The following is a 115,343-nucleotide window of genomic DNA, read 5'->3' on the forward strand; positions in this document are numbered from 1 at the left end:
CACAAATTATTTTACAGACTCCTGATTTCATTTGTTTTATTTAACTTTATATATTTTTTTGTAACTGTAAGGTCAATTGAGCCTTATTATTTTTCGGGGTTAATTTTTGCTATACCCTTTCTTTCCTTTGGAGCAATTACTTTTTTTACTATAAAAGATAAGCTAAAAAGGAAAGCAGCGATTATTCTAACAAGTGTATTAACAGTTATTATGCCAATTGTAATGAGTTTTGCATTTATATTTATGGCTATTACAGCACCCCTTGCTACAGTAACTGATTTAAGTAGATATCATAGAGTTTTGAAATTAAATGATTATGAAAACAGTGAACTGATAAAGCATTTCCCAAGTAAAATACCAACTGATGCAAAGAATGCTATGTTTAATTATCAACCTGGTTTTTTGCAAGGAGGCGAGGGGTATAAGTTAAAGTTTTCCGCAGATTCAAACTCTATTGAAAATTATATTAAGGAATTCTCACAAGGAGCAAAATGGATAGGAAAGTCGAATCATAGAGAAGCTGAGATTAATGGAGTAGAAATGGCATCCTTTGACAGTTTTGGGTATAATAAATTGCCCATAGACTTTACAATTTATCTAATTATTAGTGAACCCTATAAACCCTTTGATTGGAATCATGGGAAGTTAAGCCTAGTTGCGGTGAGTAAACAAAGAAGTGAAATAATATTCTTTGCAAAGCATTGGTAGGTAGTTTTTAGTTAAGATGAAATTTAATGGATATTTTTTTATAAGAAGCTAAATATTTGCTATATTGAGTTAATCAATATGGCTTTTATTTATGAAAAGTATTGCAATTAATCCTGTTTTAATATAAGATAATATATAAATAAAGGGTGTTTACGAATAATAGGAAAAATATTTTGTTGAATGTTCGTAAATATATAATTTAATAGTAGATTTATACTTCGTATATGTTTGGAAATATGGTCCAAGCGTTTCTACCGGGCAGCCGCAAACAGCCTGACTACGAGGGTTATACATAGGCATTGTAAGAATTTTGTTGATTCCATTTTTAACATGGATTTTGAGAATATTATATATTAATATTTTCTCATTGCCTTAACTTGTATTCAACTCTCTAGATTGGAAACCAATTTGGAGAGTTTTTATTTTGACCATTTTTAATGGAGAAAGGATATGGTTATGAAACTTTTAAAAGAAAGAATTGTGAAAGACGGTTTTATAATTGGAACTAAAGTACTAAAAGTAGACAGTTTCCTAAACCATCAAATTGACGTAGAGCTATTTAATGAAATTGGAAAAGAATTCAAAAGAAGATTTAGCAGTGAGGAAGTAACAAAAATCCTCACAGTTGAAGCTTCAGGCATAGGTATTGCTTGCATAGCAGCACAGTATTTTAAGGTTCCAGTGGTTTTTGCAAAAAAACATGAAGCAAGTAATCTGGATTCTGAGGTCTTTGAATCAGATGTTTATTCTTTTACAAAGAATAAGAATTACAAAATAAGAGTTTCAAAACAGTTTCTGAAAAAAGAGGACAAGGTCCTAATTGTAGATGATTTTTTGGCCAATGGAAATGCTGCTAAAGGTCTTATTAATATAGTAAAACAAGCCGGTGCACATCCAACAGGTGTAGGGATTGTTATTGAAAAGGCCTTCCAAGATGGAAGAAGCAAGGTAGAGGAAACTGGAGTAAAGGTTGAATCACTAGCCATAGTTGAATCTATGTGTGAAGGAAATATAGTGTTTAAGTAAGTAAAGGTACATAATTTTCAAGTTTAATATTATAACTTCAACTACAGATAAAATAGTAATGCAAGGCCTAAGGATTTAAGGACTTTGTGGTTAACATTATAAATTTAATTACTAGTTAAATAAGGAGAGTGTAAAAATGAAAAAAGTAATTTCTTTAGTAACGTCTTTATTCATGGCTACTGCAATATTTGCAGGCTGTGGGAATAGTGGGGCTGCAAAAACAAGCAGTAATAACAAGGATGAGATAAAAGTAGGTTTTATTTATGTTGGACCTCCAGGAGATGGAGGATACACTTATCAACATGATCAAGGTAGAAAGTATCTTGAAGAACAGTTGAATGTAAAGACAATTGCAAAGGAAAATGTTAAGGAAGATAAGGCAGAGGTAAGAAAAGTAATAGATGGTATGGTAGATGAGGGAGCTAATGTAATTTTCTCTACAAGCTTTGGATTTATGGATGGTACAGAAGAAGCAGCTAAAGAATATCCAAATGTTAAATTCTTTCATGCTTCGGGCTATAAGTCTAATACAACAAACTTTGTAAATTACTTTGGAAGAATAGAAGAGCCAAGATATCTTGCTGGTATGGTTGCAGGATTAAAGACTAAAACAAATAAAATTGGGTTTGTATCTGCTTTTGAAATACCTGAGTGTATAAGAGGTATTAATGCATTTACTTTAGGAGCTCAAGCAGTTAATCCAGATGTAAAAGTAGTGGTTAAGTGGGCTCACACTTGGTATGATCCTGCTATTGAAAAACAAGCAGCTTTAGCACTATTAGATGAAGGTGCAGATGTTCTAACTCAGCACATGGATTCACCAGCTGTACAACAAGCAGCGGAAGAAAAGGGAGCCTTTGCTGTTGGTTACCATTCAGATATGGCGGATAAAGCTCCTAAGGCAAATATGACTTCTGCTGTATGGAACTGGGGTCCTTACTATGTAGATCAAGTTAAGAAAATAAAAGAAGGAACTTGGAAAGCAGAAAACTATTGGGGAAATATGAAGGATGGAGTTGTTGCTTTAGCTCCACTAACTGCTAATGCACCAGAAGGAGCAAAGGAAAAGGTTGAAGCTGCTAAGGCAGATATACTTTCAGGCAAACTTAATGTATTTGCTGGCCCATTAAAGGATCAAGCAGGAAAAGAAAGACTAGCTGCAGGAAAAACCCTTACTGATGAAGAGCAATTAAGTATGGATTGGTTTGTTCAGGGTGTTGAAGGTAGTCCTAGCGCAAAATAATTGGAATAGGTGATTTTAATGAATAAAAGAGTACATTTTATTTCCATGGAAGATATAACAAAGTCTTTTGGAAGTGTAGTAGCAAATAAAAATATTAGTTTTCAAGTGTATGAAGGTGAAGTTCATGCTCTTCTAGGAGAAAATGGAGCAGGAAAAAGTACTCTTATGAACATGTTGTCAGGGGTTTATACTCCTGACAAGGGTTCTATATTTGTTCATGGTAAGAAAGTAAGTTTTTCTTCTCCAAAGGATTCTATAAAAGCAGGTATCGGAATGATTTATCAGCACTTTAAGTTAGTTGAGGCTATGAGTGCAAGAGATAATATAGTTTTAGGACAAAAAATTTCCTTTTTTAGAAGCAAAAAGGCTGCGGATGAAAAAATTAATAGTATCTGTGAAAAATACGAGTTAAATATAAATCTAGATAAAATGGTCTATGATATGTCTGTGGCTGAAAGACAAATCTTAGAGATAATAAAGGTTTTATATAGAGGAGCAAAGATTTTAATTCTTGATGAGCCAACAACTGTATTCACACCTCAAGATGTAGAAAAGCTTTTTAGAATAATGAGGAAAATGAAGGAAAATGGCTGTGCAATTATTTTTATAACTCACAAAATGGATGAGGTTATGGAAATTGCAGATAGGATTACTGTACTTAGAAAAGGCGAAACCATAAAAACTTTAGAGAAAGATGCAACAAGTCCAAGAGAACTGGCGGAACTTATGGTTGGAAGAAGTGTGGATTTATCTATAAAAAAATCTCACTGTGAAATAGGGAAAAGTATTCTTCAGGTTAAAGAGTTAAAGGTTTGTAATAATGAGGGGAATTATGCTTTAAACAAGGTAAGTTTTGATATGTATAAGGGAGAAGTTCTAGGTATTGCAGGTATAGCAGGTAGTGGACAAAAGGAAATATGCGAAGCAATTTCAGGAATCTGCAAGATAAATAATGGAGAAATAATATTTCAAGGTGAAAATATAGCTGGCAAAAGTCCAAGAGAAATAATGTCAAAAGGAATATCCATGAGTTTTATTCCAGAAGATAGACTTGGCATGGGCCTTGTTGCTTCTATGGATATGGTGGAAAACCTTATGTTAAAAGCTTATTATAAGGACAAAGGTATTTTTATCAACAGAGGTCCAGTGAGAATCAAGGCTGAAGAAATAAAAAACAAGCTAGATATAAAGACACCAAATATATATTATCCTATCAAAAATCTATCTGGTGGTAATATTCAAAAGATATTATTAGGTAGAGAACTAGACTGTAACCCTCATTTACTTATAATGGCTTATCCTGTTAGAGGTCTTGATATAAATACTTGTTATGCAATTTATGATTTAATTAACGAACAGAGAGCTAAGGGCGTATCAGTACTATTTATAGGCGAAGATATAGATGTACTAATGCAACTTTGTGACAGAATTATGGTGATTTGTGATGGTACTGTCACTGGTATAGTGGATCCTAAAACCTGCGTAAAGGAAGATATAGGTTTACTTATGGCAGGAGGAACAAAACCACAGACTGAGGAGGGGATAGCATGATAAGATTTAAAAAGAAAAGCGAAATAACTAAAAGAGAAAGTATAATAATTCGTAGCTCAGCAGTTATTTTAGCACTTATAGTTTGTTCCTTGTTTTTATTGTTTTTATCCTTAAATCCCTTTGAAGTTTATGGTTCCATGTTAAAGGGTGCCTTTGGATCTTTATATAAAACCAAGTCTACAATTGTTAAAGCGGTTCCTTTGGTAATCACTTCCCTTGGAATTACAGTGGCTTTTAAAATGAGGTTCTGGAATATAGGAGGAGAAGGTCAAATTTTAATGGGAGCTCTTGCTTCTTCATTTGTAGCTTTGAAACTAACGAGTATTCCAGCCTTTGCAGTAATACCCATGATGATTTTAGCTGGTATTTTAGGTGGTGCTCTTTGGGCTATTATTCCTGCAATGCTAAAAACAAAATTAGGTACAAATGAGACTATTATTACTTTGATGATGAATTACATAGCTTTAAAGTTAGTAACTTTTCTTCAGTATGGCCCATGGAAAGACCCTAATGCAAAAGGGTTTCCTAAAATTCCGAATTTTAAGGAGTCAGCGGTGCTACCTGAGGTGTTTGGAATCCATATAGGTTGGATATTTGCAATATTACTAGTAATAATCATATACATATTTATTAATCATACAAAAAAGGGCTACGAAATATCTGTTTTAGGGGAAAGTGAAAATACAGCCCTTTATGCTGGAATTAATATTAATAAAACTATACTAACTGCAATGATTATAAGTGGTGGACTATGTGGACTAGTTGGAATGATACAGGTTTCAGCTGTGTATAATACCCTTTCAATGCAGGTTTCTGGTGGTGTTGGCTTTACTGCAATAATAATTGCCTGGCTTTCACAGCTAAATGCTTTTGCTACCCTTATAGTTTCAATTCTATTTGCAGCCCTTGTGGAGGGAGGCACTTATATTCAAACAGCCTTCAATATTCCTGAAGCTGTTGCACTGATAATTCAGTCTGTGATTTTATTTTTTGTACTAGGATGCGAATTCTTTATAAAATATAAAGTAGTATTCTCAAAAGAGAAGCCAAGGGTTAATTCACTTAAAGTTACAAAGGAGGAGATGTAATGTCTAGTTTAGAACTTTTTCTAGCAGCAGCCATTGTTGCAGGAACTCCAATTCTTTTTGCTACCTTAGGTGAGATAATTACTGAAAAATCAGGGAATCTAAATCTTGGTGTTGAAGGTATGATGCTAATGGGTGCAATTATTGGCTTTACCACAGGATTAAAAACTGGAAACCCTTTGCTAGCACTGCTTGCAGCTATGGCAGCAGGAGCAATGGGGGCATTTATTTATGCCTTTTTAACTATTACTTTAAGAACTAATCAGGAAGTTACAGGACTTACCTTAACTATCTTTGGAACGGGATTTTCAAACTTTGTAGGTAAGGGTTTTGTAGGGCAAGTTGCGCCAGAAAACCTACAACGTTTTTTTAGTAAAATAGAGATTCCAATACTGTCTGATATACCATTTATAGGTACTATATTTTTTAAGCAAGATATCTTTGTTTATATGGGATACATTCTTACAGTGATTTTAGGAATATATTTGTATAACACTTCTAAGGGTTTAAATCTTAAGGCGGTTGGTGAAAACCCAGCTGCTGCAGATGCTGCAAGTATAAATATAACTTTATATAAGTATGTTCATGTTATAGTAGGTGGAGCTCTTTGTGGTCTTGGTGGAGCATATCTTTCTTTAGTAAATGTACCTACCTGGCAAGAAGGAGTAACAGCTGGGAGAGGCTGGATAGCAATAGCCCTTGTTATTTTCTCTACTTGGAACCCATATAAAGCATTACTGGGAGCCTTCTTATTTGGAGGACTTGAAATAATTGGGTTCAGACTTCAAGGAACTAGTATACAAATATCTCAATACTTAATCGATATGTTACCTTATTTAGTAACCATAGTGGTATTAGTGTTTGCATCACTTAAAAAGAGTAGAAAAAATAGTGGACCTAAAGCTTTAGGTGGAGCATATTTTAGAGAAGAACGATAAATTATTGAGCTCTAAAAAGGTAAAATAGTCTTCAGATCTCTCTGTAAGATAGTTGAGGGTTTAGTAATTACAAAATCTTTATAAATAGTAAAAATGAAAAAACTATGAGTTTAATACTTAAAAGCCATGTTGCTATGCAGCAGAGGCTTTTTATTTTTTTGTCCATCTAAATAAATATTCAGCCCAAATTGTTAAATACATGAAAAATTAGATAAAGTAAAATAAATGTAGGGGATTATAGAATGAAAATCCATATGAGGATGGGAGGATAAAAATGAAAAAATTTAAAGTTGGTGTTATAGGAACTGGAATGAGAACTATGTTTCTTATGAATGAAGTTCTAAAGAGAGAAGAACTTGAGGTAGTAGCTGTATGTGATATAAATAGAGAAAGTCTAGATATGGTTACAGAGAATTATAAGATAAATTGGACTGAGTATGATAACTATAAAGATATATTAGCCCATGAAGATATAGAAGGAGTTATAATAGCTAGTCCTGATTATTGCCATGAAGAACAAGCAATTGCAGCTTTTGAGGCAGGAAAGCATGTGTTTCTTGAAAAACCAATAGCAATTTCTATAGAAGGGGCTAAAAAAGTTCTTAAAAAAAGAGATGAATCAGGAAAGACACTTTTGATTGGTTTTGTTTTAAGATATAACAAACTATATAAGAAAATGAAAGAAATTATAGATAGTGGCCTTATTGGAGAAGTTAAGACAGGCTGGATACTTCATTCAGTAGGAGCAGGAAGTGATTGGTATTTCCATGATTGGCATGGACTAATGGAAAATACAGGAGGACTACTACTTCAAAAGGGAAGCCATGATTTTGACATTATTAATTGGGTTGTGGACTCAAAGGTTAAAAGAATTGCTGCTATGGGAAGCAGGGATTTTTTTAAAGGGGATAAATCAAATGATTTAGTGTGTGAAAAGTGTGATGAAAGAAATAACTGCACAGAAGCTATTAAAGAACACAGGATAGCATGGAAAACTGCAAATGGAAATGATGCGGACATATTATACAATAGGTGGAGAAATCAATGTGTTTATAGGCAAGAAGTAGATGTATTAGACAATCATCAAGTTTTATTGGAGTATGAAAATGGAGTTAAGGTAAGTTATTTAGAGTGTCACTATACTCCAGATGATAATAGGGAATATATTTTTATTGGGACAAAAGGGAAAATAAAGTTAGATGATGCAAATGACACAATAACTGTTCAGATAAGAAATGGAATGTATGATAGGAAAGAAGAAATTGTCTATAAAAATCTACAGTCTTCAGAAGGCCATGGAGGTGGAGATAAATATATTCTTGATGATTTTATTTATGCTCTAAAAACTGGCAAGCAACCAAATGCAGGAGGCGAAGCAGGTTACTATGCTATTGAAGCAGGGCTTTTAGCTCACAAGGCTATAAGAGAAGAAAAAATTATTCAGGTGTAATTAAAAAGGCCGACCCAATTATAGGTTGGCCTTTGCTTTTACTGAAGAAGCATATTCTGATGGTGACATGGTGGTAGCTTCTTTAAAGGAACGAGAAAAGGTATGGACTGATTTATAACCCAGCATATAAGCAATTTGAGTAAAGTTATGCTGTTGCTCTCTTATAAGAGTTTTTGCTTCATCAATCTTAAGATTTTTAAAGTATGCCATAGCACCAAGATTTGTTTTGTTTTTAAACAAAGTTTTTAAATAGGTTTTACCTAAGGCAAAATGACTGCAGATATCTTCAAAGGTTAAATCAGAAGATATATTTTCACGCATATATTCAATAATATTATCCACTAACCCTTTTTCCATTTTTTCTAAAGTACTTTCATTGAGCCTTTTAGAAGAGTGATCAAAACTACCTTTTCTAATTAATCTAATTAGAAGCAGTTCCAGATGAATTTTAATAAGCTGTTCTGAACCAAAAAGAGGATTTTCATGTTTAAGTAGTTTATTGTGACCACCTAGGGCATTACTGTAAGCCTGTTTAGCTTCTTTTAAAATCTCAGCAATTAAATTTTTTTCAGAGGCTTCTATTTGCATAATTTTATTAGAGAAGTAGTCCATAGCTGGATTTTTGCACTCAAAGCTCATAATCATGAGGTTAGGAGCTACTTTTCCATTGGCCCATTCACTATGGAATTCATTGGGTTTGTGAAAAATAATATCCCCTTGGGTAAGCTTGTATCCTTTAGTGTCGGCCATTACTTCTACTTCACCTTTGTCTACATACAAAAACTCCCAAAAGTCATGTTTTTCTCCTCTAAAGATATAGTCAGAAGCAAATTCGAAATAATGAATAGTAACAATTTCATCTATATTAATTACAAGATTAATGGGTGTTTTATAATATTCTTCTGCATAAGTATTCATTCATATATCCCCCCATTACTATATTAATGGTAATACAAGGGGTTTGTCTAGCAAAGTATGGAATATATGTTTATTAAAATAAGAGCAAATTAAAGGGATGTAAAAATTACCAAATTAAATTTTAAAATACTTATTACTGAGATTAAAGGAAGTAGAAAAGTTGCTAGTAAGTTCTACATCAGTGAAATTAAGGAGGAATGTTAATGAGAAAGTTTAGAATTGGAATCATTGGGGCAGGAATGAGAGCTATATTTCTTATGAATGAAATTCTAGAAAGAAAGGAACTTCAGGTTGTTGCCTTATCAGATGTTAGCGAATATAGTATGAATCAATTATGTAATAAATTTGATCAGCAATGGCATAAATATAAGAATTATCAGGATTTACTTGCTAGAGAAGATATAGAAGGGGTCATTATATTAAGTCCAGATTATGTTCATGAAGAACAAGCAGTTGCAGCCTTTCAGGCAGGAAAACATGTGTTTTTAGAAAAACCCATAGCCATAACTATTGAGGGCGGCAAAAGAGTAATTGAGGCAAGGGATAAAAGCGGTAAGATACTCCTTGTGGGTTTTGTTTTACGATACAACAAGGCTTACAGAAAAATGAAGGAATTAATTGATTCGGGCATAATTGGAGAGGTAAAAACCGGTTGGGTACTACATTCTGTAGGATCGGGAAGTGATTGGTATTTTCATGATTGGCATGGAAGTATGAAAAATACAGGAGGTTTACTTCTACAAAAGGGGAGTCATGACCTTGATATGATAAATTGGATAGTAAATTCTAAGGTTAAAAGAATTGTGGCTCTTGGCAGTCAGGACTTGTTTGGTGGAGACAAATCAAATGATTTAGTGTGCCAAAAGTGTGAAGATAGAGGTTATTGTAGTGAGGCTATAGTAGATAGAAATATAAGCTGGAAAAGACCAGATGGAAAAGGTGCCGAAGTACTTTACAATCAGTGGAGAAATCAGTGTGTGTATAGAAAAGAAGTGGATGTATTAGATAATCACCTTATGTTATTGGACTATGAAAGTGGGGTTAAAGTAAGTTACATGGAATGTCATTATACTCCAGAGGATAATAGAGAATATATATTTATTGGAACTAAAGGTAAGCTAAAACTTGATGATTCAAAGGATTTAATTACCATTCAATTAAGAAATAGTATATATGATAGGGAAGAAAAAACAACCTTTGAAAACCTCCAGATGTCAGAGGGGCATGGTGGTGGGGATAAACATATTATTGATGATTTTATCCAGGGATTAAAAACAGGAAAGCAACCCAAAGTTGGTGGTGAAGCTGGTCTCAAAGCTATTGAGATAGGTATAGTTGCTCAGGAAGTTATAGCATTTGGCGAGGATAACCAATTTTTAAATTAAAAACATAAAATATTAAATGCAAAAATAAATTAATTAGCAGGATACTAACAATTAATGTATATGTCTTTTTAGACAAATTAAAAGTCCATTTTGATAAATATTAAAATTCCTTTGAAAGTTATAATTTTAATATAGACAAATCAAATGAGTTTAAAGTTATAGAACTTATTATTACTACTAGTTAAGTTTTAATAAGATTGGGGGGCTTAAAATGAAGATATTAGTAACTGGGGGAGCTGGTTATGTTGGAAGCCATACTTGTGTAGAGCTTTTAGAAGCTGGTTATGAAGTAGTGGTGGTAGATAATCTTATAAATAGTAGTGAAGAAGCTTTAAAAAAAGTTAGGGAAATAACCCATAAGGATATAAAGTTTTATAAAATAGATTTAAGAGATAAAGAATCTCTAGAAGAAATTTTCATGAAAAATAAGATAGATGCAGTAATTCACTTTGCAGGCTTAAAGGCCGTAGGCGAATCTGTTGAAAATCCGATTAGATACTATAATAACAATCTTTTTAGTACACTAATCCTTTGTGAAGTTATGCAAAGTTTCAAGGTGAAAAATTTAGTTTTCAGCTCTTCTGCAACAGTTTATGGTAATCCGCGTACTGTACCAATTACAGAAGAATTCCCTCTTAGCTGCACAAACCCCTATGGAAGAACTAAGTTATTTATCGAAGAAATTCTAAGGGATATATATACATCTGATAATAATTTTAATATTGCTATTCTTAGGTATTTTAATCCAGTAGGTGCTCACGAAAGTGGAAAAATTGGGGAAGACCCTAATGGAATTCCTAATAACTTAGTGCCTTTTATTTCACAAGTAGCTATAGGAAAACTTAAGGAACTTAAGGTCTTTGGTAATGATTACCCAACTCCTGATGGAACTGGAATAAGAGACTATATTCATGTAGTGGATTTAGCTCAAGGACACATTAAAGCCTTAAAGAAACTAGAGGAAAGACCAGGGGTTATAACTTATAATCTCGGAACTGGAAAAGGGTACAGTGTTTTAGAAATGATTCACGCCTTTCAATTAGCTTCAGGAAAGGAAATTCCCTATAAAATTGTTGGAAGAAGGCCAGGAGATATTTCACAATGCTATGCAGACCCAACAAAAGCTGAAAAGGAAATAGATTTTAAACCTAAAAGGACAATTTACCATATGTGTGCAGATGCTTGGTGCTGGCAATGTACTAATCCAAGTGGTTATGGAGACAGTTAAGGAGTAAAGGGGGAATACCATTATGATAAAACCTACATTAGTGGTTATGGCTGCAGGCATGGGGAGTAGATTTGGAGGCTTAAAGCAAATTACTCCTGTTGGTCCTAATGAGGAAATTATAATTGACTACTCAATTTATGATGCTATAAAAGCAGGCTTTGGAAAGGTCATATTTATAATAAAAGAAGAAGAGGTAGAGAACTTTAAGAATAGTATAGGAAAAAGAATTGAAGACTTAATCGAAACGGTTTATGTATTTCAAAAGTTAGATATGTTACCAAGGGGGTATAGCGTACCTCAAGAGAGAAGTAAGCCTTGGGGTACAGCTCATGCAATTATGTGCTGTAAGAACTATGTAGACACACCTTTTTTAGTAATTAACGCAGATGATTTTTATGGAGCTACTACTTATAAAATTATCCATGATTATCTTATAAGGTTAAAGGATAATAAAGAGCTTTACCAATATGCAATGGTAGGCTTTAAGTTAGAAAATACTCTTTCTGACAATGGTTATGTCGCTAGAGGAGTATGTGAAGTTGATGACTTAGGGTTTTTAAGAGAAATTAGAGAAAGAACTGAAATAAAAAAGTTTCAGGAGGAAGTAAAATATCGTGAAAATGGAGAAAAATGGGTTAGTATTCCAGAAAGCAGCATAGTTTCAATGAATGCTTGGGGACTTACACCTAGTATATTTGATGAATTAGAAAAGAAATTCAGAATTTTTTTAGAGGAAAAACAGGATGAAATCTTAAAAGCAGAATATTTTTTACCTACTGTAATCGATAGTTTGATCCATGAAAATAAAGCTAAAGTAAAAGTTCTTAAATCTGAGGAGCAATGGTATGGTGTTACTTATAAAGAAGATAGACAGATTATAAACACTGCAATCTTAAACTTAGTTCATAAGGGCATATATCCAGCAAATTTATGGGGGAAGCAAGATGAATAATAATTATAATTTTGAAGAAATAGTAAATCACTTCAATTATGAAGGTGATTTGATTAGGGTAGAGCCTTATGGTTCTGGCCATATAAATGATACTTTTGCAGTAACCTTTAATAAGTATGAAGGTAAAGTTGTTAGATATATTTTGCAAAGAATAAATACAAATATTTTTAAAGAACCTGAAAAACTTATGGAAAATATAGAGAATGTAACTAGGTTTTTAAAGAATAAAATCAACGCTTTGGGAGGAAATCCACATCGAGAAACATTAAATTTGATATATACTGTTGATCATAAACCTTTTTACCATAGTTCATCAGGAGATTACTGGAGAAGTTATGTATTTATTGAAGGAGCAAAGACCTATCAGGTAGTGGAAACCTTACAACATTTTTACAATGCAGGAAAGGCTTTAGGAAACTTTGAGCAATTACTTTCTGACTTTCCAGCAGAAAAGCTACATGAAACCATTCCAAACTTTCATAATACTAAAGCTAGATATGAAGAATTTTTGATGGCCTTAGCTGAGGATAAAATGAATAGAGCTAAGGATATTAAAAAGGAAATAGAGTTTGTATTGGAAAGAGGAAAGGAAACCACTATTTTGGTAGACCTTTTAAATGAAGGGAAGTTACCACTTAGGGTTACCCATAATGATACAAAATTTAATAATGTTATGATAGACAATGAAACCGGTGAGGGAATTTGTGTAATAGATTTAGATACCATAATGCCCGGATTATCTCTTTATGACTTCGGGGATTCTATTCGTTCTGGAGCTAATCTAGCAGAGGAAGATGAGAGAGACTTATCTAAAGTATCGATGGATTTATCACTGTTTGAGCATTTTACTCACGGATTTTTAGAAGGGACTAAGCACTCACTAAGGGACATTGAAATAGAGTATTTACCTTTTGCAGCTAAAATCATGACCCTAGAATGTGGGATTAGATTTTTAAGCGATCACTTAAATGGCGATATTTATTTTAAAATTTATAGGGAAAATCATAATTTAGATAGAGCAAGAACTCAATTTAAAATGGTTATGGATATGGAAGGAAAGTTTAGTGAAATGAAGGCTATTGTAAAGAAGTATAGCTGATTCACTAAGAGGTTCGGCATAGGGAAATTTAATAAAGTTAAAGAAAAAAACATGATAAACAGGGGAGCTATGAAGGGTAGAAATGGAGTTATAGAAGTTTTAGAAAAATACAAAAGAGATAAAAAAATTAAGAAGGCCACTATAGGCATTGACTCCGCAATAGATAAAGTAGTTAGGGTTGTGCGTAATAAATCAACAAATAACGGAAAAGAATTTTTTTCAAGTATCTCACAGTTTGGGGAGTATATTACTTCTAAAAGTGCAATAAGTTGTGGGATAGAGTTAAGTGAAAGGTTTCTTAAGTTGGGAGACAATGCCCCCATTGCAAGTAATATCCTTGGGAATTAGGGGTAACGGTTAACTGTGTTAGCCTTTTGGAATTACAATGTCTTTATGTTAAACAACCAAAGCTCTCTACTGAGGGAGGGATCATATGAAAGTTATTATTGCTAGAGACTATAAGGAATTAAGCAAAAAGGTTTCAAGCATTTTGGCAAGTCAACTAATTCTAAAGCCAGAAAGTGTTTTAGGATTAGCTACTGGTTCCACGCCTATAGGAACCTATGAGGAACTTATAAAGCTACATAAACAAGGTGTGATTAGCTTTTCAAGTGTTACTACATTTAATTTAGATGAATATTATGGCTTAGATAGTAATAATCCTAATAGTTATAGTTATTTCATGAGAGACAAATTATTCAATCATATAGATATAAATAGTAATAAAATTCATATACCAAATGGTTTAGCTAAAAATGTACAAAAAGAGTGTGAATACTATGAGGAAAAAATTATTGAAAAGGGTGGCATTGATATGCAGCTTCTTGGTATAGGTAGAAATGGACACATTGGTTTTAATGAACCTGACATTAAATTTGAAGCTATAACCCATCTTGTAAACCTAGATACAGATACTATTTATGCTAACGCTAGATTCTTTAAAGATGTTAAAGGCGTTCCTAAGAAAGCCATAAGCATGGGCATAAAGACAATAATGAACTCAAAGAAAATATTGTTATTAGCTTCTGGTGAGGCAAAGGCACAAATAGTTTATGATACATTATACGGAAAAATAACCCCTGAAATTCCAGCTTCAGTGCTTCAGCTTCATCCTAATGTAATAGTAATAGTTGATAAACAGGCGGCTAAGTATTTATAAAACTTAACTAAAATATTTTAAAGTGACTACAGAAATAAAGAAAGAAGGAAATCTCCATTTAAAAATAATTAAGTAGCGGTAGAGATTGTTATTAAAAAAAAACTCATGGTTAAAAGCAACAGCTGAAGTTATTTATAATTTAAAGCTAATGAGAGTATCAAGTAAGTGACTATGGTGAGCTGTGCATGAAAGTGCATGGCTTTTTTAATTTTTTTCATAATTTTATTATGAATTAATAATTTTCATAACTAACTTTTGCTTAAAAGTATCTAGTAAAGATAGTATAATCATTAATTTTAAACACAACACTTTTATAGGGGGTAAAGTTAAGATAAAAGTAGAGCTAACAAATATATAATAAAAAAATATTTTATATATAAAAAGTAAAAAACAATTAACAACAAGGACATAATATTAATATTGACTGTTAGTCGACTAAATGATATTATAAATTATGTTAGACGGCTAATTAATTTTAGCATGCGATACATAGAGGAGGAATATAATAAATGGAGGATAAGGGTTGCTTTAATCCAGATAATTTATACCATGTATTTGGGCAAATAATAAAGTTGCATTTTACCCGTTCTCATAACTTATTAGAGAAACAAGGGATTTATCCAGGACAGCCACCACTGTTATTTACATTATATTATAAGGATGGTCAAAGTCAAAAAGAACTTGCAGATAAGCTTAAGATTAAGCCTGCAACTGTAACTGTTATGATAACAAGAATGGAAAAGTCAGAACTGCTTACAAGAAAACAGGATGAGCAAGACCAAAGAATCTCTAGAGTTTTTATCACAGATAAGGGTAGAGAAATGTGTAAGAGACTTAAGAGTATTTTTGAAACTCTTAATGAAGAGTGTTTTAGTAATTTTACGGAGGAGGAGAAGGTGTTGCTTCGTAGATTTTTTCTTCAAATGAGGGATAATTTAACAAAAGCTAGCTTGGATAAATTAGGCGACTAAATAATTGTGAAGTTGATTAATATGAGTTTCAGGTAAATACTAAGATGTTTACATTTGGGATTTGTATAACATTAGTAGGGCTTAATCCATAAGTACCTATATATTTTTTTAATTGGTAAGCAATTAAATATATAAGTTGAAGGAAAAAAATAATTAATAAGTAGTAAATAAAAAGAAGTTATTTAATTGTCAGGAGATGATTATCAGTGATTAAGTTATATAAAAACTTAAAGCCATATACTGCTATGGTTATTGCAGTTTTAATTTTTGTGGCTTTACAATCAATTGGAGATTTGTATCTTCCAACTTTAATGTCTGACATAATTAATGAAGGAGTTATGCAGGGAGATACAAGTAGAATTTTACAAATAGGTGGAATCATGCTTTTAGTTGCTGGAGGCGGAGTTATTGCTTCTATTCTTGCCAGTTTATTATCAGCAAAGGTTGCAACTGGACTTGGAACAATTTTAAGAAGTAAGATTTTTAGAAGAGTTGAAAGTTTTTCCTTAAATGAATTTGATAAGCTAGGAACTGCAACCCTTATTACAAGAACTACAAATGACGTTACTCAAATTCAAACAGTTACTGTAATGATAATGCGTATGATGATTAGTGCACCTATTATGGCAACAGGTGGTATTTTTATGGCTCTTAGCAAGGATAAACCACTCACTTGGGTGCTAGCAGTTTCAATACCTGTTCTTGCAATAGTTGTAGCTATACTAGCATCAAGAATGATGCCACTATTTAAGCAAGTACAAGTAAAAATTGATAGAATTAACTTAGTTCTACGGGAAAAGCTTACAGGAATAAGAGTTATAAGAGCTTTTAATACAATTGAACGTGAAAGAGTACGTTTTGATGAGGCCAATGTGGATTTAACTCAAAACTATATTAAAGTTAATAGAATTATGGCTTTCATGATGCCTTCTATTATGCTGGTGATGAACTTCACTTCTTTAGCAATTCTTTGGTTTGGTGGAATTAGAATAAGTGAAGGTAGCATGGACTTAGGAGCTCTTGCAGCCTTTACTCAATATGCAATGCAAATAATGATGTCAATGCTTATGCTAGCAATGATGTTTATAATGGTTCCTCGTGCTCAAGCAGCAGCAGTAAGAATTAATGAAGTTTTAGAAACTGTGCCTGATATAACAGATGCAGAAAACACAAAGGAAGATTTTAATGGAAAGGGTTATGTGGAGTTTAAGGATGTAACCTTTAGCTATCATGGAGCTGAACAACCAGCACTTAATAATATATCCTTTGCAGCAAAGCCAGGGGAAGTAACTGCTGTTATTGGTAGTACAGGTTCTGGTAAGTCAACCTTAGTGAACTTAATTCCAAGATTTTATGATATAGATAGTGGAAGCATTCTTGTAGATGGAGTAGATATAAGAGAGATTTCTCAGGATAATCTTCGTAATAAAATAGGCTTCGTACCGCAAAAGGCTGTGTTATTCTCAGGAACTATTTCTGAAAATATAAAGTTTGGTAATGATAAAGCTACTGAAGAAGAAATTAGACATGCAGCAGAGGTGGCACAAGCAGCTGATTTTATAGCTACTATGGATGGAGGTTATGACCATGAAATTGCACAAGGTGGTACAAATGTATCTGGTGGTCAAAAGCAACGTTTATCTATAGCACGTGCTCTAGTTAGAAGACCGGAAATATATATATTTGATGATAGTTTTTCAGCTTTAGACTTTAAGACAGATGCAAAGTTAAGAGCTGCACTTAAAAAAGAAACTCTAGAATCAACAGTAATAATTGTTGCTCAAAGGGTTGGTACAGTTATGGATGCTGATAGAATTATAGTTTTAGATGAAGGAAGAATTGCGGGAATGGGTACTCACAAAGAATTACTAAATAATTGTGATGTTTACCGTGAAATTGTATCCTCACAACTTTCAGAGGAGGAGATGAAATAGCCATGGGTGAAGATAAAAAAATAAGTCGTGGACCAAGAGGTGGAAGTGGCGGTCATGGGCCTATGGGAAGACCTGTGGAAAAGCCAAAGGATTTTAAAGGCACCTTCAGAAGATTAATTAGATATTTAAGACCCCATAAAATAAATTTAATTGTAGTTTTAATATTTGCTATTGCTAGTACTTCTTTTACAATAGCAGCACCTAAAGTTACTAGTAAAGCCATGAACAAACTTCAAAATGCGTATATGGCTCGTAAAATGCTTACTGAACTTTCAAAGGGTCAAAATGAAGCAGTGAACCAAATGAAGGATAAGATGGGCGAGGTTCAAAAGAAGGTTGTAGACCAAATTAAGGACAATATGGCTGAAGGTCAAACTAAGGCTGTGGATTCTATAACTACAAGTATGGCAGAGGCTCAAGTTAAAGCAGTAGATGAAGTTTATAAGGGAATTGCTATACAACTACACCAAGGAGTAGCTAGCGGACAAGTAACAGCAGTAGATAAAATAACTACTCAAATGGGAACAGTTCAAAAGGGGTTAGTGGCTCAGACTCAGCAACAAATGCAACAGATGCAGCAAATGCAACAAGGTGTAGCTCAAGCACCTCAAACACAGCCACAGCAAATGGACCCTAAAACTCTTGAAGCTATGCAGAACCTAATGAAGCTTCCGATGATTGAAGCTCAAGGAAGTAGACAAGAAAAAGTTAAAACAACTCTTCAATTTATTGATGTTTTGGAAGCAATGCCAGCTAATGGACAAATAGATAAGAATTCCTTAGCAAGCACAAAAGAGTTGTTAAAGCTACCTATGCTAAATAGCGTTAGTGATCCAAACCAAAAGGTTAATATAATTAAAAAGTTTATGAATATGGCAAAAACTATGCCTGGTGGACAAAGTTCCTCTATGCAGATGGATACAGCAACTATGAATAAGGCATTAGCTAAAATTCCAGAAATAAAAGACTTTAGCACTAGTTCAAACTCAACTTCAACAGGAACTATGGATAAAAGTGCAAAGACTTCTATGGAAAAATTATTAAAACTTCCAATTCTTAAGGAAATACAAGATCCAAAGGAAAAGCGTGATAATTTAATTCAGCTTGTGGATATATTTAAAAATATGCCAGCTATGTCTAGTGGTAATGCAGGTACAGAGAGCAAAATTAAGCCAGAGGATATGCAAACTGTTCAAGATTTATTAGCGCTACCAGATATAAGTAGTATTACTGATGAGGCTGAAAAAACTGCTACAGTCAGTAAACTAGTAGATATATTTAGTAAGATGCCAAAGATGAATGAAGATAGTGGAACTAGTAAAGAAAGCATGAGTCCTGAGCAGCTTAAGAATGTTCAAGATTTATTAAACCTTCCTATGATAGATACTATAACTGATCCAGAGGAAAAGACTAAGGTATTAAATCAAATGCTTACTATATTTAGCAACATGCCAGATATGGGAAGTGATACAGAAAATACAAATTCAGAAACAAAAATGGATGCTGAAGGTATAAAATCACTTCAAGAGTTCCTTGGCCTTCCAAAGCTTGATACATTAACAAATGCGGATGAAAAAGCTGATGTAGCTAGAAAAGTAATGGATTTAGGAAAGAAAATGCAAGGGACTATGGAGGATGCTCCAGCAAATCCAGAGGACAATATTAAGTTTACTGATGAACAAGTAGATTCAGTAATTAGTGCTATAAGAGAAACTAATGGCGAGTACGATTTTGTATACATTGGTCATATTGCGTTAATCTTAATAGGTATGTATATAATAAGTGCAATCTTTAGTTTAGTTATGGGACTTGTAATGTCGGGAGTATCTCAAAAAACAGTTCGTGACTTAAGAAGACAAGTAGATGAGAAACTTTCAAGATTACCTCTAAAATATTTTGATCTTCATGCTCATGGAGATATACTAAGCCGTGTTACCAATGATGTTGATACTATAGCAACAACACTTCAACAGAGTTTAACACAGATAATCACATCTGTTATAACTATAGTTGGATATATCATTATGATGCTTACAATAAGTCCAATACTTACACTAATTGTAATAGCAACCTTACCATTATATGTAATGGCTACTGCTCTTATTGCGAAGAAATCACAAAAATACTTTGCGGTTCAGCAAAAGGAAATTGGACTTTTAAGTGGACACGTAGAGGAAATGTACACTGGACACAAAATTGTTAAAGCTTTTGGACATGAAAAAGATTCTATAGAAGAATTTGAAGCAATAAACAACAGACTTATGGATACAGGTTGGAAAGCACAGTTTGTTTCTGGTATTATGTTTCCATTAATGAACTTTATCAGTAATTTAGGTTATGTGGGAATAAGTATTGTAGGGGGAATGTGGATTACTAAGAGTATTCTTGGAATCGGTGATATCCTTGCCTTTATTCAATACTCAAGATCTTTCACAATGCCAATTGTTCAAACTGCAAATATAGCTAACGTTATTCAATCGACAGTCGCTTGTGCTGAACGTGTATTCCAAATCCTTGATGAGGAAGAGGAAATTCCAGACAGTAGTGATGCAGTGGTTCTTGAAAATCCAAGAGGAGAAGTATCCTTTGACCATGTGGCCTTTAGATATAAAGAAGATGTACCACTAATTGAAGACATGAATTTACAGGTTAAACAAGGAGATACTATAGCCATAGTTGGACCAACTGGAGCAGGTAAAACTACTCTTGTTAATCTATTGATGAGATTCTACGAAATTAATTCTGGTAGGATAAGTATTGATGGAGTTGACATAACTAATATTAAACGTAGTGAACTTCGCAAAATGTTTGGTATGGTACTTCAGGATACTTGGTTATATAATGGAACAATTAAAGAAAATATAGCTTATGGAAAAGAAGGAGCTACTATGGATGAAATTGTAATGGCAGCGAAAGCAGCCCATGCAGATCACTTCATAAGAACTCTTCCACAGGGTTATGATACAGTGCTTAACGAAGAAGGAACTAATATTTCTCAAGGACAAAAACAGCTTTTAACTATAGCTCGTGCAATCCTTGCAGACCCAGCAATATTAATACTTGATGAAGCTACAAGTAGCGTTGATACAAGAACAGAAGTATTAATTCAAAAAGCTATGGCTAACTTAATGCAGGGCAGAACTAGTTTTGTAATTGCTCACAGACTTTCTACTATTCGTGATGCAGAACTTATTTTAGTTATGAATAAGGGAACAATCATTGAAATGGGAAATCATAAAGAGTTATTAAATCAAGGTGGCTTCTATGCTGATCTTTACAACAGCCAATTTGCTGGAGAAGATGCTGTTTAACAACATTTTGGAAGCTTCAAGTCTACCATATTCTAAAGTGGCAATTGCTCAGCCTAGATAAGTTGCTTTGGTAGCACTGAAAATCTGCTTCCAAAGTTGTTAACAAAATGAACTTGTTCATTATTAAAAAAATAATCCTATAGATATAGTTAAAATAATGTATAGAAACTGCTGATAGATTGATTGTCAGCAGTTTTTTTATATACAAAAATGTATTATGTAAATACTAAAATGAAGCAGATTAATGATTAGTGAAAACACATGTTCAAAAACAATTCTCAAGCTCATGTTTAGTTTGAAATATGTAGTAAACTATTGTCATACATAAAAAGGAAATAAAAGTATCTTAGAGAATATAATTGCAAAGAAGATAAATAAATAAAGATAAATATTGATATAGAAAATAAAAATTAATATTTAATTTTTATGTGAGATTAGAATACATAAAGCATTGAAAAAACAGGGGGGAGCTACATGGAAAATCTAATAATTAGGCAATGTACCTATAATGAATTGGATCATGTTATTGCCTTACAAGAGGAATGGGCTAAGGATGATATAACCTACGGATTTACACCAGCTAATAAGAAATATCTTTCTGAAAGGCTAGGAAAGTACTTTTTAGTTGCTGAAGTGCAAGAGAATATCATTGGTTTTGTAAGTGGAGTAATAAATAAAGCTAAGAATATGACAATATTCAGTGATGGAGAATTATATATTGAAATAGAAGATATATATGTGTCAAAAAACAATAGGGGACAAGGGATTGGGAATATTCTTTTAAATAAGGTGTTAGAAGTTTCAAAGGAAAATGGTATTGAGAGATCCTTACTTTATTCATCAACTAAGAACATGGAAAGCATCATAAAGTTTTATAAGAATCACGATTATAAAACTTGGTGTATACAAATGTTCAAATAAAAAATCACCTTAGGTAAGGTATTGCTTGTTACGTGGCGTAGTATGATAAATTAAAGTTGAGGTGATAGATATGAAGGAAACATTTTCAACTGGAGACATTGCAAAATTATGTAATGTTAGTGTTAGAACTGTGCAGTATTATGATAAGGAAGGAATACTAGGTCCTTCTGAACTAAGCGAAGGTGGAAGAAGAATATATTCTGAAGAAGACCTAAGGAAATTTCGATGTATTTGCCTTTATAAAGCTCTAGGCTTTTCCTTAGGAGAAATAAAAGAGGTTATGAATTCAGAAAATAGTTATAGCCTTTTAGATGAAATAATTGCAAACCAACTAACTAAAATTGATAAGGAAATTTTGGCATTAGAAAAAACAAGAAAGCAACTAAGTGTGATTTCAGAAGAATTTAGGGAAACAGGAAAAGTAAAAGTTAGGAGCATAGAAGAAATGGATACATTGGTATCAAAGAAAAATCTCCACAAAAAAACTGATGTAATGACCTATATATTTTTAGCATGTTATTTACTCTTACTTTTTACTGGATTTCCAGCCGCGATATCAATTGGTGGTATTACACCATTTATTATGGTAGTAATAACAATGGTATTATTATTTGGTTTAATTTATTATCATAGTAAGGTTAACTCTTATGTTTGCCCAAAATGTGAAAGTAAGTTTTCAATTAGCTTTTCGAGGGATATGTTTTCACTAAATGGAGGCAAAAATGGAAAATATCTTAAATGTCCTAATTGCAAGCATAAAGGTTGGTTTAAAGAAACTTATGTAGACTAAGTATTGCTGGCTATACAAAGTTTTGCAATTTGTTTTTTAGAAAAGAATAAAAGAAGCTTAGTAATTGTTATGATATTGATAAAGGTAAAATATAATTATTCATAAAGTAAAAGATATAAGCGGGGTTTTGCTTTATATTTAGTAAAGCATCAATAAATACACGGGGGAGAGAAAATGGAAAGATTTTATAAGATGGTGGAGGGAAGCTTCAAGCGTTTTCCAGAAGGAGTAGAGCCTTTTCAGATGGTTACAAGATTATTAGAAGAGTGTGGTGAGGTTGCAAGTGAAGTTAATCACTTTGAAGCTAGTGGTGTAAAAAGATTAAAGTATGGTGAACCAAGTAAGGCTGCTTTAGCTGGGGAAATACGACAAGCCATGGTAGCTTTAATGCAAATAGCAGTGTACTATTCGGCTCAAGAGGAATTAGAAAAGTCAATGAATGAATCACTAAAGAGAATGAAAGATGAAAATCTTATTGATTAGTTGAGTTATATATTATAATGTAGGTGGACTATTTTAAATGGCCCATCTTATTTGTTATACAGCAAATTTAAAAAATTTTACTTCAAGAAGTGCATGTAAGTTAACAGTTTAAACACAGGAAAGTTAAACTTAACAAAAGAATATAAATGATTAAATAACAGGTATGAAGTTGAACAAGTCTAATTCAAATGATAATATTAGATTAAAAAACTAAGGCATCTTCAAAAAAATAAGTAAATATAACTCAACGTATCCTTCACAGCTTTGAGTTGTTATTTATTTTCAGGTGCTAATGAACTGTTAAAAAATGAGGTGTAAAAACTATGAAATCTTTAGATAATAATATAAATAGTAATATGCAAAGAGCTTCTTTTGATTTTAATCGTGATAGTTTAAGAGTAGATTGTGAAAAGTGCTTTGGCCTTTGCTGTGTAGCTTTATATTTTTCGGCTTCTGAAGGCTTTCCAGAAAATAAAGATGCTGGAAAGCCCTGTATAAATCTACAACAGAACTTTCAATGTAAGGTTCATAAAGAACTAACACAGAAGGGACTAAAGGGTTGCGTAGCCTATGATTGCTTTGGAGCAGGTCAAAAGGTTGCTCAAGTAACTTACAAGGGAGAACATTGGAGAAAAAGTCCAGAGTCTGCAGATGAGATGTTTCAGGTATTCCTAATACAAAGGCAGCTTCATGAAATGCTTTGGTATCTAATGGATGGACTTAAATTTCAGGAAAATCATGTGATTCAAGAGAAACTTAGGGATATTATAAGTAAAACAGAAGAATTAACTAATCTTAGTGCAGAAAAGCTTTTAGTTTTAGATATGGTTCCACATCGAATGGCAGTTAATTCACTGCTAAAAGAAACCAGCCAAATGGTGAGAAAAAAAGTTAGAGGAAGCAATAATAATCCTCTTGGGCGTAAAAAGGTTTTTGGTGGAGGATTAAATCTTATGGGAGCAGATCTTACAAAAAAAGACTTAAGAGGTCAAGATTTAAGTGGAGCCTTTTTAATTGCTGCAGACCTAAGAGGAACAGATTTAACAGGTGCTGACCTTATAGGTGCAGATCTAAGAGACGCAGATTTACGAGGAGCAAACCTAACTAATTGTATATTTTTAACTCAAGGACAAATTAATAGTGCAAAAGGTGATTTAACTACAAAATTACCAGAGGCTCTTTTGGTGCCAACACACTGGAAAAAATAAAATGTTTTATAAAAATGAGAAGATTCACAGATTCAGTCATGATTTTTCTCATTTTTTCATTAACTTAAGGGAGGAATTAAAATGATTATCCAATGGATATTCTTATGTATTATAGTTTGCTTTTTAGCTTTTTCATACATTAAACAGTTTTCACTTAAATCAAGGCTCACTTTTCTTGTAACAGTTTTTGTAGTATCCCTAATTTTAGCTTTACTGATTCCTATATTTAAAATTTCTATTATTACGCTGTTAGCACTATTCTTTATTGAAAACATATGGCTTTTATTAGCTTTGGTGCTATTTATAGATATGATAATAGGAAAGAAAAACAAAGTGACAATGATTGTTTTAGCAATTGTGTGCCTAACTATATATTTTTATCTTCGTACTATGATTTAATAAAAAGTTTTGTAAGACTTTAATTTCTTGGTGTAGAAAAAAGAAAAGTTAAAGATTAATTACTTTTTTAAAAGGAATCACGAAAAGTTATTCTTAGACCTGAATCTTAATAAATATAATAAGAAACAATTTACTCTTATGTAAATCTGATTGAGCATAAGGGAAAAACAGAGTTACTCAAATTATCATTTTGAGTAACTCTGTTTCAATTTTTAATTAGCTTCACTATTAGAGTTTATCCATTCAGAAAGCAAATCTTCCAACTGTTCACTTAATTCTTCTTTTTTAGCATAAAGCTTGGCAAGCTCTTCATAATTATAGGCGCAGTTATCCATAAGATTATGAATTTCACGAAGCTCTTCTTCTAAGAATTTAATGCTATGATCCAGTTTTTCCATATGGAAGTTTGATTTTTTAGAATTATTATCTGGCTTCATAGTTGGTTTTTTTGACATAACTTTCTTAGTTATGTCACTGTCAACTGACTTGGATAGTAATAATTGGAGTTTGCTGTTTTTATAAAAATCATAGTTGCCAGAGTAACTTACCAGTTTATTGTCCTCCAGGGCAATTATTCTATCACAGACTTTATTTATAAAATACCTATCATGGGATATAAAAAATATAGTGCCATTAAAATCCTCTAGTGCAGTTTCTAAGGTTTCAATTGACTCAATATCAAGATGGTTAGTTGGTTCATCAAGTATGAGTAGATTTATCGCATCATATAGAAGCATGCTTAGCTTAAGCCTAACCTTCTCACCACCAGATAAGTGTTTTACCTTTTGATAAACAGTTTTTCCAAAGAACATAAACTTAGAAAGATATTCCCTAGCTTTTCCCTCCAGAATATTTCTATCTTCTCTAAAGCATTCAATAACTGTACAATCTTCATTACTAAAAGTAATTTCCTGTGGTAAATAGGCATGTTTTACATTAGCTCCTATTTCTAAAATTCCACTATCCATATTCATGTTACCTAAAAGCATTTTTAAAAATGTAGTTTTGCCACTACCATTAGGACCTATGAGAGCTACTCTTTCACCGTAGTAAATGTTTAACTCAGCTTTACTTAATATAACTTTATCATTAAAGCTCTTACAGATTTTAGAACCTTTTATCACATTAGAGCCTGACCTTTCTGTATCCTTAAAATCAAATTTAATGTTTTGTTTTTTAAATACTGGTTTATCAATCTTATCAAGTTTATCTAACTTTTTTTGAATACTTGCAGCCCTAGTATAATGTTCCCAAGACCTAAGTCTTTTAACGGCACTTTCCATAGCTTTTATTTTGCTTTGCTGATCTTTGTAATCCTTAAATTGCTCCAGCATATTATCTTCTTTTTGACTAACATAGTCAGAATAATTCCCATCATACTGTGTATTTTGTTTATTTTCAATTTCAATAACCTTGGTCACCACATTATCTAAGAAGTACCTATCGTGGGAAACAACCATAACAATGCCATTGTAATTTCTAAGATATCCTTCAAGCCATTCTATAGAATCCATATCCAAATGATTTGTAGGTTCATCAAGAAGTAAAATATCAGGGTTTTCTAAAAGTATTTTTCCAAGACTTACTGTGGTTTTTTCTCCACCACTTAAAATATTAAAGTCCTTGTTTAAGAAAGCATCATCAAATTTTAACCCCTTGCATATCTTACTTAATTTCTCCTCTATATCATAGCCGCCTTTAGTGATATACACCTCTTGGAGGTCACTATACCGTTTTAATACTCTCTCGAGCTCTTCTCCTTCTAGAGTAGACATAGTATTTTCCAGTTCTCTAAGATTTTTTTCAATGGTATAAACTTCTTCAAAGGCAGATTTTAAAATATGAATAACCTTTAAGTTTCCAGCATACTCTGGAAGTTGATTAAGATATCCAACAGTAACTCCCTTAGGAATTTTAATCCAGCCTTTTAGCCTGCCATCACGTGAATCTAATCTATCATCTCTATCCATTGGTTCTATGCCAGCTAGTAGTTTTAAAATAGTGCTTTTTCCGCAACCATTCCTACCTACAAGGGCAACTCTTTCTTTATCATATACAGTAAAAGTTATATTATTTAATACTAAATTATCTCCAAATCTTTTCATAATACGATACATTGTAAATTCAATCATCTATAATTCCTCATCTCATAAAATAATAATCCAAATACTTAAGGCAATTATTAGATAACTTACTACCTTCTAAGGGGTATCCAAGAAGCCTAAAAAGGTTTAATAAAAAATCTATGAAAAATAAAAAGACCCTAAGAAAGAATATTCTTACGGTCTAAAAATAGCTTTAATTTATAAAATCAAAGGTATATAAATACAACTAGCCTTAATAAAGATATTGTTTAAAATATCTTGACTAAAGAGTAAATTTATATAAGAACTCTGCTTAAATAATTAAATATATTTCAGTAAAGTAAGTTATCTTCTAAATTGCTAATTTCATTTAAAGAGCGAAACAAATAAGCTTAACCTAAAATAGGCAAAGACCATACTCTTTAAAAATATCTATTAATTTAAAAATAAAATTAATGTTAGCAATTAGCTGGTGTCATAACTTACTTCCTCCTTTATATTTAACAATACCTATATTTTACAATATATTCATATAATTGTAAATAGTTTAAATTTAATGTAAAATTTAGTTTATATAAGTGGGGTAATGAAAATAGTTAAACTATATTAAAACTTAAAAAGTTAGGGTGTTTAGAATCTAACTTTTAAGCTAATTTTACAGAAATATATTATCTAGTAGGCTCTACCATATTTTAAATATTATAAAAAAGATGGACTTTTAGATTTGTAGGGTTTTGTATATAGCCAACTGATGAATTGAGTAAAAAGGAGGATTTAAGGTGGAGGTAATTGAAGCAATTTATGCGAGAAGAAGTATTAGGAAGTATTTAGACAAGAAGGTGGAAAGAGATACGATTATGATTTTATTAAAGGCAGCTACCTCAGCACCAACAGCAGCTAATTGTCAACCTTGGGAGTTTGTGGTTGTTGATGAAGAGGACAAACTTTCTGAGTTAAAAGACAAATTGATTTTTGCAAGATACAATGCTCCAGTGGCTATTGTGGTGTGTGGAAATATGAAATTAGCTTTTAAAGGACCAGGAAAAGAAATGTGGGTACAAGATTGCAGTGCAGCTATAGAAAACGTTTTAATTGCTGCTACAGGAATTGGACTTGGTTCAGTATGGATAGGAGTTTATCCTGTGGAAAGCAATGTAAGTGCAGTTAAAGCATTATTGAATATGCCAGAGCATGTTATCCCTGTTGGTGTTGTGTTAATTGGATACCCAGCAGAGGAGAAAGAAGCAAGAAGTAGACTGAACGAGAAAAGAGTATATTGGCAAGAATATGAGCCTGACCGTAAACATAAGAAAAAGGATAAACCAGTAATAGGACATTACTAGAGAAGTAAGGTATAAGAAATATTCCCCATTTATGGTAGAGTAAATAATAAACGAATCATAAGTTTTTTACCAAAGTTGGATAATTGAATATATGCCACAATATGTATAATATAAAATGTTCCTCAATAAGCTTTAATATGAGTGAGGAATTTTTAATCAATGATTTATCAAATAATTAAAGTAAGATATAATTAAATGCATAAATTATTCATTAATAAAGCTTAATATAATGAGATTGAAAGGGATGTTAGAATGGTTTTACTAGTAGTTGATACACAAAAGTTAATAACAAATGAGAAATTATATGAATTTGATACCTTTGTATATAATGTTAAAAAACTAATAAATAAGGCTAGAGAAAATGATATTGAAGTAATATATGTACGTCATGATGATGGACAAGGTAGCGAGTTAACAAAAGGAACTGAGGGTTTCGAAATATATGAAGAGTTTAAGCCAATGGATGGAGAAAAAATATTTGATAAAAATGTTAATAGTGCATTTAAAGGAACTGGATTATTAGAGTATCTATCAAATAACGGTGAAAAAGAGGTAATTATTGTTGGGCTACAAACAGACTATTGTATTGATGCTACTATAAAATGTGGATTTGAACATGGACTGCATATTATAGTTCCAGCATATGCGAATACAACAGTGAATAATAAGTTTATGTCAGCGGAACAAAGCTATAGATATCACAATGAATTTATGTGGAATGGTAGATATGCAAAATGTATTTCAGTGGAAGAAACAATTAAAAAACTGAATGATTAAATTCAGGTTATAGAATTTAAAGGGGAATATGAGTTCAATGGATCCTCTTATCCATTGTGAGGGGGAGTAAGTTATATGAAGGTGCAAGAATTAAGTAATGAAGAACTTAGTGAGTTCTTAGAATACTGTGGGAAATATGGTAGAGAACATGATGAAAGCTATTTGCCAGATGATAAATTTGTTATAAATGAAGATAATCCAACTTATATATTATTAAATCATGATGAAAAAATAGTTGGTGCAGTATCTTTAATTATGACACCACAATTCCGAGTTTCTAGTAAAGCTAGATTTAGAATATTTCATTCAATAGCTAATGATATTGAAGCATATAAACTACTATTAGATGCTGTTAGAAATCATGTTAAGGGTATAGAAACTGTGTATTTATTTTTACCAAAAGAAAAATCTAACACTGGAGAAGTTTTTGTAAAATTAGGCTTCCATATTACAAGATATTCTTATTATATGGAAAGATGCGGCAAGGAATCGGTAAAGCCGAACTTCCCTAAGGATATTCAATTAAGGCCAGTTAGGGAAGGTGTAGATGAAGAAGTATGGTGTGATATTATAAATGAATGTTTTGCTAACTTGGCTGGGCATGTACATTGTACCCAAGATAAGGTTATAGAAATGTTAAGGGATGAGGAACTAATTAAAGATGGAATGATGATATTATGGGATGGTGATAAAGCCATAGGAACTTTATGTGTAAGTGCAGAGGAATCTGAGGGGAATTTATTTGCATTTATTGGTGCTGTGGCTATAATTCCAGAGTATAGGGGAAGAAATCTTGGAAGAAATTTAATCAGAGCAGCGGTGCAATTTGGAAGGGATAATGGCTATGAGAATTCTTCGCTATCAGTAAATGCTGAGAATACTAATGCAGCAAAGTTGTATCTAAGCGAAGATTTTGAAGAGAAGGCCGTAATGGTGTGCTATAATATTTAAATATGTTTATTTTAAGAAAAGATATAATAATGGAAAATGTGCTATCTAAATATGTATTAGGTGGCGCATTTTTATTTATGAATTAAGTATTAGGTTGGGTTAATAAAAATCCTAATAATATTATGTGAATAGTTGTAAAAGTTAACAAATTGAAAATTATCATTCATAATGAGTGATATATGATTGAAATCTTGCATAATATATTATATAATAAAAGTATCACCAGTGGTAAAATATGACATAATCAACTTCAACCTATTTTAATAATTCTATGCTAAATAGGGACTTGGATATTACATAGCAAGAATTATATAGCAAATCTTTTTTAATAAATTATAGGGGGTAACAGTATTATGAAAGAAAATTTGAATCCATTTGAAAATGCTCAAAAAATGCTTAAGGAGGCTTGTGACAAACTTGGGACTGAACCAGCAGTTTACGAAATTTTAAGTGAGCCTTTAAGGGTAATTGAAGTGTCAATTCCAGTAAAAATGGATGATGGAAGTATTAAAGTATTTAAAGGGTTCCGTTCACAGCATAATGATGCAGTTGGTCCAACAAAGGGTGGAATTAGATTTGACAAGGACGTTACAAGAGATGAAGTAAAAGCTTTATCACTTTGGATGACTTTTAAGTGTGGTGTAACAGGAATACCTTATGGAGGTGGAAAGGGAGGCATTATTGTTGATCCTTCAACGCTTTCCAAAGGAGAACTTGAAAGATTGAGCAGAGGATATATTGATGGAATATATAAGCTAATTGGTGAGAAGGTCGATGTTCCAGCTCCAGATGTAAATACAAATGGACAAATAATGGCTTGGATGGTTGACGAATATAATAAGCTTGTAGGTCATAGTGCTCTTGGAACATTAACAGGAAAGCCCGTAGAGTTTGGAGGCTCAAAGGGAAGAACAGCAGCTACAGGATTTGGGGTAGCGGTTACAATAAGAGAAGCATTAAACAAGTTAAATATTAATATAAATAGTGCTACAGTTGCTATTCAGGCATTTGGAAATGTTGGAAGTCATACGGCTACAATTATTGAAAAAATGGGAGCAAAAGTAGTTTCAATATTAGAATATGACAGAGTAGAAAAGAGAACCTATGGAATTTATAATGAAAATGGATTAGCTACTAAGGAATTAGCCGTATATTATGAAAAGAATCATACGCTACTTGGTTTTCCAAATTCAAAGGAGATAACTGCAGATGAGTTTTGGTCTTTAGCTGTGGATGTTCTAGTGCCAGCAGCAAGAGAAAACCAAATCACTTTAGATAATGTAGATACAATAAAGGCAAAAATAATAGCTGAAGCTGCCAATGGACCTATTACCCCAGATGCCGACAAAATACTAAACGCTAAAGATATATTAGTAATACCAGATATTTTAGCCAATGCTGGTGGTGTAACCGTTTCCTATTTTGAATGGGTTCAAAACCTCTATGGATATTATTGGAGTGAAGAAGAAGTTGAGGATAAAGAAGAAAAAGCAATGATAAGTGCTTTTAATGATATATGGAAGATAAAAGAAGAATACAAGGTTTCTATGAGGAATGCTGCTTATATGCACTCAATAAAACGAGTAGCAACAACTATGAAGCTTAGAGGTTGGTACTAATATATTGGTTATGTAATTTCTAAATTTTAAAAGATATATACCATAGTACACAGTGAAAAACTCTTATCCTGTAAATGGATAAGAGTTTTTAATTTAGCCAAATAACATAGTAGTATAGGGTTCTTTGTTCATATTTAGTGAGAGCACAAAAGCTAGTATATTAAATATGAACTTTTCTTAAAACATAAGGTATAAATAAAGTCTGCTGAAGAAAAGTATGCAACTTTGATGCAATTTTGATTGAAGTTTGATACAGCCCACTTTTAATATTGAATTACAAGGTAGCCCTTTATGGCAATTAAAGAGATGCCATAAAACAAAGCCGTTAACAATTGAATAACGAAAGCTGAATTTAACATAGAATGAAGAAAAAATTCTAGTGTTAGTAATAGTAATTACTTTTCCCTAGAGTTTTGAAGTAGAAATAAAAAGTACTTTTGAAAGGGGATAATATATTTATGAAATTTCATAGTGGAAAAATTAAAAAACGACATAAAATTACATTGAAAGATGTATTTCAGGCATTAAATAAATTTAACTTAATTAGAGATTACTCTAGAGGGATAGATTGCTCAGAACTTAATTTTGATTATGTGTCTTACAATTCTAAGGATATTAAAGCCTGAACTAGACACTAGTTTTTATATTTAATATTAATTAAATTTAGTCCATTTTGAATTTTCTTTTCCAAGCACCACTTTTAAAGCGTACGAAAAGTAAAGCAAAACGAACTACGTTATCTGCTATCATACAAAGCCATACGGAGTTTAGACCCAGGTGAAAAACAGATACGCATAAGTAGGTGGAAATAATTCTTACTCCCCACATAGATAATATTGATATAAATACAGGAGTTTTAGTGTCTCCTATGCCATTAAATATTCCTTCTAATATTATTAGTGCGCCAAACATAGGTTCAGAAACCGCTACAATACGAAGTACAGAAGAACCATATTTGATAACCTCAGGGTCATTTATAAAAATAGACATCATAGTCTCAGGAAAGAAAAACAATACGGCTCCTGTTATAGTCATTATTGTAACTGCAAGCCACATTATTGTTATAGAGGTTTGCTGAAATTTTTTTTCATCTTTTTCACCTAGAGCATTTCCAACAAGCGTTGAAGTAGAGGCTTGCATGCCGTAGCCAGGAATGTAAAATGCTTCTTCGGCAGTTAAGGCGATGGAATGCGCAGCAAAAGCTATAGTACCCAGGCTTGTTACAAGAGAAGAAAAAACAACTTGACCTAGACAAGTTATGGTACGCTCAACAGTCACAGGAAAACCAACGCTAATGCATCTTTTCATTATGGGAAGGTGAAGTTTTATCTTTTCACCTTTAGGTGATACTAATTTATTTTTATAAAGAGCAAAAAACATTAAAAACCCGCTTATGGTGTAAGATATGGCTGTAGCTATGGCAGAACCAATTACACCTAAACCTGCTCCATAGGTAGGTATTTCTAAGCTTCCAATAGATAAAGTTTGGTTTCCATAAATTAATAGAAAGTTTAATACAATATTAGTTAGATTCATAATCAGATTAATCCTCATAGGTGTTTTTGTATCCCCTGTAGAGCGAAGGACAGCACCAAAAACTATGGTTGAAACACGGAATAGCATAGGCATACATATGATGGCAAAGTAAATGGATGCATCCTTTTGAATTTCTGGAGCGGCTCCTAACCATTTAGGCAAAAATGGGCTGACGCTTAGGGTAGCGACAGATAAAATTATTCCTAATATAAAGGTTATTATAATAGATTGAATTGAGGCTAGTTTTGTTTCTTCAAATTTTTTAGCACCTATGGAATAGGAGATGCAGGATAGAACACCGATGCCCATGGCAAAGGAGGGGCTATTTACAAGCCAGTTCACTGTAATAGTAAGTCCAACTGCAGCAGAGGCCTGAGCACCTAGTTGTCCAACCATTGCAGAACCTACATATTGTACTGCAGTCTGTAGAGCTTGTTCAACTATAGAAGGCCAGGATAGAGCCCAGATGTTAGCAATCATTCCTTTTCTTTCAGTAATATTTTTCACAATACTTTCCATAAATATCTCCTTATTCTTATAAGCATATATTGTTATTGTTTTACATTTGTTATAATAAGGGGTATAGCAACTATATAGTCAAGAGGATTGATAAGCATGAATAATAAAATATATTTATCAACTGGGGAATTAGCACAAATGCTTGGAGTTACAAAGCAGACAGTAATTTATTACGATAAAATAGGACTAATTTCCCCAATAAAACGTGGTGAAAAGGATTATAGATACTATACTTTAGAGCAGGCAGATGAATTAGACTCTATTCTAACTTTTAGAAATTTAGGAGTACCTATTAATATTCTTAAGGAGTATTTAAGTGTGCGAAATGCAGAAGGATGCATTGAGATGCTCAGGAAGCAAAAGGAAAAAGTTGATTTAGAGATTCAAAAATTAGATAAAATTAGAAGAAAGATTGAGGGAAGATCAAGATTACTAGAACAGGTTTTGGGCATTAGTGACTTTGAAAAGGTGGTATTTTCAACAGAAAGCAAGGAGTACTATATGATAGAACCTTGTATGGAGGAGAATGAAAAGGCATTTATGCAAAGCTTTATTGCTATTTGTAGTAGGTCAAAAGAGCTCCAGATAGATTTTGAAAATCCTATTTGCAATATAATTACAAAGGAGGCTTTAGAACTAGGTCTTTATAAAAAAGTGACTTATTTTGGAATAAGAATACCTGAAGATTTTGAGGGACAGTTAACTAATAAGTACGAAAAGTCCTATGGAATCTATGCATCAACTTATCATAAAGGTTCTTATGATACCATGTACCTTTCTTATGAAAGATTGTTAAATGGCATAAAGGAACAAGGCTATAGTATATGTGGAAATGCATATGAAGTTGATTTGCTTAGTACTCTTACTAATGCGGACAGTAATGAATATTTAAAGTTGATTTCAATACAAGTTTGTAAGTGAAAATAAATTCATAATAGTTAGGATTAAGTTGTTAAAGAAATTCCATATAGGTGTTCCTTTAAAACATAAAAGTTGAGTTATTACTATAAATACATTATTAAAGTCTAAACTATGTTACTTATGGCAAGATGTATTATATTTAATTTTCTCGACTTTTTATAAACTCATAAAATTCCATGAGTTGCTTTCTTTGATCCTTTGTAAGAGATGAAATATCTAGAGAAATAATTTCTTTACTAGTAAGTGTTTCTCTCTTTTTTTCATCTGTTTTTGTTATAAAGTAAGTGGAAATTGTACTAGTTAACATACTTAAAAATCCTATACCTGATAGCATAAGGATAGCTGCTATAACCCTCCCGCCTGAAGTAGTTGGACTTATATCTCCATACCCTACTGTGGTAATAGTTACAATACTCCACCAAAAGGCATCACCATAGGATTTTATTGTGGCACTAGAATCTCTTTCTAAAAAATAAATAGCAAAGGAACCTAGTATGGTTATTATGCTTGCAGAACCTAAAGAATATATAAATCCATTAGTATATAAAACATCTTTAATGTTATGTATTAGACGCAATAAATAGGTTAAAACTCTTATAAGTTTCAATAAACTTCCATAAGGAGAGCTAGTAAAAAAGTGAAGAGGAAGTAAAGCAATTAAATCTATATAATGATTTTTAAGCAAAGAACGTTTATTTCTTGAAAAAAACAATCTCACAACAAAATCAAGGACAAAAATAAAATAGATTATATTATCAGCTATGTTTAAGTATTTTAACTGTATGCCAGTGATATTTTTACTAAACTGTAGAACAACAACAAAGGTTGCTACTAATGCAAAAAATCCTATAACTATGTCATAGATAAACTCAATTCTTTCATTGTTAGTAAAATCAAGGTCTCTCATAATAAAACCATCCCCATATATTTTTATATTGTATGATATATAAAAATATTATACTGTTTTTTATATGAAATAGAAAGGCATCAAAAGGTAATGCTATTAATTTATATGGTATAATCTTGAACATAGCAGTTGATTAACTACTGCAATATTGCTCTTAAGGAGAGAATCAGATGAAGGTATCAAGAGAATGTATTCACTGCCTTGCTAGACAAGCTGTTGAAATAGCTGAAGAAGCTACAAGCAATCTAGCAATTCAGGAAGAAATAATAAAAAGGTCCTTGAAAGAATTAGGCGAAATGGACTTTAATGAAACTGCGCCAGAAATAGCTTTTAGGATGCATCAACATGCGAAAAACATTACTGGTATTTATGATCCCTATGAAAGGCTGAAAGAACAGTACAATGAAATTGCTAAAGAAATTTATGATAGAATTAATGAAGAAAAGTGGTTAGAGAATGCGGAGGATCCTTTTGACATGGCTTGTAGGCTAGCCATTGCTGGGAATATCATAGATTTCTCCGTTGGGTTAAAGCTTAAACCATCAGATATACTTAAATCTGTTGAGGATAGCATTAACCATGATATTTTTGGAAGAGGAACAACTGCTTTTAGAAAAGCTATAGAAAAGTCAAAAAAGATTATGTATATTGCTGATAACTCAGGTGAGATTATATTTGATAAATTTTTATTAAAAAAGCTTCCAATGGAGAAGGTTACATATGTAGTGAAAGGTGGCCCCATAGTTAATGATGCAACTATGAAAGATGCAATAAGTACTGGTGTTGTAGACTTGGTAAAAGTAATTGATAATGGACATTCAGCTCAAGGAACCATATTAAAAGATTGCTCAAGTGAATTTATCAATGAATTTAATGAAGCAGACCTTATTATAAGTAAGGGACAAGCAAATTTTGAAACTTTGAGTGACTTAAAGGGTAAAAATATATTTTATCTGCTTAGAGCTAAATGCTCTTCAGTGGCAACTTCCTTAGGATGCAAACAAATGGATTATGTCCTTACTAATTATAATTGTAAATAGTATTATAGATTTTTGTATTAAAAGAACCATGGGTAAATCTAAAATGCACCCTATCGGATAGACACTTGAAAAAAGTCTACCCGGTAGGGTATTTTATATTAAATAGAGTAAATAAAGAAATGGGTGGGTTTATTACTAAGATAAAATAGATATTGGGAAATACAAGTCACATTCACAGTATTGTTTATTACATTTTGCATAGTTTATATACTCAAATCTAAATTTCTCTCTTAAATCAAACTGAATTGTTGGCATCCAAGTATTAAACACATAAGCAAAGATGTGGGATAATTTGTTTGAGTTTATTTCTTCAGGACGGTGAAGTCCCATGTAAGTAAAAACACCATATTTGTGTGGAACTACATTCTTGACCCTCATATCTTCAGGTATAATGCTATTTTCGCTTATTTGAATAGAAGGCTGGTAGAGAGTGTGGGTAAGTATGTTATTTTGTATTGTGGTAAAACCAATATACACATCTTTTTCTAAGGGGTTGAACACCCTTAGTCTATGATTATAGAAAAAATCTAAACCGTATTTATTAGCTATTTCATTCTTTAAGTTTTCTTCAACACTTACCTCATATTCAAGCCCTGCAATTGAAAAGCCAGGAGATACTACAATTGACTGAAAAAAAACAAGGCCCTCTCCACAGCAGTTCATAAAATCAGCGTTAAATTTATCTAAAATATTCAAAGGGAAAGGGTTTTTACGCCATTTTGCAGGAGTAATATTAAATTCTTCCTTGAAAACTCTGTTATAGGTTCTTTCGCAGCCAAAAGAGTACTTTGAAGAGATGAATTCGATACTATTTTGATAATGTAATAAATCACTTAAAGATAATGCGATTCTTCTTCTTCGAACATACTCCATCAATCCTGTAGAAGTAGCACCTTTCCAAATTCTAAGTAAATGAAATTTTGATATGTTTACATTTTCTGATATGCTATCAAGGTTTAAAGGTTCTAAAATGTTTAGCTCTATATATTCAGTTGTGTTTTTAATTATTTCTAACAAATAGTTATCCATATTTCTACACTCCAGCAATTTTTGTCCTGTATTGATAAAAATATACAAGTATAATTATACCATAAGCAAAAGAATGAGAACAATTATTCCTTTATTAACTAGAAGAAAGGATTTGAGAATATGGAAGAATTATTACAGAAAGAGTTAAAGGAGCACTATAATGCAGCAGTGAATAGCTTTGTTAGTAAAGTTAAAAAGGACCCTAATGTTATAGCAGTTATTGTATGTGGCAGTGTAGCCTATGATGTTGTATGGGAAAAAAGCGATATAGATATGACGGTGGTTCTTCGAGACCAAACTCTTAATAATACCTCTTATTGTATTGTGGAAGATGGCATAACCATTAATGTTGATCTTGTATTAAGAAGTGGTTTTGTAAGATGGATGGGAAAAAGTATTGGAGGCTCCTTTTCTCAGTCATACCTAGCCAAGGGCAAAATTGTTTATACCACAGATGATAGTTTATATGAATGTTTTGAGGATATGAAAAAGATAGGCAGCGATGACATTGCCTTAACAGTATTTTATAATGCCTGTGAACTTGTAGGTATATATGATAAGTGCCAAAAGTGGCTGTATGCAAGGAAAGACCTTTTATATGCACAGTATTATCTATTAAAGGCAGCAGAAGTTATTGCAAGGATAGAGCTTTGCATAAATGAAGAACCCATCTCTCGTGAATCTATTCAAAAGGCTTTTAAGTTAAATCCAGAGGTGATTACTCCTTTTTACCAGGAGCCCATGTCCCATCACTTTAGTGAAGAAGAAGTTTCAAGGGCTATAGAGACTCTTGATAGTTATTTAGAAAATCGTCTTGATATTATTAAAAAACCTGTAATTGAATTTATGGCAGATGAACAAATAAAAACTAGTACTCTTATTTCTAAGCACTTTCATATGGAAGGACATTTTGTTATTTCTATATTTGAATATCTAGCTGATAAAGGTGTTATTGAAAAGGTATCGCAAACAATTCGAATAACCCCTAAAGGTAAGATGGCAGTAGAAGAACTAGGTTTTTTATATATTCCATAAGTAGATTTTAATTACTATGTTTAGGTGTTAACAACATTTTGAAAGCTTCAAGTCAGTGTTCTTCTATGATTACCAGGTGATTAGCCTAGATAAATTTCATTGATAGAAGTCCAAATTTCCGTTTAATGTTGTTAAGCAAAGCGAGGTTATTCATTATTTAAAGAAGAGGGGAGCGAAATATATGTCTATTAGAACAAATATTGAGATTTCAGGAGCTAAGCAAAATAACCTGAAGAATATATCTGTTGAGATTCCTAGGGATAAACTTACTGTTATCACTGGTGTATCTGGTTCAGGAAAATCCTCCTTGGCCTTTGATGTTATTTATGGAGAAGGGCAGAGAAGGTTTCTTGACTCCATATCAACATTTGCTAAGAGTAGGATTAGTCAGCTAAAAAAAGCTAATGTAGATTATGTTAGAGGATTATCTCCTGTTATAGCTATTGAACAGAAGAAAGGGAACAACAACCCTAGATCAACTGTAGGCACTGTTACAGACATCAATGATTATATGAGACTTTTATTTTCAACTGCAGGAATAGGAAGGTGCCCAGAGTGTGGAGAACCACTTAAACAATTGTCTGCAGCTCAAATTGCTGAAAGAATTACCACACTACCTGAAGGTGCAGTCGTAGAACTACGTGCACCAGTATATAAGATGTTTGGCGAAGACTATGAATACACCTTTCATATATTAAGAGAAAAAGGATATAAAAATTTACTGGTTGATGGAAAGCATTTCTCTTTAGCAGAAAAAGAAGAGCTAGATGAGAGTAAGGATTATAAAATTGAACTAATAATTGACAAGTTTACTTTAAAGAAGGATACCTATATTCAGCTTACAAAATCTATTGAAGCAGCTATGGTTTCCTTAGATGAAGATATTATGATAAAGGTAGAAGTTATAGGAGGCGTAGAACCTTCCTTTTATGCTAATTTTGGTTGCAAGGAGCATCATTACTTTCTTTGTGAAATGCAACCCTTTCATTTCTCTTTTAATTCGCCTGCAAGTTCTTGTCATACTTGCTTAGGAGTAGGGATGTCCTATGTTGTAGAGCCGAGATTTTTAATTGTGGCACCAGAAAAAAGCATTATGAAGGGGGCACTAAAAAATTCAGTGTTTAATCCTTCTGGAAAGGATAGCTACAAGACTGTGATAATGTACAGTCTATCTCAGAAATATGACTTTAGTCTTGATACTCCCTTCAGGGATCTTCCAAAACATATTCATGAACTCCTGTTTTATGGAACAAAGGGAGAAACTGTAGAAATGTTGCAACCCCCATTTTCTCAGAAAAAGAATTGGTTAATTGGTAAAGCAAGGCCTTTCAAGGGGTTCGTACATGAGTTAGAAAGCTGGTACAGGTATTACATAAGGAAAACCTCTACAACAGAAACCTTTGAACCAACCTTTATAAAAGATTGTATGATAGAAAAGATATGTCCTGAATGTCACGGCGCTAGACTAAAAACTCAAAGACTTCAGATTACCGTTGGTGGAAAAAATATAGATCAGTTAAGTAGAATGCAGTTGCCAGAACTATTAGACTTTTTAAACACTCTAACCTTTCATCAGGATATTAGGGAAGTAGCTAACACAATTGTCCGTGAAATAAGCTCCAGATTAAAGTTGTTAGTAGACATAGGGCTTCATTATATAAACCTTGGAAGAAGAAGTGATAGTATTTCTGGTGGTGAGATGCAGAGAATTAAAATGTCCACACAAATTAGCAGCGAGCTTATGGGGATGCTTTATGTAATGGATGAACCAAGTATCGGGCTTCATCCACGTGATTCTATGAAGGTTATAGATACAATGAAGAAACTTAGGGATATAGGGAATACCGTCATTGTTGTAGAGCATGATGTAGATACTATTAAGAGTGCGGATCATATCATTGAAATTGGTCCTGGACCTGGGGTTCATGGGGGTAATATAGTTGCAGTTGGTACTCTTGAAGATATAATCAGTGAACCCAAGTCAATAACAGGAAGGTATCTATCTGGTAAGGCTGAGATAGCTGTACCCAAGAGGAGAAGAATGCTTGGAGATGATTTTTTATCCATACAAGGTGCAAGAGAAAATAATTTAAAAAATGTGGATATTGATATACCACTGGGAGTGTTTATTTGTGTAACAGGCGTATCTGGCTCAGGTAAGAGTTCACTGATTAATGAGATACTTTATAAGCAGCTTAAGGTTAATAAAACAGGAGCGAGGATTGTTTCTGGAGAACATGATTTTGTTTTTGGAGCTGAACTTTTAAACAATGTAATAAATATTGATCAAAGTCCCATTGGTAGAAATAGTAAGTCTAATCCAGCAACTTATATAGGCCTTTATGATAAAATACGTAAGATTTTTGCACAGCAACCTGAGGCTATTGCAAGAGGGTATAAAGAGATAGACTTTAGTTTAACCCATGCCAATGGAACAAGATGTGAGCATTGTGCTGGAGACGGAATAATGGTGACAAACCTTCAGTTCATGGCAGACATTGAAACTGTTTGTCCAGTGTGTAAGGGAATGCGTTTTTCAGATGAAGGGCTTGAAATTAAATATATGGGAAAAACCATAGCAGATGTATTAGAAATGACAGTTGAAGAGGCTCTTAGCTTCTTTAGTGACAATAAATATTTAAAACATAAACTAGAAATCATAAATGAACTTGGGCTTGGTTACATGCGACTTGGACAAAGTTCAACAACACTGTCTGGTGGGGAAGCTCAAAGAGTTAAGCTTGCATATGAGCTTTCAAAGATAAAGCGAGGGGCACAGAATCTTTATATATTAGATGAGCCAACTACAGGACTTCATCTTTCAGATATTCAAAAGCTAATAGATTGTTTAGGAAGACTTGTTGACCAGGGACATACAGTGCTTGTAATTGAGCATCATTTGGACGTGATAAAATCAGCAGACTATATCATTGACATGGGACCTGAAGGTGGTAGTGGTGGAGGATGTGTTGTTGCTGAGGGAACTCCAGAACAAGTGTCAAAGGTGAAGGACTCTTATACAGGAAATTTTCTAAAGAGTGTACTTTAACAACACTTTGGAAGCTTCAGGTCTGCCAGCTTATACAAGTGCAAATTGCTTAGTCTAGGCAAATAACTTTGGTGGCAATCTAAATATGTTTCTAAAGTTGTTAGACCTAAGCAGCTTCCTGGGAATATAATTAAGTATATCTAAATTATAGGTATTTAATTAGCTTAACTTTAATTTAGTATAAAAAGTGCTACAGGAGGATATTATGGAGATTATAAGTGTAACAGAAAATAACATTGACAAAGAACATATATGTTGTGTAGTCTCTGATAAAAAAGGGGAAAATTGTGTTGCGTCTAAGAAAGCTTGGATGAAAGAACAGTTAAAAAATGGGTTGGTTTTCAAGAAGCTAAATGTAAGGGGTAAAGTTTTTATCGAATATATACCCGCTGAAAATGCTTGGTACCCTTTTGATGCAAATGGGTATATGGTTATAAATTGTTTTTGGGTATCTGGGCAGTATAAAGGAAAAGGTATTTCAAATCTACTTTTAGATGAGTGCATCAAAGATAGCAAGGAAAAAGGTAAAAGAGGTATAGTTGTTTTATCATCTAAAACTAAAATGCCATTTTTAAGTGAAGGGAAATACTTAAAATATAAAGGCTTCAAAGTGGCAGATACTGCTACTCCCTACTATGAACTTTTATACTTTCCATTAAATAAGGATGAGATTATACCTAAATTTAAGGCTTGTGCTAAAGAAGGTAAAATAGAAGAAAAAACATTAACCTTATACTACACGAATCAATGCCCCTACACAGAAAAATATGTGAGTAAAATAAAAGAAATAGCAGAGAACAGAGGAGTAGAATTAAAGGTGAAGAAGTATATAAGTAAAGAACAAGCTCAAAATGCTCCATCACCATTTACAACATACAGTTTGTTCTTTAATGGTAATTTTGTAACCAATGAAATTCTTACTGAAAAGAAGTTCACTAAATTTCTTGATGAAAATAATTTATAATTTACTTATTTTTATAAACAATAAAACCCTGAACATTTAAGTTCAGGGTTTTTAAAGTTCAATTTTAAAAAGCATAAAAATATCATTGACTCAAAATAAGGAGAATGATACTATTGTATAACAGCATAATAGTATTAAAATAAACCTATACATAGCAACTATAACACATATAAATATAAATGTCAATAGAAAATCTTGAAATTTAGGAGGTTAATTTGTGAAAAATTATTTTATGGTTATTCCAAATTCTATAGCAGTTAATCAAATACTTTCTGAAATAGAGCAAATTAACGAAGAGACTTTAGAATACGGATTAAAACTTTCTGAGCAAGATGTAAAAGCAATTGTGGAAACAAGAAATCAGTCCTTAAGCTCAACGGGTAGAGTTGAATTCGGAGGAGGAATAATCACAAAAGTTATATCAACCTTTTGTGATTCACCTTATATTTTACAATCAAACTATGTAGAAATAATTAATGAACTCATAGAAAACTTTTATTACTTTAAAAATGAAACCTTGGAAGAAATAAGTGATGATGAATTAATTGAATTTATGAAGGAGTATTTTGATAATAAATGCCAAGGGGATTTAGATTTACTTAGATATAGGTACTTAGATAAAGTAGCCCATAATGTGAAGTATGGAGTGAAGGATTACTTAAATGTAGATGATTATATGGATGGTGATGGGGATGAGGAGGTAGAGGAAGAGTGGTGATGAAAAAACGTATTATTAACAAAGAGGATATTATAGAAGGATTAATAAGCAAAGAGCATTATTTCCAATCGCTGTTGCAAGCTGCCTATTCCAATGGATTGTTAGATGTCAGTGATATTCAAAAGATTCAACTCCAATTATTAAGTGTTATGACGGAAATTGTTGATTATTTTACAAAAGGCACAAGTTCTTCTGTTAGAGAGGAAGTAGCAGAGCAACTTATTTTATCTATTTACTACACCTTAGGACTATCTTTAAAAAATCAGAAAAGCATAAAAGAAAGTATAGATTTAATAAAGAATAAAGATATGAAATTTTTATTTGCTGAAGGGGAAAAAGTACTAGAAGAAAAAGTAGGAGAATGCAAAAGACTACTTGAAATCGTAAATAAAACTAAATTAAAAACTGAAAACTATGCCTACGTTGACACCATTGATTATGGAATACCACTATTCTTTGAAAAGTACGATAGAAGGTTTGGAAGTCATGAAACTCCAGGTTCAATAGATTATCCCCTAGCTATTGAGGAAGTACATTTAGTAGGAATTGAATATATAGAAGATTATTTAAACAAGTTAGCCCTTGAAAATAAATTCTGTGAATACTTTGATGTTTTAGAGATTGAAGCTTTACTAGAAGGCTTTTGCAATAACTCAAAGCATATGTTGATAAATATTTTCAAGCTAGTTCTTACTAACTACTTAGGATGCATTTTAGTTGGAAATAAGGGGAGAGCCTTAGATATAACTAAGTGGAATAGAGAATACCTAAAGAGAATAATGGAAGATCTATCTACAATAGAACTAGAAAGACTATTTTTTGACGCAGTAGAAAAACTTTGTCATGAATTTTCTATAAAGGATAAAAAACTCATTGAGTATATACACAAGGTCATATCTGAAGTCATACCAGAAGTAAGAAAAAATATGGAGAATAATACCTTAGATAGGGTATTTATTACTTTAAGTAAAAAAGATGAAAATTTAATTAAATATGAAGATGGTAAGATGTTAGATAATAATAAATTTAGAGAGATAACTGAAGAAATTAGAGTTTGTAGTAGCATAGAAGATAAAATAAGGCTTATTAGAGAAGAAATTCATAGCTTAGAGGATTTATTAGATGTACTTGGAGCAGATTGTATATTTGAGGATGAGTATATAGATGTTTTTAAAGCACTAGATACTTTTGAGATGGCCTTAATTGCAAAAAATACTTATAATGATGAAGAATTTAAGACTGATTATATGATAGAAAATGAGAAGGAGTGGAAGGTAAAATTTAAGGAGTATTTTGAGAGTTTAAATGCTGTGGAAAGAGAAAAAGTAGTAGCTTTAGCAAAGAATATTGAGTTATAGATTGTGCAAGATAATGGAGAAGACTCTCTTTTGTTATGTACCAAAGTAATCATGTTATTACGAAACTGAAAAATCTAAATTAACGGGGTGTATTTTATTCCTATGTTTTAGAAAAACGTAGAAATATTAATATAATAATAATTTTAGGGGGCAAAATTATGGATTGTGTTAAAGTTTCAGCTAAGGAAGAATTGCAAAAGCTAGAATTTGCTTACGAACTTAATGAATTCCAAATGAATAGATTGGAAAGAATTATAAGTTCTTTAAGAGATAGGTATGGGGATGAGGTCTTTGAAGTCTATAAAGAAATTAAGGTAAGTTACAATGAACTGCTTAGATGGTATTTAATTCATACATTTGATGTAGTAAGTGCAATGAAGAATGTATTGGGTGAGGAAGTACTTAATGTTATTCATGATGCAGAAATTGAGGATGTAATGAGAGAAGGAAAAAGCTTTGCAAAAAAGTGCGGACAAAATACGTTAAAGGATATTATTCCATTGTTTGGAGAACGCAATTTAGTTAAAGAAGAAAGCTGTGATAAGGGGCTGTTATTTAGACAAGAAAATGGATGTCCAATGAGTAGAATATCTAGAGAAGAAGGCTTAGAAGAAGTAATGTGTAGGCTTCATTGTAGTGTAGATCCTTATTTGGTGAAGGGATTTAATGAAAATATTATATGTGAAGTTAGAAAATCGCACCTTCTAGGTGATGAGATTTGTGAGTGGTACATTTACGAAAAATAGGTTACTTGGAATTATAGAACAGGTTTATTAAGTACTGGTGTAGAGATTTGAAAAATAACTAGTAAATAGATTGGTTGAAATTATGACCTACAGAATATTTTAGAGTTTCACAAAAAATTAACTAAAAATCCCTGTAAATATATTGATATATTGGAAAGAAGGCTTTATAATATGGGCGAAGTGTACAGGTACAATGATATGTGTACCGATACAAAATAGCAATTATACATTTAGGGGGATTAGCATGAATACGGTACATTCAAAGAAAAATAAAATTTCAACCCGTTCAATAGTTTTTATAGGATTGTTTGCTGCACTTTGTTATGTAGCTCTTTACTTTAAAATTCCTATTCCATCGCCAGTAGGAAAGCCATTTTTACACATGGGTAATATGTTTGTAATATTAGCAGCATTGCTTTTTAATGGAGTAGTTGGAGGGGCTTCAGGGTCCATAGGTATGGGTTTATTTGATATTATGAATGGTTATGGCTCAAGTGCACCTAAAACTTTTATCCTTAAGTTTGGTATAGGTATAATTACTGGAAGGGTGGCATCAAAGGGAAGAAAATCTGAAGCTAAATCACCAGTAAAGTGGATTTTTATTGCTTCTGTAGTGTTTACATTAATAGGAATACTTCTACTTATAGTTTCTACAATCAATGGTAATGAAATTGCCGTTGTAGGTATTAAAAAGAAATTAGTTATTAATCCAGTTTTATATATCTTCTCACTTATACTTGGAATTTCTTTAGGTGCGGCAGCAATATCAGCTAAGAAATACTCTGTTGATATCCAGTACGCAATAATGGGAGCGGTGTCAGGTATAGTATTTAACTTAGTAGGAGAATTCTTATTTGGAGTATTTAATCTATTAGTTGCAGGTAGTGGTTTTTATCCAGCGGTGTTAACTTCAGCAGTAAGTCTTCCTGCTACATTAATTAATGGAACCTTCTCAATAGTTGTGGCTGTAATTTTATATGTGCCACTTTCAAGAGTAGTTACGAGATCCAATATAAAAATTGAAGCCTAAAATATAATTTATCCATAAAGCTATTCGGCAAGAAAATTTCTAATAAGGTTTCTAGCTGAGTAGCTTTTGTATATAATTTTAAGATATATAGGTTATGGTATAATATGTATAGGTTATATTATAAAGAAAGTAATGAAGGGGTTAATTATGAAAGAACAAATCAAAGTTTTAATAGTAGAAGATGATAATAGTATTAATAATCTTGTGGCTGCTCTTATGAAAAAAAGTGGGTATGAGGTAGTACAAGCTTTTTCTGGCACAGAGGCCATGATTTATATACAAAGTAGCAACTTTCACTTAGTATTAATGGATTTAATGCTACCTGGAATGGCAGGAGAAGAATTAATAAAAAACATAAGAAAAACTAAGACTATGCCAGTTATGGTAGTTTCGGCAAAGCTTGATAAAGAGGTAAAACTTGAACTCTTTAGGTTGGGCGCCGATGATTACATTACTAAACCTTTTGATGTTGAAGAGCTTTCTGCAAGAATTGAAGCAAATATTAGAAGATACATGGAATTCAATAACAAAGCTCCAGTAGAGCAGATTTTGACATATAAAGATATAATGCTAAACAAGGAAACTAAAGAAGTTAAGGTAAATGACATAACCTTGAATCTAACTGCAAGGGAATATAATATCCTAGAGTTGCTTTTAACGCATCCTAAGAAGGTATTTAGCAAGGCAAACATCTTTGAAAGTGTATGGGAAGAGGAATATCTTTCTGATGAAAACACAGTAAATGTTCATATGAGTAATTTAAGAAATAAGCTACAAAAGGCAAATCCTAAGGAAGAGTACATAGAGACTATATGGGGGATGGGTTATAAACTTAAAGGATAAACTTAAGGTTTTCTTAAGGATTCCTTTAAGTTTTTTTATATTTCACTTTATACAATAATCTCATAAGAGAAAACAAAGAGATATTATTTTAAAATAAGAAGAGCTTAAATAAAAACTTCTTAACAATAAGAAATGTTTTTATTCTTAGTTTAAGCTATTCCGCAATGGAAAAAAGAAAAATAAGATTTTTGAATTTTGGAGGAGATTATTTATGAGCGAAATTTTAAAGGTTAATAATGTTACTAAGTTTTATGGAAAGCAAAGGGTGTTAAATGGTGTTGATTTATCAATAAATCAAGGAGAAATTATTGGACTTGTTGGACCAAATGGAGCAGGGAAAACTACCTTGATGAAGATTATCACAGGGCTTATTCCAAAATATGAGGGCCAAGTTTTCATAGATAATAGAAATATAAAGGATAGAAACCACTTAAAAACAAAGGAAATTGGTTGTGTAATTGAAGTGCCAGGTTTTTATCCAGAACTCACTGGTTATGAAAATTTACTATTCTTTGCAGAGATATCAGGTTTAAAGGATAAAAGTGAAATTAATGAAATAGTTAAAAGTTTAGGTATTGAAGATTATGTAAATAAAAAGGTAAAGCAATATTCTTTAGGAATGAAGCAAAGACTTGGAGTCGCACAAGCGGTGCTAACCTATCCACCAGTTTTAATCCTAGATGAACCAACCAATGGATTGGACCCTGCTATAGTTCCACAGCTTAGAAAGTTTATAAAGCACATAGCAAAGGAAAAAAATACTGCGGTTCTAATCTCAAGCCACATTCTTTCAGAAATTGAACTTATGTGTGATAAGGTAGTGTTCATACAAAAGGGAGAAATTATTAAGGTAGAAAACTTGGATCAGGAAGAAAAATCATCATCGAAGGTAGCTTTTGTAACTAGCAAGTTAGATAAGTTAGAACAGTTCTTTAACTCTAAAAATATAAGTCATCAAGTTACATCTAAAGATGAGCTTCATGCAGAAGTTAATACCAAAGAGTTAGAAGATTTAATTTTAAGTATTAGTAAGGCTGATATACCGCTTAGAAGTGTGCATGAAGTAAAAGAGTCCTTGGAAGAGAAATATTTAAAAACTATGGGGGAATAGGAAAATGGATAAGTTGGCAAAAATATCTTATTTAAATGTAAAAAATGTAGTAAAGTCTAAGGAAATGCTAATAGGGCTTATTGCAGCCTATGGTTATTCAATGCTTTGGATTCTTTTTGTCCATCCACCAAAATATGGTCTTAATGAGTATGGCTTTGAATTTTCAAGATTTTTATACGTGATAATATTATACGCATCAGTATCTATCTTAAGGAATGATATAAGATGGAATACAACAAAAACTATTTTTACAGGGATATATAGCAGAGTAGAAATAATGGTTTCAAAAGCAATCTCTTTAATTCTACTAGGAATTGTTTTTTATATATTTGCAGAAATAAATAATGTTTTAGCCACAGTGGTTTTATTTAATAAAATTGGGTTTTCAAGTTTTTTAACCTTTAATCATCTACAATTATTTATTTCTTATATTTCTATAACTCTTGCCATGGGAAGTCTTATGCTTTTAATAGTTTCCTTAAAATTTAATGATAAAAAATCCATATTATTTTATATTTTATTTTTAAGCATGGTGAACTTTTACACTGCTGCTATAGTTGTTTTAACAACTACCAAGCCAGAACTTGTAGAAACCTTTTCTTCATACATGAAAACACCATTTTATAATGTGGTAGCTATGTCTCAGGGGATAATTACCTTAGAAAGTGTGAAAATAAATTTCTTATGGGCTGTAGGTTTTCTTGTAATATCTTTCTTTGTAATTAGTAAAAGAGAAATTAAATAACCAGGGGGTGAGAAAAGTGGATAGAGCTTTAAAAGTAATAACCTTGGAGCTTAAAAGAAAAAAGTTTATAAGGGATATAATATTTTCTTTAACTGGATTAACTGTATTATCTTTCTTTAGTTATTTTCTCATAAAAACTCTTCAAGAATCAGAGCTTTCTATGGTTCCAATGACCTTCTTACAGTTGGTTCCATATATAATTTTAGTTATTTGTAGTTTTTCCTTAACTCAAGAGTTTACAAATAAAACAGATAAAGTTGTTTTTACAGGAATTTTTACTAGAAATGAAATAGTATTTTCTAAGCTTATAAGCTTTTTAACAACCTCCTTAATATGCTATGTATGGTATGAACTTTTGAATTGGATTGTAGGTGGGGTTAAAGCAGAGTTACTGTTAGTTAATTTAGGAACTTTTTTAATTTATGCTTTTACTTTAGGTTCTTTTATACTATTAGTTTCCATTGTAAGTTCAAATTTTATTGTTACTGGAATTGTAACCTATGTATTATATTTTGATTTAATTTTAGTACTCTTTAAGCAAGCCTTAGAATCTGACAGAAGTGAAACAGTAAAACAAATTATAGTAAATTTGCCTTTTTATATTGCCAATACGGGTTTTTCCACAGGTTGCTATACTGCTAAAGAGACAATAAATATGCTTATGTGTGGAAGCTTATTTTTAACTGTAGCATGTGTTATAATTAATAGAAAAAATATGTAAAAGGATAAGTTTATGGATAATAATATATTAAGGTTAATAGGTATTTCAAAAAAATATAAAAACTTAAAGGTTTTAGATAATGTTAATATGACAATAAAAAAAGGTGAAATATATGGACTCATAGGCTTAAATGGAGCTGGGAAGAGCACCTTACTTAGAATAATAACTGGACTCTCCATTGCGGAGGAAGGGACTATTGAGCTTTTTGGAGAAAGTGAGCATAATAAACTTCAATATGCAAGAAGAAGAGTTGGTGCTGTTGTAGAAGCACCAGCTCTTTATGACAATAAAACTGTATATGAAAATATGCATATTAATAGATTACAAAAAGGAATACCAGGAGATTTAGCCATTGAAAAACTACTCAAATCATTGGAATTAATAGGTGAAAAGAATAAAAAGGTAAAAACCTTATCTTTAGGTGGAAAGCAACGATTATCTATAGCAATGGCACTGCTTGGAGATCCTGAACTTATAATTTTAGATGAACCTATTAATGGACTTGACCCGATTAAAGTTATAGAACTAAGGGAACTACTTAAAAGGTTAAATAGAGAATACGGAATAACTATTCTTATTTCTAGTCATATACTAGGAGAAATTCATCATTTAGCAACTAGATTTGGAGTAATTCATAAAGGTAAAATTATAGAGGAGCTATCCCTTGAGGAACTAAACAGTAAATGTAAAAAATATGTTCATATTAAGGTAGATAATGCTGCCAGTGCAGCAGTTGTAATAAATAAGGAGCTAGGAACTTTGTGCTATAATGTTTTGCCCAATGATATTATTAACTTATATGATTATTTAGATGAAACAGAAGTAGTTACAGAAGTTCTTGTTAAAGCAGGAATAAAAGTTAAGGAAATTATGCCAAGAGGAGAGGACCTAGAAGCATACTTTAGTAAGATAGTAGGGGGAGAACAGAGTGTTTAACTTACTTAAAATTGAGTTTTATAAACTAAGAAAGTCAAAGCTATTTTACTTTTTTATATTTTTATCACTGCTCCAAGCCCTTGTGATTTATTCCCTTTCCCTGAGCTTAAAAGTTAATGGGGGAAAAGATGCTTTAATGTATATGCTTTTTATGCAAAGTAGCTTAGCTTCAAATATAATTGGAGGAGTTTTTGCAGCAGATTATATAGCCACAGAATTCACCTCTGGCTATATAAAAAATTTAATATCCTATGGCCACAAAAGAAGTCATATATTTTTATCTAAGTCCATAGCGTATTATTTCAGTATTCTTGCCTTTAATTTTATCCCACCTTTAGTAGTTTTCCTTATAGCAACAATAAAACGGGGCTATGGAGAGGTATTTACCTTTGGAGCTTTCTTATCTTTACTAGGAATGCTTCTGTTTACAGCTATCGCTCAGGGTGCTATAGCTAGTACTAATGTTTTGATTGCTTTTGCCACAAAAAATATGAATCTTACTATAGGGATAGTAGTAGGGATGGACTTTGCTTATAGGATTATAAGCTTTATGGCTGTACGAAATTCTTCAATAAGGTGGATATATGAAAAGTTTGCAGTATCACAGCCCTATGTTATTGCTGCAAAACAATCAGGAATTAATGAAGTATTACAAATTCTTACTATATCCTTATTAACTATAGCTTTGTGTATAGTTATAGGTAATCATACATTTAAGAAAGCAGATATAAAATAAGAAGATACTGAGAGGTAGAAGGACAAATGGCATATTTAGTTGTAGTCTTATTAGTTACAGTGTTTTTTCTTGGATTTAGATTGTTTTATATGGAAAGCCAAGTTAAGAGCTTAACAAATCAGCTTGCACATATTAATGAAACAAAAACAAATAAAAGAATTACTATAGGACTTTTAAACAAAAGTATAGAAAAGTTAGCAGAGAAAATCAATGAAACTATAGAAATAAAGCTACAAAGTGAAGCTAATAGGGTAAAAGTTGAAAATGATTTAAGGCAAACTATTGCCAATATGTCTCATGATTTAAGGACTCCTTTAACATCAATTATTGGGTATATTCAATTTCTAAAACTAGAAGGCATTAATGAACAGGAAAAAACTGAATATCTAGAGGTTGCTGAACATAGGGCAAAGTCCTTAGAAATTTTACTTAATGATTTTTATGAGCTGTCCTTAATCGATTCCTTAGATTATGAGTTAAATATGGAAAAATTAAATATAAATAAGATACTAGAGCAGGTTGCTTTAGATAGATATGCAGATTTTATGGGGAGAAACATTAACCCAAGTATAAATATACCAAGTGAAGCCTTGTATATCATAGGAGAAAAGAAATCTGTAGAACGGACAATTGATAACCTACTAAGCAATGCAATAAAATATGCAAAGGATGTTATAGACATTTCTCTTCAGGTTAAAGAAAATGGTGCGGTATTAAAAATCAGTAATACTTTTACAAATTTGACCCAACAGGACTTAGAGAATGTCTTTGATAGGTTTTATATGTCTGATAAGATGAGGTCAGAAAAAGGAACAGGTCTTGGACTTTCTATTGCCAAAGGTTTAGTAGAAAAAATGGGTGGGAGTATAAACTGTAATATTGAAGAAGATATGTTTAATATTTATTGCCAATTTAAGCTTATGATCAATTAGTTGAAGTTTTGTATTAGGTAAGCTTTAATCTTTTATAAGTGTCAATCTTACTCTTAAGCCAAGGCTTATATCTAAATTATCAATGAAAATTATATAGATGAAATTTGGAATAAAAAAAGTGAAGTGAAGTAAAGAAGAATGAATAACAATATTACAGATTCTATAAAATAGTAATCAAGAGTAATAAACAATTACAATAAGGGTTAAATTCTAGCTAATAGAATTTAACCCTTAAATTTTTAGAATGCTTATATTACAAAAGTTACAAGGAAACCCTAAAGGATTAGCTTGAAAAAGTTACCTGAAGCAATTTAAGGTTTGTTTAAGGTTGCCTCTATAAAATAAGAGTAATACAAGTAAAGAAAGAAGATTTGATGCAGAATTCTACAAAATCATATATAAAGGAGAATGAATTTATGAATAGGAAAAAAATAAGAGCAATATTTATGGCTATACTTTTAAGTACTGCAGTTTTATCTGGTTGTGGTAAAAATGTAGCAACAGAAACCAATAAATCATCACAGGAAGGTACAAATGGAATTTCCACAACTAGCGGTGAAACCAAAACTAACTTCATAGTCACAAAAGATATGATTTCCTATGATAAAGATGATTATTACACTGACTGGAAAAGTGAAAATCCAAGCTATGTACAACTTAATGGGAATAGTGCCACCCTAAATGGAGCTGGGGTTACAATAGAGGATAGTAAAATTACAATAACCACAGCAGGGGTATATGTTTTTAGTGGTAAGTTAGATAATGGGCAAGTAATTATTGATTTAAAGGATGAGGGTACTGTTAAACTAGTACTAAATGGGGCTGAGATTAATAGTTTAAATAATTCGCCCATATTTGTTAAAAAGGCAAACAAAGCTATTATTACTTTGTCAGAGGGAACTGAAAATATTATAAAAGATGGGAAAACCTATGTTTTGGAAGATTCATCAGATGAGCCCAATGCAGCGATTTTTAGTAAAGCTAATCTCATCATAAATGGGGCTGGAAGCCTAACAGTCAATGGTAACTATAACAACGGAATAACAAGCAAAGATGATTTTAAAATTACTGGAGGAAACATAAACATCTACGCAAAAGATGATGGCATATTAGGAAAAGACATGGTAATAGTTAAAGAAGGAAATATTAATATAGAAGCTGGTGGAGATGGATTAAAGTCTACAAATGATACTGAAGCTTCCAAAGGTTATATAGCTATTCAGGGAGGAACCTTCGATATAAAGGCAGGGAGTGATGGAATTCAAGCAGAAACTTCAATGCTTATAGAAGATGGAAAGTATACTATTATAACTGGTGGTGGTAGCATAAGTGCTCCTGAAAAAATTAAGGTAGAAGGACCTAATTCAAGGACAAAACAAGAGAGCAACACATCCACAAAAACTGCCAAGGCAGAGAGACAAAGCTCTAAAGGAGTTAAAGCTACTTCAAATATCTCCATAGGTGGAGGAAGCTTTAATATAGATTCTGCGGATGACTCATTACATTCAAATAATAGCATTAATATATTAGCTGGAGATTTCACTATAACATCTGGAGACGATGGCATACATGCAGATTCTAGCATAGAAATTAAGGATGGTAAAATTAATATAACAAAAAGTTATGAAGGAATAGAGAGCACACTTATAACCTTTGAAGGCGGAGAAACTCATGTTATAGCTAGTGATGACGGTGTCAATATAGGAGGAGGAGCTGATGGTTCTTCTGTAAATGGGCGTCCGGGACAAAATAATCTAAGCTCCTCAGGTAATAATAAACTTAATATAACTGGAGGTTATATATCAGTTGACTCTAATGGAGATGGATTAGATGCCAACGGGTCAATTTATATGTCAGGAGGTACAGTTGTAGTAAGTGGACCAACTGCCAACAATAATGGAGCACTTGACTATGATGGAGAGTTTGTAGTTACTGGTGGAGTTTTAATGTCGGCTGGAAGCTCTGGAATGGTTCAAGGACCTTCTGAGTCATCAAATCAAAATTCCGTTGCTATGAGTTTTTCAACAATTCAAAAATCAGGAACTCTATTTGCTGTGAAAGATAGCAAAGGTAATATCATAGCAACCCTTGCCCCTAAAAAAGACTATAGTACAGTAGTTATTTCCTCCCCAGATTTAAAAAAAGGTGAAGAATATACTGTTTATTCAGGGGGAACCTCAACAGGAACTTTATTAGATGGACTTTATAAAGATGGTGAGTACAAGAATGGAACTCAGGTGGTAAGCTTCACTATTACAAATAGCGTAACTTGGTTAAATGAATCAGGAGTTACTACTGGAAAAAGTGGAAATCCTGGAGGCAAAGGAAATCCTGGCGGAAAAGAAAACCCAGGAGCTGGAGGACCACCACCAAAGACAAGACCATAGAATTCATATAAAGTGCCCCATATAGAGAGCTCATTGCAAAGGACTCTTTACATGGGGTAATTACATTTCTTAAATTTATAATACACCTTTATTACGAAATTGTAAGAAAGATGTAAGAGTTATGATATATCAAATAATCCATTAAGGAATTATAATTAGTTCATAAGATATATCAAAGGAGCTGATTTTTATGAAAAAGTTTATTGAAGTAATAAAGGTGATAGTACTAGTAATATTTGCTGGATGCAATGAAGAAAGTTTTGAATTAGCACAAGGATAATTTCTTTATTGTTTATATAAATTATAGGTTGTTTCCAAGTAGTTAAATTTATAGCCAATCCATTTGCTCACATTGATAGCAGGAGCATTGTCAGGATGATGACATACAAGGGCTTTTTCAAAATTTATGGTTTCAAACAATCTTTTATACATAGAAGCATAAAGCCACTTTCCGAGGTTTCTTCCTCTATAAGGTCTTTTAACCCCAATCATAAATTGATAGGGAAAGCGAGGATCACTGTTGTTTACAGATACATTTGATTTAGCAACCAGCTCATTATTTGAGTTAAAAATCATATAGCAAAAATGAGAAAGATTTCTTTTCTTGTTTGATTCATTAATTTGCCTTTGCTTTTCAGGAGTTATAACATATTGAACATAACCATCTTCCTTAACATCTGTCATGTCTTCCATAGTTTCCATAAATAAATTACAATACTCTTCAATTAAATCCTCAGAAATAATATCTGTAAATCTAATAGATAAATCTGAGTTTTTTATTTCTTGTTCTGCTATGTATTTACTTAGCGAAGATATATCAATATCACTCTTATTTAAAGTATAATAATTACCCCGTAAAGCTACCTTGTGAGTATATTTTCCAATTGTTTGTTGAAGCTCATTATTGTAAGTAACTACTGAAAGTTCATTGTACTTATCTATCGTATTCTTAATTATTTCATCAATAAAACTTACTAAAGTTTCATCAATTACTAAATCACATAAAGAGATTGTTAACTTATGCTGTTCATTACCGTTCCAATCAAAGGTTTTAGTTAAAGTTAAAATTCCACATGCTATAGAATCTTTTTCTATAAGAAGTAGTTGGTTATCAATGTTAGCAAACGATGACAAAAATAAATTCTTATAGTCATCAACAGTATTTAAACGATGTAGAAAGTTATATTTGTTCTCTAAGGCTTCATTGATTGAATATAGATTTTTAATTTCACTTTCTGTTAAATTATTTGGATTAATTTCATAGATTTTATACATAAGATTTCCCCCTTAAAAATTCTCTCAGGCTTTCCCCAATATAAATTATAGCATTTATTATTAGGTTAAAGGGCTAAAAGTTAGTGATTATTAGAAGTTTAAATAGTAAAGCTTAAAGTTAGTATTTAAAAGTGCAGAAAAAGCTGTAAGGCTCTAGATTATAAAAACTCCCTAAAAAAGTAACTAATACTAAAATCTAATATCAGTCCAATAAAAAATCATGTTAGTCACATAGAAATGAACTTTACAGCTCAAAGTACATACATTAGATAAGTCATACCTAAATAGGGAACCAAGGTAAGGTTTCAATTCAAGTGAAACTACATTGATTCCCTAGAAGCTTTGTAAGGTAATACAGAAATTTTTATTTTAGCATACTAGCAATTTATCTTTTCTTCCCACCATGAAAAATTAACTGTAGCACTAGCAGGCTCATCAGGTGCTTCAGGATTGGATAAGAATATTAGAAATGACCCACCAGGAGGAAAAATAAATTTTCCAACCTCCACATCACCTATTGTAACTTCGGATTGAGCTCTTCTAACAAAGGCTTTCACTCCGCCTACAGGTTCACCAATAACATTACTTGCTTGAAATAATAATATTTTAGTTTTAGGTGGTGGACAAAGAGCAGTATTACCAGGAACTACTGTTGAAACCTTAGTTGGTTGCCCTGGGGGATTACTATTAAACCATATTTGAGCCCTTATTGGTGATGGACCAGTATTGGAAACCTGCCAGGAATAAACATACAAATTGACACCAGAATTAATGGGGTTGTACAATGCTGCCCATGCGCTCCTACCATTACCAAACTCTAAACTACTTGTAGAGCCTAAAAAATATTTTCCTTGAAGTGATAAATATAAATCATAAGGCATGGAAGCTACTTGGGTAATTGGATTTGGCAAAACAATAGAATTATTATAGCTATTACAGCAATCCATTCTCTAAACATCTCCTACTTTTTTTATTTTTAACAACAGGTTCTTCACTCCAGCCAAAAGCTATTCTTCCCATGCCAACTTCATTAGATGTCTCAGTGGTAGATAAAGTAATAACAAAGGAGCCACCAGGAGGGAAAATAAACCTACCTTGTTCATCACTAGCAATTGTAACTTCTGGAGCTACTGTTCTTATAAATATATTGCTACCACCAACGGGGTCTCCAAGTACATTACTTGCCTGAAGCAGTTTTGTTTTTGGTACTGGTAAAGGACAAAGAGCTGTATTTGCAGGTGTAACTAATTCTGATTCTGTAGGAATTCCAGGTGGAATTGCATTAAACCATACTTTTGCAATTAAGGGTGATGCTCCAATATTTGTAACAGTCCAAACTTGAACAAAAAGATTAACTCCTGAACTAATTGGATTTATTAATCCAGCCCATGCAATACTGCCATTACCGAACTCTAAATCATCTGCATAACCTACAAAGTATTTTCCTTGAAGTGATAAATATAAGTCATAAGGCAAATCAGCTACTTGTGTTATAGGATTGGGCAAAGTAATTGAGTTATTATAATTATTACATCCTTCGATTTCAATCACATCTCCATTTTTTAAATTTTATTTAAGAAAGAATATCTTCCTAATCATATAATATGTGAAAGCTTAGAGTTTTGTGTGGAATCAGTACTTGTTCGAAGGTGCTTCTTCTAAAAAGAGAGAAGGTCGATATACATTAGTAGTTAGTTAATTCTTAATATCAGGAAATTTTCACAATTAAATATATATAAGGTATTCCTTGGGGTAAATAAAATTTTAAAAGTATTGTAAACCTATAAAGTTATTATGGTTGACGATAGTGGGGACATTTAATATATTAATAGAGTAAGGCAAATATTGTTAGAGAGGTGTATTGTTTGAAAAACACAAGAGATTTGATTTTAGTAGCTATGTTTGCTGCATTAACAGCAGTTGGAGCTTTTATTAAAATACCAATACCATATGTACCCTTTACCCTTCAATTTCTTTTTTGTGCTTTAGCGGGTGTGATTTTAGGATCAAAATTAGGAGCTATATCACAAATAGTTTATGTAGGAATTGGGCTTTTGGGTATACCTGTGTTTACAGAAGGTGGTGGCTTTAACTATATTTTTAAACCTACCTTTGGATATCTCATAGGATTTATTGTGGCTGCTTATATTATAGGTAAGATAAGAGAGAACCTTAAAGAACTAACCTTTATTAAGGCAATATTTATGATGGTTGCAGGCTTGTTTTTTGTGTATTTATTTGGCGTTATATATTTATATATTAGCTATAACTTCTACCTAGGAAAGAATATTTCTTTATATTTCGCATTCTTTTATGGCTTTGTAGTTTGTGTAGCTGGAGATCTTTTACTAGTAATATTTACAGCTTATATATCCATAAGAGTATTACCTATATTAAGAAAAAGTGGATATATGGGTTATAAAAACAATATAAAAGGAGTACAACATGAAAGACTTTATTAAAGAAATGGAGAAAAAAACTTTAGCAGGAAATTTTATAACCTTTGAAGAGACTATGAAATTAGCAGGGCTTGAGGAAAAAGAGCATATATTAGAGTTATGTAATTGTGCTAATAACATAAGGCAAACTTTTATGGGCAAGGAAGTAGATTTATGCACAATTATGAATGCAAAGTCAGGACATTGCACTGAGGATTGCAAGTTTTGTGCTCAATCTGCTCACTATAAAACTAATGCAGCAGTATATGATTTGGTTTCAAAGGATGCAGCTTTAAAGTTAGCAAGAGAAAATGAAAGTGAAGGAGTGAATAGATTTTCACTAGTGACCAGTGGCAGAGGAGTTACAGGTGAGGAGTTTCAAAAGGTTATACAAATTTATAAGGATTTAAACAAGGAGATAAAAATAGATTTATGTGCATCTCTAGGAATACTAGATTATGAAGAGCTGATAAAACTAAAAGAAGCTGGGGTAACTATGTACCACCATAATTTGGAAACCTGTAGAGAATATTATAAAGAGATTTGTACAACCCATAGCTATGATGAAAGAATAGACACTATCAACGTAGCTAAAAAAGCTGGTATGGAGATATGTTCAGGAGGAATTATCGGCATGGGAGAAACCTTAGAGCATAGAGTTAAGTTAGCTTTTCAGTTAAGAGAGCTACAGGTTAACTCGATTCCTATAAATGTATTAAATCCAGTTCAGGGAACTCCACTAGGAAATGAAGAAAGATTAAGTCAAGAGGAAATACTAAAAACTATTGCTATCTTTAGATTTGTTAATCCCAAAGCCTTAATTAGGCTTGCAGGAGGAAGAAACCTCATTGATGAGTATGGCAAAAACTGTTTTAATGCAGGAGCAAATGCTACAATTACAGGAAATTATCTTACCACATCAGGAAATAAAATATGTGATGATAAGAAACTTATAGATGAATTAAACCTAGAGGTTAGAAAAAATGGCTAAGGGGATATTTATAGTAGGAACAGATACTGATGTAGGGAAAACTATTGTAACTGCGGGACTCATGCACGTGCTTAGAAGTAATGGATATAACGCTACGTATTTTAAAGCAGCATTAAGCGGTGCCGTAGAAGTAGGGGATAAGCTTATTCCTGGTGACACTAAGGTTGTAAGTGAAGTGAGTAATTTAGAGGAAGCCTATGAAAATATTACCCCCTTTGTGTATAAGTCAGCAGTGTCACCTCATCTTGCAGCAAAGTTAGAAAATAATCCTATAGATTTAAATATAATTAAAGAGAAATATAATTACTTAAAAGGAAAGTATGATTTTATAATTTCAGAGGGAAGTGGAGGTATAGTCTGTCCATTAATAGATGATGAAAGAGGAGTTTACACCCTTGAAAATCTAATTAAAGATTTAGGTATGGAGGTTATTATTGTTGCAAGAGCTGGACTAGGAACCATAAACCATACAGTACTAACAATAAGATATATAGAGAATTTAGGAATTAAAATCAAAGGCATTATAATAAACTATTACGAGGAGCAACTACTTTGTGATGACAATATAAGAATTATAGAAAAGCTTACTAAGGTACCTATAATAGGAAAACTTAGAACTATTGATAAGCTAGAGGACAATATGATAGAAGCTATAAAAATAAATGCTGAAAAGGCCTTTAGCCTTGGCAAAGTATTAGATTGCATGGAAGAACTAAAATAACCATCCATGAACATTGCCCGTCAGTAAAGTACAATGAAAAATAGAAGAGTACAAAAAGATTTTCGTAATAAAGGTTGAGGTGTGAATATGAAGGATTATGTGAAAAAGGATTTGAAATATATATGGCATCCCTGTGGACAAATGAAGGACTATGAAGAACTTAATCCCATAGTCATAGAAAAAGGTGAAGGGGGTTGGCTTTACGATATTCATGGAAATAAATATTTAGACTGTATATCGTCTTGGTGGACAAATACTCTTGGACATAGTAATAAGAGAATCAATGAAGCTATAAAGAAGCAAATAGATAATATTGAACATGTTATCTTTGCAAACTTTTCAAATAAGCCTGCTATAGAGTTATCAGAAAAGCTTGTGAGTATAACACCAGAGAAGCTTACTAAGGTATTTTTTTCCGATAATGGATCCTCAGCGGTGGAGATAGCTTTAAAAATGAGTTTCCACTATCATGCTCAAACAGGAAACACTAAGAAGAAAAGGTTTATAGCTTTAAGTGATGCATATCATGGAGAAACCTTAGGTGCATTGTCTGTATGTGATATAGATCAGTTTAATATGATATATAAACCCTTACTATTAGATACCATAAGAGTAAAGGGTCCAGATTGTTATAGGTGTGAATATTACTTTAATAGAGAAACCTGTAATGCAGAGTGCTTTAATGCCATGGAAAAGTGCTTAATAGAGAATCATGAGGAGATAAGTGCGGTGATAGTTGAGCCTATGGTCCAGGGGGCAGCAGGGATGAAGATTTATTCACCCATTTATTTAAAGAAGCTACGTGACCTTTGTGATAAATACGGAGTACATCTTATTGCAGATGAGATTGCAGTGGGCTTTGGCAGAACTGGTGAAATGTTTGCTTGCAATCATGCTGGAATAAGCCCTGACTTTATGTGCCTTTCAAAGGGAATCTCAGCTGGATACATGCCTATGTCTGTGGTTTTAACAAGGGATGAAGTATATAACTGTTTTTATGGAGATTATAATGAAGGAAAGGCATTTCTTCATAGCCATACTTATGCAGGAAACGCCCTAGGTTGTGCCATAGCCTTGGAAAATTTAAAGATATTTGAAGAAGAGCGTATTATAGAGAGTAATAGAAAAAAAGGCCAGTTAATTAAAAAGCTTACCTTAGAGAAGGCGAAGCACTCAAAACATATTGGTGATATAAGAAGTATAGGAATGATAACAGCAATAGAGATAGTTAAAGATAAGCTTTCTAAAGAACTCTATGATGGACATATGAGGGTTGGTTATGAGATTTATAAGATTGCACTGAAAAAGGGGCTAATATTAAGACCAATTGGAAATGTGCTTTATTTTATACCACCATATATTATTAATGAAGAGGAAATAAAATTCATGGTGAATACTTGTTTTGATAGCATAGAGGAGTATTTTAGTCAATATAAATAATAAGGCATCTTCAAATATAAATAAGTCAGTATGCTCGGCTATTTTGTGTTATACTGCGTCAGCAGAACCCTTAGATAGCTCTACTATCTGCGGAACCTGCTTCCGTGTCTAACTCAAAATATACTTCACATCTTTGACTTGTTATTTAACTAGAAGTATATATGTTTCAACATTGAGTACTCATTTTATTAGAAGTTGATTTGAATAAAATTTCAACTATAAATGTATAAATTTTATTAGAACATATATAGTGAAATACCTTGAGTTTCTACCTATATACAACATTCAAATTCAAAAGAGATAGGACATATGCATAAAGCTCCAACAGTAGTTTTGCATGTGTCCTTTGTTTTTAAGTTAAGGTAAGGTATCTATAAAAAATCAAACAATATAGTCTGAAAAGGTACCCCAATTTTCTATTTTATTATATTTAGGAAGGCTAGATTGAAAAAATACTATTATTGGAACACTATCAAGCTCCCTATGGGCATTGAAAAATTTCTGATCACCATATCTAATAGCTTGTAGAGCCAGGGGTAATTCTTTTCTAAACACAGTATCTCTTATAGCAGCAGTAGTTTCACTGAAATTACCATCTACAAGTAAGTATACATTATAATTATAGCTTGATTCCTTTTGTATCCACTCACCGAGAACTTCATCCCGCATAGAATAATTTATTTTGTTAAAGGCATAATCACTACCAATTGTTAGAAAGAGTTCTGCAGTTAAGTCAGAATGGGTAAGGGTATAACGCCTAGGAATAATAGGCTCAGTTTCAGTAACACCTTGTGTAAATTCAATGAATAGTTTCTCAGGATTAAATTTACTCATGATTCACTCCTAATAAGATTTTTAATACAAATAGTATATGAGGTAAGATAATAGCGGGTGCATGGTTTTGAAGTTTCATATTAATATGTATTATAGCGGGGTGTTACATTAGTATACTTTCTAATATTATAATATCTACAGAATTTAATATAGATATCCACACTCAATTCTTGAGATATACAATGATTTTTTCACTAGGGACGCTAATGAGTATAGAAAGTGAATTTTTGAACAACTATAGTTTTCAATTTGGATATCTATAACAAAAATAATCAAAGTTGCTAAATAAGAAGTGAAAATAAAGATATTCTTATAGATATTTTTATAGATATTTTTATAAAGGAGGAAACACAAAAAGGATGGCCTAGGGCGCATCCTTTTAAACTACTTAATAGGAATATATATGTCAAACTCTCCATTGTTCATAAATCTCTCATCATAAACTTCTAGTTGAGGTCTATAATCCATTTCACATTGTGAAGCAGGAAGCCACTTTGAGAATATGTTTTCATAAAACTCTCCAAGATCTTTTATCGCACCACTATAAGTATATACAAGATATTTGCCCCCTGGAACAACTTTAGTAACCATACCTTCAGGCACATCAGCAAAGGAATCTACTTCTACGCAAGCTGAGTAGTGGAAATTACCTTCTGAATCCATATCACTATCACATATACCATAGCAAAGCATTGATTCACTCTTTTGCTTAATGTCACCATAACGAACATTAAATACCTGCCAAAGCGCTGGAATTTCTCCATTAGCATTGTTTCCAAAGTAACTTAAACCTACAGCCTTAAATTCTTTTGTAGTTAAAATTTTTCCATTCATGATTATTAACTCCCCTCATTGATTTTATGTATTAATTATAACAAGTAATCCTTGCCAACATTATGTCATGAATTTATTCTCATTTATATAAATTTAAAATTTTGGCACTTTTATCTGTTATAAAATTTCTAAGTTCTAAAGGCTTAAAAACCTCTATTCTATCACTAAGAGGAAAAATCACAGTACAGGCTGTTGTAAAATTAATCATATCAATAGTAAGAGTCCAGTTATCTTCTTTATCAAATGAAGAAATTATATTAAAGCCATCAAGGAGTTTTAGGTTTTCTTCAAGGAGTTTAACTTCAACTGGATATATAACTGCTTCAGTGTGAGAAGCAGCTTTTTTTACGAATTGTTCTTTACTGCTTTCCCAAAATGCTTCAAGAGAAAAGTTTTCAGCCATGGTGAAGCCTTCAGAAAGAATTTCAATAGAATCAATTCTACTATATTTAAAAACTCTAACTTCATTTTTTGTCTCACAAAAGGCTGCTACATACCACTGAGAATTTTTTCTCACTGCACCATAGGGTCTTATTATTCTTTGAGAAACCTGACCACCATATTTCTTATAATTAATTTTCAGCTTTTTTAGATCTAGTATAGCTTTTTTTATGATATCTATATTTTCATCTTCTACTATTTTCCCCCACCAAGGTGAAGCATCAACAAAAAACCTATCCTTTGCCTTAAGAATTTCCTGCCTATGTTCTTCAGATAGACTGTTCTCAAGTTTTATAACTGCATTTTTAAGCTGTGCTGATGTTTCAGTATTTTTTTCAGGACTAATACCCATGGTTGAAAGCAGAATAGTAAAAACATCATCACTTTTTAATCCCTCAGCAGATGAATTAATTTTATATCCCTCCATGAAAGAATAGCCTCCATTAGGGCCAGGAATTGACATAATAGGGAGACCAGCCTCACATAGTATATCAATGTCTCTATAAATAGTTCTTTCTGAAGTTTCCAATATTTTTGCTAAATTTACAGCCTTCATAATTCCACGAGAATCAAGAAGCATTATAATTCCTATAAGTCTATGAAGTCGCATAAAAACACATCCTTATCTTAATGTACACAATAAAAATGTATAGGGAACTAGAATAAATTTTTAAAGTATACATCATCTCTATATTGATCCCCTTAAGGTTTAGGGAAATTACCAAATTACCTTTTCCTTAAACAAGCCTATAATTTTAAAATTTTAAGGAGCTTAAATTATAAATAGCACAATAGATACTTTAATAACTAAAATATAAAAACGGTATCTACAATTATTATAGGGAATTACATGAAGTAATTGAAGAGTTTTCTGTGATTATACCTTTTTAATTTTTAACCCAATGCAGAAAGGAATGAGATTGTTTTTACCAGCACTACAATACCTAAAAAAACTATAATCAGAATATTGTCAAAAGTTATAAGATGAGAGGTATATTATTACAGTAATTATATGGTAAAATAGTTGGTAAGTAATATCGAGAAAAACTTAAGTGGATTTATGGAGGTAATTATGAATTATCCAGTACATATAGTATCAGTGGGTGGATTAATAGAGAATAATGAAGGTAAAATTCTTCTTATAAAAAGCCCAGATAGAGGTTGGGAAATTCCAGGGGGGCAAGTTGAACTAGGTGAAGGACTTACAGATGCCTTAAAAAGAGAAATCAAAGAAGAAACAGGAATAGACATTGAAGTTGGTGAGTTAAAGGCGGTGCATTCTAATATAACCAAGAGAATTCAACCAGATGGGGTTACTCCTATTGGAAGTATTGTAAGTTTTGGATTTACTGGTAAGGCAATTTCAGGGGAGTTAAGAACTAGTGAAGAGAGCCTTGAGGTAAATTGGTTTCGAAAGGATGAGATATTAGCTGTAATTAGTGAAGAATTTACTAGAGATAAAGTAACGCATATGCTAAGTAGTGAGAAAAAAGTTACCTATGTTATGTTTTCTCGTAATCCATATCAGATTCATTTAGAGGAGTTGCTTTAGCTCTATGACTTACTTTTATGAGAGAATCTAATTAATGAAAAAGGGGTTAATAAAATATGGACAAGGTTTTAGTTTATGTTACAGGAAATGAAATTAAATTTAATGTTGCCTCTAAAACTTTTGAAAATACTGGAATTACTCTTTTGCAAAAGAAACTGGATACACCAGAAATTCAAAGCAAAAGTGTACAAGAGGTTGCTAAATATTCTGCTAGTTGGGCCAGTGAAAAGCTAGGGAAAGCAGTTATAGTAACAGATGCAGGTTTTTTAATAGAAGCTTTGAATGGCTTTCCAGGACCTTTTATTAAGTTTGTAAATCAATGGTTTTCAGTAGAGGATTACATGAACTTAATGAAAGGAAAGTCAAATAGAAGAATTATTATTCAGGATTGTTTGGCATACTGCTATCCAAATGAAGATCCTATTGTTTTTACTGGGTCTTATATAGGAGAGTTAGCAATGGAACCTAGTGCAAAGCCAGGAACACCGATAGATAGACTCTTCATACCACAAGGTCTTCATATGCCTATTGCAGAAATTCCTGAGGAGCAAATGCTAGCTTATTGGAGTAGTGGAGAGATAATGAGTAAATTCAAGGAGTACATTTTAAATAGATAAAAGACAAGTAATTAAAAATTCTATTAGGAGTATTGAATATATGAAAAGTAAGTGTTTAGAAATGGATAACTTAGAACAAGAAATTGAAATAAAGAAATTTTGTAGTGATGAAGATAAGAACATCACCATTATATTCAAGAATTATAGAGAAGAGGATTTTCAGGAAATTAATAAGTTAAATATGGAAGAAGGATGGACTAATTTGGCTGAAAACCACGAAGATACTAAAAGAGCTTGGGAGAACTCCAATATTAGTATAGTTGCTTGTATTGATGAAAAAGTTATTGGATATATAAGGGGAATAACAGATTGCTATGTAACTCTTTATGTATGTGAATTATTGATACATAAAAACCATCGAGGACTAGGTATAGGAGGAGCACTACTAAAACTAGCACATCAACAATACCCAAAAACTAGAGTTGAACTTTTAGGGTCAAGTTCTTCTCACACTTATTATGAAAAGCTCAATTATAGGGGTTTTTATGGTTTTAGAAAAACAATTAATGAATAACTTATACTTATAAAATAAGATTTAGCTATAAAGTCTAATTTAGCCGATTCCAACTAAAGCCAGTGCTTGTTAATCTGCTAAAGGTTATAGATAATGCTTTTGTAAATTTAATTAGCATATAAGTTTATTTTGATGATTACATATAATTTAGTTATATATAAGAAAGAGAGATATAAAATGAAAAATGAAATATATTTAAAAAAATTTTCTTATGAAGATGATTTTCAGTACTTTTTCAAGTTAGTTTCTAATGAAAAGATTATGGTGATGAACTATGGAAGAGTATTCACCTTGGAAGAAGCTAAAAAATATTATGAAAAAGTATTAAGCATTAATGAAAAGCATAAAGACTTTGGGCAATTTAAGGTTTTTGAAGGCATTACCCATAATTTTATTGGATTAGGTGCTATTGTAGCAAATGAGGAAGTAACAGAAGCAGAAATTGAGTATTTATTGCTTCCGAACTATTGGGGAAAAGGATATGGAAGTAGCCTTGCAGAAACTTTGATAAGTATGGCAAGTGGGGTAAAAAGTATAGAAAAAGTTACAGCAATAGCAGATCCTAACAATGTTGGATCTAAGAAAATATTGCTCAAAAACGGTTTTGTATCTAGTAAGGTATATGAAATTGATGATGGTTCACTGGCAGAAATATTTCATAAAACAATTGAGGATATAAAGTAAGAAAGACTTTAAAGCTTGCTGATTTAATAATGATTATTCATGCAGGGTTTTTAAGGTTAATAAAATCTTATCGAGGAAGTGTGAAAGTTGATAAGATAGATTTTACAAATGGGGGTAGAGTTATGGGAAAGCTCATAGTAGTTAGACATGGGGAAACAGATTTTAATGTAGAGGGCAGATATACTGGAAGAGTAGATGTAAGTTTAAATAAAAAGGGATTAGAACAGGCAAGGATAACAGCAGCAAAACTTAAAGATATGTGTATAGATATTATAATTTCTTCTACTTTAAAAAGGGCAAAGGAAACAGCTGAAATTATTACTAAGGAATTAAAGATACCTATTTTAGAAATGGAAGAACTTATAGAAAAATATGTAGGGGTTTATGAAGGATTAACAAGAGAGGAAGCTAAAGCTAAATATCCACACATGTGGGAAGCTAATGCACCTGAGGGAGCAGAAACTTTAGAAGAAATAAAGGAAAGAGTGTACAAGGCACTAAGTATAATTCAGTGGAAGTATTTACATAACAAAAATGTTCTTTTAGTCACTCACGGTTATGTATCTAAGGTCATCAATAGATTCTTTGATAACTCAACTGATGAAGAATTTGCTAAATATGTTCTTAGGAACTGTGATTATCACGAATACTCCATGTGCCTTAAAAAAAATCTTTATAAAGAACTAGAAGCCTTAGGATTAGAGAATAATGAGCATATAGCACTTGAAGAAATTCGAAATAAAGATGGAATTTATTTATATAGAGTTAAATACAAAGATGAGAATTTTATTCTAAAGTACTTTTTAAACCATGATTACAAGAGAGAGATAAGTAACTACAGTTTACTAAAACGCCTTGAAGTACCAACAATTAAAGTGTTTGGAGCTACTGATAATAGTTTGCTTCTTGAGGATATAGATAAAAGTCAGGATTATAGACTAGGAACAGAAGAAGATTTATCAAATCCTGAAGTGGCAAGGGCTATTGCAAAGTGGTATAAGAAGCTCCACCAGAGAGGTTTAGAAAGACCTATTAAGGATAATGAAAGGTTTTATAGAGAAATAGACTGCATTACTAAAGAAAATATACAGGCTATGAAAATTAAATCTAATACTAAAGATAATAGCCTGTGGAATTTAATAGAAGATAATTGGGGCTTATTTTTAAGCATAATAAAAGGCTTAGAAGAAACTTTAAATTACAATGATTTCTATTGGACAAACCTCGTGGTAAGAAAAGATAAGAAAGAAGCTCTAATGTTTGATTATAACTTTCTAGGAATTGGAAGTAGATATAATGATATTAGAAATGTAACAGTTTCCTTATCAGAAGCTGCAAAAGATGCATTTATGGATGAGTATGGTGGTTTTAGCCAAAAGGAGAAAGTTATTGATGATGTAACTACGCCACTTATAACCTTGATAAGTGCTTATAAAAAGGATACATTTCCTAAATGGGCAGAGGAAGCACAAAAGTCCATTAATGATGGAACTTTAGAGAAAAACATAAGAAATTTGTTAGAATTAAACGGTTCATAAGCAATAAGGCTTAGTAAATAAGGGGAGTATGAAATTAACAATTTAAATTTACTAAATATATAGGGCAATAACATTTTGGTAGGTTTAAGTGGACATACTTCTATAAGGGTCTTTTAAACAGCTTGCAGTTCTTAAACTTAATTAATTTGCTTTTAAAGCTTTTTAAATATGCTTCTAAGTTTGCATTATAAAACCAACTTGTTCATTATTCAATAAATGATATAGATATATAGTTTATAAATAAGGGAGAAAAACAAATGTTAAGAGTAAATTTTTATGATTTAAATTCAGTGGAAGAAGATAAACTTAAATTTGCAGTTATTACAGCAGAATATAAAGATAAATGGATATTTGTAAAACATAAAGAGCGAGAAACTTGGGAAATTCCTGGGGGACATAGAGAAGAAAAAGAAAATATATATGCTACTGCATCAAGAGAACTCATTGAAGAAACAGGCGCAAAGGATTTTTCTATGATACCAATATGTATTTATTCTGTAGATAAGGGAGAAGGGGAGTCTTATGGACAATTATTTTACTCGAAAATTCATCACCTGGGTGAATTGCCAGAATTGGAAATTGGTGAAATTAAATTATTTGATAACATACCTGAAAATTTAGCATATCCTCTCATTCAACCACATTTATTTAGAAAAGCAGAAAAATACAAAAGTAATAAAATGAACACTGAAGTAATAGATAAATTTAGCAATATACAAAAAGAAATATTTCATAATAAGGTTAAAAAGGGATTTAACATTACAAATGTTGAATTAGAGTTTTGCTTAACTAATGGGGAACTTGCAGAAGCCTTTGAAGCCTATATAAAAAAGCTACCAACTGTAGGTGAGGAGTTAGCGGATGTTGCAATATATTTATATGGAATTGCAGAAATCTTAGGCTATGATTTAAAGGAAGAAATCTTAAAAAAGGTAGCAAAAAATAAGGATCGCATATACAAAGATATAAATGGTGTAACCACTAGAATCAGTGAAGGTTAGTAACTAGTATTTTTATGGGGGGAATTTAGATGATATATAGACAAGCAGCAGAAAGGGATTTAATGGAGCTTGCTGAAATTAGATGGGACTTTCAACACGAGAACTATGATATTTGTAAAGATATATCAAAAGAAGAATTTTTAGAACAGTGCTTTATCTTTTTAAAGGATGGGCTAATTAAAGGAGAATGGATTTATTGGATAGCTGAAGACAATAACTTAATAGTATCCCAAATTTTTGTTCGAAAAATTAGAAAGATACCAAAGCCACAACATTTGGTTGATGAGTACGGCTATGTTACAAATGTTTATACAAGGCCACATTACAGAAATAAAGGCATTGGAAAACAATTAATGGAACAGGTTAAACAATGGGCAGTTAGCTGTGATTTAGAAATATTAATTGTTTGGCCAAGCACCGAAGCAGTTCAATTTTACGAAAGAGCAGGCTTTAAAGGAGAAAATGATATCATGGAGTTAGTTATTAGAGAAGATTATTAAAGTTTAGCGATGATGATTATTAAAAACTTGTAGTGAATAACAAAAGCAGTGGGGAGATGATATATTGGACACTGAGAAAGAAATTATAAAATCAGTAAAAAATAAAAAACCAAAAAGAATTAGAAAAGCACTGAGGATATTTGGATTAACTATGTTTGGTTTATTAATAGCAGGTTTATTCTTTCCAACTTGGACACCTGCTATTAAGGGTGAGAATAGTGTTAGCATATTTGAAAAAGTTTCAATAAACGGAAGTAAGCATCAACTGATGATTAGGGGCGTGGATAAAAATAATCCTATTATAATTTTTGTGCATGGAGGCCCAGGATGTTCTGAAATTCCATATGTTAGAAAGTATCAAGATAATCTAGAAGAAAAGTTTACCATAGTTCATTATGATCAACGTGGAACTGGAAAGTCCTATAGTTTTTTTCAGGATTATTCAGAGTTATCTCCAGATTTACTGGTTGATGATTTAATTGAATTAACTAAGTATATTCAAGAAAGATTTGGAAAGGATAAGGTGCTTTTAGCTGGTCACTCTTTTGGATCATATCTTGCAATGCAAGCCGCTGCTAAAGCTCCAGAAAATTACATTGCATATATAGGAATTGGACAAGTTTCAAATTTGCCAGAAAGTGAACTAGAATCCTTAAATTATTGTGTTGAGGAAGCTGCAAAAGTAGGAAATAAAGAAGATATTGAAAAACTCCAAAAAATTAGAAGTGACGTTGAAAATGGAAATAACTTTGTTCCACGGATGTATATACAAAAATATGGTGGGGGAGCACGCCTCATTGATGAAAGTGGTGACTATTTAGATGGTTATATTACTAATCGAGAGTATAATTTGCTTGATATAATTCGTTTTAACCTTGGGGTCAAAAAAAGTGAGGCTATGATACCGGGATTACTTAAAAAGCCGTTGACAAGTCTTGTTACAAAACTTGAAATCCCTTGTTATTTTCATATGGGACAATATGATTACAAAACTTCAGCAAAAGCTGCAAAAAATTATTTTGATTCAATTGAAGCTCCTGAAAAAGAATTTATATTGTATTTGGAATCAGCACACTATCCACAATTTGAGGAAGAAGAAAAATTTGATCAGTGGCTTGTGGAGAAGTTTTCAGATTCAGAGATAAAACATTGAGATTAACCTAGTATAACATTCCATTTTGAGGTGAGAAAAAAACATATTGCAAAATGGAATGTTAATAATTATATTTTTGATTTTTATTAAGTTAATTTCTACAAGAGTAATATATTAGCCTTTTCACACTCTAGAATCATATACTCTGGCCACATTGCAGCTTGAACTTCACCTATATGTGCCTTTCTTAAAAAGAACATGCATATTCTTGATTGACCTATTCCTCCACCTACAGTATATGGAAGGCTACCTTGAAGTAGCATTTTATGATACTCTAGTTCTTTACGATCTTCACATCCTGCAATTTCAAGTTGTTTTATAAGTGCTTCTTCATCAACTCTTATACCCATTGAAGACAGCTCAACAGCTCTATCAAGTATTGGGTACCAGAAGATTATATCTCCATTCAGTTCCCAATCATCGTAATCAGGGGATCTTCCATCATGTTTCTCTCCTGATTTTAATGTGCCGCCGATTTTCATAATAAATACTGCACCCTTTTCCTTAGCAATAGCATTTTCTCTTTCCTTAGCAGTAAAGCTTGGATACTTATCCTCAAGTTCCTGAGCTGTGATAATATAAATGTCTTGTGGAAGTGTTTTATCTATATCTGGGTAAATGCTGCATATATACTCTTCACTATCCTTGAAAACCTTGTATATCCTTTGGACTATATTCTTTAATACTTCCTCGTTTCTCTCATTCTTATCAATGACTCTTTCCCAATCCCACTGATCAACATACATTGAGTGAAGATTATCAAGGTCCTCATCTCTTCTTATAGCATTCATATCAGTATAAAGACCTTCACAAGTTTGGAATCCATATCTTTTTAGAGCTATTCTCTTCCATTTTGCTAAGGATTGGACTATTTCAAAGTTATAACCTTTAATGAACTTTGAATCAAATACTACAGGTCTTTCTACACCATTAAGATTGTCATTTATACCAGTATCCTTTCTAACAAAAAGTGGAGCAGATACTCTTGTAAGGTTAAGTTCCTTTGCAAGTTTTGTTTCAAAATAGTCCTTCAACTTCTTTATGGCTATCTCTGTCTCTCTAATGTTAAGTTTAGTTTTATAGCCTGATGGTATTGTTAATAATTTTTTGTAAGTTTGTTCCATGACAATCCTTCCTTTCAACTAGATGATGTAGTGTGTGTACAATTGTACTGATAAAATTAATATATTAGGGCATGTTGAAAAACAAATAAGTTAGTATTTTCGTCTATTTTGTGTTATATTGCGTCAACAGAACTATTAGTTAGCGCTACTATCTAAAGAGCTGGTTTTCTTATCTGCACAAGCTTGCTTGTGAACTCAAAATATCTTTCACGTCTTTGACTTGTTATTTGTTTTTACATACCTAATTAAGAAAAATAGGTAAATAAAAAAGTCTTTCATCCCTGTAAGGGACGAAAGACTAAACTTCCGCGGTACCACCCAAATTAGCAAAATGCTCTTCTCAATCAGTACGGAATAATGCTTCGATACTGTCCAATCTATAACGGTTTGGCTCCGTCTAAGCCTACTCTCCAGAAGGATTTTGGTTAGAAACTCCGAGATGCTCTTCATTACAATCATCATATCAGGATTCCACCATCCCTGACTCTCTAAAAATCTTCTTGTAATTACTCTTCTCATCATAGTTTTTGCTTTAAGTTATTAATTATTATAATTATGTCCAGGGAAATAGTCAACATGTTTTTATAAAACTTTGAAAGTTTAATTTTGAAAAACTTCATTTATTCCAAAAATCAAATTATAAAATAAAAGATGATGAAGTAAGCGATTTTATTCTCATAAAAATGATGCGTTAAAATCACGTCCTTTTTTATAGATGTAATATTATCATATTGTAATATAGAAATTAGGCTTTCGTTAAGTTTATTTAAGCAAGAAAGTTATAGGTATATTATTACAGTGAATATATGGTAAAATAGAGAGGGAAATGTAAAAGTGTTTTGTAACTAGTCATAAATATTTAAAATCAATTACTAAGATTTAATAGCAGGGTATACCTAGGGGAGGGCAAAAATGAATATAAAAATTAATACTAGTACAATAAGGCCAATGATGGACATCTGTGAAAAATACATAGCTGGGGAGAATATTGAAAAAGAATTAAGGGGTATTTTAAATCATGAGGATTACTTAGTTGAATTAGAACGTTATAACACTGCGGGGGGGACCGAGAGGGGGATTCTCACAAGAAGAATTTATAGATTTTTTTACTAATTTAAATAATTTAAGCTATACAGATATAAAAAACATACGACTAAGAGAAAGATTGGCAAGCTTTCAGTATGTATTAAAAAATATTGATAAGTATAAGGCATTAATGCCTTTCATAGAAAGTATTTCTGCTGAAAAGGTAAGAGCTGCTCTTAAGAAAACTAAAAAAGGTTTACCAGAAGAGATTGGTTTTGAGGAAGTTGAGTTAATCTTTTCTATAGGATTAGGACCATCAATGGGATGGTTCTATAAAAATTATTCTCATTATGATGTGATTGAATTCTTTAAAGATTTTAATGAAGAAATTCTACTCAGTACTATTGCTCATGAATATCATCATGTTGGGTACAGAATACTTAGTTCTAATTTAGATGAATCAACATTTACTGTAGAGGAAACCTTTTATTCTCTATTTTCGGGAGAAGGACTAGCTATTAAGTATTGCAACAATTACAAGGGATTATTGACTACTAATATATATAATGAAATAGCAAATATAGGAGTAGATGAAAAGTCTTATAAATATTTCATGGAAGAATTTAAAACAATATATGAAAAATTTCTGTCTGATATTCAAGACATTAGAAGTGGAAAATTTAAAACCGAAGAAAAATTAGTGCAAATGTTCATGAAATATTGGATGAGCACAAGAACCAATAGAGTTAAAGATAATGAGCCTGATGATCTTGGACAAAGCTTAAATTATTTTATAGGTGCTGAAATATGGGGATTAATTCATGATACTTATGGGAAAGAAAAATTATATGAAATATTAAAAAATCCATCACTATTTTTAAGTTGTTACAACAAGGCAGTAAGTAATATAGGCAGAAATGACCTGTTAATACCAGAAGTTTAGGAAGGAAAATATATAAAGCAAACAGCATATAATCCTTATAAAAAGTTTAGGTTTGAAGAGTTTAATTTATAAATTTTATAAAGGAAGTATAAGAAAGATGAACAAAGAAGTTATACGAAAAGTTGCAATGGAACAATCAGCTATAGACTTTAATTGTTCTGTTGATTATTTTTTAAGCAATAAGGATAGGGTTGTAATATCTAAATTAAATAAGAGAAGTAAAAAGTGTTATAAAAAGAGGTTATTTTGTGGACTTGCATACTACGGTGAAGGGGTAGTTGCAACAGTAGATGAAAGTATAAAGGATTTTATGGAAAAGTTTCTAAATAAATATCATGGATTCAGAGCTTTTGATACTCCACAATTAGTTCTTTTAAATAGAGAACTTGAAAAGTACGGTAAGATGGTATGTTTTATAGCTGAGTGTTTTCTTCCAGATGTTGAAAAACAGGTTTTAATTAATAAGAATATAGATGTAAAGATACTGTCTGAGGAGGAAATACCATCTTTGTATGAAGATGAAAGATTTCATATGGCTTTAACTTATAATAATGACGGTGATAAAAAAGATGTGTTAGCTGTGGTTGGATATATTGATGGAAAAATAGCAGGGGTAGCAGCAGCAAGTAATGATTGTGAAAACATGTGGCAAGTAGGTATTGACGTATTGCCAGAATTTAGAAAGCAAGGGGTTGCTAAAACACTTACTAAGATTTTAACAGATGAAGTAATCAAGAGAGGAAAAGTACCCTATTACTGTACAGCTTGGTCAAATATAGCATCAAAAAATAATGCAATCAGTTGTGGATACAAAACTTCATGGGTAGAGATAGGTGCAATTGATATTGAAGATGCAATGAGTATTATTGGAGGATAAAGTTTGTATAAACATAGAGTCTAAGAATAGACTTTATAAAGTTTAAATGACTATACTTTATTTTAATGAATATATGGGAGGGAATATGAATGGAGATATTTGCAAAACCAGCTGTGGGAGCAATTATTGAGAAAGAAATTAATGGAGTTTTACATGTTTTAATTCAAGAAAGGTGTAAGGAAGAACACTCTGAAGATAATGGATTAATTGAAATCCCAGCAGGAAAAATAAGAGAGTATGAGAATATTTTTGATAGTTTACGTAGGGAAGTATGGGAAGAAACTGGATTAAAATTAACTAAGATACAGGGAGAAGAAGAGGCTATTGTTACTCACTGTAATGGATATAAAGTAATGAGTTTTAATCCATTTTATTCTTCACAAAATTTAAGTGGTGCTTACTCTATAATGCTCCAGACTTTTATATGTAAAGCAACAGGAGAATTACTAGAGAATTCTGATGAATCAATAAACCTTAGATGGATTTCACTTGATAAGCTTAAAACTTTCATAGAAGAAAATGAAGCTTCCTTTTATCCAATGCATATCAATGCTTTGAAAAAATATCTAAGAGAAAAATTAAGTTAGAAGGTTAACTTTGTAGAGGCTTTCAAAGGGAGATTTAATTTGTTTGCTTCAGTAAGTTATTAATTGATGAGCTTAGTAAATGGAGAAAGTAAAAGGATGTGCAAAAACACATCCTTTTACTTTGGAATAGTTTATTTTACTATAATTTTGGGGTTAGGTTTTGTCTTATATTTTATTCAGGAAGAGGACTTAAGGTATATTTTCACGGTAAGCATATGGTAAAATAAAAAGATAAGTTATAAAAATATTGCGAAAGCAATATTGATTGAAAAGCAGATGATAGATTTATACATAATTAATTATGGGGGTTAAAGGAATGAAATTTACTATTAATAAAGATGAGTTTTTTAAGGGGATACAAGAAGCTCAGAGAGTTATTTATTTAAAAAGTGGATTTACAACACTGCAAGGAATTTTAATAAAAGCAAAAAAAGATTATCTGATGATTGCAGGAGGAGATAAAAACTTATATCTAGAAACTGAAGTTAAAGCAGAGGTTTATGAGGAAGGCAGCATTGTAGTGGAGTCAAAATTGATAGGAGATATAATAAGAAAGTTACCTGATGCACCAATAGAAGTCAGTACTGTAAGTGATAGAAATATAAAAATTATTTGTGATAAAAATATAATAAATTTAGTTTATCAAGATGAAGGAAGTTTTCCAAAGATGCCAGAAATAAAAGAAGATATTAAAGTAGCTATACCACAAAAGGTTATAAAAAGGATGATTAAGGGAACTACCTTCGCAACAGATCAAAGCGGTCTAAGACCTATATATTCAGGAGTTCTTTTCGATTTAAAAGATAATGAACTTAATATGGTGGCATTAGATGGTATTAGAGCGGCTATATGTCATTACCTAAATGAAAATAAAGGAATTATTAGTGTTGTAATACCTGGGCGCACACTAAACGAAGTAGCTAAAATTAGTGAAACTGAAGATACTGAGGTTAAAATTACATTTACTTCAAATCAAATATTATTTACTATTGGTAAAACAAAAGTAATATCCACACTATTAGATGGAGAGTTTGGAAAATATGAAACTTTTATACCAAATGAATACACTTTAAAGGTTACGATGAATAAACAAAGCTTAATTGATAATTTAGAAAGAGCATCAATAATTGGGAGAGAGGGGAGCTTTAGTTCAGTCCTATTAGATATGCAGGATGACAAGATGTACATTACTTCCAGTTCACAAATTGGAGATATAAAAGGAGAGTTAGATGTATTATTGCAGGGGCTACCTTTACAGGTAAAAGCAAATTCAAAATATATATTAGATGCATTAAATGCTATAGAAGATGAGGAAGTTATGCTTAAGTTTACATCTAGCCTATCTGTTTTTGTAATTACTGAAAGAATCAATGAGAACTCTACTTATTTAATATCACCAGTGAGAATGTAGTTTTTGATTGAAACCTCTGAAACCCGTATGAATACTATTTATTCTTATCTTTTTATATGGATAAGAAAAAAAGTATATCAATAAATATTTATATCAAGAAGTATTTATAAGAATATTTATTGGTATAAATATGTGTTTTTGCATTGATAATGTCTATAAAAATGATGATTGGATGGGAGAAGCTATTCAGAAAGTAGATATTAAATTAAGGCTCAAAGGAATAAAGTTAATGAGGTGAGGATTTTGAGAAGTGAAAAGGAAATCATGGATTTAATACTACGGGTGGCTAAAGAAGATGACCGTATTAGAGCAGTTTACATGGGAGGTTCTAGGACAAACCCTAAAGTAGAAAAAGATATTTATCAGGATTACGATATTGTCTATGCGGTAACAGAGACTAAATCCTTTTTAGAAGATAAGAGTTGGATTTCTGTGTTTGGAGATATTGCTGTAATGCAGGAACCAGATTTATTTGATGTAGCTTATGGAAGAAAACATAATTTCCATCAGTCCTACACCTGGTTAATGCTATTTAAGGATGGAAATAGAATTGACTTGGGAATAAAAACTAAAGAAGAAATGTTAGAGGATTATTTAGAGGATAAACTTACTTTGCCACTTTTAGATAAGGATAATTGCTTACCTAAAACACAGGCGCCAACGGATGAAGATTACTGGGTAAGAAAACCTACAGAGCTACAGTATATTTGTTGTTGTAATGAATTTTGGTGGTGTTTGAACAATGTAGCAAAAGGAATTATAAGGGATGAGCTACCCTATGCCATGTGGATGTATAATGTAATCGTAAGAAACATGGTTGAAAAAATGATAGATTGGCACATTGGAACAAACACAAACTTTTCTGTGTCACCAGGAAAACAGGGTAAGTATTATAAAAAGTATCTTACTAAGGAACCTTATGGAATGTATTCAAAAACCTATACAGATAGCAATTATGAAAACTTTTGGGCTGCAGTATTTACGGCTTGTGAGCTATTTAGAACTACTGCATTAATAGTAGGGGAGAATCTAGGATATAAGTATAATATAATTGAAGATGAAAATATGACAGAGTATTTACTCAAAGTAAAAAGTAATCAATATGATTAGGAGGATTAGTCATGGAAAGTTTAGAATTTATAAGTGGTGGCAGAGAACTATTAGATTTCGTAAAGCCCCTATGGGAAAAATTAAATAAGCATCATGAAGAAAGCTCTAAAAACTTTTCACATAAGTTTAGTAGCTTAAATTTTGAAGTTAGAAAAAGTAAGTTTATAAATGATGAAGATATGCAAGTTAAAATTGATTTAATTAAAGATAAGGAACAAAAAAAATATATTGGATATTGTATTAGCACAATTAATGCAGATTTAACTGGAGAAATTGATTCCTTGTTTGTAGATAAGGCATACCGTAAATATGGTATAGGGGATAAGCTAATGACTAGGGCGTTACAATGGCTAGATGATAATAAAGTTAAAACAAAAATAATTGGTGTAGCAGAAGGAAACGAGAATGTGCTAGATTTTTATAAAAAATATGGCTTTTATAAAAGGAGAATAATTTTAGAACAAATTGAAGAATAAGGATTAAGGTTGAGGAGATTCAAGAGCAAAAACCCTGCAGATTTGTACCTAAAATGCAGGGTATCTTCACATTGCCTTTGTTAAAATTAGTATGAAAGGAGGATGAGGCTATGGAATGGGTTCAAAGAATGACAGCAACTGTGGATTATATTGAAGGACATATAGCTGATGATATTATGTATGATGAGGTAGCAAAAATTGCTTGTTGTTCCATGCATCAATTTGGACGTGTTTTTTCTTATATTGTTGGTATATCTTTAGCGGAATATATACGTCGCAGGAGATTAACCCTTGCTGCACTAGAACTTCAGAGCAGTGACACAAAAGTAATTGATGTGGCCTTAAAGTATGGATATAATTCTCCAGATGCTTTTACTCGTGCCTTTGTTGAAATGCACAGAACAACTCCAAAGGGAGCGCGTACTTTAGGAGTAAAACTTAAAGCCTATCCGCCCATCACCTTTCATATTTCGATAAAAGGAGATGTTGAGATGGAATATCGTATTGAAGAAAAGAAAGAGATAAGTTTAGTTGGGATTGTTAGACAAATAAAGAGGCAGTCTGCAAATACTACAGCTAATGATTGGAAGGAATCTTCAGGTGAAACATGGGATCTATGGGATAAATTTTTGAATGGTGGTACTGATAGGAAACTAGCATGTAATTACAAACTTTATCGCAGTCCCATGTGGCAGATGGGTTTTACTCAGACACTAGAAAATGGAGAAACATTAATAGCTATTGGTGCTGAAGCAGATGAAAATGTTGTTACAGACCTAGAAACTTACACTATACCAGCGAGCAAATGGGTAGTTTTCACTGTGAGAGGTAGCCTAAGTAACAAAGAACATCCAATTGATGCCGTTTGGACCAGGATAACAACAGAATGGCTTCCTTCATCTGGATACGAGAGGTCAGCAAACTATGAAATTGAGGTTTATCTACCAGGAAATACAGATAGTGATGATTATATATGTGAAATATGGGTTCCTGTAAAAAAACAAAAGTAGGGTTCCAAAATATAAAAATATGGAATATATAAACAATTTATGGTAAAATATTAGCACATTAAAATTGAATTTGATTATTCTCACAAGTGTTATATTGTCTATGAAAATTAATATCGTTCATAGACAATATAATCCTATATAAAAGCAATATTATGAGGTTTCAAGGCGTAAGGTATTTAATCCATCACTAAATACCTTAGGGGAACCACCATAGGAGCAATGTAAAAGTTAGACCTGACCTTGGTTCTAATAATACAATAAAAAATTAATTTGAAAGATAAAGGCTAGAGTTAAGAAGATTTATTATAAAACTCTAGCCTTTAACAAAAGCAAAATTATAAAGTCCATGAAAAAAATTATTAGTCATCTAAGGAGAGTAAGTATGAAATTAGTGTATCGGTTATTATTTGGCTTACATTTGTTTGTTGGAATTGGTGCCATGGCTGGGGGATTAGCAGCTATTATTAACCCATTAGAGCCTTTGGGCATGCCACTTGAACCATTAAAAAATTCACCTTTTAGCAATTACTTAATACCTGGGATTATTTTGTTTGCTATTATAGGTCTTGGCAATATCTTAAGTATTTTAACCATTTACACTAAATCAAAATTTCAAGGTTACATAAGTGGTGTTTTTGGCGGGGCTTTGATGATTTGGATAATAGTTCAATGTGTAATGCTAAGAGCAGTGGCTTTTTTACATGTTTTATTTTTTATTATAGGATTAGTCCAAGCCGCATTAGCAAGTGCTGTTTTACTTGAAAAGGGATTGTTCCCATTAAATATAGTAATAAAACTTTACAAAGAAATGAAAAAAGAAGTTTAAACAAAGAGTAGAATAAACATTTAAGGAGAAAAATTTAATGGAGGTATGTTTAAGAAAAGTAGGATTAGAAGATGCACAGATTATTCATGAAATGCAAGTTAAAGCTTTTGAAAGTTTGTTAGAGAAATATGAGGACTATGAAACAAACCCAGGAAATGAATCTTTAGAAAAGGTAATTAGTAGAATAAAACAGGAAAAGAGTGACTATTACATTATCAATATGGACAAGGCTAATGTTGGAGCAATTAGAGTAGTAAAGGTTGAAAACAGGATTTATCGTGTTAGTCCTATTTTTGTATTACCAGAATACCAAGGAAGAGGGATAGCTCAAAAGGTCTTTGAACTAATTGAAGCCATATACAGTGATGCCATAGAATGGATACTAGACACCATATTACAAGAAAAAGGAAATTGTTACTTATATGAAAAGCTTGGCTATAGAAAAACAGGAGAAATAAAAGTAATTAATGATAAATTAACCATTGTGTTTTATAGTAAGAAATGTTTGGCACCTGAATATAAATAACCAATCAAAGATGTGAGTGATATTTTGAGTTCACAAGCAAGCTTGTGCAGGCAAGGAAGCAGGTTCTTTAAATAATAGAGTTAATTAAGGATTCTGTTAACGCAATATAACACAAAATAGATCAGTATACTAACTTAGTTATTATTTAAACATGCTTTAGTGCACTATATTAATTTTTTGACAAGGAGCGATACCTATGAAAAACATAGAAATAAGCAGACCGAAGATTGAGGATATAGAAGAAATCAATAAGTTCTTTGAACTTGTGCTTAGAGATACCTTTGAGAGAAACGGAATTTTAGATTTAGTTGATACTTTTGACAATGAAATTATTGATAAGAGAAGATGTTTAAATCAAGATATAGAGAGCCAAGGTACGAATAGGTTTTTTCTTATAGCAAAAGAGGGGGCGAAAATAGTTGGCTCAATTGAATATGGTCCTTCCAATGAACTGATAGATACCTGCACTAAGGGAAAATTAAAGTCTTTACTTGAAATAGGAACAGTGTTTGTTCATCCTGATTACCAAAAGCAAGGTATTGGGAGCAGGATGTTCAATGCTATATTTGAAGAACTTCATAGAAAAGGAATAAAGGAATTTTGTTTCGACAGTGGCTATAAAAGTGCTCAGAAAATATGGATGAATAAGTTTGGAAAGTCTGAGTACCATTTAAAGGATTTTTGGGGTAAAGGTGAGGACCATATGGTATGGCGAGTAAATGTACAAGATGTATTAAAATAAATAATTATATCTTGGAACAGTGATTAAAGAACTACGTGTAGAAGGGGAAAAGTTAAATACAAAATAGTTTAGTGTTTTAGCTATGGAGATGAGATTTATGAAAGAAAATTTAATGATTATAGTTTCAGGGGCGCCAGCTGTTGGGAAAACAACCTTGAGTAAGGATTTAGCTCAAAGATTTAATTTACCAGTGATTAATAAGGATGAGATTAAAGAATTACTTTTCAATACTATAGGTGTTAGAGACGAAGAATGGGGACTTAAACTTGGAGGTGCAAGTTTTGAGCTTACCTATTTATTTGCTGAAAAACTTTTACAAACAGGAAAATCCTTTATTGTAGAGGGGAATTTTGATAATAGATATTCAACAAAAGCTTTCTTAGATATAAGAAAAAGGATTTCCTACAAAGTAGTGCAATTATATTGTTACTGTGAAGTTGATATTCTATATAAAAGATTCATAAATAGAAATAATTCAGGGGAAAGGCATATAGGGCATATCAGACCAGTAGGAAGTTTCGAAGAATATAGTAAAAATATAAACAATAGAGAGTTTAAGCTAAATATTGAAAATAGCATAACTATAGATATTGATACTACAGATTTTAATAAAGTAGACCTTGAAGCAATTTATAAAACTGTTGAAAAAAGTTTAGCCTTGTATTAATTTTAAACATATACATTGGGGGGATAATATGTTAAATGGAAAAAGTATTAGTCTTAGATTGATTCAAGATGAAGATATACCAGAAATGTTAGAATTAATGAATGACTTAACTCATAGGGGAACTTATTTAGGGGTTGAGTTGCATCATGAAAGTAAGATAAGAAACTATCATTCTGAAGCAGGTTTTTGGGAGAGCGATTTTGGAAGAATGCTAATAACAGATAAGTCCAATAGAATTTTAGGAGCAATTACATTCTTCAAAGGAATTGGAGACTGCGAAGGTTATGAGATTGGTTGTCAGATTTACAGGAATGAAGATAGAAGTAAGGGTTATGCCACAGAAGCTATAAAGCTTTTTTGTGCATATATATTTGAACTTAAACCCATACAAAGGCTTCAAATATGTACCGTTAAAGAAAATATAGCAGCAAGAAAAGCAGCAGAAAAATGTGGTTTTCTTTATGAGGGAACTATGAGAAAAGCATTTTTCGCAAGGGGAAAATATCATGACTTAGATATTTTATCAATGTTAAGAGAAGAGTGCAAATTTCTATTGAATGAATTATCATACTAAGAAATAAGGTTAATGAGTATGGGAAATAAGAATGTTGAACTTGTTCTTTCTTTAGTTTTTAAAAATATAGAAGAAAGAAAAGAGAATTATATAATTGGTATTGATGGGTATAGTTGTGCTGGAAAGACTTCCATAACTGAGCAATTAGTGAAGCACTTTAAAGAAAAATACCCAGTGCAAGTTTTTCATATAGATGATTATATTACTACTAGAGAGCAAAGATATAACACAGGATATGAACAATGGTACGAGCTTTTTTATTTACAGTGGAATGAAATTTATATTAGAGACCATTTATTTAAACCACTTAAAAGTAATGATGTAGAGTTAAAATTAAATTATTATAATAAAGAAAAAGATGTGATAACTGAGAGGAGCTATAAGATAGCTTCAAGAAGTATAGTAATTGTTGAGGGAGTTTATCTTCAAAGGAAGTGTTGGAGAGATTTCTTTGATTATATGATTTTTGTAAATTGCCCAAGAGATGTGAGATTTGAAAGAGAAATAATTAGAAGTGATCATAAGGGTGATCTTAGTCAGGTTATCGAGAAATATAAGGAACGTTACTGGGCAGCTGAGGAGTACTATGATAAAACCTTTGAACCTCTAAGGTCAGCCAATTTGGTTATAAATAATTGCTAATGGGATGAAAGCCGTAGAAACACCATATTTCCTTAAGGGAACAGTTGCTGGTTCATCCATAGTTAAGCATTCACTTTTGTTCCCTATAAGTAAATAATAGTATGAATTCTGTGTGGATAATTATTAAACTATTTTTACAACAGTACCTATCCATACATATTTAACTAAATCAAGAATATCTTTATTATACATTCTAATACAACCGTTAGATACGGATTTCCCTATGGAAGAGGGGTTGTTAGTTCCATGTATTCCGTAATCGCCATAGGGGGCATCTAGACCTAGCCATCTCACTCCAAAGGGGCCACCAGGATTTATAGCTGCATTTTCAATTTTAAAGGTGCCTATAGGAGTAGGAGTTGAGGGTTTGCCAGTAGCTATTGGGTAGGATTTAAATATTTTATTGTCTTTTATCAAATAAAGGCGCTTTTCGTTTGGCTTAATAGTTATTCGATAGTCTGCTCGAAAGCCTTCTGAGTAGTACTCGTAAGGGTAGTTTTTTAGCATTAAAATACCTCCTAGTATTGATTTGAGAAAGATGTTGATATTTGACAATTATCAATACATTTTATGCATATATGTAGGAGGCTGTTCCTATAATTTACTATAAGATTTAATGGAGGTGATAAAATGAGATTTGAATTAGCTGTAAAGGAACAACTCAAAATACTCTGTGCAAAGTCTGTAGGTATGACTTTTGGCGGCAATTTGCACAGAGACAAGTAATATAGTCGCTCTTACTAAATCATATTTCTAAGTATAAATAAAATAAATGAAGATACTGATTTATTTGTTTTTGAAAATGCCTAAGTAAAATTAATACCTTTACGGGCTTTGTTTCCTTAATTTAAATAAAGATTTAAGGAGCTGAGCTTTGTGAAATATGTAAAAGTTGAAAGTGTTTTACCTGATAATTTAATTAAGGAAATTCAAAAGTATATTCAAGGTGAATATATTTATATTCCATCTCCACCAAATACACGAAAAAAGTGGGGAGAGAGTTCAGGTAATCGTGAGTATATAAGAAAGAGAAATGAAGATATATACAATAAATATTGCAGTGGATGTAAGATTAAAGATTTAGCAGAAGAATATTATCTTTCAGTTGAAAGTATTAAGAGAATTGTATATAAAAAAAGTTCATAAGATGAAAGCTACTACTCAAATTTAGAGTGGTAGCTTTTTGTGTTAAGAAAAATATAGAAATGTTTATAACATCTATATAACCTAAGGCTAGGCTATATAGGTTACTATTTTATAAATTCAAGTTGGTAGCTTGGCTTTAAATCTAGTGCTGCTCCAAATTTTTGAGAAGCTGTTATAAAACATATAAAAGCTAGAAGTTCAGAGATCTCTTCATCACTAAATTGAGAGTTTAATGAATGAAAGGCTTCATCATCGATAATAGAACTTCTTGAAATTATATCTGCAATTTTAGTAGCTATAATGATTTTAGAGTCCGTTATATCCTCAGAAGGCTTACCCTTAGCCATACAATACTTGCAGCTATTATTAAAGGCAAGGGTACGTCTTACCTCTTCTTTTAACTGAGAACTAAAGGTGTTACTTGTAAAAAAACATTCTTCTAAAGCTGACCAATTTTCAAGTATATTTTTATTATGTCCTAACAATTGTTGAAAAGGTGTTAATCCTTCTTGTGAATAATTTACTCTTGCCATGATAATCCTCCTTAAATAGACATATGAATAATTAATTGTCTAAGAGTGCTTCAATAAAAATTAGCTAGAACATAGCTAACATCACTTCTAAATAAGCATTGTCACTATAACGTTATAACTTATAAATTTTTTCCATGGATTTCTAAGTTAAGACCTTATTATCTTACAAATGTTTTTAAAATTTTAAATAAACCAATTCAGATTTAGGTGTAGGACAAAACTTAATTTTGCTAACCTATAATAAAATTATAGCTGCTATGGAAATAATATTGTATTTCAAGTAGAATATTATTTAAAAACAAATATATCAAATAAAATAAATTTTAGGAGAATAAATTACAAATGAAATTTGATGAAATTGATATGCTAATTTTGAAGGAACTACAAGAAGATAGTAGATTATCTATAAGGGAGTTAGCAAAAAGAATTAACCTATCACCACCGTCGGTTACTGAGCGGGTTAGAAAACTTGAGGATGAAGGCATAATTGAAGGATACACAATCAAAGTAAACAAAAAGAAGCTAGGATTATCTATAGACTGCATAATCAAGGTTACCATGAAAAATGGAGGCTATGAAAGATTTAAGAGGTTTATCAAGGATTATAAAAGAAGTGAATGGTGTTATAGGATTGCTGGGGATGGGTGTTTTTTAGTTAAGTTATCAGTTGGTGAGCTAAATGAAATAGAAGATTTTATAAATAGTGTTTCTGAATATGCTACAACACAAACCATAGTAGCTTTTTCTGAAGTGGATATTAACAACAGTATTGTTAAGTTCGTAGAAAAATAAAATTCACCTAGAAAACTGAAGTCAGTTGTCTAGGTGAATTTTAATAATTATCTAGATAAACACTCTTACATTTTCCTGTTATAGTACTTAAAGCTAATAACGTAGGTTATTAAGAAACAAGAAACTATAAACATAGGAACTTGAAATAATATTGGATAAAATATACCTCCTATTAATGCGGTGGCATATAAGGTAACAATCATTACATAGGAAGCAATGCGAAAGGCTTTATTTCCTATTTCTTGAATTCTTTCATCTGTATTACTTAAGCGACTTTCTTTTAACTTTATATCGTTACCAAGCAAAAGTTTATTTTTTACCCATAAAGCAGCACCACATATAAATAGACCTACACCAATTCCAGAGTATATACCTAGAACGTGGTCACTGATTGATGCTTTCCAGTAAAATTCTGCAGTAAAGCCAATTGCTGCTGTGATAATTCCTATAATCATAAGAATAACCATGATTCTCATACGACTTTTTACAACTTCTCTAAATTCTTCATTTGTTTTTGCTGTGGTTGCACATAAAAACCCCTTCATAAATTCTCATCCTCCTGATCAAAAATAAATACATCTTCAATGGATACTCCAAAAAATTGAGCAATTTTGTGTGCTAATACTAAGGAAGCATTGTATCTGCCATTTTCCAGAGATATGATTGTCTGTCGTGTTACATTCACTGCATCTGCCAGTTCACTTTGAGTTATTTTTTTTGCTTTTCGTAAATCTTGTATTTTAGTTTGCAACTTATCACTACCTTTCGAAAAGTATAGCAAGCTTTACAATTTAAGTATAGTACGCTTTACATTGAATGTCAAGCATACTATACATTTATTTTTATAAATTAAAACTTAACTACTAGTTAAGTTTTAATTACCATATTAAACTAGGAGTCCATTGGTATATAGACTAAAGTGATATATACTAAAGCTATAGGATCCTAGAGTAAATTTATGGAGTGATAATAAATGGAAAAGTTATTAATAGGAGAAGTTATCTACAGATTAAGAAAAGAAAAGGGAATTACTCAAGATCAACTTGCAAACTTTATTGGTGTATCTACAGCAGCAGTATCAAAGTGGGAAAGCGGAATTTCCTATCCTGATATTACTCTACTGCCTGTTTTAGCTACCTTCTTTAATATTACAATTGACACCCTTTTAAATTTTAAAGTTGAACTTTCAGAAGATGAAGTTATGAACTTGTTTAGTGAATGTGAGAAATTATTTAGTAGTGGGAAGCTAGAAGAGGCTATATATAAGAGTAAGGGTTATCTATCAAAATATCCTAATAGCTATTATTTAAAGCTAAGAATAGGCTTTCTCTTTACTATGTATTCTTGGAAAAGTTATAGTGAAGAACAGGGTATGAAGATGATTGGCGAGTCTATTGAACTATTTGAAGATGTTTCTAAAAATTGTTCTAACGTAGAATTGTGTGAGCAAGCCCTATTCCAATTAGGTGCATTATATCCAACAATAGAAGAGGAGGATAAGGCCGTAGAGTGCTTAAATAAAATTAGAAAAAGCCAACTTGATCCTAATTTAATACTTACAAACATATATATTGAAAAGAAGGAGTTAAAAAAGGCAAGGGAAATATTACAGAGTAATTTATATAAGAATATTAATGAAATTTCTCTAATTTGTTTAGGACTTATAAATTCCTATATGAAAGAGGAGAAAAAAGATTTAAATATTATAGAAAAATATCATAACTTAGCTCTTAATGTGAAAAAAGCTTTATCACCGGAAGGAGATTCAGTAATAGGATTATCCAATGAGTATTTATATTATGCTATAGATTATTTAAAGTTTAATGAAACCTATAAGGCAATTGAAATGCTTGAGCGCATGGTAGAAGATATGAAAAGAAATGATATTAATAAGATGAGGGAGTTTTCTACAATTTGGTGCTTTAATGAGATTCCCCAAGGCAAGCGTACAATAACTATGAATTTGTATGAGAATATGTTTAAAATCCTTGAAGGAAAAGAATTTGATTTAATTAGAGATAAAGAAGAATTTACTAAGATACTTAAGGAGTTGAAGAGTTTAGAGAAAATCTCTTTAAGTTGTGGTTAAAATCTATAAAAACAATAAATAGATTTATAAGATAAAAGCATTTCTACTAGGAAGTGCTTTTATTGCTATTCTTGCAGTTAGTTTATATTTTACTAAAGTGATATAATTTTATTAGTATACTAATATGTGGGGGATTAAAATTGGAGAATTTAGACATAAAAATAACTAATAAGCTTAAAGAAAAGATGAGTATAAATAAAATAACTACAGAATCTCTTAGGTTAGGAATCCTCCTAGCTATCGTAGGAGGATTTTTGGATGCATATACTTACGTTGGTAGGGGAGGTATTTTTGCTAATGCGCAAACAGGAAACATTGTACTAGTAAGCATAGAGATTTCAAAGGGCCAATGGATTCAGGCACTGCTTCATATGCCTCCTATCTTAGCATTTATAGCTGGGGTAGTGGTTGCTGAGACTATAAAGAAGTCTCCACCAAGGTTTTTTATAAGGGATTCTGTAAGAACTATTTTATTACTGGAGATAGTAGTACTTTTTATCATAGGATTTGTTCCAAATACGGTACCTAATAGCTTTGTAACTGTTACTATTTCTTTTGTAGCCTCTGTTCAGGTAGCTACCTTTAGAAAACTTCATGATTACCCTTATAGTACCACCATGTCCACAGGAAATCTATATTCTGCCTCACAAGCAGCTTATGTTGCTGTAGTGAATAAAGATAAAAAATCAGCTTTAAAAGCACTAGGGTATTTTACTATTATTTTTTCTTTTGTAGTAGGAGCTTTTTTAGGTGGGTTAACAACATCTTATGTGGGGGTTAAAGCAATATGGGGTGCTGCTATTGTGTTAATTCTTGCAGTTACTTTACTTAGCATAAGTGAAACTAAAAGAATCACTACTGGAAGTAATGCTGCAAGTGACTAAAAGTGATAAGAAATATATGTATTTATAAAGGTAGTGAAGTAATTTTATGTTTTAGGGGTGAAGTTAGTGTTAAATTGGGTTTTAAGTATTTTATTTATTACTATTATTGTAAGAGATTTTAAAATTGCTAAAGAACTATTAATAAAAGCCAAGAAAAAAAACATTGATAAAATATTCCTCTTAATAGGTATTGGTGCATTACTTTATATCACTTTCAAATTTGCAAAGATTCCAATACACTATTTCATGGGAATATTAAGTGTGATTTTAATGATAACTAGTTATTTAAAAGAAGGAATAACTCTAAAAGGCTTTACTTCTATGAATAGAGGTGCACAGTTTATTTCTTGGAATAAGATAAGGAATATTAATATAAATAAAGGTGAAATTATGAAGGTTTCATATAGTGGAGAAGGATTTCATCATAATCTTTGCTTTGAAAAAGAGAACTATGATAAGATAGTTGAATTATTAAATGAAAAATTACCTAGTATAGTAATAAACATAGACTTTGATTCTATGTAAAAAGTAGGAATATTGAAATTACAATGAAAACTTATTTATATATGAGTAATATTGGCTGCTTTAAGGCTTTGCACAATAATAAAGTACAGAGTTACCTAAAAAGTCTATATCAGTTAAAGATAATAGGAAAAGATGCCTTCTATAGGTTCAAAGAGTTGAAAGGATAACAATTTAAATATGAGAATAAATAAGCTACTTAGCAATTACGGAATTTGTTCAAGGAAAGATGCCAATAGAATAATAGAACAGGGAAGAATAATTGTGAACGGAAAGCTTTGTGAACCTGGTCAGTGGGTAGAAGAATATGATAACATTCTGCTGGACAATGAACCTATTAAACCTAAGGACAAGGTTTATATTGTTTTAAATAAACCCGTGGGTATTACATGCACTTTAGCAAGGGACGTTAAAGATAACATAATTGATTTTATTAATTATCCAGACTATATATTTCCAGTGGGAAGACTGGATAAGGAATCTCAAGGGTTAATATTAATGACTAATGATGGAGACCTTGGAAATAAAATTTTAGAATCTGATAATGGGCATGAAAAGGAATATATAGTAACTGCAAATAAAACTTTTCATGATAATTTCATAAAAGGTATGAGTGAAGGTGTTGAAATTTTAGGGGTTAAAACCAGGCCTTGTATTATAAAAAGAATAAGTGAAGATACTTTTTCCATTATTCTCACCCAAGGGCTAAATAGACAAATTAGGAGAATGACAAAAGCTTTTGGATATGAGGTTACTCGCTTAGAAAGGGTTCGAATTATGAATGTAGAGCTTAAGGATTTGGAAATAGGCAAGTGGCGAAACCTAACTGAAGAAGAAGTAAGTGAGTTAAGAAGTTATAATTAAATAAGTAGAGGTGTTGCATAGTGTTATTAGATACATTAAGTTATATAGGTAGCAAATTAAATGAAGAAAACATTACTTGGGCTGTAGGAGCATCCATTTTATTAAACCATTATGGCTTAGTTGATAAACCAAATGATATAGATATTATGGTTCATATAAAAGACATTGAAAAAGCAGATAAGGTTCTGACTTCACTAGGTAAGAAAAAAATACAAGAAAAGGTGTCGACCTATGATACAGAGTACTTTTATGAATATGTGGTTAATGGCATTGAGGTGGATGTTATGGCAGGAATGGTTATTAATCATGGAGAAGGGGCATATAGGTACAAGTTTGATAATGAAGCAATAACAAGTAAGAAAATAATAAATGGAATTGAAATACCGCTTACATCTTTGGAAGATTGGTATGTTTTATATCAAGTAATTCCTAATAGAGAGATAAAGGTAAAACTTATAGAAGATTATTTACTAAAAAATAGAACCAAAAATTCGGAGTTGTTGATTAGAGCACTGGATGGGAATTTGCCAAACAAAGTTAGAAATAGAATAATACAATTCATGAATTCTGTACAAAATTAAATTTAGGAATTTGCAGTACGAAAGCATAAAGTGAAATAATTCTAAGGAGTGATAGAGATGAATTTAAGGATTCAATATGATTGTGTAGGTATAAATTTTCAGCAGATAACCGATATACTTAAAGCTGTTGGAATGGGATACTTTGATGCTGAAACTCATAGAAAAGCCTTTGAAAATAGCTATACAGTGGTATTTATTTTTGATAATGAAAAGTTAATTGGCTTCGGTAGGGCAATTTCAGATGGAGCTTACCAGGCAGGAATTTACGATATTGCAGTTATCTCTGAATATCAAGGGAAGGGTATAGGAAAGGTAGTTGTAGATAATATTTTAAAAACCATTCCACAGTGTAATGTGATTTTATATGCTGCTCCAGGAAAAGATGCATTTTATGGAAAGTTGGGATTTAAAAAGATGAAAACTGGTATGGCATTATTTCTAAATAGTGAGAGAATGCAAGAAAAAGGTTTTATTGAGTAATAAACTAGCAGTAATTTTATTAAAGATTACCTTTAACAGTGAGGAAGCTTAGGTAGATATTTTAATAAAGATTAATTTTTAAATATATGCTAGCTTATAAACATAAATAGTTATTGTCAAGTTAAAAAGAGAAAATTAATGTATAAGCATAAAACTATAGATATAGGTATGACTATAGGATTATTATGGGGGATATTATGTTAGAAATAATTCAAAATAAACTGCCAATTGCAGTTACAGAAGAATATATTATTGACAGTATAACTAATGATTTTAAAGAGGATCTTTTCAAAATTTACAGCAATGAAAAAGTGGCAAAATATATTGCTAGAAAAACTCATAAATCAATTAAAGATACTGAAGAGTTTATAGAACTTATAAAGGAAAGAATGGAAGAAAACAATAATATATATCTAGGAATTTATAGTGTAAGTCCTAGGAAACTTGTAGGAGTTATAAGGTTAATAAATAAGGAAGACCCCCAGGTTTTAACTATAGGATACGGGCTTAGTGAAGAATACTGGGGAAGAGGAATCATGCCTCTAGCAGTAAACAGTTTAATTCCACTTGTTAAAGAAGAGGGAACTTATTCAGTTCTTCGTGCAACTATAAGAGATGAAAATATAAATTCTCAAAAATGTATTGAAAAAATGGGCTTTCAGCTAAGTGGAAAGTTTAAAAAAACTGAAAATGCTCATGGTATAGAAATAGAAAGTGAAAGGTTACTATACTATAAGGAACTTTAAAATTAAGTTGTAGACTAAAGCGTGGTAATATTTGTATAATCATTATATAGGATTATATCTATACAAAGACAAGGGATTACTAATGCTTAAGGTAGTTTTTTTTTTTAAATAGGAATGTGAAGGTTTGAAGCAGGGAAATATAAGAAGGTGTACGTAAAGTGTTTATAGTTAGTCTATAGTATTTATTTTCATATAAGTACTAAAGAAAGGATGTGAACCATTAGTAATAGTTGTTTATAAGATAATTCTAAAGCTTACAATAGAAAATAAGATAGGTTTAATGACCTGAAGTATTCTATTAGATTTAATAAAAGTTATATTACAACTATTCACTAAACAGAGCATATGGACAACAGAGAATTAAGAAACGAACAAGGACTTACTGAAAGTGAATTTATAAGAGATTATGATCCCAATAAATATGATAGACCTAGTGTAACTAATGATGTATTAATATTTACCTTAGATGAGCGTGAAGAAGGAAGCAACTCTCCTCATAAGAAGCTACAGCTTTTGCTTATACAAAGAAGAGATCATCCCTCTATTCACAAATGGGCACTTCCTGGTGGATTTTTAAATATGGATGAGGACTTAATCCAGGGGGCTTACAGAGAGCTTGAAGAAGAAACAGGAGTAACTGACATTTATGTAAAGCAATTAGGTGCTTTTGGTGATATGTACATCGATAAGGAAAGAACTATTCCAAGGGACCCAAGAACGAGAATTATAACAGTAGGTAACATCGCACTTATTCCTAAGGATAAGTTACAACCAGAGGCAGGGGATGATGCTGAAAAGGTGATGATGTTTGATGTGGAAACTGAGTTTTTAGGCAAAAATGGCTATGAAGAATACTTTACCAAAACTAATATCTTACACCTTACCTCTGAGGATAAAAAAACTAAAATTTCTTATAAGGTGGAAGAAAAGATTAGTAATGATGCTATGAGAACGAAAGAGGTGAATTATAGCCTTTTAGATAGCAGTACTGATTCCTTAGCAGCGGATCATTTTAAATTAATATTTTGTGGTTTGAATAGGATAAGAAAAGAAATTGAATACACTCCTATAGCCTTAAACTTGTTGCCTAAAACCTTTACTTTAAAAGCATTGACTCAGGTTTACGAAGCTATACTTGGAAGGAAAATTGAAAACCTAGAGTGCAAGCTTGGAGATATGATAGTAAAAGTTAAAGATGGTGAAAATAAGACAGAGAAAAGTTCACAACAATTATATGAGTTAAATGCTAATTGGGAGCATGAGTTTTAGAATTTATATAAAATCTTCTATAGATTAATTTTAAGTTAAAGCTATAGGAGATTTTTATTTTTAGTTAATGTATAATAATTTTTATTAACTTTAGTTTCTGGAAAGCTTAAAAATATAAGTTGCAATATCATTTTTACATTGCAAGATAATTTTAGACAACTTATATAAAAGAGAATGCAAATTTGAATTAGGTATATTTATGTAGTATCTTTATTGCATTCTATAAATTAAAAGTTGATATAAGGTAGCTAGAAAATATAGTAAAGTATTTGGAGGTAATTATGGAGAAAATCAATATTTTAGGTACAGGCTGTGCCATGGTAACTAAATGCTACAATACTTGTTTTACACTAAGCAATGGAGAGGAACATTTCTTAGTAGATACAGGTGGAGGAAACACCATACTGACTAATTTGGAAAAGCTAAATATACCTATAATTAAAATTCATCATGTTTTTATATCTCATAGACATAATGATCATATTACAGGAATTATATGGATTATTAGAGCTGTTGCTCAACAAATTATTAATGGAAAATATGAAGAAAATTTGAAGGTTTACTGTCATAAGGAAAATATTGAAGCTATCAGAATCCTTTCTAGCTTACTTTTAGATAAGAAATTCACTAACTACATTGATAATAAAATTCTATTTGTAGAAATAGATCATGCTCATAAAGAAAAGATATTAACTTGGGATATTGAATTTTTCAATATTGGAAGTACAAAACAATTGCAATTTGGATTTACAACTATATTAAACAATAAGAAAAAAATTACCTTCCTAGGGGACGAGCCTTATAGAGAAGTATTATTTGACTATGCAAATCAAGCAGACTACTTACTTCATGAAGCCTTTTGCTTGTACTCCCAAAGAGAGGTATTCAAACCCTATGATAAACATCATGTCACAGTAAAAGAGGCCTGTGAAAATGCAGCTAGGCTAAAAGTTAAAAATCTAATAATGTATCATACTGAAGATAAGAATATAGCAGAGAGAAAAAAATTATACACAGAAGAAGGAAGAGAATATTTCATGGGAAATATTTTAGTTCCTGATGACTTAGAAGTAATTAATTTATAAATAACTACTTTTTAATAAAAAGTTAATAAAGTAAAGTTTAGAATAAAAAACAATTTTATTGCTTTTCACAGTAAGAAATATTCTAATAGGACAATTCACATAGCTTTTGTTTTAGGGATACTGCTTTATAATTATGATGATAAGGTGAATTATAATTTATAAAATTGAAAAATATAGTGTTGGAAAAATTTGAATTTATTTAACAAAAGTAATATACTTATCTAAGAATTAACAATGTTATAATAATTAACATTAGTACATAGGGAGATGAGTTTTTGAGTAGTTTTATCACATTAATGTACCATGAAATTATAAAAAAGGAAGATTTTACACCTACAGTTAATCAGGGGATTTGTGTAAGCGATAACTATGTAGATAAATTGCCTACACCTTTATTTTGCTTTCTAGATGAGTTTGAAAAGCAAATGAAGTATTTATACGAAAATGGCTATAAAACCTTAACACTTAAAGAGGTGAAGGACTTTTATTATGAAGGAAAGACATTACCTGAAAAGGCTGTACTTTTAACCTTTGATGATTTATTTAAATCTGTATATATTTATGCCTACCCAATACTTAAGAAGTATTGTTTTCATGCAGTTGGCTTTATGGTTAAGAATTGGCTTTTTTCAGAGCCACAAGAATATAGTGTTGAGAAATCTGTTACTATGAGCCTTAAGGAAGTAGAAGAAATTAGTAATGTTTTTGAATTTGCAAATCATACAGCAAGCTTACATAAAAGAGGAAAAGATTATACAGAAGTTCAGATTGCAGAGAAAGCCCTTCTTTACAAAGACTTAATGGCATGTGAGGAGGTTGTAAACACTAAAGGCGTTTTTGCATATCCTTTTGGAGGATACAATCAGGGCGTTATAGATAATTTAAAGGAATGGGGATATTTATTGGGCTTTACTTCTGAGCCAGGAAAAAACACCGCTAAAACAAATCCAATGGAACTTCACAGATATGGTGTTTTTATAAACTATGATATAGATAAGTTCATAGAAATGTTTAATAGTTAAGTGATATGAAAAATTGGGGCAATTTAACATATAGATAAGTTGAATTCCTTAAGATTTGATTATATTGCTTTAATATATTTTAAATAACAATGGAGGAATAACATGAAAAAAATATTATCAATATTTACATCAGTTATAATACTAACTACTAGCTTAGGTTTTGCAGGTTGCCAAAGTAAGCCAAAACAAACAGAGCCAATAAAATTTGGACTTCTTCCAGCAGAATCTGCTATACCTTTTATAGTAGCTAAGGAGCAAGGTTTTTTTGAAAAGGAAGGATTAAACGTAGAGCTAACTATGTTCAACTCACCTAATGATAGAAACGCAGCAATTCAGGGGAAACTATTAGATGGTACAATAGCAGATGTTATGACTGCTTTGAGCCTTAATGACGGTGGCTTTAAAATGAAAATTACTTCGGATATAAATGAAGATTTCAAACTATTAACTTCACCAAACTCTGGAATAGATACTTTTCAAAAACTAGATAAAAAAGATGTATCCTTAGTTCCAAACTTTGTTTTGGAATATATTATGGATAAGATGGCAGAAAAAAACAATATAACTTATTCAGTTGTAAATATACCTTCAATTCCTGCCAGATTCGAAGCAATTCTAGCAGATAAGATCAGTGGGGTTGTATTTACAGAGCCACAAGCTACTCAGTTAAAAGAAAAAGGAGCTAAGGTATTAGCTTCTTCTAAAGAATACAATATAAAAGCAGGGGCAGTAATTTTTGATGAGAATACTATAAAAAATAATGCTGAAGGGGTAAAAGCTTTCTATAGAGCTTATAATAAAGCTGTAGAACTAATTAATACAGAAAGCGTAGAGACCTATGGAAGTTATTTAAATAAATATACTTTCTCAGATACTATTAAGAATTACTTAGGTAGTGGAGCAAAATATGAAAAGGCTGGAGCAATACCAAAAGAAACCTTTGAAGATGTATTAAAATGGACTAAGACAAAAAATACTGTGAAAAATGATTATAAATATGAGGATATAGGAAATTTCAATTTTATTAAATAAGATAAAATATTTAGTATTTTTATAATGTGTATTTAATACATAGAGATTATAAAGAATAATTAATACATTAACTAGCTAGTAAGCTAAATAGTATAAAAACGCCCTTTGGGGTGTTTTTTACTCTAAAGAGGTGGAGTTATGATTCATGTTAAGAATTTGTGCTTAAATTATGGAGAAAAATTAGTGTTAGATAATATTGAACTGAACATAGAAAAAAATTCAACTTGTGCTATTATCGGACCTTCTGGCTGCGGAAAAACTTCTTTATTATACATATTAGCTGGTCTTATAAAAGAAAGTAGTGGAGAAGTACTAATAGACAATAAATTCTTGCAGGGAACAAGGCAAGAAACAGGAGTTATACTTCAGGATTTGGGATTGCTACCTTGGAAAAATGCGTGGAATAATATAGCCCTTGGACTTAAGGTAAGAAAGATAGATAAAAACTTAATTAAGAATAAAGTGGAGAACATGCTAAAAGAGTTATCCATAACACAGCATAAGAATAAGTATCCTCATGAACTTAGTGGAGGAGAAAAGCAACGGGTAGCAATTGGAAGAACCTTAGTTTTAAATCCAGATTTATTGCTATGCGATGAAGCAACTTCAGCTTTAGATGAAATTACAAAGGAGCAATTACAAAATTTAATATTAGAATTATACAAAAATCATCCAATGACCTTAATATTAGTAACTCATAGCATTGAGGAAGCTGTATTTTTAGGACAAAAAATAATTGTAATGGAAAACACTAAAATTAAAAAGGTTATTCATAATCCTTACTTTGGACAAAGTGATATAAGAGAGAAAGATAGTTATTATAATATTTGTAGGGAGGTACGGAAATGGTTATACCAAAAATAACACCTTTAAAAACTATATTTAAAAATAAAACTTTACAGGGAAGTATAGTCATACTTTTATTTTGGTATATAGCTCACTTATTAATTAACTCCTCCATAATACCATCACCCTTTATAACTATAGTAACTTTTTTCAAGCTGCTAAGAAAAGACTTAATATTACACTTACTCTTTAGTTTTTATAGAATTATATTAGCATTGCTAATTTCACTTGTCATTGCAATACCAATAGGAATTGCAATGGGCCTTAGCAAAAGGATAGATGGCATATGCTCCCCAATAACCTATATACTTTATCCTATACCAAAAATAGCCTTTCTTCCTGTGTTTCTAATACTCTTTGGATTTGGGGATGTGCCAAAGGTTATACTTATTGTCACAATAATTGTATTTCAAATACAAATTGCAGTAAGAGATGGAATTAAGGAAATACCAAGGGGGCTATTTAATTCTATGGAAACCTTAGGACTTTCCACAAGAGAAAAATACATACATTTAATAATTCCTGCCATATTACCAAAACTATTTTCCTCACTAAGAATAACTATTGGGATTAGCATTTCTGTATTATTTTTTAGTGAAAACTTTGCAACAGTATACGGAATTGGATACTTCATAATGAATTCCTTTACCATAATTCATTATGAAGAAATGTTTGCTGGGATATTAGCCTTGAGCATTATGGGGTTAGTAATTTTTAAATCCATTGATTTGTTAGAAAAGAAATTTTGTCCTTGGATAAATTAATGAAATATTAACCAAGAACAAAGGTAATACTAGAGGTATATTAAGAAATTGTTAGGCAAAAGGATGTGGCGCAAATGAATAAATTTTTTAATGACCCTAGAAATTTAACCATGCTTATGGATTATTATCAATTGACTATGAGTAATGGATATTTAAGCCATGGCTTTAAGGATACAACGGTGTACTTTGATATGTTCTTTAGAAAAGTTCCTGATAAAGGAGGCTTTGCAATAGCATGCGGTCTAGAAGCTGTGGTTGATTACATTAAAAGTTTAAAGTTTGAAGAAAGTGATATAGAGTTTTTAAAAGCTAAAGGGATTTTTAGTAAAGACTTTTTAGATTATTTAAGAAACTTTAAGTTTACTTGTGATATTTGGGCAGTACCAGAAGGTACAGTAGTTTTTCCAAATGAACCAATTCTTACAGTGTGTGGACCAATATTAGAAGCACAGCTCATAGAAACTATGATTTTATTAACTATAAACCATCAAAGCCTAATTGCTACTAAAACTAGTAGGATTGTGAGAGCAGCCCAAGGAAGAAATGTAATGGAATTTGGCTCAAGGCGAGCTCAAGGTTACGACGGTGCAATTTATGGAGCCAGAGCAGCCTACATTGCTGGAGCTATAGGCAGTTCCAATGTTTATACAGATATGGAAATGGGTATTCCAGCTATAGGCACTATGGCACATTCTTGGGTACAGCTTTTTGGGGATGAGTATGAAGCTTTTAAAGCTTATGCTAAAATCTATCCAGATAACTGCACTCTTTTAGTAGACACTTACAATGTACTTAAAAGTGGGATTCCCAATGCAATAAGGGTTGCAAAAGAAGTTTTAGAACCACTAGGAAAAAGGCTAAAAGGTATTAGATTAGATAGTGGAGATATGGCTTATCTTTCTAAGGAATGTAGAAGAGTTTTAGATAAAGAAGGGCTTTGGGATTGCAAAATCGTTGCATCTAACAGTTTGGATGAGTTTATAATTAAGGATTTAATTTCTCAAGGAGCTTATATAGATACCTTTGGAGTAGGCGAAAGACTAATCACCTCTAAAAGCGAGCCTGTTTTTGGAGGAGTTTATAAATTAGTGGCTGTAAAAGAAGGAGAAGAAATAGTTCCAAGAATTAAACTATCTGAAAATGTGGAAAAGGTTACAAATCCCCACTATAAAGGGTTGTGGAGACTTTATGAAAAAGAAAGTGGCAAAGCTATAGCAGATATTTTAACAATTCATCATGAAGTAATTGATGAAACAAAGCCCTACGTCTTATTTGACCCTGTTTTTACTTGGAAAAAGAAGATTGTAGAGAATTTTAAAGCAAGAAGGTTGCAAGTTAAGATCTTTGAAAAAGGTGAGCTTGTATATAATTTACCTAAAATAGAGGAAATAAAAAATTACTGTAGAGAAGAAGTTAACTCTCTTTGGGATGAATTAAAAAGATTTGAATACCCTCATAAGTATTATGTAGATTTATCCGAAGAACTTTGGAATATAAAGAATAGCTTAATTGAAGAGTATAAAGATAGAATATAATAGGCTTAAATAGGAACAATATTTAGTGTAGCCTACTTACTTTTTAAGAGAGCCTTAAGAGTAAGGGAAAAGTTTGAGGTAAAAGGTCTTAGTGACTTTGATTTTCATAAAACATTTAAAAGTTAATATTAATATTCAAAAAGTATATAAGTTAATTGCTTATATACTTTTTTTTACAGTATAAAAGTGGTATAATTTAACTTCGACCAATTTTCTTGTGATTTTTTAAAGAATAAATATGAGATGGTTTCTTAATGAAAAACTAAGAAGGCTAAACAAGCTAAACTTTAGCAATAAGCTTTTAAAGAAAAGTAGGTTTTTTGTTATTAAAACTGATAATTAGATTGGAGGGGATAATATGATTGAAATGAAGGGCATATCAAAATCTTATAAGGTAGCTAAGCGGAACCCAGGACTGAAAAAAGCAGTAAAGGCATTATTCTCTAGAGAGTACGAAGAAGTAAAGGCCTTAGACAATGTTTCTTTTACCATTAAAGAAGGGGAAATGGTGGGATATATTGGTCCAAATGGTGCAGGGAAAAGTACCACTATTAAGATAATGAGTGGTATTTTATATCCAGATAAAGGTGAATGCAGGATAAATGGAAAAACTCCATGGAAAGATAGAGTTAGTCATGTAAGGGACATTGGAGTAGTTTTCGGGCAACGATCTCAACTTTGGTGGGATGTGCCAGTAGGAGATTCCTTTGAACTCTTAAAAGATATTTATAGAATACCAGAAGATAAATTTAAAAAGAATTCCTCCATGCTTTGTGAAATGTTAAATATAAAAGATATAATAAAAGTTCCTACAAGACAGCTGAGTCTTGGACAAAGGATGAGATGTGAAATTGCAGCTTCTCTTTTACATAGTCCTAAAATTTTATTTTTAGACGAACCCACCATAGGTCTTGATGCAGTATCAAAAATTGCAGTGAGAGACTTTATAAAAAACATCAATAGAGAAAATAAAACCACAGTAATTTTAACCACTCATGATACCCAAGACATCGAAGCACTAACAAAAAGAATTATCCTTATTGGCAAAGGTAAGGTTCTATTAGATGGAAATATAGAAGATTTAAAGCAAAAATTCAATCAAAAAAGAACAATTACAGTTGATTACCTAGGAAATATAAGTAATTTGCCACAAGGTTTAGAGTTTGTAGAGAGGTATTCATCTCGTGCAGTAATTTCAGTAGATAGTTCTAGAATATCAGTGTCTTCAGCTATAAGTTATCTTGCCTCTCAAGTAGAGGTATTAGATTTTAGTGTAAACTCTGTAACAGTAGATGATGTGGTAGTGGGACTTTATAAGGAGTATAAGATATGAAATCATATATTTCTTATTTTAAAATCAGATTTATACAAGGGCTTCAGTATAGGGCAGCAGCTTATGCAGGGATTGCTACTCAATTCGCTTGGGGATTTATGTATATAATGCTCTATGAAACTTTTTACAGTAGTAATCCACAAATGGCTCCTATGGAGTTTTCACAACTTGCTAGTTACATTTGGCTACAACAAGCTTTTTTAGCACTTTTTATGACTTGGTTTTTAGATAATGAAATATTTCAGCTTATTAGTAGTGGTAATGTTTCTTACGAGTTATGCAGACCTTTAGATATTTATAATTTGTGGTTTGCAAAAAGTTGTGCCACAAGGCTTTCAAAAACCCTTTTAAGATGCTTTCCTATACTTATCATTGCTTATTTTTTACCAACACCCTATAAATTTAACTTACCAAGTTCAATGAATGCTGCAGCACTATTTTTACTTGCTATGTTTTGCGCATTTATAGTGGTGGTAGCTTACTGTATACTAGTTTATATTCTTACCTTTTACACCATATCTCCAATGGGAGTTAGGCTTGCAATGGTTATGACTGCAGATTTTCTGTCTGGAGGACTGGTACCTCTACCTTTTCTTCCAGAATGGCTTACTAAATATATTTATCTTTCACCCTTTGCAGCTATGCAAAATGTGCCTTTTAGAATTTATAGTGGAAACTTAAGTGGATATGGGGCTCTAGAGGCAATAGCACTGCAAGGAATTTGGGCAGTGATTTTAATTCTCTTTGGTAAGTTTTTATTATCAAAAACCATAAAGACTGTCATAGTGCAAGGAGGTTAGGAAGATGAAACTTTATTTAAAATACTTTTCAATTCATTTAAAATCAGCTATACAATATAAAACCTCTTTTATCCTTACAGCCCTTGGACAGGGATTGACTACATTTTTTTCGTTTTTAAGTATGTATTTTTTATTTAGTAGGTTTGGGAGCATAAAAGGATACTCTTTTAATGAAGTATTACTATGTTTTAGTACTATCTTCATGTCCTTTGCCTTAGCTGAGTGCTTTGGGAGAGGTTTTGATTCTTTTTCTACCATAATTTCTAATGGAGAGTTTGATCGAATAATGGTAAGACCACAAAATGAAGTACTTCAAGTTTTAGGGTCTAGAATTGAACTTTCGAGAATAGGAAGATTACTACAAGCCCTTGGCGTATTTATTTACGGAATAGCTACCAGTGGAGTAGCCTGGAATCTAGAAAAGATACTGACTTTAACACTGATGATTATAGGTGGTACTGTTTTATTCTTCTCACTTTTTATGATTTATGCAGGGATATGCTTTTTCACTATTGAAGGTCTTGAATTTATGAATATCTTTACCGATGGAGGAAGAGAACTTGCCCAATACCCCTTAGATATTTACAAGAATTGGGTATTAAAGTTTTTTACCTTTGTAGTGCCCTTAGCTTTTATAAATTATTATCCATTTCTATTTTTAATAGGTAAATATGAAGATAGTAAGGTTTTATATATGTTATCTCCAATGGTAGCTTTGTTATTTATAATACCTAGCTATATATTCTGGAGAATTGGAGTTAGAAGGTACACTTCTACGGGATCCTAAGGAAGCTTATAACATATTATTAAGGTGAGGAAAATTAAGACTAACTTTTCTTATGTATATGAAATGATATAAAGATACTGCATAAATATCTCCAATTCTATTTTGAATTCTCTTTAATATACATTTCTTAAAATTATCTAATAATATAGATATAATATTGCAACTTATGTATAGTAAGTCTTGTTTAAAATAGAAAAAGCACATCGTAAAGGTGTGCTTTTTTACTGAGAAATAAATTATATCTAATTAAACTCATTGTTTATTTTTTTGTATATGTTTAAAGTTTTAGCATCATCTTTGTAGTTAATAAATATAGTGTAAGATTTAGTGGTAATTTGAATAAAAGGACCATCATTATTTTCCAGGAATAATACTCCTTTGTTTATGCCTTCCAATTTGTAATTTCCCTTTTGAATTTTCCCAAGACCAATACCATTAGTTTTCATTTTGATTTCAGGAATGTTATCTATAAGCTTAATTTCAGTAATAGATTCCTTTGTAATAGTTCTACCATAAGTTCCAGTGATTCTTATGGAATCATTTGATACTTCTACATCTGAAGATTTTTTAGTAGCATAAAAAATAGGTATATTAATTGCAATCACCAATACCATAGTTACAACTAGAATAATTTTAGCAATCTTAGCATTAGAACTATGATCATATTTTTGTGCTTTCCACACGTAATAAAAAATAACTATCAACATTAGAAATATAGAAATTAATATTGACTTGGAAGCTTGAAAAAAGTAAGCTGCTAAAGCCCCTAAAAAGTTGATAGCTGCCACTATATAACTCATTTTAGCAATAATTTTTCCTGTGTTTTCGATATCTATCTTTTGTTTTTCTTCTTTACTTGCAGTATTATATCCGCTAATTAACCAATAACATTTGTACTTGCCTATAGCTACTCCAAAGATAAAAAATATAACTGCCATGAATATTAAAATAAATATGACAACTCACCTCTTCTATAAATCATAGATAAATAATTTAGATCACATTATTTCCTTATAATACATTATATTACAAAGGCAAGTTTTGTAGGTAATAAATAATTGTTAAATTTTAACTTTAAAAAATTAGAAGTCTTTCATTAAGAATATGAATTTATCAGCAAATAAAGAGGAAATGTTTATGTTTTTCTCATTTTAAGAACAAAGAAGGCACTTTTGAAAAACTCTCACAGTGGTGATAATAAACTTTAATGAAAGTGATTAAAGTTTATAGAGTCATCAAATAGTAAATGACGTATTTTAAATATTATTGAAAAAAGCTAGTAGGGAAGTTATCCTTACTAGCTTAATTAATTATAGATTCTATTGCATTACTAAAAATTCTTAATCTATTAACCCTGTTTTCTATTAATCTCTTCAACTATTTTATCTATCAAATCTAAAACCTGAAATCCACCTCTAGAGCTAATCATTTCAAGGGTAGCAACTCCAGCCATAGTTTTAAAAAATGGAGAATTAAGTTTTTCAAACTTTGGGCTTAAATTTATGAGGAGGTCTTTTAGATAAGGATATTCCTTAAGTAAGCCTCCAATATGAGTATCCTTTGTTATATTATATTGATTTTTAGGAATATCATTACTTTCTTCTTTGCTTGAAGTAGAAGTATCCGAATCATTCCAAGATAAAAGCCTTTGACTTCCAGTTAAGCTCCTAATATGAGTGGCATCCTGCATCATTTCAAGAACACCCTTAAAGTTCCCTTTTTCATCTCTAACGGCAGTATAAAGGATATATATAAACTTTCCACCCATTTCTAGCCAAAACTCAGCTTCATTATGAGTTCCGTCCTTGAAGGCATTAATAATTTTCTCAACGGTATCAACACTTTCCCGTGGATGGCAATTTTCAACGGCTCTTCCTATAACTCCTGCACTTCTTGGGAAAACTCTATGCTTAGTATCACTATAGAATTTAACTAGGTTTTCTTCATCTACAAAGGTGAAATCCACAGGCAAATGCTTAAAAATTAAGTTTATTTGTTTCAGGGTAAGGAGACCTTGACTAACATTTAATACTTCATCCTCATTAGATTTAGAAGAAACACCATGTTTTTCTAGAACTGCTGCTAAATCTCTAAGCAAATCTATATTCATGTTTTCGCCATTTTCAAGAGAATTAGCATTCACAAAGGCAGGAGGGTTATCTATTAAGCAGTAACCAATTTCATCATCACTAATTCTCATGTTTATAAAATCTTCATTTGTAAGCATTTCCACAGCTGTAGGGAATAAGATTTCATTTTCTTTAATCATCATATCCTTAACCATGTCAATGACTTCAGGTTGAAGAGCTAAGAATTCTTTATCTTTATCTTCACTTAAAAGAGTTTTAGATTTTCTAATTATATCTTTGATATTATTATCTAAGGTCCACATAACTTTAGAAGGTTTATCAAAGCCTCTTTTTTCAAGGGCAGGGAACAATTGATTTTGTTTTCTACTAAAATGAATGCTTATTTGACTAAGCTTATCATATAATTCTAGCCACTGATTCTTAATGAATTTTTTATTAAGCTGCTCACTCATAGAGGTAAGAACTTTTTTAATTTCAATTATTTCATCCATATAAGTTCTAATGGGGTGACCCTTTGGCACATCAACTTCAGTAGATACTAGAATTCCATCGAAAATTTCTAGAATTTCAGCTAATCTTTCTGTTAAAACATTATCAGAAATTCCATGACTTATTAAATGTTGCTCAGCTATAGCAAATTCCTCCGCAGTAATTTTTTCAAAGGAAGCTTTCATTTTGTTTTTTGCTTCTTCTAGAGAAATTTTGCCATTGAAATAATCAAGCTTAATACTAACCATTTTTTCAATTCTTTTTTTATCTACATTTAAGTGATTGTGCATTTCGATATCATGAAGCTTAGGCTTTGGGAAAAAGTAAGCGTGGTATTCATCATCACTTATTTTTTCAACATACTTATCAAAACCTTTACTTTCCATCATTTTATACATAGGAAAGGGCTCGAAATCCTTAATAACATGGATGCCTTCACCAGGTTTTAAATCTACTATTGCTTTTGTGACACAGTCCTTAAAGGATTCATGTTCTCCTCTGCCATCAATTGTGATGTAATGTATATCATTTTTCATAAACAAAACTCCTTTCAAAACTACAATAAATTATATAGAGGTAAATTAATTCTTAAATTAAAGGATTTCTTAGGCTTGAGTCATAGGGGGATGTAAGCTACTTAATAATTTATAAATTTGACATAAATATCTCTTGTTCAATCCATTAAATTGTATATATTTTATTATTCTACGGGTTATAATTTTCGTGTTGAATATAGTAAATATATTCAAATGATAATTAATATCAATTATATAAAAATTATACTATTTTTAGTATGTCAACTTATGTGATTAGAATCACAATTTTCTAATATTATTACCATAAAGGAAGTTTTTTACTTAGAGAAAATAAAAGCACTATAAATATAGATTAGATTTATAAGATTCAAAATATTGGAATAATAATGAATATATAGTAAAATTAGTTAAAGGTATTAAATAGAAAGTTAACTAAAAAAAGCGAATTATTAGTATTAGTGTTGAAGTATATCAGGTAGCAGAGTCATATAGAACAAAGCAAAAGTTTTAAAGCATAAAAGAATTTTTTGGGGGGAGGAAGACATGATAGTTGATTTATTAAAAACAAGGTGCAGCATGAGGAAGTTTAAGCAAATGCAAATTCCTCAAGATATTGTTGACTATATTATTGAAGCAGGAAGGCTGTCTCCATCTGGAGGAAATGAACAGCCATGGATGTTTGGAATAATAAATGACAAAGAACTGATAAGGAAGATTGCAGTAGCTTCCTATAATCAAGAATGGATTGCATCTGCTCCTTTATTAATTGTTTTGTGTACAACCATTGTAGAAGATGAAAGAGGAGGAAGAGATATTCAAGTATCAAGGTTTCCTGAGTTGAAAAATGAAATATTAAATATGAATAAAGCACTTTACAGTAGGCTAAATTCTGAGGAGCACCAAAGCAAAATACCGGGAACCCATATGGTTTTAGCTGCATTATAACATGGAGTTTATTCAACTTGGGTTTCTTATTTTAAGGTTAGTGAGGTTTCAGAATTATTAGACTTGCCCTCATCATATATACCATCTGAAATACTTGTTTTCGGATATCCTGCGGGTGAAATAAAACCAAGAATTAAAAAGAAAAAAGAAGAAATTGTATTTTTAAATTCATATACTTAATGCCTAACACAGCTATCTTATAAATATATTGATGCACATTAATATTTGTTCATGTATTCAAAATAATTATAAATATGGCTGAAAACATTATTTTATACATAAAATTGGGGGTTATTATAAATGGAAGAGTTAAAATATTTAGAAGACTATTACAATAGTTATGATGAAGAAGGTAGGTTACTTTCCAAACATGGACAAGTAGAGTTTTTAACTACTATGAACTATATTGAGAAGTATCTTAAACCAGGTGCAAAAATTCTTGAAATTGGGGCAGGAACAGGACGATATTCTCTTGCACTGGCAAAACGAGAGTATCAGGTTGATGCCATAGAGTTAATACAACATAACATTGAGGTTTTTAAAAGTAAAGTTACAGAGGATATGAAGATTTCTGTACGACAAGGAAATGCTACAGATTTATCTTGTTTTGAAGAGGAGACCTATGATGCAACTTTACTGTTAGGACCAATGTATCACCTTTACACAGATAGTGATAAGATTATGGCTTTATCTGAGGCTCTTAGAGTTACTAAAAAAGGTGGTATATTGATTACAGCTTATTGCATAAGTGATGCTTCAATTATTTGCTATGGGTTTAGAGGTGGAAATATTGATACATTGCTCCATAAAGGATTGCTTGATACTGAAACCTTTAAAGCTTTTTCTAGTCCAGAGGAGATATTTGAATTATATCGTAAAGAAGACATATTTAAATTAATGGATAATTTTAGGGTCGCAAGACTTCATTATGTAGCCACAGATTTAATTACAAACTTTATGAGAGAAACTGTGGATGCTATGGATGAGAAGACCTTTGAATTATATATGAAATATCATCTTGCAATTTGTGAGAGATCAGATATGGTGGGAGTGACACATCATAGCATTGATATTGTTCAAAAAATTTAAATGTGGTTTTTAAAAGTGGCTGAGTTATAACTTATAGGAAGTTACCCTTGAGAGAAACTTATTTATAAATTCAACAGTTAAGAATAATTAAATTACAGCAAGAAAGAAGGGTTAATATGAGAGCACCCTATCAAGTTTTGGTTTTTCCTTATTATATAAGCGCCAATGGAATAGAATATGCCATTTTCAGAAGAAGTGATGCAAATTGGTGGCAAGCTATTTCAGGTGGAGGAGAAGATGGAGAGACAGTTAGTGAAGCAGCTAAAAGAGAAGCTTGGGAAGAAGGGGGAATATCCAAGGAATCTCAGTATCTTAAGCTAGATACAGTTAGTTCAATTCCAGCAGAGCAATTTAAGGATAGTGTTAATTGGGATAAAAGTATATATGTAATACCTGAGTATTGTTATGGTGTTAGAGTAATAGATAAACATTTAACACTTTCAAAGGAACATACAGAGTATAAGTGGATGACTTATGAAGAAGCTATTTTATATGTGAAATGGGATGGAAATAAGGTTGCACTTTGGGAACTTAATAAAAGACTTATTAAGGAATATGGACTATAAAAATTAACATATTATCTTTGCACCCCGTAAAACCTTAATAAAAATACGTAAGTTTTAATATAAAGAAATATTTATAAAACCTATATAGGTTAAGGTTGGGAGGGGTAAACTGTGAAATTTTTGACTAAGTACTTAAATAAAGAAGAATTTTTTAATAAGTTAAAAGATGGAGAAATATTTATGTATTCATACCATGACTTTAAATGGGAGGATATAAGTAACTTTGCTAAGGAATATAAAATTCAGATTGAGCAGATTAAAAAAGGCACAGAGGACTATAAGCAATATGGAGAGTGTGCTGCAAAGTTAATTGGTAGAAAAACTAAGGTTTTCAGCTTTAGTTTTAACTCAAATGAATCAATTGAAATAGAGGCTCATTCAGAAGAAAAGGCTAAGATAAAATTAATAGATATATTATTTAATAAGGGTTATATAAAATTAGAAAAGCTTGAAAGTTAAGAAGGGTATTAAGTTGTAACTAATTATTTAGTTTATGGCCTTGATGAACTTCTTTAACTACTAGAAGTTACCTATCTTTAAATTATAAAGTGTGCATAAATTGACTTAAAAGTCCATCTTAAAGGTGGACTTTTTTTATAGCATAATGTAAATATGTGGTTTATAATTCTAGTATAAGTTTATAGTCAGTGACTTATAAGGGGAAGTTTTAAAATCATAATAAGTTATATGAAATTTAATATAGAAACTTATTAAAATTTATTGAAATAGAATAGATGCCCTCTATTCGGAATAATAAGAATAAAACTATTGGAGATGATTTTTTGAGTCTTAATTTTTATAGAGATGAAGTTGAAGAATTTATGGTTAAAGCTGGATTTTCACCAGAGGTGGAAGAGGATATTTTTAATATGTTAGATGAAGAGTTAGCTCTTCTTAAATCTTCCTGCGGTAATGAAGATAAAATGCAGCATCAGGTATATGATATGCTTTTCTTACTTTTTGAAATAGCTGCAAAGCACAACATGGATTTAGATTCTGAGTGGATTAAAGGTAGCGAGAAAAAGAAAAAATATCTACCTAAATAATCAAGATGAAGGTTTTCTTGGACATTATATACAACTATCAAAATGAGCTAATGATAGTTGTAAAGTATTTTAAGTAATAGCTTATAATTTATAGGATTATATAATTACTAATAAGAGTGGAAGAGGAGCTAGAGAAGTTGGAGAAGTTAGTTGATTTAACACAAATAATTGAAGATGATATGCCAGTATACCCAGGAGATATGAAAACAAATTTGGTTCAAACTGAGTACCTAAATGTAAATAGTTATAATAATCATAGACTAGAAATTGGTATGCATGCAGGCACACATATAGACTCTCCTATGCACTTAACTGAAAGCGTGGAATATATTTCAGAAATACCCTTAGATTCTTTTATAGGAGAAGGATGTATAATAGATGTTAGAAATCAATGTATAATCAAAATGAAACTCGAATATGAGAATTTAATAAAGAAAAATAGTATTGTACTTCTTTACACTGGCTTAGATGAAGTTTATGGTACTTCTCAGTATTATGAGGAACATCCTATTATAGATATTGAGTTTTGTAAGTTTTTAATAAGGAAAAATATTAAAGTTATAGGTATGGATATCCCTTCTCCAGATAGGTATCCTTTTGAAATTCATAAAATGCTTTTACAAAATAAGGTGTATATAATTGAGAACTTAACAAATCTTCATGAATTACTCAAAGTACAAGGTTTTGAAGTCATAGCTTTTCCTTTAAAAATAAAAGCTGATGGTTCGATGGCAAGGGTTGTTGCAAGAGTTATTTCATAATTAGCTTTAGCGAGGATATGGTACAGAAAAATTTGTTTTTTTGTCCTATGGAACAGCTTAAAATCATGGAGGAGGATTTGAAATGTATAGTATAATGATTGTGGAAGATGATAAAAAGATAAGCAGCCTTATAAAAAACCATCTAGAAAGATATGGATATAAAACTTATATTGTAAAAGATTTTTCAAATGTGAAAGGAGAATTTGTAAAAAATAATCCTCAGCTACTTCTTATGGATATTAATTTACCTTTGTTTGATGGCTTTTATTGGTGTAGAGATATAAGAACGGTATCAAAGGTGCCTATAATATTTATTTCAGCTAGAGATTCTGATATGGATCAAGTTATGGCTATTGAAAATGGAGCAGATGATTATATTACTAAGCCATTTTCCTATGAGGTGCTTCTTGCAAAGATAAAAGGAGTTATAAGAAGGGTTTATGGAGATTATGCGGAAGCCTCCAGCAATGAAGTATTGGAGGTTAATGGATTATTTTTATATTTAAATCAAAATACTGCTGAGTATAAAGAAAAGACCATAGAGCTTAGTAAGAAGGAGTTTCAGCTTTTATATTCCTTACTTAAAAGTGCGGATAAAATTGTTTCAAGGGAAACTTTACTTGAGGTTTTGTGGAGTGATGTGGATTTTGTTGATGATAACACCTTGTCAGTTAATATGACAAGGGTAAGAAAAAGACTTGAGGACCTTGGAATTAGTGAAGTTATTGAGACTAAGAGAGGTCAAGGGTATAAAATAGCAGTTAGATGGTAAAAAGTAGGTGAAGGTATGAAACTTAAAAAGTTCCTTAAGGATAGAATTGCTTACATAATAGTATGCTTTTTAAGTACTTTAATAGCAATTCTTATAATGAGTTTAAGCTTTATTATAAGAGGAAATCATATTTCAATAAATAATGTACTATATGCACTTTTAGTTTCAGCAGTTCTACTGTTGATGTTTTTGCTTTATGAGTATTATAGAAATAAAGATTTTTATAAGCAATTAGATTTAATATCAAAATCAAAGGAAGATTTAGATTATATTTTAAATCTTGGAAGTCCAAACAGTAGTGAACAAGAATTAATTAAAAGAATTTTACTTAACACCTATAAACTCTGTGGAAATAAAACTATAAAGTATGAAGAAGCACATAAACAGTACATACATTTTATAAACCAATGGGTGCATCAAATGAAAACTCCGGTATCAGTTATTAATTTATTACTTCAAGAAGCGCAAAGTGAGGAGAATAGAGAAATATATGGTAGCATAGCTGAAGAAAATGAAAAGTTGTCTCATGGTCTTGATATGATGTTATATAATGCTAGGCTTAGTGAGTTTAATTTAGATTTTAATGTGGAGACTTTAGATATAATTTCTATTGTGAGAAAAGTGGTAAATGATAATAAAAAATCCTTAATTAGATATCATATATTTCCTAAAATTCATTGCAATGATGAAATAACAGTACACACAGACAGAAAGTGGATTTACTTTGTTATAAATCAAATAGTTATTAATGCTATAAAATACTCAAAAGTTGAGACTGGAGGAAGTAAAAGCATAAGTTTCAAAGTTAACTGTGAGGGCTCAAAGATAACTCTATCCATAAGCGATGAGGGTATAGGAATTCCTAAGGAAGATTTAAGTAGAGTATTCAATGCCTTCTTTACAGGAAAGAATGGAAGGAAAACTTCAGAGTCTACGGGGATGGGAATGTATTTAGCAAAAAGAGTTTGTGATGAGTTAAATCATAATATCACTGTAGAATCAGAGAAAGGAAAGGGCACTACCTTTTCTATTGAATTTTATGAAGGCAAGAATATATTTAAATTTTAACCTTTCAATTTTGTAAGGTTAAAGTTATATTTGAAAGAGAAATCAATAGGTTGATTTCTCTATTTTTTTTATAATATATTTAGGGTTTTCAGTTATGCTTTGTATAGGCTTCCAAGATGAAGATATATTTTATTCGTTTTTAAAAAGCCTTAAGGGAACCAAGATAGGGAATTATGTATAATTTTAGTCTTGATTTCGTTCCCTATAGATAAACCCTAAATTTGAAATTGAAAGGAAGGATAATATGTCAATATTAAAGGCTGAAAATATAACTAAGATTTATGGTGATAAAAGAGGAAGTTTAAAGGTAAAAGCCCTTGATAAATTTAGTATTAATATAAATCAAGGAGAATTTGTAGGAGTAATGGGGCCTTCAGGAAGTGGAAAGAGTACCCTTTTAAATATACTTGCAACTATAGATACCCCGTCTTCAGGGGAACTTTTTATAAATGGAACAAATCCAGCAAAACTTGATGAAAAGAAGTCAGCATTGTTTAGACGAAAGGAACTTGGGTTTATTTTTCAAGATTTTAACCTATTAGATTCACTGTCTATAAAGGAAAATATAGTACTTCCTCTAGTCCTTGATAAAATGAATCCAAGGAAAATTGAAAAAAGCGTGGAGGACATTGCTGCTCTATTAAATATAAAAGATATCTTAAATAAAAGACCCTATGAAACTTCAGGTGGACAACAACAAAGGGCAGCTTGTGCAAGAGCCTTGATTCATAACCCAGCAATAATACTTGCAGACGAGCCAACAGGAAACCTTGATTCAAAGGCATCTCAAGATGTGATGGAGTCTTTAGATAATCTTAATAAGGAAAAAAAGGCCACTATTATGATGGTTACTCATGATCCCTTTGCAGCTAGCTTTTGTCAGAGAATAATAATGATTAAGGATGGTAAGCACTTTTTAGAAATTGTAAAAGGAGGCAACCGTCAAGCTTTCTTTAAGGAAATTATGGATTCATTAACCATGATTGGAGGAAGATACAATGACCTTGCGTAGTATTGCATTTAAAAATATAAAGGGTAATTTAAATAAATTTGTAATGTATTATCTAAGTAATGCCTTAGTGGTTATGGTTTTCTTTATTTTTGCTAATTTCCTGCTTAATCCACAAGTAAAAAATGTGAAGACAATGGGACAAATGGGAGGAATGACGGCCCAAGCCATGTTTCTTTGTGAAATTGTAATACTGATTTTTACAGTTGTATTTACCAACTATTCTGTTACAAGTTTTTTAAAGTCTAGGGAGAAGGAATTTGGACTTTTATCTATGTTTGGACTTACAAAAGGTCAAATAAGAAGCTATGTAATGTTTGAAAACCTTATTGTTTCTTTATTCTCCATAGGAACGGGATTACTTTTTGGATTATTGTTTTCAAAACTATTTTTCATGGCAGTTTCAGCAATTCTAATTTTAGATGCAGAACTTCCATTAAATATATCAGTTAAAGCTATAGCAATAACCACAGTGAGTTTTTTAGTGTTGTTTCAAGGCATTGGGTTTATGGCAAGTTATAAGATTAAAAACAATAATATAATTGAACTTTTAAAGGGAGAAAAAATTGCTAAACCAATACCAGAATTTTCTCGAAGGAAAGCAGTTTTATCAATAGTTCTAATAGGAGTAGGTTATAGCACTGCAGTGTTCTCAAACCAAGCTATAATATTTACTATGTTTCCAATTTTAATTGTTACTGTAGCAGGAACTTATCTGCTTTATTCACAGTTTAGCGTGTATTTTACTAATAAGCTTAAAAATAATGGCAGCGTTTTTTATAAGGGAACTAATATGATAACCTTGTCCCAAATAATATTTAAGCTAAGAGATAATGCGAGAATATTATTTGCTGTGTCGATACTTTCAGCGGTAACCCTTACAGCTTCAGCAAGTGTATACTCTTTTCAAAAGACTCTTCAACATAGTGCAATTTTAAATTATCCACAGGATATAAGCTTTGTAGAAAGTGGATTAAGTACCCATGAAATAATAAGCACTGAAAAGGTAGAAGAAATTTTAGCTGCTCACAAACATGAGATTCAATATAAAAATAAGATAATACTAATAAAGGGGACTAATGAGGATTTACCTAAAAATGAAGCAATAAAATATAATAGACTAGCAAATAATAAAGATTTTTATATTATGAGTAATAGTGATTATAACTCCTTAGCAAAACAACAGAAAAAGCCCACAACTACAATTAATAAGGGTGAAGTTTTAGTACATTCTTATAACTTTACAGGAGGTAAAGGGGCAAAAATGTTCCTGGATAAAAAGGAGCTTAAGCTAAATATTGAAGGTGAATCAACCAGCTGGCTTATAAAAGATGAAATTACCTCAGGAATAATAAATGCAAATCAAGAAGCTACTAATACAGCTGTTCTTAGTGATGAGGACTTCAATAAAATTAAGAGTGAGTTAACAGAAGAAAAGCTACAAGTTTATTATGGATATAACATAAAAAACTGGATGAAAGCTGTAGATGCAGTGAAAGAAATCATAAGTCAAGTTCCAAAGGAAAAAGCTTTTGATTTTAGAGAAAGAGTCATTGATATTTCAGGATTGATGACTGGCATGTCACTGTTCTTCTTTATAGGAACCTTTATCGCCATACTATTTTTTATAGCAACAGGAAGCATCCTATACTTTAAAATGTTTAATGAAGTTCAAAAGGATAGACAGGAATTTATAGCACTTAGAAAGATAGGAATGTCTATTGAAGAAGTTAAAAAAATTGTTAGCACTCAGTGTTTTATAATGTTCTTTCTTCCCTTCTTAATAGCTTTTAGTCACACAAGTTTTGCAATAATAGCTTTTAGTAATTTATTAAGAACAAGCCTAAGCTTTTATTTAATGATTATAGTAGGTATTTATTTATTACTTCAAATAATTTACTATAGCTTTGCAAAGTACATGTATGTAAAACAGATTAATAGTTGGAGGTAAGGTGACGTGGTGAAAATGTCACTGACATCATAGGAACGCAC

The 115,343-nt window shown here is 31.4% G+C and carries 116 protein-coding genes, 1 riboswitch and 1 other annotated feature; of the genes, 98 read left to right on the forward strand and 18 right to left on the reverse strand.

The annotated features are described in order from the left end of the window. From B3040_RS04060 to B3040_RS04090, 7 genes are all read left to right on the forward strand, one after another. On the forward strand, positions 1 to 708 hold a 708-nt coding region (locus B3040_RS04060), incomplete at its 5' end, for a hypothetical protein (protein ID WP_349679161.1). 198 nt (positions 709 to 906) lie between these two features. After that, a riboswitch (purine riboswitch) is annotated at positions 907 to 1,008 on the forward strand. A 156-nt stretch (positions 1,009 to 1,164) separates the two neighbouring features. Further along, the gene (locus B3040_RS04065; protein ID WP_291570487.1) at positions 1,165 to 1,734 is read left to right on the forward strand and encodes a xanthine phosphoribosyltransferase; all 570 of its coding nucleotides are present in this window, start codon (positions 1,165 to 1,167) and stop codon (positions 1,732 to 1,734) included. 136 nt (positions 1,735 to 1,870) lie between these two features. Further along, positions 1,871 to 2,977, forward strand: coding sequence for a BMP family ABC transporter substrate-binding protein (locus B3040_RS04070; protein WP_291570490.1), 1,107 nt, complete (start codon positions 1,871 to 1,873; stop codon positions 2,975 to 2,977). Positions 2,978 to 2,995: 18 nt separating this feature from the next. Further along, the gene (locus B3040_RS04075) at positions 2,996 to 4,528 is read left to right on the forward strand and encodes an ABC transporter ATP-binding protein (RefSeq protein ID WP_291570492.1); all 1,533 of its coding nucleotides are present in this window, start codon (positions 2,996 to 2,998) and stop codon (positions 4,526 to 4,528) included. Next, positions 4,525 to 5,616 (forward strand): ABC transporter permease, encoded by a 1,092-nt coding sequence (locus tag B3040_RS04080; protein WP_291570494.1) that lies wholly within the window; start codon positions 4,525 to 4,527, stop codon positions 5,614 to 5,616. The genes B3040_RS04075 and B3040_RS04080 overlap by 4 nt, the downstream gene beginning before the upstream one ends. Further along, complete coding sequence (locus tag B3040_RS04085) at positions 5,616 to 6,551, forward strand: ABC transporter permease (protein WP_017415318.1); 936 nt, start codon at positions 5,616 to 5,618, stop codon at positions 6,549 to 6,551. The genes B3040_RS04080 and B3040_RS04085 overlap by 1 nt, the downstream gene beginning before the upstream one ends. A gap of 274 nt (positions 6,552 to 6,825) precedes the next feature. Next, entirely contained in the window at positions 6,826 to 8,001 is a 1,176-nt protein-coding gene (locus B3040_RS04090) for a Gfo/Idh/MocA family protein (protein WP_291570496.1), read from the forward strand. An 18-nt stretch (positions 8,002 to 8,019) separates the two neighbouring features. On the opposite strand, the gene B3040_RS04095 is transcribed toward B3040_RS04090, so the two are convergent. Continuing rightward, the gene (locus tag B3040_RS04095; protein WP_291570498.1) at positions 8,020 to 8,919 is read right to left on the reverse strand and encodes an AraC family transcriptional regulator; all 900 of its coding nucleotides are present in this window, start codon (positions 8,917 to 8,919) and stop codon (positions 8,020 to 8,022) included. 203 nt (positions 8,920 to 9,122) lie between these two features. Here B3040_RS04095 and B3040_RS04100 point away from each other — a divergent pair, with 203 nt between their 5' ends. The 14 genes from B3040_RS04100 to B3040_RS04165 all read left to right on the forward strand — a co-directional run bounded on the left by B3040_RS04100 (position 9,123) and on the right by B3040_RS04165 (position 24,759). Further along, on the forward strand, positions 9,123 to 10,304 hold the full coding sequence (locus B3040_RS04100) for a Gfo/Idh/MocA family protein (protein WP_291570501.1): 1,182 nt from the start codon (positions 9,123 to 9,125) through the stop codon (positions 10,302 to 10,304). A gap of 211 nt (positions 10,305 to 10,515) precedes the next feature. Next, positions 10,516 to 11,532 carry a UDP-glucose 4-epimerase GalE gene (galE, locus tag B3040_RS04105; RefSeq protein WP_291570503.1) on the forward strand — a complete coding sequence of 339 codons (1,017 nt, stop codon included), beginning with the start codon at positions 10,516 to 10,518 and terminating at the stop codon, positions 11,530 to 11,532. Positions 11,533 to 11,554: 22 nt separating this feature from the next. Continuing rightward, on the forward strand, positions 11,555 to 12,484 hold the full coding sequence (locus B3040_RS04110) for a sugar phosphate nucleotidyltransferase (protein WP_291570505.1): 930 nt from the start codon (positions 11,555 to 11,557) through the stop codon (positions 12,482 to 12,484). Next, positions 12,477 to 13,583 (forward strand): phosphotransferase enzyme family protein, encoded by a 1,107-nt coding sequence (locus B3040_RS04115; RefSeq protein ID WP_291570507.1) that lies wholly within the window; start codon positions 12,477 to 12,479, stop codon positions 13,581 to 13,583. Before B3040_RS04110 ends, B3040_RS04115 begins: the two co-directional genes overlap by 8 nt. Positions 13,584 to 13,634: 51 nt before the next feature. Further along, positions 13,635 to 13,931 carry a hypothetical protein gene (locus tag B3040_RS04120; RefSeq protein ID WP_291570509.1) on the forward strand — a complete coding sequence of 99 codons (297 nt, stop codon included), beginning with the start codon at positions 13,635 to 13,637 and terminating at the stop codon, positions 13,929 to 13,931. An 85-nt stretch (positions 13,932 to 14,016) separates the two neighbouring features. Beyond that, on the forward strand, positions 14,017 to 14,742 hold the full coding sequence (gene nagB, locus B3040_RS04125; protein ID WP_291570511.1) for a glucosamine-6-phosphate deaminase: 726 nt from the start codon (positions 14,017 to 14,019) through the stop codon (positions 14,740 to 14,742). A 509-nt stretch (positions 14,743 to 15,251) separates the two neighbouring features. After that, positions 15,252 to 15,713: a MarR family winged helix-turn-helix transcriptional regulator gene (locus B3040_RS04130; protein ID WP_291570513.1), complete on the forward strand. Its 462-nt coding sequence runs from the start codon at positions 15,252 to 15,254 to the stop codon at positions 15,711 to 15,713. 206 nt (positions 15,714 to 15,919) lie between these two features. Beyond that, on the forward strand, positions 15,920 to 17,647 hold the full coding sequence (locus B3040_RS04135; protein ID WP_291570515.1) for an ABC transporter ATP-binding protein: 1,728 nt from the start codon (positions 15,920 to 15,922) through the stop codon (positions 17,645 to 17,647). A 1,457-nt stretch (positions 17,648 to 19,104) separates the two neighbouring features. Continuing rightward, positions 19,105 to 20,958 (forward strand): ABC transporter ATP-binding protein, encoded by a 1,854-nt coding sequence (locus B3040_RS04140; RefSeq protein WP_291570768.1) that lies wholly within the window; start codon positions 19,105 to 19,107, stop codon positions 20,956 to 20,958. A 474-nt stretch (positions 20,959 to 21,432) separates the two neighbouring features. Then, positions 21,433 to 21,879 carry a GNAT family N-acetyltransferase gene (locus B3040_RS04145; protein WP_291570517.1) on the forward strand — a complete coding sequence of 149 codons (447 nt, stop codon included), beginning with the start codon at positions 21,433 to 21,435 and terminating at the stop codon, positions 21,877 to 21,879. Between the two features lie 70 nt (positions 21,880 to 21,949). Then, entirely contained in the window at positions 21,950 to 22,669 is a 720-nt protein-coding gene (locus B3040_RS04150; RefSeq protein ID WP_291570519.1) for a MerR family transcriptional regulator, read from the forward strand. A gap of 174 nt (positions 22,670 to 22,843) precedes the next feature. After that, positions 22,844 to 23,152, forward strand: coding sequence for a hypothetical protein (locus B3040_RS04155; RefSeq protein WP_291570521.1), 309 nt, complete (start codon positions 22,844 to 22,846; stop codon positions 23,150 to 23,152). Positions 23,153 to 23,475: 323 nt separating this feature from the next. Then, positions 23,476 to 24,360, forward strand: a complete 885-nt coding sequence (locus tag B3040_RS04160; RefSeq protein ID WP_291570522.1) for a pentapeptide repeat-containing protein — start codon at positions 23,476 to 23,478, stop codon at positions 24,358 to 24,360. 81 nt (positions 24,361 to 24,441) lie between these two features. Beyond that, entirely contained in the window at positions 24,442 to 24,759 is a 318-nt protein-coding gene (locus B3040_RS04165) for a hypothetical protein (RefSeq protein ID WP_291570523.1), read from the forward strand. A gap of 212 nt (positions 24,760 to 24,971) precedes the next feature. On the opposite strand, the gene B3040_RS04170 is transcribed toward B3040_RS04165, so the two are convergent. Beyond that, positions 24,972 to 26,891 (reverse strand): ABC-F family ATP-binding cassette domain-containing protein, encoded by a 1,920-nt coding sequence (locus tag B3040_RS04170; RefSeq protein ID WP_291570524.1) that lies wholly within the window; start codon positions 26,889 to 26,891, stop codon positions 24,972 to 24,974. 731 nt (positions 26,892 to 27,622) lie between these two features. Between B3040_RS04170 and B3040_RS04175 the strand changes: the two genes are divergently transcribed. From B3040_RS04175 to B3040_RS04195, 5 genes are all read left to right on the forward strand, one after another. Continuing rightward, entirely contained in the window at positions 27,623 to 28,186 is a 564-nt protein-coding gene (locus B3040_RS04175) for a nitroreductase family protein (protein WP_291570525.1), read from the forward strand. A 252-nt stretch (positions 28,187 to 28,438) separates the two neighbouring features. Beyond that, positions 28,439 to 28,963, forward strand: coding sequence for a cysteine hydrolase family protein (locus B3040_RS04180; RefSeq protein ID WP_291570527.1), 525 nt, complete (start codon positions 28,439 to 28,441; stop codon positions 28,961 to 28,963). Positions 28,964 to 29,038: 75 nt separating this feature from the next. Continuing rightward, positions 29,039 to 29,914 carry a GNAT family N-acetyltransferase gene (locus B3040_RS04185; RefSeq protein ID WP_291570529.1) on the forward strand — a complete coding sequence of 292 codons (876 nt, stop codon included), beginning with the start codon at positions 29,039 to 29,041 and terminating at the stop codon, positions 29,912 to 29,914. 350 nt (positions 29,915 to 30,264) lie between these two features. Further along, on the forward strand, positions 30,265 to 31,533 hold the full coding sequence (locus B3040_RS04190) for a Glu/Leu/Phe/Val family dehydrogenase (RefSeq protein WP_291570769.1): 1,269 nt from the start codon (positions 30,265 to 30,267) through the stop codon (positions 31,531 to 31,533). Positions 31,534 to 31,991: 458 nt separating this feature from the next. Beyond that, positions 31,992 to 32,159, forward strand: coding sequence for a hypothetical protein (locus B3040_RS04195; protein WP_291570531.1), 168 nt, complete (start codon positions 31,992 to 31,994; stop codon positions 32,157 to 32,159). 37 nt (positions 32,160 to 32,196) lie between these two features. On the opposite strand, the gene B3040_RS04200 is transcribed toward B3040_RS04195, so the two are convergent. Next, entirely contained in the window at positions 32,197 to 33,588 is a 1,392-nt protein-coding gene (locus B3040_RS04200) for an MATE family efflux transporter (protein WP_291570533.1), read from the reverse strand. Positions 33,589 to 33,684: 96 nt separating this feature from the next. On the opposite strand from B3040_RS04200, the gene B3040_RS04205 reads away from it, so the two are divergent. After that, the gene (locus tag B3040_RS04205; protein ID WP_291570535.1) at positions 33,685 to 34,509 is read left to right on the forward strand and encodes a MerR family transcriptional regulator; all 825 of its coding nucleotides are present in this window, start codon (positions 33,685 to 33,687) and stop codon (positions 34,507 to 34,509) included. A gap of 139 nt (positions 34,510 to 34,648) precedes the next feature. Here the strand turns inward: B3040_RS04205 and B3040_RS04210 are convergent, their stop codons facing one another. Next, positions 34,649 to 35,416, reverse strand: a complete 768-nt coding sequence (locus B3040_RS04210; protein ID WP_291570537.1) for a potassium channel family protein — start codon at positions 35,414 to 35,416, stop codon at positions 34,649 to 34,651. A 170-nt stretch (positions 35,417 to 35,586) separates the two neighbouring features. Here B3040_RS04210 and B3040_RS04215 point away from each other — a divergent pair, with 170 nt between their 5' ends. Then, complete coding sequence (locus tag B3040_RS04215) at positions 35,587 to 36,456, forward strand: damage-control phosphatase ARMT1 family protein (protein ID WP_291570538.1); 870 nt, start codon at positions 35,587 to 35,589, stop codon at positions 36,454 to 36,456. A 135-nt stretch (positions 36,457 to 36,591) separates the two neighbouring features. Here B3040_RS04215 and B3040_RS04220 read toward each other — a convergent pair whose 3' ends face one another. Next, on the reverse strand, positions 36,592 to 37,485 hold the full coding sequence (locus B3040_RS04220; protein WP_291570540.1) for a helix-turn-helix domain-containing protein: 894 nt from the start codon (positions 37,483 to 37,485) through the stop codon (positions 36,592 to 36,594). Between the two features lie 120 nt (positions 37,486 to 37,605). Between B3040_RS04220 and B3040_RS04225 the strand changes: the two genes are divergently transcribed. The 15 genes from B3040_RS04225 (at position 37,606) to B3040_RS04295 (ending at position 54,796) form a co-directional block, all read left to right on the forward strand. Next, complete coding sequence (locus B3040_RS04225; RefSeq protein ID WP_291570542.1) at positions 37,606 to 38,520, forward strand: nucleotidyltransferase; 915 nt, start codon at positions 37,606 to 37,608, stop codon at positions 38,518 to 38,520. A gap of 181 nt (positions 38,521 to 38,701) precedes the next feature. Further along, a complete protein-coding gene (gene uvrA, locus B3040_RS04230; RefSeq protein ID WP_291570544.1) occupies positions 38,702 to 41,569 on the forward strand; it encodes an excinuclease ABC subunit UvrA in 2,868 nt (955 codons plus the stop codon). Between the two features lie 205 nt (positions 41,570 to 41,774). Then, positions 41,775 to 42,533 (forward strand): N-acetyltransferase, encoded by a 759-nt coding sequence (locus B3040_RS04235; protein WP_291570546.1) that lies wholly within the window; start codon positions 41,775 to 41,777, stop codon positions 42,531 to 42,533. A 217-nt stretch (positions 42,534 to 42,750) separates the two neighbouring features. After that, a complete protein-coding gene (locus tag B3040_RS04240; RefSeq protein ID WP_414632518.1) occupies positions 42,751 to 43,251 on the forward strand; it encodes a DUF6323 family protein in 501 nt (166 codons plus the stop codon). Then, positions 43,251 to 44,609 carry a DUF6179 domain-containing protein gene (locus B3040_RS04245; RefSeq protein ID WP_291570547.1) on the forward strand — a complete coding sequence of 453 codons (1,359 nt, stop codon included), beginning with the start codon at positions 43,251 to 43,253 and terminating at the stop codon, positions 44,607 to 44,609. The genes B3040_RS04240 and B3040_RS04245 overlap by 1 nt, the downstream gene beginning before the upstream one ends. A 158-nt stretch (positions 44,610 to 44,767) precedes the next feature. After that, complete coding sequence (locus B3040_RS04250; protein WP_291570549.1) at positions 44,768 to 45,355, forward strand: L-2-amino-thiazoline-4-carboxylic acid hydrolase; 588 nt, start codon at positions 44,768 to 44,770, stop codon at positions 45,353 to 45,355. A 244-nt stretch (positions 45,356 to 45,599) separates the two neighbouring features. Further along, positions 45,600 to 46,385: an ECF transporter S component gene (locus tag B3040_RS04255; RefSeq protein WP_291570551.1), complete on the forward strand. Its 786-nt coding sequence runs from the start codon at positions 45,600 to 45,602 to the stop codon at positions 46,383 to 46,385. Between the two features lie 147 nt (positions 46,386 to 46,532). Then, a complete protein-coding gene (locus B3040_RS04260) occupies positions 46,533 to 47,228 on the forward strand; it encodes a response regulator transcription factor (RefSeq protein WP_291570553.1) in 696 nt (231 codons plus the stop codon). A 211-nt stretch (positions 47,229 to 47,439) separates the two neighbouring features. Continuing rightward, positions 47,440 to 48,339 carry an ABC transporter ATP-binding protein gene (locus B3040_RS04265; protein WP_291570555.1) on the forward strand — a complete coding sequence of 300 codons (900 nt, stop codon included), beginning with the start codon at positions 47,440 to 47,442 and terminating at the stop codon, positions 48,337 to 48,339. Between the two features lie 4 nt (positions 48,340 to 48,343). Beyond that, positions 48,344 to 49,084, forward strand: a complete 741-nt coding sequence (locus tag B3040_RS04270) for a hypothetical protein (protein ID WP_291570557.1) — start codon at positions 48,344 to 48,346, stop codon at positions 49,082 to 49,084. Between the two features lie 16 nt (positions 49,085 to 49,100). After that, positions 49,101 to 49,805: an ABC transporter permease gene (locus B3040_RS04275; protein ID WP_291570559.1), complete on the forward strand. Its 705-nt coding sequence runs from the start codon at positions 49,101 to 49,103 to the stop codon at positions 49,803 to 49,805. 12 nt (positions 49,806 to 49,817) lie between these two features. Then, a complete protein-coding gene (locus tag B3040_RS04280) occupies positions 49,818 to 50,741 on the forward strand; it encodes an ABC transporter ATP-binding protein (protein ID WP_291570562.1) in 924 nt (307 codons plus the stop codon). After that, positions 50,734 to 51,477 (forward strand): ABC transporter permease, encoded by a 744-nt coding sequence (locus B3040_RS04285; protein ID WP_291570564.1) that lies wholly within the window; start codon positions 50,734 to 50,736, stop codon positions 51,475 to 51,477. The genes B3040_RS04280 and B3040_RS04285 overlap by 8 nt, the downstream gene beginning before the upstream one ends. Positions 51,478 to 51,503: 26 nt before the next feature. Next, complete coding sequence (locus tag B3040_RS04290) at positions 51,504 to 52,409, forward strand: sensor histidine kinase (RefSeq protein ID WP_291570566.1); 906 nt, start codon at positions 51,504 to 51,506, stop codon at positions 52,407 to 52,409. Positions 52,410 to 52,825: 416 nt separating this feature from the next. Next, positions 52,826 to 54,796 carry a carbohydrate-binding domain-containing protein gene (locus B3040_RS04295; RefSeq protein WP_291570568.1) on the forward strand — a complete coding sequence of 657 codons (1,971 nt, stop codon included), beginning with the start codon at positions 52,826 to 52,828 and terminating at the stop codon, positions 54,794 to 54,796. Positions 54,797 to 55,081: 285 nt separating this feature from the next. On the opposite strand, the gene B3040_RS04300 is transcribed toward B3040_RS04295, so the two are convergent. From B3040_RS04300 to B3040_RS04310, 3 genes are all read right to left on the reverse strand, one after another. Continuing rightward, on the reverse strand, positions 55,082 to 56,071 hold the full coding sequence (locus B3040_RS04300; protein ID WP_291570570.1) for a GNAT family N-acetyltransferase: 990 nt from the start codon (positions 56,069 to 56,071) through the stop codon (positions 55,082 to 55,084). 377 nt (positions 56,072 to 56,448) lie between these two features. Further along, positions 56,449 to 57,018 (reverse strand): DUF6143 family protein, encoded by a 570-nt coding sequence (locus tag B3040_RS04305; protein WP_291570572.1) that lies wholly within the window; start codon positions 57,016 to 57,018, stop codon positions 56,449 to 56,451. After that, entirely contained in the window at positions 57,005 to 57,622 is a 618-nt protein-coding gene (locus tag B3040_RS04310; protein ID WP_291570575.1) for a DUF6143 family protein, read from the reverse strand. Before B3040_RS04310 ends, B3040_RS04305 begins: the two co-directional genes overlap by 14 nt. Before the next feature lie 314 nt (positions 57,623 to 57,936). On the opposite strand from B3040_RS04310, the gene B3040_RS04315 reads away from it, so the two are divergent. The 4 genes from B3040_RS04315 (at position 57,937) to bioA (ending at position 61,661) form a co-directional block, all read left to right on the forward strand. Beyond that, complete coding sequence (locus B3040_RS04315) at positions 57,937 to 58,533, forward strand: biotin transporter BioY (protein WP_291570577.1); 597 nt, start codon at positions 57,937 to 57,939, stop codon at positions 58,531 to 58,533. Beyond that, on the forward strand, positions 58,517 to 59,500 hold the full coding sequence (bioB, locus tag B3040_RS04320; protein WP_291570578.1) for a biotin synthase BioB: 984 nt from the start codon (positions 58,517 to 58,519) through the stop codon (positions 59,498 to 59,500). Before B3040_RS04315 ends, bioB begins: the two co-directional genes overlap by 17 nt. Further along, entirely contained in the window at positions 59,493 to 60,221 is a 729-nt protein-coding gene (gene bioD, locus B3040_RS04325) for a dethiobiotin synthase (RefSeq protein ID WP_291570580.1), read from the forward strand. Before bioB ends, bioD begins: the two co-directional genes overlap by 8 nt. An 87-nt stretch (positions 60,222 to 60,308) precedes the next feature. Then, positions 60,309 to 61,661, forward strand: a complete 1,353-nt coding sequence (gene bioA / locus B3040_RS04330; RefSeq protein ID WP_291570582.1) for an adenosylmethionine--8-amino-7-oxononanoate transaminase — start codon at positions 60,309 to 60,311, stop codon at positions 61,659 to 61,661. Positions 61,662 to 62,042: 381 nt separating this feature from the next. On the opposite strand, the gene B3040_RS04335 is transcribed toward bioA, so the two are convergent. From B3040_RS04335 to B3040_RS04345, 3 genes are all read right to left on the reverse strand, one after another. Further along, positions 62,043 to 62,495 (reverse strand): staygreen family protein, encoded by a 453-nt coding sequence (locus tag B3040_RS04335; protein WP_291570584.1) that lies wholly within the window; start codon positions 62,493 to 62,495, stop codon positions 62,043 to 62,045. Positions 62,496 to 62,879: 384 nt separating this feature from the next. Beyond that, positions 62,880 to 63,329, reverse strand: coding sequence for a GyrI-like domain-containing protein (locus B3040_RS04340; protein ID WP_291570586.1), 450 nt, complete (start codon positions 63,327 to 63,329; stop codon positions 62,880 to 62,882). Positions 63,330 to 63,408: 79 nt separating this feature from the next. Next, entirely contained in the window at positions 63,409 to 64,380 is a 972-nt protein-coding gene (locus B3040_RS04345; RefSeq protein ID WP_291570588.1) for a helix-turn-helix transcriptional regulator, read from the reverse strand. A gap of 462 nt (positions 64,381 to 64,842) precedes the next feature. On the opposite strand from B3040_RS04345, the gene B3040_RS04350 reads away from it, so the two are divergent. The 8 genes from B3040_RS04350 to B3040_RS04390 all read left to right on the forward strand — a co-directional run bounded on the left by B3040_RS04350 (position 64,843) and on the right by B3040_RS04390 (position 71,329). Beyond that, positions 64,843 to 65,322: an NUDIX hydrolase gene (locus B3040_RS04350; protein ID WP_291570590.1), complete on the forward strand. Its 480-nt coding sequence runs from the start codon at positions 64,843 to 64,845 to the stop codon at positions 65,320 to 65,322. A 56-nt stretch (positions 65,323 to 65,378) separates the two neighbouring features. Further along, a complete protein-coding gene (locus tag B3040_RS04355; RefSeq protein ID WP_291570592.1) occupies positions 65,379 to 65,939 on the forward strand; it encodes a non-canonical purine NTP pyrophosphatase in 561 nt (186 codons plus the stop codon). Between the two features lie 40 nt (positions 65,940 to 65,979). Further along, positions 65,980 to 66,453, forward strand: coding sequence for a GNAT family N-acetyltransferase (locus B3040_RS04360; RefSeq protein ID WP_291570594.1), 474 nt, complete (start codon positions 65,980 to 65,982; stop codon positions 66,451 to 66,453). 177 nt (positions 66,454 to 66,630) lie between these two features. Beyond that, entirely contained in the window at positions 66,631 to 67,137 is a 507-nt protein-coding gene (locus B3040_RS04365; protein WP_291570596.1) for a GNAT family N-acetyltransferase, read from the forward strand. A 122-nt stretch (positions 67,138 to 67,259) separates the two neighbouring features. Further along, positions 67,260 to 68,675 carry a histidine phosphatase family protein gene (locus tag B3040_RS04370; protein WP_291570598.1) on the forward strand — a complete coding sequence of 472 codons (1,416 nt, stop codon included), beginning with the start codon at positions 67,260 to 67,262 and terminating at the stop codon, positions 68,673 to 68,675. A gap of 257 nt (positions 68,676 to 68,932) precedes the next feature. After that, the gene (locus B3040_RS19480) at positions 68,933 to 69,676 is read left to right on the forward strand and encodes an NUDIX domain-containing protein (protein WP_349679162.1); all 744 of its coding nucleotides are present in this window, start codon (positions 68,933 to 68,935) and stop codon (positions 69,674 to 69,676) included. Positions 69,677 to 69,705: 29 nt separating this feature from the next. Further along, entirely contained in the window at positions 69,706 to 70,176 is a 471-nt protein-coding gene (locus B3040_RS04385; protein WP_291570600.1) for a GNAT family N-acetyltransferase, read from the forward strand. Positions 70,177 to 70,240: 64 nt separating this feature from the next. Then, entirely contained in the window at positions 70,241 to 71,329 is a 1,089-nt protein-coding gene (locus B3040_RS04390; RefSeq protein ID WP_291570602.1) for an alpha/beta hydrolase, read from the forward strand. 98 nt (positions 71,330 to 71,427) lie between these two features. On the opposite strand, the gene asnA is transcribed toward B3040_RS04390, so the two are convergent. After that, entirely contained in the window at positions 71,428 to 72,453 is a 1,026-nt protein-coding gene (gene asnA, locus B3040_RS04395) for an aspartate--ammonia ligase (protein ID WP_291570604.1), read from the reverse strand. 283 nt (positions 72,454 to 72,736) lie between these two features. Further along, positions 72,737 to 72,984, reverse strand: a binding site (T-box leader). Between the two features lie 381 nt (positions 72,985 to 73,365). Here asnA and B3040_RS04400 point away from each other — a divergent pair. The 14 genes from B3040_RS04400 to B3040_RS04465 all read left to right on the forward strand — a co-directional run bounded on the left by B3040_RS04400 (position 73,366) and on the right by B3040_RS04465 (position 83,870). Beyond that, a complete protein-coding gene (locus B3040_RS04400) occupies positions 73,366 to 73,566 on the forward strand; it encodes a hypothetical protein (protein ID WP_291570606.1) in 201 nt (66 codons plus the stop codon). A gap of 52 nt (positions 73,567 to 73,618) precedes the next feature. Continuing rightward, the gene (locus B3040_RS04405) at positions 73,619 to 74,422 is read left to right on the forward strand and encodes a DUF5700 domain-containing putative Zn-dependent protease (RefSeq protein WP_414632519.1); all 804 of its coding nucleotides are present in this window, start codon (positions 73,619 to 73,621) and stop codon (positions 74,420 to 74,422) included. Between the two features lie 97 nt (positions 74,423 to 74,519). Then, entirely contained in the window at positions 74,520 to 75,299 is a 780-nt protein-coding gene (locus B3040_RS04410) for a GNAT family N-acetyltransferase (RefSeq protein ID WP_291570608.1), read from the forward strand. Positions 75,300 to 75,388: 89 nt separating this feature from the next. Beyond that, complete coding sequence (locus B3040_RS04415; protein ID WP_291570611.1) at positions 75,389 to 75,886, forward strand: NUDIX hydrolase; 498 nt, start codon at positions 75,389 to 75,391, stop codon at positions 75,884 to 75,886. 316 nt (positions 75,887 to 76,202) lie between these two features. Continuing rightward, on the forward strand, positions 76,203 to 77,297 hold the full coding sequence (dnaN, locus tag B3040_RS04420; RefSeq protein ID WP_291570613.1) for a DNA polymerase III subunit beta: 1,095 nt from the start codon (positions 76,203 to 76,205) through the stop codon (positions 77,295 to 77,297). 243 nt (positions 77,298 to 77,540) lie between these two features. Beyond that, positions 77,541 to 78,407, forward strand: coding sequence for an aminoglycoside 6-adenylyltransferase (locus B3040_RS04425; RefSeq protein ID WP_291570615.1), 867 nt, complete (start codon positions 77,541 to 77,543; stop codon positions 78,405 to 78,407). 11 nt (positions 78,408 to 78,418) lie between these two features. Beyond that, positions 78,419 to 78,883 carry a GNAT family N-acetyltransferase gene (locus B3040_RS04430; RefSeq protein WP_291570618.1) on the forward strand — a complete coding sequence of 155 codons (465 nt, stop codon included), beginning with the start codon at positions 78,419 to 78,421 and terminating at the stop codon, positions 78,881 to 78,883. 110 nt (positions 78,884 to 78,993) lie between these two features. After that, complete coding sequence (locus B3040_RS04435; protein WP_291570620.1) at positions 78,994 to 79,893, forward strand: AraC family transcriptional regulator; 900 nt, start codon at positions 78,994 to 78,996, stop codon at positions 79,891 to 79,893. Between the two features lie 382 nt (positions 79,894 to 80,275). Continuing rightward, positions 80,276 to 80,719, forward strand: coding sequence for a hypothetical protein (locus B3040_RS04440; protein ID WP_291570622.1), 444 nt, complete (start codon positions 80,276 to 80,278; stop codon positions 80,717 to 80,719). Between the two features lie 37 nt (positions 80,720 to 80,756). After that, positions 80,757 to 81,245, forward strand: a complete 489-nt coding sequence (locus B3040_RS04445) for a GNAT family N-acetyltransferase (RefSeq protein ID WP_291570624.1) — start codon at positions 80,757 to 80,759, stop codon at positions 81,243 to 81,245. A 196-nt stretch (positions 81,246 to 81,441) separates the two neighbouring features. Further along, positions 81,442 to 81,987 carry a GNAT family N-acetyltransferase gene (locus B3040_RS04450; protein WP_291570626.1) on the forward strand — a complete coding sequence of 182 codons (546 nt, stop codon included), beginning with the start codon at positions 81,442 to 81,444 and terminating at the stop codon, positions 81,985 to 81,987. A gap of 97 nt (positions 81,988 to 82,084) precedes the next feature. Further along, on the forward strand, positions 82,085 to 82,654 hold the full coding sequence (locus B3040_RS04455; protein ID WP_291570628.1) for an AAA family ATPase: 570 nt from the start codon (positions 82,085 to 82,087) through the stop codon (positions 82,652 to 82,654). A 28-nt stretch (positions 82,655 to 82,682) separates the two neighbouring features. Next, positions 82,683 to 83,228: a GNAT family N-acetyltransferase gene (locus B3040_RS04460; RefSeq protein WP_291570631.1), complete on the forward strand. Its 546-nt coding sequence runs from the start codon at positions 82,683 to 82,685 to the stop codon at positions 83,226 to 83,228. 18 nt (positions 83,229 to 83,246) lie between these two features. Continuing rightward, a complete protein-coding gene (locus tag B3040_RS04465; protein ID WP_291570633.1) occupies positions 83,247 to 83,870 on the forward strand; it encodes a hypothetical protein in 624 nt (207 codons plus the stop codon). 123 nt (positions 83,871 to 83,993) lie between these two features. Here the strand turns inward: B3040_RS04465 and B3040_RS04470 are convergent, their stop codons facing one another. Further along, positions 83,994 to 84,377: a L,D-transpeptidase gene (locus B3040_RS04470; RefSeq protein ID WP_017415229.1), complete on the reverse strand. Its 384-nt coding sequence runs from the start codon at positions 84,375 to 84,377 to the stop codon at positions 83,994 to 83,996. 369 nt (positions 84,378 to 84,746) lie between these two features. On the opposite strand from B3040_RS04470, the gene B3040_RS04475 reads away from it, so the two are divergent. Beyond that, entirely contained in the window at positions 84,747 to 85,016 is a 270-nt protein-coding gene (locus B3040_RS04475) for a CD3324 family protein (RefSeq protein ID WP_017415227.1), read from the forward strand. Positions 85,017 to 85,120: 104 nt separating this feature from the next. Here B3040_RS04475 and B3040_RS04480 read toward each other — a convergent pair whose 3' ends face one another. After that, positions 85,121 to 85,549 (reverse strand): carboxymuconolactone decarboxylase family protein, encoded by a 429-nt coding sequence (locus tag B3040_RS04480; protein ID WP_291570636.1) that lies wholly within the window; start codon positions 85,547 to 85,549, stop codon positions 85,121 to 85,123. A gap of 342 nt (positions 85,550 to 85,891) precedes the next feature. Here B3040_RS04480 and B3040_RS04485 point away from each other — a divergent pair, with 342 nt between their 5' ends. Beyond that, positions 85,892 to 86,341: an Lrp/AsnC family transcriptional regulator gene (locus tag B3040_RS04485; protein WP_017415225.1), complete on the forward strand. Its 450-nt coding sequence runs from the start codon at positions 85,892 to 85,894 to the stop codon at positions 86,339 to 86,341. Positions 86,342 to 86,406: 65 nt separating this feature from the next. Here the strand turns inward: B3040_RS04485 and B3040_RS04490 are convergent, their stop codons facing one another. Both B3040_RS04490 and B3040_RS04495 read right to left on the reverse strand, forming a co-directional pair. Further along, positions 86,407 to 86,886, reverse strand: coding sequence for a hypothetical protein (locus tag B3040_RS04490; protein ID WP_291570639.1), 480 nt, complete (start codon positions 86,884 to 86,886; stop codon positions 86,407 to 86,409). Next, positions 86,883 to 87,092, reverse strand: coding sequence for a helix-turn-helix transcriptional regulator (locus B3040_RS04495; RefSeq protein ID WP_291570641.1), 210 nt, complete (start codon positions 87,090 to 87,092; stop codon positions 86,883 to 86,885). Before B3040_RS04495 ends, B3040_RS04490 begins: the two co-directional genes overlap by 4 nt. A 222-nt stretch (positions 87,093 to 87,314) precedes the next feature. On the opposite strand from B3040_RS04495, the gene B3040_RS04500 reads away from it, so the two are divergent. From B3040_RS04500 to B3040_RS04580, 17 genes are all read left to right on the forward strand, one after another. After that, positions 87,315 to 88,430: a helix-turn-helix domain-containing protein gene (locus tag B3040_RS04500; RefSeq protein WP_291570643.1), complete on the forward strand. Its 1,116-nt coding sequence runs from the start codon at positions 87,315 to 87,317 to the stop codon at positions 88,428 to 88,430. Positions 88,431 to 88,615: 185 nt separating this feature from the next. Then, positions 88,616 to 89,314: a YoaK family protein gene (locus B3040_RS04505; protein WP_414632520.1), complete on the forward strand. Its 699-nt coding sequence runs from the start codon at positions 88,616 to 88,618 to the stop codon at positions 89,312 to 89,314. A 66-nt stretch (positions 89,315 to 89,380) separates the two neighbouring features. Continuing rightward, positions 89,381 to 89,839, forward strand: coding sequence for a hypothetical protein (locus B3040_RS04510; protein WP_291570647.1), 459 nt, complete (start codon positions 89,381 to 89,383; stop codon positions 89,837 to 89,839). A gap of 177 nt (positions 89,840 to 90,016) precedes the next feature. After that, the gene (locus tag B3040_RS04515; RefSeq protein WP_291570648.1) at positions 90,017 to 90,700 is read left to right on the forward strand and encodes a pseudouridine synthase; all 684 of its coding nucleotides are present in this window, start codon (positions 90,017 to 90,019) and stop codon (positions 90,698 to 90,700) included. Positions 90,701 to 90,720: 20 nt separating this feature from the next. Further along, positions 90,721 to 91,281, forward strand: coding sequence for a nucleotidyltransferase family protein (locus B3040_RS04520; protein ID WP_291570650.1), 561 nt, complete (start codon positions 90,721 to 90,723; stop codon positions 91,279 to 91,281). A 57-nt stretch (positions 91,282 to 91,338) separates the two neighbouring features. After that, positions 91,339 to 91,761 carry a GNAT family N-acetyltransferase gene (locus tag B3040_RS04525; protein WP_291570652.1) on the forward strand — a complete coding sequence of 141 codons (423 nt, stop codon included), beginning with the start codon at positions 91,339 to 91,341 and terminating at the stop codon, positions 91,759 to 91,761. A gap of 197 nt (positions 91,762 to 91,958) precedes the next feature. Next, positions 91,959 to 92,507, forward strand: coding sequence for a GNAT family N-acetyltransferase (locus B3040_RS04530; RefSeq protein WP_291570654.1), 549 nt, complete (start codon positions 91,959 to 91,961; stop codon positions 92,505 to 92,507). A gap of 345 nt (positions 92,508 to 92,852) precedes the next feature. Beyond that, the gene (locus B3040_RS04535; protein ID WP_291570656.1) at positions 92,853 to 93,776 is read left to right on the forward strand and encodes an NUDIX domain-containing protein; all 924 of its coding nucleotides are present in this window, start codon (positions 92,853 to 92,855) and stop codon (positions 93,774 to 93,776) included. A 281-nt stretch (positions 93,777 to 94,057) separates the two neighbouring features. Next, positions 94,058 to 94,861, forward strand: a complete 804-nt coding sequence (locus B3040_RS04540; protein ID WP_291570658.1) for an MBL fold metallo-hydrolase — start codon at positions 94,058 to 94,060, stop codon at positions 94,859 to 94,861. Between the two features lie 275 nt (positions 94,862 to 95,136). After that, positions 95,137 to 95,883 (forward strand): polysaccharide deacetylase family protein, encoded by a 747-nt coding sequence (locus B3040_RS04545; RefSeq protein ID WP_291570660.1) that lies wholly within the window; start codon positions 95,137 to 95,139, stop codon positions 95,881 to 95,883. Between the two features lie 102 nt (positions 95,884 to 95,985). Further along, on the forward strand, positions 95,986 to 96,915 hold the full coding sequence (locus tag B3040_RS04550) for an ABC transporter substrate-binding protein (protein ID WP_291570662.1): 930 nt from the start codon (positions 95,986 to 95,988) through the stop codon (positions 96,913 to 96,915). Positions 96,916 to 97,053: 138 nt separating this feature from the next. Beyond that, positions 97,054 to 97,779 carry an ABC transporter ATP-binding protein gene (locus B3040_RS04555; protein ID WP_291570664.1) on the forward strand — a complete coding sequence of 242 codons (726 nt, stop codon included), beginning with the start codon at positions 97,054 to 97,056 and terminating at the stop codon, positions 97,777 to 97,779. Next, positions 97,761 to 98,525, forward strand: coding sequence for an ABC transporter permease (locus B3040_RS04560; protein WP_291570666.1), 765 nt, complete (start codon positions 97,761 to 97,763; stop codon positions 98,523 to 98,525). The genes B3040_RS04555 and B3040_RS04560 overlap by 19 nt, the downstream gene beginning before the upstream one ends. Before the next feature lie 74 nt (positions 98,526 to 98,599). Next, positions 98,600 to 100,060, forward strand: a complete 1,461-nt coding sequence (locus B3040_RS04565; protein WP_291570668.1) for a nicotinate phosphoribosyltransferase — start codon at positions 98,600 to 98,602, stop codon at positions 100,058 to 100,060. Positions 100,061 to 100,418: 358 nt separating this feature from the next. Beyond that, positions 100,419 to 101,393 (forward strand): ABC transporter ATP-binding protein, encoded by a 975-nt coding sequence (locus B3040_RS04570; RefSeq protein WP_291570670.1) that lies wholly within the window; start codon positions 100,419 to 100,421, stop codon positions 101,391 to 101,393. Further along, positions 101,390 to 102,193: an ABC transporter permease gene (locus B3040_RS04575; RefSeq protein WP_291570672.1), complete on the forward strand. Its 804-nt coding sequence runs from the start codon at positions 101,390 to 101,392 to the stop codon at positions 102,191 to 102,193. The genes B3040_RS04570 and B3040_RS04575 overlap by 4 nt, the downstream gene beginning before the upstream one ends. Positions 102,194 to 102,197: 4 nt before the next feature. Continuing rightward, complete coding sequence (locus B3040_RS04580; RefSeq protein WP_291570674.1) at positions 102,198 to 102,980, forward strand: ABC transporter permease; 783 nt, start codon at positions 102,198 to 102,200, stop codon at positions 102,978 to 102,980. Between the two features lie 242 nt (positions 102,981 to 103,222). Here B3040_RS04580 and B3040_RS04585 read toward each other — a convergent pair whose 3' ends face one another. Further along, positions 103,223 to 103,918, reverse strand: a complete 696-nt coding sequence (locus tag B3040_RS04585) for a DUF3784 domain-containing protein (protein ID WP_291570676.1) — start codon at positions 103,916 to 103,918, stop codon at positions 103,223 to 103,225. A 410-nt stretch (positions 103,919 to 104,328) separates the two neighbouring features. Beyond that, a complete protein-coding gene (locus B3040_RS04590) occupies positions 104,329 to 106,095 on the reverse strand; it encodes a PAS domain-containing protein (RefSeq protein ID WP_291570678.1) in 1,767 nt (588 codons plus the stop codon). Positions 106,096 to 106,638: 543 nt separating this feature from the next. On the opposite strand from B3040_RS04590, the gene B3040_RS04595 reads away from it, so the two are divergent. The 10 genes from B3040_RS04595 (at position 106,639) to B3040_RS04640 (ending at position 115,302) form a co-directional block, all read left to right on the forward strand. Then, complete coding sequence (locus B3040_RS04595; RefSeq protein ID WP_291570679.1) at positions 106,639 to 107,040, forward strand: nitroreductase family protein; 402 nt, start codon at positions 106,639 to 106,641, stop codon at positions 107,038 to 107,040. A gap of 300 nt (positions 107,041 to 107,340) precedes the next feature. After that, positions 107,341 to 108,129, forward strand: a complete 789-nt coding sequence (locus tag B3040_RS04600; RefSeq protein WP_291570681.1) for a class I SAM-dependent methyltransferase — start codon at positions 107,341 to 107,343, stop codon at positions 108,127 to 108,129. Between the two features lie 116 nt (positions 108,130 to 108,245). Further along, positions 108,246 to 108,695 carry an NUDIX hydrolase gene (locus B3040_RS04605; RefSeq protein ID WP_291570684.1) on the forward strand — a complete coding sequence of 150 codons (450 nt, stop codon included), beginning with the start codon at positions 108,246 to 108,248 and terminating at the stop codon, positions 108,693 to 108,695. 111 nt (positions 108,696 to 108,806) lie between these two features. Further along, positions 108,807 to 109,154 (forward strand): hypothetical protein, encoded by a 348-nt coding sequence (locus B3040_RS04610; RefSeq protein ID WP_291570686.1) that lies wholly within the window; start codon positions 108,807 to 108,809, stop codon positions 109,152 to 109,154. 323 nt (positions 109,155 to 109,477) lie between these two features. Next, positions 109,478 to 109,741 carry a hypothetical protein gene (locus B3040_RS04615; protein ID WP_291570688.1) on the forward strand — a complete coding sequence of 88 codons (264 nt, stop codon included), beginning with the start codon at positions 109,478 to 109,480 and terminating at the stop codon, positions 109,739 to 109,741. Positions 109,742 to 109,878: 137 nt separating this feature from the next. Then, the gene (locus B3040_RS04620) at positions 109,879 to 110,502 is read left to right on the forward strand and encodes a cyclase family protein (RefSeq protein ID WP_291570690.1); all 624 of its coding nucleotides are present in this window, start codon (positions 109,879 to 109,881) and stop codon (positions 110,500 to 110,502) included. Positions 110,503 to 110,584: 82 nt separating this feature from the next. Beyond that, on the forward strand, positions 110,585 to 111,274 hold the full coding sequence (locus B3040_RS04625; RefSeq protein ID WP_291570692.1) for a response regulator transcription factor: 690 nt from the start codon (positions 110,585 to 110,587) through the stop codon (positions 111,272 to 111,274). A gap of 15 nt (positions 111,275 to 111,289) precedes the next feature. Continuing rightward, on the forward strand, positions 111,290 to 112,342 hold the full coding sequence (locus tag B3040_RS04630) for a sensor histidine kinase (protein WP_291570694.1): 1,053 nt from the start codon (positions 111,290 to 111,292) through the stop codon (positions 112,340 to 112,342). Positions 112,343 to 112,586: 244 nt separating this feature from the next. Further along, positions 112,587 to 113,354, forward strand: a complete 768-nt coding sequence (locus B3040_RS04635; protein ID WP_291570697.1) for an ABC transporter ATP-binding protein — start codon at positions 112,587 to 112,589, stop codon at positions 113,352 to 113,354. Beyond that, a complete protein-coding gene (locus B3040_RS04640) occupies positions 113,341 to 115,302 on the forward strand; it encodes an FtsX-like permease family protein (RefSeq protein WP_291570699.1) in 1,962 nt (653 codons plus the stop codon). The genes B3040_RS04635 and B3040_RS04640 overlap by 14 nt, the downstream gene beginning before the upstream one ends. The last annotated feature ends 41 nt before the right edge of the window (positions 115,303 to 115,343 follow it).

The sequence above is a fragment of the Clostridium sp. UBA4548 genome (genome assembly GCF_002387895.1).
Lineage (GTDB): Bacteria > Bacillota > Clostridia > Clostridiales > Clostridiaceae > Clostridium_J.

Excerpts from the sequence above, each read along its gene's own strand:
- B3040_RS04065 (WP_291570487.1), top strand. The coding sequence starts at position 1,165 with ATGAAACTTTTAAAAGAAAGAATTGTGAAAGACGGTTTTATAATTGGA.
- B3040_RS04070 (WP_291570490.1), top strand. The coding sequence starts at position 1,871 with ATGAAAAAAGTAATTTCTTTAGTAACGTCTTTATTCATGGCTACTGCA.
- B3040_RS04075 (WP_291570492.1), top strand. The coding sequence starts at position 2,996 with ATGAATAAAAGAGTACATTTTATTTCCATGGAAGATATAACAAAGTCT.
- B3040_RS04080 (WP_291570494.1), top strand. The coding sequence starts at position 4,525 with ATGATAAGATTTAAAAAGAAAAGCGAAATAACTAAAAGAGAAAGTATA.
- B3040_RS04085 (WP_017415318.1), top strand. The coding sequence starts at position 5,616 with ATGTCTAGTTTAGAACTTTTTCTAGCAGCAGCCATTGTTGCAGGAACT.
- B3040_RS04090 (WP_291570496.1), top strand. The coding sequence starts at position 6,826 with ATGAAAAAATTTAAAGTTGGTGTTATAGGAACTGGAATGAGAACTATG.
- B3040_RS04095 (WP_291570498.1), bottom strand. The coding sequence starts at position 8,919 with ATGAATACTTATGCAGAAGAATATTATAAAACACCCATTAATCTTGTA.
- B3040_RS04100 (WP_291570501.1), top strand. The coding sequence starts at position 9,123 with ATGAGAAAGTTTAGAATTGGAATCATTGGGGCAGGAATGAGAGCTATA.
- galE (WP_291570503.1), top strand. The coding sequence starts at position 10,516 with ATGAAGATATTAGTAACTGGGGGAGCTGGTTATGTTGGAAGCCATACT.
- B3040_RS04110 (WP_291570505.1), top strand. The coding sequence starts at position 11,555 with ATGATAAAACCTACATTAGTGGTTATGGCTGCAGGCATGGGGAGTAGA.
- B3040_RS04115 (WP_291570507.1), top strand. The coding sequence starts at position 12,477 with ATGAATAATAATTATAATTTTGAAGAAATAGTAAATCACTTCAATTAT.
- B3040_RS04120 (WP_291570509.1), top strand. The coding sequence starts at position 13,635 with ATGATAAACAGGGGAGCTATGAAGGGTAGAAATGGAGTTATAGAAGTT.
- nagB (WP_291570511.1), top strand. The coding sequence starts at position 14,017 with ATGAAAGTTATTATTGCTAGAGACTATAAGGAATTAAGCAAAAAGGTT.
- B3040_RS04130 (WP_291570513.1), top strand. The coding sequence starts at position 15,252 with ATGGAGGATAAGGGTTGCTTTAATCCAGATAATTTATACCATGTATTT.
- B3040_RS04140 (WP_291570768.1), top strand. The coding sequence starts at position 19,105 with ATGGGAAGTGATACAGAAAATACAAATTCAGAAACAAAAATGGATGCT.
- B3040_RS04145 (WP_291570517.1), top strand. The coding sequence starts at position 21,433 with ATGGAAAATCTAATAATTAGGCAATGTACCTATAATGAATTGGATCAT.
- B3040_RS04150 (WP_291570519.1), top strand. The coding sequence starts at position 21,950 with ATGAAGGAAACATTTTCAACTGGAGACATTGCAAAATTATGTAATGTT.
- B3040_RS04155 (WP_291570521.1), top strand. The coding sequence starts at position 22,844 with ATGGAAAGATTTTATAAGATGGTGGAGGGAAGCTTCAAGCGTTTTCCA.
- B3040_RS04160 (WP_291570522.1), top strand. The coding sequence starts at position 23,476 with ATGAAATCTTTAGATAATAATATAAATAGTAATATGCAAAGAGCTTCT.
- B3040_RS04165 (WP_291570523.1), top strand. The coding sequence starts at position 24,442 with ATGATTATCCAATGGATATTCTTATGTATTATAGTTTGCTTTTTAGCT.
- B3040_RS04170 (WP_291570524.1), bottom strand. The coding sequence starts at position 26,891 with ATGATTGAATTTACAATGTATCGTATTATGAAAAGATTTGGAGATAAT.
- B3040_RS04180 (WP_291570527.1), top strand. The coding sequence starts at position 28,439 with ATGGTTTTACTAGTAGTTGATACACAAAAGTTAATAACAAATGAGAAA.
- B3040_RS04185 (WP_291570529.1), top strand. The coding sequence starts at position 29,039 with ATGAAGGTGCAAGAATTAAGTAATGAAGAACTTAGTGAGTTCTTAGAA.
- B3040_RS04195 (WP_291570531.1), top strand. The coding sequence starts at position 31,992 with ATGAAATTTCATAGTGGAAAAATTAAAAAACGACATAAAATTACATTG.
- B3040_RS04200 (WP_291570533.1), bottom strand. The coding sequence starts at position 33,588 with ATGGAAAGTATTGTGAAAAATATTACTGAAAGAAAAGGAATGATTGCT.
- B3040_RS04205 (WP_291570535.1), top strand. The coding sequence starts at position 33,685 with ATGAATAATAAAATATATTTATCAACTGGGGAATTAGCACAAATGCTT.
- B3040_RS04210 (WP_291570537.1), bottom strand. The coding sequence starts at position 35,416 with ATGAGAGACCTTGATTTTACTAACAATGAAAGAATTGAGTTTATCTAT.
- B3040_RS04215 (WP_291570538.1), top strand. The coding sequence starts at position 35,587 with ATGAAGGTATCAAGAGAATGTATTCACTGCCTTGCTAGACAAGCTGTT.
- B3040_RS04220 (WP_291570540.1), bottom strand. The coding sequence starts at position 37,485 with ATGGATAACTATTTGTTAGAAATAATTAAAAACACAACTGAATATATA.
- B3040_RS04225 (WP_291570542.1), top strand. The coding sequence starts at position 37,606 with ATGGAAGAATTATTACAGAAAGAGTTAAAGGAGCACTATAATGCAGCA.
- uvrA (WP_291570544.1), top strand. The coding sequence starts at position 38,702 with ATGTCTATTAGAACAAATATTGAGATTTCAGGAGCTAAGCAAAATAAC.
- B3040_RS04235 (WP_291570546.1), top strand. The coding sequence starts at position 41,775 with ATGGAGATTATAAGTGTAACAGAAAATAACATTGACAAAGAACATATA.
- B3040_RS04245 (WP_291570547.1), top strand. The coding sequence starts at position 43,251 with ATGAAAAAACGTATTATTAACAAAGAGGATATTATAGAAGGATTAATA.
- B3040_RS04250 (WP_291570549.1), top strand. The coding sequence starts at position 44,768 with ATGGATTGTGTTAAAGTTTCAGCTAAGGAAGAATTGCAAAAGCTAGAA.
- B3040_RS04255 (WP_291570551.1), top strand. The coding sequence starts at position 45,600 with ATGAATACGGTACATTCAAAGAAAAATAAAATTTCAACCCGTTCAATA.
- B3040_RS04260 (WP_291570553.1), top strand. The coding sequence starts at position 46,533 with ATGAAAGAACAAATCAAAGTTTTAATAGTAGAAGATGATAATAGTATT.
- B3040_RS04265 (WP_291570555.1), top strand. The coding sequence starts at position 47,440 with ATGAGCGAAATTTTAAAGGTTAATAATGTTACTAAGTTTTATGGAAAG.
- B3040_RS04270 (WP_291570557.1), top strand. The coding sequence starts at position 48,344 with ATGGATAAGTTGGCAAAAATATCTTATTTAAATGTAAAAAATGTAGTA.
- B3040_RS04280 (WP_291570562.1), top strand. The coding sequence starts at position 49,818 with ATGGATAATAATATATTAAGGTTAATAGGTATTTCAAAAAAATATAAA.
- B3040_RS04290 (WP_291570566.1), top strand. The coding sequence starts at position 51,504 with ATGGCATATTTAGTTGTAGTCTTATTAGTTACAGTGTTTTTTCTTGGA.
- B3040_RS04295 (WP_291570568.1), top strand. The coding sequence starts at position 52,826 with ATGAATAGGAAAAAAATAAGAGCAATATTTATGGCTATACTTTTAAGT.
- B3040_RS04300 (WP_291570570.1), bottom strand. The coding sequence starts at position 56,071 with ATGTATAAAATCTATGAAATTAATCCAAATAATTTAACAGAAAGTGAA.
- B3040_RS04305 (WP_291570572.1), bottom strand. The coding sequence starts at position 57,018 with ATGGATTGCTGTAATAGCTATAATAATTCTATTGTTTTGCCAAATCCA.
- bioB (WP_291570578.1), top strand. The coding sequence starts at position 58,517 with ATGAAAGACTTTATTAAAGAAATGGAGAAAAAAACTTTAGCAGGAAAT.
- bioD (WP_291570580.1), top strand. The coding sequence starts at position 59,493 with ATGGCTAAGGGGATATTTATAGTAGGAACAGATACTGATGTAGGGAAA.
- bioA (WP_291570582.1), top strand. The coding sequence starts at position 60,309 with ATGAAGGATTATGTGAAAAAGGATTTGAAATATATATGGCATCCCTGT.
- B3040_RS04335 (WP_291570584.1), bottom strand. The coding sequence starts at position 62,495 with ATGAGTAAATTTAATCCTGAGAAACTATTCATTGAATTTACACAAGGT.
- B3040_RS04340 (WP_291570586.1), bottom strand. The coding sequence starts at position 63,329 with ATGAATGGAAAAATTTTAACTACAAAAGAATTTAAGGCTGTAGGTTTA.
- B3040_RS04345 (WP_291570588.1), bottom strand. The coding sequence starts at position 64,380 with ATGCGACTTCATAGACTTATAGGAATTATAATGCTTCTTGATTCTCGT.
- B3040_RS04350 (WP_291570590.1), top strand. The coding sequence starts at position 64,843 with ATGAATTATCCAGTACATATAGTATCAGTGGGTGGATTAATAGAGAAT.
- B3040_RS04355 (WP_291570592.1), top strand. The coding sequence starts at position 65,379 with ATGGACAAGGTTTTAGTTTATGTTACAGGAAATGAAATTAAATTTAAT.
- B3040_RS04360 (WP_291570594.1), top strand. The coding sequence starts at position 65,980 with ATGAAAAGTAAGTGTTTAGAAATGGATAACTTAGAACAAGAAATTGAA.
- B3040_RS04365 (WP_291570596.1), top strand. The coding sequence starts at position 66,631 with ATGAAAAATGAAATATATTTAAAAAAATTTTCTTATGAAGATGATTTT.
- B3040_RS04370 (WP_291570598.1), top strand. The coding sequence starts at position 67,260 with ATGGGAAAGCTCATAGTAGTTAGACATGGGGAAACAGATTTTAATGTA.
- B3040_RS19480 (WP_349679162.1), top strand. The coding sequence starts at position 68,933 with ATGTTAAGAGTAAATTTTTATGATTTAAATTCAGTGGAAGAAGATAAA.
- B3040_RS04385 (WP_291570600.1), top strand. The coding sequence starts at position 69,706 with ATGATATATAGACAAGCAGCAGAAAGGGATTTAATGGAGCTTGCTGAA.
- asnA (WP_291570604.1), bottom strand. The coding sequence starts at position 72,453 with ATGGAACAAACTTACAAAAAATTATTAACAATACCATCAGGCTATAAA.
- B3040_RS04400 (WP_291570606.1), top strand. The coding sequence starts at position 73,366 with ATGAATATAAAAATTAATACTAGTACAATAAGGCCAATGATGGACATC.
- B3040_RS04410 (WP_291570608.1), top strand. The coding sequence starts at position 74,520 with ATGAACAAAGAAGTTATACGAAAAGTTGCAATGGAACAATCAGCTATA.
- B3040_RS04415 (WP_291570611.1), top strand. The coding sequence starts at position 75,389 with ATGGAGATATTTGCAAAACCAGCTGTGGGAGCAATTATTGAGAAAGAA.
- dnaN (WP_291570613.1), top strand. The coding sequence starts at position 76,203 with ATGAAATTTACTATTAATAAAGATGAGTTTTTTAAGGGGATACAAGAA.
- B3040_RS04430 (WP_291570618.1), top strand. The coding sequence starts at position 78,419 with ATGGAAAGTTTAGAATTTATAAGTGGTGGCAGAGAACTATTAGATTTC.
- B3040_RS04435 (WP_291570620.1), top strand. The coding sequence starts at position 78,994 with ATGGAATGGGTTCAAAGAATGACAGCAACTGTGGATTATATTGAAGGA.
- B3040_RS04440 (WP_291570622.1), top strand. The coding sequence starts at position 80,276 with ATGAAATTAGTGTATCGGTTATTATTTGGCTTACATTTGTTTGTTGGA.
- B3040_RS04445 (WP_291570624.1), top strand. The coding sequence starts at position 80,757 with ATGGAGGTATGTTTAAGAAAAGTAGGATTAGAAGATGCACAGATTATT.
- B3040_RS04450 (WP_291570626.1), top strand. The coding sequence starts at position 81,442 with ATGAAAAACATAGAAATAAGCAGACCGAAGATTGAGGATATAGAAGAA.
- B3040_RS04455 (WP_291570628.1), top strand. The coding sequence starts at position 82,085 with ATGAAAGAAAATTTAATGATTATAGTTTCAGGGGCGCCAGCTGTTGGG.
- B3040_RS04460 (WP_291570631.1), top strand. The coding sequence starts at position 82,683 with ATGTTAAATGGAAAAAGTATTAGTCTTAGATTGATTCAAGATGAAGAT.
- B3040_RS04465 (WP_291570633.1), top strand. The coding sequence starts at position 83,247 with ATGGGAAATAAGAATGTTGAACTTGTTCTTTCTTTAGTTTTTAAAAAT.
- B3040_RS04470 (WP_017415229.1), bottom strand. The coding sequence starts at position 84,377 with ATGCTAAAAAACTACCCTTACGAGTACTACTCAGAAGGCTTTCGAGCA.
- B3040_RS04480 (WP_291570636.1), bottom strand. The coding sequence starts at position 85,549 with ATGGCAAGAGTAAATTATTCACAAGAAGGATTAACACCTTTTCAACAA.
- B3040_RS04485 (WP_017415225.1), top strand. The coding sequence starts at position 85,892 with ATGAAATTTGATGAAATTGATATGCTAATTTTGAAGGAACTACAAGAA.
- B3040_RS04490 (WP_291570639.1), bottom strand. The coding sequence starts at position 86,886 with ATGAAGGGGTTTTTATGTGCAACCACAGCAAAAACAAATGAAGAATTT.
- B3040_RS04500 (WP_291570643.1), top strand. The coding sequence starts at position 87,315 with ATGGAAAAGTTATTAATAGGAGAAGTTATCTACAGATTAAGAAAAGAA.
- B3040_RS04505 (WP_414632520.1), top strand. The coding sequence starts at position 88,616 with ATGAGTATAAATAAAATAACTACAGAATCTCTTAGGTTAGGAATCCTC.
- B3040_RS04515 (WP_291570648.1), top strand. The coding sequence starts at position 90,017 with ATGAGAATAAATAAGCTACTTAGCAATTACGGAATTTGTTCAAGGAAA.
- B3040_RS04525 (WP_291570652.1), top strand. The coding sequence starts at position 91,339 with ATGAATTTAAGGATTCAATATGATTGTGTAGGTATAAATTTTCAGCAG.
- B3040_RS04530 (WP_291570654.1), top strand. The coding sequence starts at position 91,959 with ATGTTAGAAATAATTCAAAATAAACTGCCAATTGCAGTTACAGAAGAA.
- B3040_RS04535 (WP_291570656.1), top strand. The coding sequence starts at position 92,853 with ATGGACAACAGAGAATTAAGAAACGAACAAGGACTTACTGAAAGTGAA.
- B3040_RS04540 (WP_291570658.1), top strand. The coding sequence starts at position 94,058 with ATGGAGAAAATCAATATTTTAGGTACAGGCTGTGCCATGGTAACTAAA.
- B3040_RS04550 (WP_291570662.1), top strand. The coding sequence starts at position 95,986 with ATGAAAAAAATATTATCAATATTTACATCAGTTATAATACTAACTACT.
- B3040_RS04555 (WP_291570664.1), top strand. The coding sequence starts at position 97,054 with ATGATTCATGTTAAGAATTTGTGCTTAAATTATGGAGAAAAATTAGTG.
- B3040_RS04560 (WP_291570666.1), top strand. The coding sequence starts at position 97,761 with ATGGTTATACCAAAAATAACACCTTTAAAAACTATATTTAAAAATAAA.
- B3040_RS04565 (WP_291570668.1), top strand. The coding sequence starts at position 98,600 with ATGAATAAATTTTTTAATGACCCTAGAAATTTAACCATGCTTATGGAT.
- B3040_RS04570 (WP_291570670.1), top strand. The coding sequence starts at position 100,419 with ATGATTGAAATGAAGGGCATATCAAAATCTTATAAGGTAGCTAAGCGG.
- B3040_RS04575 (WP_291570672.1), top strand. The coding sequence starts at position 101,390 with ATGAAATCATATATTTCTTATTTTAAAATCAGATTTATACAAGGGCTT.
- B3040_RS04580 (WP_291570674.1), top strand. The coding sequence starts at position 102,198 with ATGAAACTTTATTTAAAATACTTTTCAATTCATTTAAAATCAGCTATA.
- B3040_RS04585 (WP_291570676.1), bottom strand. The coding sequence starts at position 103,918 with ATGGCAGTTATATTTTTTATCTTTGGAGTAGCTATAGGCAAGTACAAA.
- B3040_RS04590 (WP_291570678.1), bottom strand. The coding sequence starts at position 106,095 with ATGAAAAATGATATACATTACATCACAATTGATGGCAGAGGAGAACAT.
- B3040_RS04595 (WP_291570679.1), top strand. The coding sequence starts at position 106,639 with ATGATAGTTGATTTATTAAAAACAAGGTGCAGCATGAGGAAGTTTAAG.
- B3040_RS04600 (WP_291570681.1), top strand. The coding sequence starts at position 107,341 with ATGGAAGAGTTAAAATATTTAGAAGACTATTACAATAGTTATGATGAA.
- B3040_RS04605 (WP_291570684.1), top strand. The coding sequence starts at position 108,246 with ATGAGAGCACCCTATCAAGTTTTGGTTTTTCCTTATTATATAAGCGCC.
- B3040_RS04625 (WP_291570692.1), top strand. The coding sequence starts at position 110,585 with ATGTATAGTATAATGATTGTGGAAGATGATAAAAAGATAAGCAGCCTT.
- B3040_RS04630 (WP_291570694.1), top strand. The coding sequence starts at position 111,290 with ATGAAACTTAAAAAGTTCCTTAAGGATAGAATTGCTTACATAATAGTA.
- B3040_RS04635 (WP_291570697.1), top strand. The coding sequence starts at position 112,587 with ATGTCAATATTAAAGGCTGAAAATATAACTAAGATTTATGGTGATAAA.
- B3040_RS04640 (WP_291570699.1), top strand. The coding sequence starts at position 113,341 with ATGACCTTGCGTAGTATTGCATTTAAAAATATAAAGGGTAATTTAAAT.